Here is a 115,196-nt window from a genome sequence, read left to right on the forward strand (position 1 = left end):
GTTTCGGCCCTTCAGCGCCGCTTTCCAGATTGCCAACAATCGTTCGACTCGCACTGTCTTTAGTCACTGCTTGAAGATTATTGCGCTTGCCGCGCAAGCTTCTTCGAGTGCGTGCCGAGACAGACGGGTCAAGCCGGAAAAAGTCGTCAAACCATGCGGCGCGCCGGCATATTCGGTGACGCGTACCTCGACACCCGCGGCGCGTAGCCGGGCAGCGTAGCGCCATCCGTCGTCTCTCAGCGGATCATGTTCGGCGACCTGGATTAGCGCGGGCGGCAAAGCCGATAAGTTCTCCGCGAGTAGCGGCGATGCCAATGGGTTACGGGCCAACGCTGGATCTCCCAGGTAGTGCCGCGCATAGGCGGAGACGGCCCGCGCCGTCAACAACGGCGCGTGAGCCTTCTCGCTCATCGACGGTGAACTCAAGGTCAAGTCCAGTGCCGGACAGATCAGCGTTTGGCCGGAGATCGGCGGGCCGCCCAGATCGCGGGCATAGAGACACAGTGCGGCGGTGAGATTCGCCCCCGCGCTGTCTCCCGCGACGCTGATCTGTCCGACGTCGATACCTAGTTGCACCGCATGCAGATGAAGCCAGCACAGCGCCGCGTAGCCGTCCTCCAGGGCGGCTGGATACCGATGCCGTGGGGCGAGTCGATAATCGACGGACACAACCAGCGTGCCGGTATGGGCCGCAAACGCGCTGCACCACCAGTCGGTCAAGCCCGGATCGCCGGATACCCAGCCGCCGCCGTGAAAGTAAAGGAGACCGGGACAGCCTGCGTCGCGTCGATCAGGTACGTAGAGGCGAATCGCGGGACAGTCGCTCGCGCGAGGGCTGTCGCTGATCACGACGCCAGCGGCGCGCGCGCCGAATATCCAATCTGTCAGCAGGTTGCGCGGCATGGGCTTCTGGTCCGCCTCTATCTCTGCTTCGGTGCAGGTCTCTATACTGTTTTTTTCGCTGAGTTTCAGCAGCCATGCCAGGAGTTCGAGGCGTCGACCCAAGGGGCGGCTGAAGGTGCCGTTGCGCATCGCAATGGGCCGCTCGACGCAGTGGGCTGGCACCGCATCGATTGGGTTGCCGGGCGATTGAGCTGCCGCCCCTGTCTTGAGTTCAGTATTCGGGCACATCGACACGTCCTTCCGCGACTTCGATCATTTCGGCAGACAACGGTTTTTCCCGGAGTAGCAACGCGAGCAGCAAGGCAATGCCCATCATCGCGGCAGCACTGACGAAAACCGAACCGTAGGCGTGCAGCATTTCTCCAGCGTTACCTGCCCGGGCCAGCCTGGCCGTCAGGATCGAGCCGAATACGGCTGCGCCCGTTGCACCACCCAGCGTCTTGAAAAAATTCAGTGCGCCGGTCGCCACACCCAGGTGCCGATGCTCGACCGCGTTCTGCCCGGCCAGCACCACGACCTGGATGAAGAAGCCCAGGCCGATTCCGATGACAGCCAGCATGATCAGCACATGCCACAGTGGTGTCGTCAGGTCGATGCGGGCGAGCGCGCAGAAGCCGATACCAGACAGGATCGCACCGGCAATCGGGAAAGCCTTGTACCTGCCCGAGTGCGAAATGATGCCGCCCGTTACCATCGTTGCGACGATCAACCCCAGTAGCAACGGTACGATGGAAGCCCCAGACACCGACGCGTCCAGCCCGAAAGTGCTCTGCAGCATAAGCGGGACGTACAGCATGCCGACGAAGAGCGCCGCGGTCGAAAGGAAAAACAGCGTCGCCGATACAGCGAAAATGCTGTTGCCAAAGAGTTGCAATGGAGTGATCGGTTCCGCAGCGGCATGTTCGACCGCCAGGTAGGCAAGCAACGACACTAGTGTCACTGCCGCAAGACCGAGCGTCTGCCAGGCGCTCCAGGGATAGGCCTGCCCACCGTAAACCATCGAGAGAAGAAAGCTTGTCGTGAAAACAATCGCCAGCACGGAACCCCAGATATCTAGCCGGTGAGAGCGTGCGCGTCCGGGCAGGTGAAGGCGCGCGCCAATGATACCGAACGCAAGCAAGCCGATCGGAACGTTGATCACGAAGATCCAGATCCAGCTCCAGTGGTCGACGATGACGCCACCGAGCACCGGCCCGAGAATGATCGCAATTGCAGGAACGATGCCGAGAACAGCCTGGTAGCGCGCTCGTTCGCGCGGCGGTGCCAGATCTCCGACGATGGCCATGACGAGAGAGTTGAGTCCGCCGCCGCCCAGACCCTGGAACGCGCGAAACGCGATCAGCCACGCCATGTTCGGTGCTGCGGCGCACAGCGCGGAACCGACAACGAAAATGGCGACAGAGGCCAGAAAGACCGGTTTTCGTCCGATCATGTCGCCAAGCTTGCCGAAGATCAGCGTGGTGACTGCGCTGGTAAGCAGGTACGAGGTTGCGATCCAGGGAGCGTTGCCGGCGTCTCCCAACTCTGCACCAATGCGACCCAGTGCGGCGGCAACGATGGTCTGGTCAAGTGTCGAGATGAACAACACGAGCATCAGGGGCAGCAGGACTGCCATGATTGTCGTGTCCGACCGTTCGAGAGCGGGTGGGCGTGTGACATCGCGCTTGCTGGTAGCGCGCGTCATACCTGAGCCATCCCACCATCGACGGCCAGCACGCTGCCCGTCATGTAAGACGAGTCACCGCAGGCCAGAAAGAGCGCCGCCTTGGCAATCTCTTCCGGTTCGCCCCAACGTTCCAGAGGGATCGCCTTCCGAACGTACGCATCAACCTCCGGCAACTCGTAGGCCATCTTTGTTAACGGTGTTTTGACGGCGCCCGGGCTCAGCACGTTGACCCGGATGCGCTTGCCGGTCAGCTCGCTGTCATTGGCGAGCGTGCGGGCAAGACTGCGAACTGCCGCCTTCGTTGCCGCGTAGACCGGGTCGCCAAGACGACCCATGTCCGCCGCCGCGGAGCCAGTCAGGATGATCGACGCGTCATTTGACAGCAGCGGCAGCGAGCGTACACAGGTAAAGAATACGCCCTTGAAATTGAGTCCGACCATCGCATCGAAGGCCGCTTCGTCAACCAACCTTAGAGTCGGCGAGTGCGACATTCCGGCGTTGGCGAAGAGGACATCGATGCGTCCGTGCCGTGCACGGACCGTTGACATGACGTGATCTATATCTGACACGTTGGAGACGTCGGCGACGATGCCGAACGTACGCTCGCCGATGGCCTTCGCGGCTTCGTCGAGCTTGCGCGGATCGCGCCCGACGATGGCGACTGATGCGCCATGTGCGTGCATCAACTGGGCCGAAGCCAACCCGATGCCGCTTGATCCGCCGGTAACCAGGGCTACCTTGCCCAAAAGTTTGGGCGTTCTTTCCGCCATAAATCCTCCTTCAGTCCGATTAAGTCAACGAGTGATGACATTGATTGTCGATCAACCCTTTGCGTGTGTCAACAGTTGATGACATAATGAGCGCATTGATCGGTCAACCGAATTCGACAACAAGGAGACGTGTTGTGACAGACTCAACCCGGTCCACCCCCGCAAGCGGGCGTAATGCTTCCGATACGCGGGAGCGTATTCTCGAGGCCGCGCGCGCTTGCTTCTCGCGAAGAAGCTACGAGAATGTAGGGCTCCGGGAGATTGCGAGCGAAGCCGGCGTAGATGCGGCGCTCGTCAGTCGTTATTTCGGTGGAAAGGAAGGATTGTTCGCGCAGGTTGTGGAGGGTGCTTTCCACGTTGAAGAGCACCTGCCGGAGTCGCTCGATACGGTAGGCGAATTTCTGGTGGCGGAGGTGATGGCGGAATCTAATGTAACCGGGGAGTTCAATCCATTGCGTCTGCTGTTACTCGGCGCAACTAGCCCGGACACGGCCGAGATGGTTTCCGCGCGCTTTCATGCGGAATTCGTACAGCCGCTGGCGAGGAAGTTGAAGGGACGGGATGCGGAAATACGGGCCGCGCTGATCGGATCGTATGTGATCGGACTGGCCACGATGCGCCATATGCTCGAGTCGCCAACGCTCACGAGTGCATCTTCCCGCAAAGTCGCGGCTTTTGTAGCTGCAGCGATCCAGACCTGCGTCGGGATATCGGATTGAGTCCTCGCCCGGATTGCTAAAGAATGTCCGTTATCAAGAAAGCTGAAGGTCCCTTGCGGGTCGAACTCGGTCGGTCGTCATCTGGCTGGGTTCGGCCAACTACGGACGTTGGTCCGCGCTTTCACAAAGCCATTCAAACGTCGGATCTGCACCGGAAAACAGCCCTCCGCATGAAGCCCATTTCCAAAGAGTTGCGGCCGAACCGGTCGCTTGCGGTCGGCTGGTAAGCGCAACCGCGCACCTGCTTTTTCATGCAGAGACTCCCGTGAACGGCCCACTCCGGGACCTGGAACCTCGATAACCGTGCAAAATTCTTGCGCTGGCGGGTTATGTCAGCATCGACGCCCAATAATGCGCGGCCCTTATCCGGTCTGGGCAGTGGGCGTCTGCCCACGCCGAAGCCGTAACGAATTCACCTTCGGGTCGATCAACGAAACGATCACGATCTCCGGTGTGTCCATTTCTCGCGAAGACTGGATCGTCGCCGACGAAAGTGGCGTAGTCTGTGTTCCGGATGCACAGGTCGACAAGGTGATCGAACTGGCCACACGCATTGCCGAACAGGAAGGCGAGCTGTTGCAGATGGTGATGAGCAATAACGTGACGTCGTGGGACGAGCTCTAACGCCTGCGCGTCGCTGTTGTGTTGTGAGGCAAGTGCGCTGTGTTTCTTGAACTCGGCGTTCGTGCTTTGGGATGAGGGTCGGCGGGCGCTGCCTCGGGTGTCCGGAGCACGAAGCAGGAAATCTGCAATCTGGTCGAGAAATCTAGCCCTATCGCTAGCCGGCGTTAGCGATAGGGGGCGTTCTCAGTCTCTCCTCCGGAGTTCAAACGCGTGATGCGAACGCGTCGACACCCGCCAGCTCCGCCGACAGCTTCCAGAGGCGTTCAGCCTGCTCCGGATCGATGGCGTGTGGGTGTACGCCGGCATCCGCATCGCCAGTGGTCGCCCGCGCCACATCACAATCCTCGCAGTAGAGACCACCAAGCCCCGCAAGGAGGGGCGACGTCGCCGCCCACACCTGGGTTGCCGTGCCCTGCTCAGGTGTTTTGAAAGTCGGGTCGAGCAGCGTGCCCTGCTCGTCGATCCAGCCGGCCGCGACCATCTCTGCATGGGTTATATGTAGCGCCAACGGTGTAGAGATTTTTCCCGGTTGCACAGAAAAGGCTCGTAAGCCGTCGCGTGCGCCGAACTCGTCGAGCTGAACGGCGAAAAGCGCGTTGGCGGTTTTCGATTGTGCGTACGCGAGCCACTTGTCGTAGTCGCGCGTGAATTGCACGTCATCCCAGCGTATTGGCGAGCCGCGGTGTCCGAGTGACGAGACGGCGATCACGCGTGCACCGTTACCGTGTGCAAGCACGGGCCACAGCCCGTTCACGAGTGCATAGTGGCCAAGATGGTTGGTCGCAAACTGTGCTTCCCAGCCATTTGGGGGGCGTGGGGGTGCGGACAATTGCCGACCGGTAATTCATACGCCAGTCGTCGGTAAACATTTGCGTAAGCCAAAATGGATCTGCAAACCTTAGCAACTCGGCAAAATCCGGCACCACCTTTTCCGACAGGCCGCGAAATACAGCCGGTCCAGCCAGTCGCCTTGCGCTCCGTTACCGTTCATCCAAATGGTCAGCAGCTCCACGGCATGGTCGGTTCTCAGCCAGGGGCCCATGCACGCTCGCGCAACCAGTTGCCCCGCCACCAGATAGCAGAGCAATTCAGCGGTGGCTTCCTCGTGACGGCCGTTCTCCGGTGAAGGCAATACGCAAGGCAGCGCTGAGCAAGGACCTATCAGCGTTTACCCTTTTAATGAAATTGCATGTGGTTAAAATATTGACATAAAATTAACGGATGGGTACTTTATCTCTCATGGGCGGACGGTCCGCCGCTATCGCGAGAGAACTAACAATGTCGATCAGTTTGTTAAAGCGTCTTTGGGGATTACTGGGTTGCGCTCTGGCGGTGGCGGCGCTGGGGATGTCGGCACCTGCTTTTTCGGCGAGCGACACACTGCGCGTGGCAACGGAAGGCACGTACCCTCCGTGGAGTTTCAAGGATGCGAGTGGTCAACTGCAGGGCTTCGACGTGGACGTTGCAAATGCCCTGTGCGCCCAGATGAAGGTTAAATGCCAGATCGTGGCGCAGGCGTGGGACGGAATCATCCCGGGCCTGCAGGCTAACCGGTACGACGCGATCGTCGCCTCCATGTCCATGACTCCGGCCCGGCGCAAGCAGGTCCTGTTCACTAACAAGTACAAGGACACGACGTCGAGTTTCATTGTCGCCAAAGACAGTGGCATCAAGGACGTCTCGCCAGCCGGTCTGAAAGGTAAGCGTATTGGCGTGCAGAGGGGGTCGTCGCAGCATCAGTGGCTGACGGCGAACGGTTATGACAGCGCGGCGACGCTCGTTCTTTACGACGACACCCGGCAACCTGAACTTGATCTGGTGGCTGGACGCGTCGACGCGATCATCGGCAACAAGGCGACTTTCTATTCCGATTTTTTCAAGCGCCCCGAATCGGGAGACTTCACGTTCGTCGGACCGGAACTGAAGGGGGGCGTGCTGGGTGACGGAAACGCGATCGCTGTGCGCCTCGACAACACCGATCTGTGGAACCGTTTGAACGCAGCGCTTGCCGCCATCATCGCGAATGGGACCTATGACCGGATCCGCAAGAAGTATTTCCCTTTCCAATTGATGTAGGGGAGTCAGCATGTCCAGTCTGACTTTAGACGGCTACGGCGGGCTCATTATCCTCGGAGCCGTTACAACGTTGCTGGTGGCTCTGGCGGCAACTGCGATAGGGTCCTTGATAGGAATCTTGATGGCTGCGGCAAAGCTGTCTCCGTCGCGTGTCCTCAGGCATTTTGCGGGTGCTTACACCACAACCATCCGCGGCGTTCCGGACCTGCTGGTGATCTTTCTCGTGTATTACGGAGGGAGTTCGACTCTCTCGCATGTCATTGGCAAGCCGATCGAGATCAACGCATTCGGAGCCGGAGCGATCTCACTTGGCCTCGTTTTTGGCGCCTACGCAACCGAGATTTTTCGCGGCGCGATTCTGGAAGTTCCACGCGGTCAGTTCGAGGCGGCTGCCGCGCTGGGGCTTAGCGGATACCGTCAGTTCATACACGTCATTGCGCCGCAGGCGTGGCGACTTGCAATCCCGGCCTTCGGCAATCAATTGACTGTCCTGCTCAAGGAGACTGCGCTGGTCTCGCTTGTCGGGCTGGAAGATCTGATGCGCCGGACAGGGTTCGCAGTCGAGGGGACCAACCGTCCGTTTTTCTTTTACCTGGTCGCCGGAGTTCTGTATTTCGTACTCAGCTTCGCGATGACGAGCGCGTTCGGCACTGCCCGTCGGAAGACTGCAACTGCCTTGGCAAGGTGAGCTATGTTTGATTTTTCGCTACTGTTCTCGAGCTTTCCGAGGCTGCTATCCGCGCTACCGGTCACCATTGAGCTATTTGCGGCGATCATGGTGGTCGGTCTGATCGTGGGTGTGCCAACCGCTATTCTCGGTTTGAGCCGGTCGAGATTTCTCGATGTCTGCGTGCGTTTCTATATCGGCGCGTTCCGTGGAACCCCGGCGCTTGTTCAACTCTTTTTTCTGTACTACGGGTTTGGTCAGTTTTCCTTTGTCCGGCACTCGGTCCTGTGGCCTTTACTTCGAGATCCGTTCACGTGTGCGGTGATCGCGCTGGGACTGAACTCGGGGGCCTATACAGCCCGCATTCTGATGGGCGCACTGTCGGCCGTGCCAAAAGGAATCGTTGAAGCTGCAGAAGCGTTGGGGCTAAGCCATGCAGCGATTCTCACGAAAATCAAGGCTCCGATCGCAGTGCGAATTGCGCTGCCGGCATACGCCAATGAAACAATCCTGAACCTCAAGGCAACGTCGCTCGCCTCGACGGTGACGATCATGGAACTGACGGGAACGTCGAAGCTTCTGGTGAGCGAGACCTACGCGCCTTACGAGATTTTCGTCGCTGCAGGTCTCGTCTATCTGGCGATGACATTCATCGTATCGAACACGTTCCGTATGCTGGAGAAAATGATCGCCCGCAAGACGGGGAAGCAGGATCAGTTTGCGGCGCCGAGAAGGGGCAAGAGCGCTACCGCCCTGAAATCGCGGAGCGCCAACGATGTACATGCGACCTGAATCAGGTTTGAAGAGCCGTGACATAGAGGTCAGGGTTGTCTGGAAATACATTATGGAGATGCGGAAGTGATTCGGTTTTTAACACTCGGACCAGGCGGGAGTAATCACGAGTTCGTAACTCGCCGTTACCTTCAGTTCCATGGAATTGAAAACAAGGCGAGCATAGAGTTGGTTCTCGACTTCGACTCGGCCGCACAGATTGTTATGAATGGCGACGCCGACTATATCGTTCAGGTCGCGGTGCATCCGTCGACGACTGAAATTGTCGCCAGATATCGCAAGCAGCTTTTCGTCATAGACGCGTTTGTTTCTGAAAGTAGAGATATGGCTGTCGTCACCCGGATAGACGTCAATAGACCTGCTTCGCTCGCCCTTCAACCTGCCACGCGTGACTACGTGAATACGGAAGGGCTCCGGCTCATTGCAGAGACCTCAACGGCCTCGGTTGCGGACGGTCTGCTTGCGGGCAAGTACGAAAGTGGCCTCACCTACACCTCGCTTGCCGTGGACAATCCGGGCCGCTTCAGAATAGATGAACGGGTCGGTACCGTAGACGATCCCTGGATCGTCTACGGCCGTCATAGGCTGTCCGACGGAAAGGTGGTGACCTGGAAAGACAGTCCGGCGGCCCAGGCGTTCTGCAATCAGATCCAGCGTGTTGCCCGTTGAGCCGGTCGCGTGCATGTTGAGGAGCGTGTCATGAGTACAGAAACGAATGCCGAGTTTGTCATCAACATCAAAGGTCTCTGCAAAAGCTACGGAGCGTTTGATGTGCTGAAGTCAATATCGCTGAATGTGCGGCGTGGCGAGAAGATTGTGCTGTGCGGTCCTTCGGGATCGGGAAAGTCGACACTCATCCGATGCATCAACCGGCTTGAGAAGCACGACGCGGGCGACATTCACGTGGACGGAATCAAGCTCACCGACGATGTAAAAAACGTGCGCATGGTACGCGCCGATGTCGGAATGGTTTTCCAGCATTTCAATCTCTTTCCGCACATGACGGTGCTGGAAAATTGCACGTTGGCGCCAATGCGAGTCCGTGGGATAAAGCGCAAGGAGGCAGAGGCGCGCGCAATGGAAATTCTGGAGCGCGTTCGGGTGTCCAGCCACGCCCACAAGCATCCGGCGCAGTTATCGGGTGGCCAACAGCAACGTGTCGCGATTGCCAGAGCACTTTGCATGGCACCGACAATCATGTTGCTGGACGAGCCTACGTCCGCGCTTGATCCCGAGATGGTGCGGGAAGTTCTGGACACACTCACGCTGTTGGTGGAGGACGGGATGACCATGCTCTGCGTCACACACGAGATGGGTTTCGCGAAAGCAGTCGCCGATCGGATTCTGTTTCTGGATCAAGGTGAGATCCTTGAAGACAACAGTCCGACGGATTTCTTTACCGCTCCCCGAACCGATCGGGCCCAACGGTTTCTTAGCCAGATGATTCACAAATAGCAGCATTCCACGGAACGTTCATGAGATAACGCCTCATGTTTTTACTGGAGAAATCCTTTGCAAGACGTAGTAACGCGCAGTGACTTTGGTGAGCTCATCACGCCTGTTTATTCGCCGGCAAGCCTGATTCCGGTCAGAGGGGAAGGCTCATATGTGTGGGACGCAGACGGTCGACGTTACATAGATCTGGCAGGGGGCGTCGCCGTAACTGGTTTGGGGCATGCCCACCCGGATCTCGTCGCCGCGCTCGGTGCACAAAGTCAAGCCATCTGGCATATCGGCAACGTGTTTACAAACGAGCCGGTCCTGAAGCTTGCGCGACAATTGACGGATGCCACCTTCGGAGACCGGGTTTTCTTCGCTAACTCGGGAGCCGAGGCAAATGAAGCTGCACTGAAGCTCGCACGCAAGTTCGCTTCTGATCGTGCAAGCGTCAACGGCCAGAAGTTCGAGATCATCGCGTTCGATCATTCATTTCATGGACGAACACTGTTCACGGTAAGCGTAGGTGGGCAGCCTAAATATAGCGCCGGATTTGGCCCGTTGCCGATTGGTATCAGGCACCTCCCCTTTAACGACGTGAGTTCTGCCTGCGTCGGAATTAGCGAGAAGACATGCGCGGTGATAGTGGAGCTCGTTCAGGGTGAAAGCGGTGTGAAACCGGCGGAACTGGAGTTTGTGCGCGCACTTCGCCAGCGGTGTGACGAGGTGGGAGCGCTGTTGATTTTCGACGAAGTACAGACGGGAATTGGCCGAACAGGGTGCCTGTTCGCCTATATGGATTACGGAATAACGCCTGACATCCTGACAACAGCCAAGGCCTTGGGGAATGGGTTTCCTATTGGTGCCATGATCACCACTGCAAGCATTGGTGATCATTTCACGGCGGGATCTCATGGGAGTACGTTCGGCGGAAATCCACTCGCGGCTTCCGTGGCCAATAAGGTTCTGGAGATTGTCCAACGCCCGGAAACGCTGGAGGGTGTGAAGTTGCGAAATCGGATTTGCCTCGAGAGGTTGCAGGAGATCAACCGACGAATCAATGTCTTTTCCGAGTTTCGAGGCCGTGGACTTCTCATCGGCGCTGAGTTGAACGGCAACTATCGTGGGCGCTCGGCGAAGCTCGTGGAGCATGCCTATGCGGCCGGGATCTTCACGCTGATGGCGGGCCCAGACGTTTTGCGGCTTGCACCGTCGTTAGTCATCCCGATCGATGTGTTGAACGACGGACTCGCCGCGCTCGAGCGTGCAGTCGAAACCTTCGCGGCGGAGTGATGAGGCGCCTCGAAATCCGCGCAGTTCCGAACGATCTGGCCGGATTGGAGTGGTTAGTCCCGTTCGATGCGGGTTCCGCCTGGTCTGAGGATGCGTGAGTTGACTAAGGAGGCCGGCATGGAAGGGCGGATTGTGGCCAAAGGGAAGATCTAGCTGTAGTCCCGGATGTTGAAGAATACAGCCAGAAAGCGTACTGGCAAGCTTTCGATTTCCTCTGGTCCATGTGCCGCGTTCGGATCGAACAGCATGCTGTCGCCGGGCTTTAAATCGTAGATCCGGTTGGCGTATCGATACTTCATTTTGCCTTCCAGGACATGTAGGAACTGGATGCCCGTTGTCTGATGCGTGGACCAGGGCTGTGACTTCTCGTCGAGGGTGACGACATACGGTTCGACTGAGAGGTTTCCTGAAAGCACATGTCCAACCAGACGATAGATATGGCCGAAGGAGGAGCCTTCCCGATCGACGGTGACGCCTTGCCCCGCTGGCACGAACGAGCAGTCATGGCGGTCACTCTGATCCACGAAGAATCGGGATACTGGTTTCCCTAAGGCATTCGCAATTCTTGTGAGCGTCTCGATCGATGGCGTCGCGGTTCCTTTCTCAATTCTGGAAAGCATCGAATGAGAAATGCCAGCCATCTTTGCAAGTGTGCCCGATGCGAGTCCTGCTGAAGTGCGAAATGCGTGAATCTGGGCGGCGAGCGCGCGCGATACTTTTTCTACGGCCGGATCGCGCTGCTTCTCGGACATGTCGAGCTCAGGTGTTTCCTGAACCGGAGGTTTTGCTTGCGATCTTGGCATATGTGGTCAATCGGGAACGGTTTAGAGGAAATCCATACGGACATTATATGAGCGTGCGCCGAAGCCTCGGGGGTTTTCTGCAACAGCTAACCACATCATCCACGATTTCGATTGGTAATCTCAATGATAGAACTACGCCGTTCAACGCCTGACGATGTGGCGGCTGTCGGTAGGCTCGTCGAGTGTCTCTTTGCGGAACTAAATGACGGTCAGGCAGGGCCTGCGTACCAGACGTCTTCGGTGGAGCGAGTCCTGCAGGACACGGAGCGCAGTTTTGGATATCTGGCCTTTGACGACCAGGACCCCGTCGGCATTCTTTTGATGACGGATGGTGTCGCAATCTTTGCCGGAGGTGCCTTCGGGCAAATCACCGAGCTATATGTGACGCCAGAATTCAGGTCGAAGGGGATCGCGGCAATGCTCATGCATCAGGCCGCCGACTTTGGAAGATCGCGTGGATGGAGACGACTGGACGTCGGCGCGCCTCACCAACCCAGGTGGCACCGCACCTTGGGATTCTATCTTTCAGAGGGGTTTGTGGAAGTCGGCCCGCGCTTGCGACTGGACTTGTAACTCACCATGGGCGTCTCCGTTCAAATTGCCCATTCGGCGGGAAGCGATTCATAGCGCGAAGTCAGGCTAGAAGCACGTTCTGCGCAAGGGTATTTTTCTTGTCTCTGGAAAGAAGGCGGATTTTGCCGGGTACGTTTGGAAAAGTGTGATCGTTCGGTTTAGTTAGTATTACTGCAGTAATAGTCACAACGTCTGTTGCGTGCTGACGCGATCTCGTGCAGCGACCTGCACGAGTCGCTCTCGCCGTAAACCCTACATTCGGTATTTGCATGGTGTTAAAGAATTGACATCACATTAACGTCGATCTACCGTACATCCAGAGGTGTTCGAGTCAAAAAACGGCTGCCCAGCAGATTTTTAAGAGGAGATAGTCATGTCAGGAAGGAGATGTGTGAGGGTTCTGAAAGATATCGTAGCGGTTGCCGCGGCGTCGCTGGCTGCGTTGTGTGTCGTCCCTGCTCATGCGGCTGATGGTGTGCTACGGGTTGCAACAGAAGGCACGTTTAAGCCTTTCAGTTATAAGGACGCGGACGGGGAGTTACAGGGATTTGATGTCGACATTGCAAACGCCTTATGTAGTCAGATGAAGGTTCGATGCGAGATCGTCGCTCAGGCGTGGGACGGTATCATTCCCGCACTTTTAGCAGATCGTTACGACGCAATCGTAGCGAGCATGGCAACAACACCCGCTCGTCGAAAGCAGGTCCTGTTCACCAACAAGTACGAACAGTTCGCGTCAACATTCGTGGCGCCCAAGAGCGCGTCGGTACACGATATCAGCCCTGCCGCGCTGAAGGGCAAGCGGATCGGCGTGCAACGCGGTTCGGGGCAAGATCAGTGGCTTGTTGCGAACGGGTATGACAAGACATCGACGCTTGTTCGCTATGACGATACTCGTCAACCTGAGTTGGACCTGGTGGCCGGACGCGTTGATCTGATCCTTGCTGTCAAGGCGACAACGGCGACAGATTTTTTCAAACGGCCGGAGTCAGACGACTTCGAGTTTGTTGGTCCGGACCTGAAGGGCGGCGTGTTTGGAGAAGGAAATGCAATTGCGGTTCGTCTGGATGATACGGCCCTGTGTAACCGCCTGAACGACGCACTCGCTGCGATCATCGCTAATGGAACCTACGACCGTATCCGCAAGAAATATTTCCCCTTCTCTCTGATGTAAGTTCAGCCTGGATGCTGTTTGAATCTGAAGCATCGCAGATGATGGCGGAGCCTGCTCACAGATTCGGCGCGGAAAGGCTTCGAAATCTGAGCTGACTTCCATCAATTAAGGGGACACGAAATACAAGGTAAGAAGAGATTTTGATATTAGTCAGTAATACTACTTAAAAATAGGATGAGCATCGATTTTAAGAGGCTACTGCGTTGATACCTTAAATCTATTTTCAAAAACCAGTGAAACATGAAAAAACCTATTGTTATTGCTGCCGCGATCCTCTCGTCGAGCAGCGCACAGTCGTTCGCTCAGAACTCGGTGACTCTGTACGGTGTACTGGACGACTCTATTCAGTATGCGCACAATGCCGGTGGGAAGAGTAACCAGATTGCGATGGTGTCCGGACAGCTGAGCGGGAGCCGATGGGGACTGAAGGGCGTTGAGGATCTCGGCGGGGGACTGCAGGCGGTGTTCCGACTCGAGAATGGTTTTGACCCGAACACTGGGAAACTCGGGCAAGGAGGTCGTATGTTCGGGCGACAGGCTTACGTCGGTTTGTCAAAGGACACGTTCGGAACGGTCACATTAGGTCGGCAGTACGACGCGCTTTTTGATCTGGTGTTTCCGGCGCAGGGCAACTATTTTCTCGAGTACTTTGCCGCACCGGGAGACGTGGATATTGGCGACGGCACTGTGCGCCAGAACAATGCGATCAAGTGGGCAAGTCCGGATTGGTCGGGGTTTCGGGTGAACTTGACGTATTCCCTGGGGAACGTGGCGGGGGCGGTCGGTTCTGGTCAAAGTTATAGTGGCGCGATGTCGTACACCACCTCTTCGTGGGTAGTCGCCGCTGGGTATATTCATATCGACAATGGCAATCCCACGATATCGACGCGAGGAGCGACGAGCTCGGACAGTATCTTCGAGTCGCCTGTGAACTCAGCGTATTCGACAGCGAAAGCCATCGACATCACGCGTGTCGCAGCGAACTACACAGTTGGGCCAGTAACTTTCGGGGGGTACTACAGCTTTTCGGAGTATCTTGCAGACGCCGCATCAACGTTTAGTGGCAGCGAGCGATACAACAACGGCTCGATATTCGCACTCTGGCAGGTATCTCCTCCTTTTCAGCTTGAGCTTGGCTACGATTACATGAAGTCAGCCGGCGACTCTTCTGCCACCTACCATACGATTAACCTGGCCGCCGATTGCTCCCTAAGCAAGCGTACGGATATCTACGGCATAGCTTCGTACGGTCATGCAGCGGGACAAAACGGGCTGGGGCCTGCGCAGGCAGTGATTTCGGATACCACGGTTGCGCCCGGCAACGCGAGTCAGGAGTTACTCATTGTTGGTATCCGGCATCGATTCTGACGCCAGATTTCGTGAGCTTGCCGGCTACGCGATCCCGAGGAAAACCCTCGGGATCGCTCCATACTTCACACTATCAAACGCAGCGCTCAATCCAATCCGAAATCCATTCGGCGATGTCGAGGCTGTTCATGTCCTGCATCAGGATATGTGAATTTCCCAGGATGCCGATATCCGGCAAAAGCGTATTTTCTGCGTGACCGCCAGCAGCATTGAGCGCCGTCACAAACTGCTGACAAGATTCAAGCCGGGGCGACCAACGCGGTGATTGGTCTACGTAATCTCCCCACAGGATCTGAATCGGGATATCCATGTACGGCGCAAGATCTCCGTCGGCAGGAGGACATTCGCCCGGTTCGATCGAAATGATTCCCCGGATGCCAGACGATGACATTGCCGCTGCCTGGAAGGGATAAAACCCTGACTGGGAATGGCTAATGACAACTGCTCCGCGAAGCATCCCGGCGAGCTCCAGAATTGCTGGGACTGTGGGGTTCGGCGCGGGCAACTCCTCGCTCCAGTCCGGCACCATCTGCTTCCAGAACTCATCGATGGCGTGAACCGGAAATTGCAGGCCGGGAAAGACGTTTGGATAATCCGGCCCAAACCGGAAGCTCTTCCATGCACCCTGTTGGGCATTCATAAACACAGCAGGCATTTCGCCAGGCGCGATTTGTCCAGCGCGCGCGCCAATGACCGTGGTCACGTCCGCAGCGGAACGCCCCCGCCATGCTTGGTCGACGACGTAAACGGGGTGTCCTTGCCTGAGGAAATACTCGTCCCAACCCATCCGGCCGTCTGGTGTTGTTTCCCAGGTCTTTCCAGTCATGCAGCAACCGTGAACGAGGATCAGCGGTTGTCGCAGTGTTGAAGCAGGGATCTGGAACCGGACATATACCTGATCGACACAGAACGTCCCAGATGCCTCGAACGCAGGATGTCGAGAAAGCATGCCGGACTGGATTGTTCGGCCGCCTACAAAAAAGCTTCCCTGCTTTTCAAGTATCAATGGGGATGAGGCTGGACTGGGCATCTACATTTCCTCGATTATGAATCTGGCTGCAATTGCGATTGCCTGCGCGAGAGCTCGCAGGGCATCAAATGGGCCTTTCACATTGTCCGAAAGGATGTCAGACTCATGTTAATTTAATGCCAATATTTTAACAGGAAGCAAATCTGGATCGCTAGCGTTTTACCGTTGCCGGAACGCGATTCACCTTGAGTCGCGCCAAACACGCAATCGAACCGGCTTTGTGTCCGTGCCACAATACGCGTCTCAGCATGCCTAAACGAAAGGAGACCGGTTTGAGCAAGAGCGTCGCGGCGACCACCGAGACATGGCATATGGACGACGCCGCGGCGGGCGTATGGATTCGTGCAGCGCATCTCGGCCGGAAGATAAAGGTTGAGAAGGGCAACATGATTTATCGTCAAGGCGAGCTCGGCTTGACCTTTTACTTTTTGCTTTCAGGCCGTATCCAAGTCTCGATTTTTCAGAGCGATGGCGCCGAGTTCATGCTGGAGATGATGGGGCCGTGGGCGATGTTTGGCGAGTCTCCTGCAATGGACGGCTTTCCGCGCATCGCAACAGCAGTCGCCGCCGAGAATTCGGAACTGATTGAATTTGACATCAGGGTTATCACGACGGCAATTCCGTCCTGTCCCGAACTCGCCATCTCGCTGATGCGCATCGTGGCGCTCAAACAGCGGATTCTCGCGTCCCGCATACAGTACCTAGCGCTTCCGAAGCCGGAGATGCGAATCGGGGAGCTATTGGGACGGATGGCTGAGCTGTACGGCGAGAAAAGGGAGGGCGGGACGCTGATATCTATCCCTCTGACCCATGAACAAATCGCCGCCATGACGGGCGCGACCCGAGTCACCGTGACGCGTGCCTTGAAGCGCTTGACGACGCTCGGCGCGATTGAACTCCGGCAGCGCCGGATCTGGGTGCTCGACTCGTCCAGGCTTCTCGGTTGATTTGGTATCTTGCTATACAGACGGCAGAGCAGCTGGTCACTTAAAGTGGGCACGTTGGAATCAATTTCCCCGTACCGCACCAGTTGATTGAAGGACTGCCATGAGCAAAATCGAGCGCCTGCGTCTCCCCGACGATGATGCGACCTTCGGAAGCAACCGCATTTTCGACCTGTTTCAGTACTCGCCGGCCGTGACGGCCAATGGGCTGGTGTTCATCGCCGGGCAAATCGGCTTACGGGCCGATGGATCGATTCCGGAAGACCCGAAGGAGCAGATCGACGTTGCATTCAGGCGTATCGAGGCCGTACTCAAGCATACGGGCCTCGATTTCACGGATGTCGTCGAACTCGTTTCCTATCACGTCGATGTGGGTTCGCAACTCGCCACGTTCCGCGAGGTTAAGGAGCAATACATTCGCTCGGACTTCCCGGCGTGGACCATTCTCGGTATCGCCGCGTTGGCTCGCCCCGAGCTTATCGTCGAGATCAAGGTCGTCGCTGCGGCTCGCAAGTAAGCTCCGCTGTCGCCGGCGGCTTCGAACGCCGGAACCGATACTCCATTGACCTCCGCTCCTCGATGTGGACAGGCCACAGTGTTGCGCATTCGCGCGTAACGTGCAGGAGCGGGTTGTTCATCCTTATGAACGGAAACCCGCCAAATGGGCAAAGCATTCGCCTCGCATGGCGACCTCGAAGATAAGGTCGTCTCGTTCGAGAAACTCTCCGACAACGCCTACGCCTACACCGCCGAAGGCGATCCGAACACCGGCGTCATCATTGGTGATGACGCCGTGATGGTCATCGACACGCAGGCGACTCCGGTCATGGCGCAAGACGTGATTCGCCGCATTCGCGAAGTCACCGACAAGCCCATCAAATACGTTCTGTTATCGCATTACCATGCTGTTCGCGTGTTCGGCGCCTCGGCCTATCAGGCTCAGGAGATTTTCGCAAGCCGCGACACATATGACCTGATTGTCGAACGCGGTGAGCAGGACAAGGCCAGCGAAATCGGCCGTTTCCCTCGCCTGTTCCGTAACGCCGAATCGATTCCACCCGGTCTCGTGTGGCCGACCATGACGTTCAAGGGTGAAATGACTGTCAACCTGGGGAATCTGGAAGTGAAGATCCAGCAGGTCGGCCGCGGTCATACCAAAGGCGACACCATTGCCTGGTTGCCGGAGCAGAAGATTCTCTTTGCCGGTGATCTGGTCGAATACCAGTCGACGCCTTACTGTGGCGACGCCTATTTCCGCGCGTGGCCGACCACGCTCGACGCACTGTCGAACTTCAAGGCGGAAAAGATGGTTCCGGGACGCGGGCCGGCGCTCAAGAACGCGGTTGAAGTGCGTCAGGGTCTGGCGGGCACGCGTGCTTTCCTCACCGATCTATACGGTGAAGTGAGTCGCGGCGTCGCGGATGGTAAAGACCTGAAGACCATCTATCGCGAGGTTTACGCCTTCATGAAACCGCGTTATAGCGACTGGGTCATCTTCGATCATTGCATGCCGTTCGACGTGTCGCGCGCTTACGACGAAGCGACTGGCTTTGATGATCCGAGAATCTGGACGGCAGAGCGCGACGTCGAGATGTGGCGGCAGTTGGAAGCGTAAGTCGGGCAGAACGGGTTAATTGTCGAATGAGACCGCGTTCCCTCCGGCTCAGTCTATGGCATATATTTTGGAATACTACATAATATTATGAATACTCGAGTTAAAACCGACGGGTTCGCGTTCGTAGAGTTCGTCTCATCCCGACCCCTTCAGCTCGTCGAGCTCTTCGAGAACCTTGGCTTCCGCCTTTGCGGCAAGTCGAAGAGCGACATGCTCCTGATGACGCAAGGCGCGGCCGCGTTCGTCATTAACGGAAATCCGAATGCGTTCGAATCCCAGCATGGTGCGTCGGTGCGTGCAATCGGGATTCGCGTCAACGACGCGAAGGCGGCCCACGAGCAGGCGTTGGCCGGCGGTGCTGCCGGCGCCTTTGCTGAACAGGAAGGCGAGTTTGTGCTCGACACGCCGACAATCCTCGGTATCGGCAATAGTCTCGTCTACTTTGTCGACGGCGATTTTCGCGAGGTCTTTTCGCTTCCGGTCGAAACCCGAAACACGCGGGAAGGTGACGCCAATATCCTGGCCGTCGACCATACGTCGAATATCGTGCATCCGAGGAACCTCGACTTGTGGGCCAACTTCTACCGCGACACGTTCGGGTTCGCGGAGAAGCAGTATCTGGAAGTCAAAGGTCACATGTCCGGGATGCGCGCGCGCTCAATGGTGAGCCCGTGCGGTCGCGTGTCGATACCGGTGGCCGCTGCGGCCCATGACCAACCGGGCGTGCTCAACCAGAACGATGAATTCATCCGCGATTACGGTGGCGAAGGAATTCAACACATTGCGCTGCTGACGTCCGACATCGAAGACACCATTCAAAAGCTCAGTGCTGCCGGCATTGAGTTCATGGCTGCGCCATCGCAGAACTACTACGACGGAATCGACGGGCGTCTTCCGGGGCACGGTCTTGACATCGGGCACCTGGCTGAACGTGGCATCCTGGTCGACGGCAAGGGTTCGCGGAAGATTTTGCTGCAGCGTTTCACGAAGCGCCAGATTGGGCCGGTGTTCTTCGAAATAATTGAACGCCGCGGAGAAGACGGATTCGGCGAAGGCAATTTCAAGGCCCTGTTCGAATCGCAGGAGAAGGATCAGCAGCAACGCGGCTCGCTCAACTGACCGTTCGGCGGGGAGCCTGCGGTCCCTGCTATCGACCCGTTCACTCATCCTGGTCAACGGGAACCTTGAAGGAATGATGCCATGACAGAACAGGACATTCGGGACCATCTGCTTTCCCGCTATGACGTGTGGATGACCGCGATAGCGGAGAAAAACATCGATGCGATAGCGTCGATCTACGCGAGTGATGCTGTGTATATGCAGCCGGGACAGCCGCGGCATGTTGGCCATGACGCGGTTATCGCCGTATGGCGTACCTATTTCACGCGCCCTGACTTCAAGGCGCTCTATACCCCAACGCTGACCATATCCGCGAGCCTTGACATCGCGTACGACGTAGGCAGCTACGTCGTGAGACTGACGCGCAACGGTGAGCCGGTCGAAATCCGTGGGAAGTACGTGGTGATCTGGAAATTGGAGAAGGGCGAATGGGTCGTTGCTGTCGATATCGATAACACGGACCACCCGGTGTAAGCACCGGCTGTATCGGAGGCGCCGGGCGTCGACACGAACGAACAGGTCGCCGCCCGAGACGAAAAAAAGATTGGAGACAAAAACATGAAATCGCAAGCTCAGATGCCCGACACGGGCCGGTCTGAAAGCGCCGGCACAGGCGAGTTGAAGCAGCGCTTGAGCAACCGCCATATCCAGTTGCTCGCGTTAGGAGGCGCGGTTGGGACGGGGCTGTTCCTCGGTTCGGCTGGCGTCCTCGAGCTTGCCGGTCCGTCGATGATTCTGGGCTACGCAGCTGTTGGCGTCATCATGTTCCTGATCGCCAGATATCTGGGCGAAATGCTGGTGGAGACACAAGTCCCGGATTCGTTCCGATACTTCGCGCACAACTTCTGGGGCGAGTTTCCTGGTTTTTTTTCTGGTTGGAACTGCTTTCTCCTTTATGTTCTGGTGGGCATGATCGAGCTCACCGCAGCCGGGAAATTCGTTCAGTTCTGGTGGCCTGGCATACCTACGTGGGCCTCGGCATTGGTTTTCTTCGTGATTGTGAACGCGCTCAACTTTGTGAGCGTGCGTACATACGGTGAAACAGAATTCTGGCTTGCGGTAATCAAGGTCGGTGCCGTGGTTGGAATGATTGCCATGGGCATCTTTCTTCTTGGATCCGGCAAGGCTGGACCTGACGCCACCGTGGCCAATCTCTGGACGCACGGCGGATTCCTGCCGAACGGTTGGCACGGTCTGATCATGTCGCTGGCTTTCATCTCCTTCTCCTTCGGCGGGTTGGAGATGCTCGGCTTTACGGCGGCAGAAGCAAAGAACCCCAAAAAGACGATTCCAAAAGCCATCAATCAGGTGCTGTTCCGCATTCTCATCTTCTACGTGGGTTCCATGCTGATTCTCATGGCGCTCATGCCCTGGACCAGCCTCCTCGCGGCGTTGAAAGCGGGTGGCGATACATACGGCAACAGTCCGTTTGTCATGGTGTTTTCCGTGCTTGGTAGCAAGCTTGCGGCCAATGTGCTGAACGTTGTCGTGTTGACTGCTGCGTTGTCCGTCTATAACGGCATGGTCTATTGCAACAGCCGGCTGCTGTACGGCATGGCACGAGAAGGGCAGGCGCCTCGCTTTCTGGCGAAGGTGAGTTCGCGCGGTGTCCCCTATGCCGGGATTCTTTATCCCGCCGCTTATACGGCGCTGTGCATCGTGCTCAACTACGTGATGCCGCGTGGCGCACTGGAACTGTTGATGTCGCTTGTCGTTGCGGGTCTCGTTCTCATGTGGGTCATCATCATCGTTACGCACCTGAAGTTTCGTGCATCGATGCAGCGAAACGGTAAGCAGGCAGCGTTTCCTGCTCCGTTTTCACCGTTCACGAATTATCTCTGTCTTGCCTTCATGTTGCTCATCACGGTGGTGCTGTTCCTCACCCCCGCCGTCCGTATATCCGTCTACGCAATGCCGTTCTGGGTCGCGGCGGTTTATGGTGCGTTCGTTCTGCAACGGCGCGTGGTGCGTCGGCAAAGACGCGTAGATGAAACGTCTGTTGGTGTCCTTTGACCAGCGATGCGGATGGCCTTTGTTCCCGAATCACGGAGATGACATGAGCAGCATCAGCGCGACAGGTGTTCGCAAGGCTCGACTTAATCGGTCCCAGTTGATTGTCGCCGCAACAATCGGCAATGCGCTGGAGTTTTTCGATTTCACCGTCTATAGCTTCTTTGCGATCACGATTGGAAAGGTCTTCTTTCCTGCCATGTCGAGTTACGGACAGCTTCTCGCGGCGGTGGCGACGTTCGGGGTGGGTTTCATCATGCGTCCCCTCGGAGGCGTCGTGATCGGCGCCTATGCGGATCGGGCAGGGCGCAAAGCAGCCATGACGCTGACCATTTTTATGATGGCGCTCGGTTGCGGGATGATCGGCTTTTCCCCGACCTATGCACAAGCAGGGCTGGTGGCGCCCATGCTGATCGTCACGGCTCGTCTGATTCAGGGGTTTTCTGCAGGCGGTGAGGTTGGGGCGTCGACAACCTTGCTGATTGAGTCCGGAACCAACGCGAATCGCGCTTTTCTAGGCAGTTGGCAGTTTGCGAGCCAGGGCCTCGGTGTGTCGATAGGCGCATTCGTTGCGTGGCTGCTATCCCTCGCGTTGTCCGCCGGCGCGCTCGAAGCCTGGGGTTGGCGTATTCCGTTTCTGCTCGGGATCCTCATTGCGCCGATCGGCATGACGATCCGTCGCCGTCTCGATGAACACGCGCCAGAGCCTACCACCGACAAGCGTGCGCCGATTGTCATCGTTCTGCGCGATCACTGGAATTTCGTCTTGCTGGGGACGCTCCTGACCGTCGGGTCGACCGTGGCAGCTTACGTGGTCAGCTTCTACTTACCGACCTATGCCATCCGCGAACTGAAACTGAGTACGTCGACGGCGCTGCTAGCGGGACTCGTATCAGGATTGGTAACGTTCGTGGTCGCGCCCGTTGCGGGTCTGCTATCAGACCGGACCAGCCGCAAGACGCTGGTGTTCTGGCCACGGCTACTGATTGCGATTGCGGTTTATCCGGCGTTTGTCTGGCTTACGCGTGATCCGGGCGTTGAAAGTCTACTGGTCACTGTCGCGGGTCTCAGTGCTCTGCTCGCGCTACAGGCGGCACCCGCTCTCACCATGTTGCCGGAAATGTTTCCACGTCCCGTTCGGGCCACGGGCATGTCCATTGTCTACAGCGTGGGCGTGGCGGTGTTTGGCGGCTTCGCACAGGTAGTGGCGATCTGGCTTATCCGCATGACAGGAAGCAACCTTGCGCCCGCGTGGTACCTGATCGTCTGTGTGCTGCTTTCGTGTTTTGCGTTGCCGTTCATCAAGGATCGCACCGGCCAGGATCTGGACGAATGAGCGGCGGCAACCCTCATTTATCTTCCGGTTCGTCCACCGTATTCCCCGATCGCTGAGCACTTTTCTACGGGGACAAAGCTTTTTTCTTGTATCTGCGGATACCACGAGAATGGCCCGGGCTACTCAATAATTCGTAGACGGGGACCCACTCGGGCCATCGAAGTAAGTCAAATCCAATCAAGGTGGAAAAGCTATGCGATTCGTGGCTGTATTCTTTGGACTGGCCCTCCTTGCTGCTGCCGCAAGCAGTCAGGCTCAGGAGAAACCGAACTATAAAATCGGTGTGGTTACCGCGACGACGGGCTCAGCGTCAGTTATCGCCGCGCCGGCAAACAACGCGATTGCGCTGTACGAAGCGCAACTCGCCGCGCAGAAGAACCTTCCTTTCACGATCCAGTTCATCAAGTACGACGACGCTTCCGACCCGACGAAGTCGGTCAACGCCGTTCGCAAGCTCATCCAGGACGACAAGGTCGATATTGTCATCTGTTGCACCACGACGCCTTCCTCGCTCGCGATCGACAAGGTGGTTGAAGACGCAAAGGTCACGGCGATCTCAATGTCGGCGGGTGCTGCGGTGGTCGAGCCGGTGGCCGAAAAGCGCTATATGTTCAAGACGCCCATAACGGACCGGCTGATGATCAACTACACGCTCGACGAGATGAAGAAGAAGGGCATCAAGACCGTCGCGTTTATGGGCCTCGACGACGCATATGGAGAGGGCGGTTGGGTCGAGTTCAAACAGCTCGCGCAAAAGAAGGGGATCAAGATTGTAGCGGATGAACGCTTCTCACGCGGCGACACGAATTTCGCACCGCAGGCGCTCAGGGTGCTCCGCGCCAATCCGGATGCCGTCTACTTCCACGCTATACCGCCTTCCGCGGCGCTCGCCCACGAGGCGCTGAAGCGGGTTGGCTATAAGGGACCGATTTACCATGGCGCGGGCGCACCGACGTCTAGCTTCCTCGCCATCGGCAAGTCGTCGGTCGAAGGTGCCATCGTGGGTGCTACGCCCATCACGGTCTACAAGGATCTGCCGAAGGATAACCCTCTGGTGCCTGTCATTACTTCGTTCGTGAACGCTTACGATACCCGGTATGGACAGGGTAAGGCCGAGATCTTCGCGACACAGGGCTACGACGCCGTCGGCCTTGCCGTCGACTCGCTCAAACGTTATACGGCGTCGGGAAAGAAAGGCGACCTCGCACAGCGGCGAATAGATATTCGCGACGTGCTTGAAAACACGCACGACTACGTCGGCACGGTCGGCATTTTCAATTACTCGTCTACGGACCATGTGGGCCTCGACGTGCGTACGCTGTTTCTCGTCCAGGTGAAGAACGGGCAATTCGTCCTGTTAAAGGACTAGCAATGGATTGGTTTTCAACCCTCTTCCTTGGAGTAGACGGCATCACGAACGGCGCCGTCTATGCTCTGGTCGGACTATCCCTTGTCCTCGTTTACACCACGACGCGCGTGGTCAACGTTGCCCAGGGCGAGTTTCTGACATTCGGCGCCCTCTCGTTTGCGAGCTTTATGGAAGGCTCGCTGACACCGCTGCTCTATGTTGTTCTCGGCACGGGCGCAGTGTGCCTGCTTCTCGACGCGTTGCAAGCCATGAGTTTTCGCCGTAGCCCGCTGAAGCTGGTGATCAGGTATGGCGTATGCGGCATGATTCTTACTGCATTGGCCTATGCCGCCTGCCACACGAGTTCGACCACATTGCAGATGGGAGCGGCGCTCGCGCTCGTTGCGACGATGGGCCCCCTCATCTACAGATTGACCGTAGAGCCCGATCCCGGCAATTCACCGGTCGTGCTGTTGATTTGCTCGGTAGGTGTTTCGCTCATTCTGCATCCGCTTGCGCTTCTGCTATGGGGCGCGGACCCTAAAATCGTTCCACCGCTTAGTGACCTCAGATTTAGCGTCGCCAATGTGGATATCGCGATGCAGTCGGTGATTATCCTGTCGGCAGCCATTGTCATGACGGTGGCGCTGTTCCTCTTCTTTCGCTTTTCGCTCGTCGGCAAGGCGCTGCGCGCCGCTTCGATCAATCGCGACGGAGCGTTGTACTGCGGCATACCCGTGGGCATGGTCGGTCGCCTGAGCTATTTCATCGCGGCAGGCATGTCGGCGCTGAGTGGCATGTTGCTCGCACCGCTCGTGACGGCGAACTACGAGATGGGCTTTGTGGTAGGACTGAAAGGCTTCGTCGGTGCAACCATGGGCGGACTCATCAATTATCCGCTCTCGCTCGCAGGCGTATTTCTGGTCGGCGTGTTCGAGTCGTTCTCATCTTTCTTCAGCAGTTCGCTACGTGACGCGTGGGTGTTCTCGCTGGTCATTCCAATTCTTTTGTGGCGCAGTACGCGGCACGGGGGCGAGCTCAATGAACATTGAGGAAACGTCGCGGCCACCTACCGCCTTCGCCCGCCTCAAGCGGGAACACGTGGTAGTCGCTGTGATCTTCGCTGCGGTACTGCTGTCGCTGATGTTCTCTTCGACGTATTACGTCGGTCTGGTCGCAGTTGCCGGGGTCAATTCGATTGTTGTGCTCGGGCTCGCCTTTCTGCTTGCAACAGGCCAACTGTCTCTCGGCCATGCCGCGTTTCTGGGGTTGGGCGCCTATGCATCTTCGCTGATGACGTTGAAGCTGGGCGTGCCGCCGTTGGTGGCGATTCTTCTCTCTACAGCTTTATGTGCCGTCATTGGCTGGTTCCTGGGTGTGCTGACACTCGGCATGAGAGGCCACTATCTGCCGCTCGCTACGCTGGCGTACGGCATGGCGATTTCGGCCTGCTTTGTCGCGGAGATCGACCTCACGGGAGGCGCTTCTGGGCTGACGGGAATTCCTTCGCTGGGTCTTTGGGGCGTCTCGATGGAGGCCCGAGGGATGGCCACGCTTATCTGGGCGGTTGTCGTGCTGGTTTTCGTGGCATATCGCCGGATTTACCGCAGCCGCGTCGGCCGGGTAGCCCGCGCGCTCAAGAGCAACAGCACAATGGCCAGCGCGTTTGGGGCCGATGTGGCGCGGGTCAGGACGCAGGTGTTCGTCCTGTCCGCGGCCTTGGGAGGCCTGGCCGGCTCCCTCTACGCGTACTACATGCAATTCCTGAGTCCGTCGTCGTTTTCGCTCGGTGCGTCGATCAATCTGCTGATCATGACTGTGCTCGGTGGCGTGGCGCACCCGTTGGGCGCGCTGCTCGGTGTCATATTCTTCAATTTGCTTGAGCTTTCAGGCCAGCATGTCATTGCGAATGTTCTTGGTCTGCCAGGTCAGGTCGAGTCGATGGTTCTCGGCGCGGTGCTTATCCTTGCGCTGCTCAAATGGCCCAATGGGTTGCTTACCTGGGCAGGCATAGCGAGTAGCTACGACGTAGCGCGTGACGTACCCGCTGCGAACACGCGCGATACCGTGCGAGCGGCCGCTACGCTTGGCGCCAAGGGTGTGACGAAGCGCTTTGGCGGCTTGACCGCCTTGTCCGAGGTGGACGTCAACGTGCCGGCGCGCACGATTACGGGTTTGATTGGTCCCAATGGGGCAGGGAAGTCAACGCTCTTCAATGTCATGACCGGTGTGTTTCCGGCCAGTAGCGGCACCGTCACCGTGAGTGGGCAGCTTCTGCCAAACAAACTCCGCAAGGTCATTTCATGCGGTATCGCCCGAACGTTTCAGCACGTGCAACTGGTTCAGGAACTCGACGTTCTGCAGAACGTGCTCATCGGCGGGTATATCTGGGGGAAGAGCGGCCTTCTGACGGCTGCCGTCGGGGCCGACCGGCACGAGGAGGCCGGCATGGTGGCGGAGGCGCTCGCAGCATTGCGGCGCGTCGGGTTGATTGAAATCGCCAACACGCGCGTTTCCGAGCTTCCGTTGGGCAGTCAGCGTCTCGTCGAAATCGCACGTGCCCTGATGGCGCGTCCGTCCATTCTGCTGCTCGATGAACCGGCCGCCGGCCTGCGTTCACCCGAGAAGCAGCGGCTTGCCCAACTTCTTCAGTCGCTACGCGATGACGACGGTATGACTGTTCTGATTGTCGAACATGACATGGAACTGGTAATGGGTTGCGCGGACTACCTGTTCGTACTCAACTACGGAAGTGTTCTGGCCGAAGGCACGCCTCAAGAGGTCCAGCAGAATCCGGATGTTATCCATGCGTATCTGGGAGCGGAAGCATGAACATGCTCGACGTCGAAGGCCTGAGCGTGAAGTACGGTCAGGTGAGCGCGGTCAGTGAGATGTCCTTCCACGTTTGCCTAGGGGAACTGGTCTCGCTCATTGGGGCCAACGGCGCCGGCAAGTCGAGCTTGCTGCGCTGCGTGATGGGCGCGGTACCCGCCGCTGCGGGAGATGTTCGCTTCTGCGGCAAGTCGCTTGGGCGCGCACCGGTAGAGGATCGCGTTCGCCTCGGAATGTATCTGGTTCCGGAAAAGCGCTCTCTTTTCAATTCGATGTCCGTGCGGGACAATCTTCAGCTCGGCATCTACGCGAACCGCGGCCGCATCAATTTCGCGGATGAGGTAAAGCGTATCTATTCTCTTTTTCCGATTCTGGAGGAGCGCAAGGCGCAGCTTGCCGGCACCCTTTCAGGAGGGCAGCAGCAGATGGTCGCGATAGGTCGCGCCCTTATCGCGCGGCCTAGGCTTCTCCTTCTCGACGAGCCTTCAATTGGCCTGGCTCCGCTTGTCGTCCAGCAGATTATGGAAGTGATAGTGGAATTGCAGCGCAAGGAGGGCTTGACGGTTATCCTGGTCGAGCAGAACGCCCGGCTTGCCTTGAAGGCGGCCAATCGCGCATACCTGATTGAGCTGGGCAGGATTATCAAAGCTGGAACTGGGGCAGAGCTTGCCGCCGATCCTCACTTGAGTGAGATTTACCTGGGGGCAAAACGGATGGCCGCATGAAAGGGCTGCTCAGGAAAAAACAACGGGAATCACGATAAGGTGATGCCACGAAGCTATGTGAGAGAAGCAGTTATGTTACATGAGCAGTCTTTCGAATCACTGCGCGCGCTGTATAGAAGCGGCGAGATATCGCCTGTCGATGTAGTTAGGTCGTCGCTTGAGCATGCGGAAGCAGTGAATGGCGAGTTGAACGCTTTCGCGCTTATCGATGTCGAGCGTGCAATCGCGGTGGCGCGTGCTTCGGAGAGGCGATGGCGTGAAGGTCTGCCGCTGAGCGACATAGACGGGATGCCGGTTGCGATAAAAGACGGTGCCGCGCAGGAAGGCTGGCCGTCGCGCAAAGGATCCGTCGTCACATCGGCCGAGCCGATGACCGAGAGCGCGGAAGTAGTCGCTCGCGTGGTCGCAGCAGGCGCAGTACTCATCGGAAAGACCCGAATGCCGGAATTCGCGTGGAAGGGGGTGACCGACAGCCCGGGCTACGGCATCACGCGCAATCCACTCGATCCGGAGTTGACACCCGGCGGCAGCAGCGGTGGCTGTAGTGCCGCCGTTGCGGCGGGCGTGGTACGGGTTTCGATTGGCAGCGACGCGGCTGGGTCGATTCGCATTCCGGCAGCGTTTACGGGTACCTTTGGGTTGAAGCCGACGTTCGGCCGTGTGCCGATTACTCCGCCGGCGAGCGCCTACTTCAACGTCGCCCACTACGGTCCGATTGCTGCGGGTGTGAGTGACCTGGCCTCCGTGCTGGATATCATCAGCGGCCCAAGCGCTCGAGACTGGACTTCGATGGACCTTGCGCCGGTTGACTTCAAGTCGCGGGTATCGCCGACCGAACTCCGTGTCGGTTTGCTCAATCCGCTTCATTGGGAGGGTAGCGTCGATGTAATCAAGCGCGCCATGGATCAGACGTATGGACTTCTTTGGAGCAGTGGGTTCACCATGCGCACGGTGGATTTCGACATACACCATGCGTCACGAACGGGCGCTTTCCTGTATCGGCTGGGATGCCTCACCGTGGTGAATAGCATTCCCGCGGAACAACGCGAGCGGCTCGACCCCGGGCTTCTCGAGTTCGTCGAGCCCGTACGCAACGCGACGTTCGCGGATGTCCAGCGGGCAGCGCTGCAACGCGACACATTGAATGGCGCATTCTGCGCGTTGTTCGATGAAATCGACGTGCTCATGTTGCCCACGACTCCCATTCTGCCTTTCGAGGCCGGCAGAAATGTGCCGGCCCATGCTGCGGACGACGATTGGCTTTCGTGGAATCCGTATACGCCTGCATTCAACCTGACTCAGGCGCCGGCCATGACGGTGCCGTTCTGGCCCGAAGGTTCGGCGCTTCCGGTAGGGGTGCAACTCGTCGCGGCGAAGTGCCGGGAAGACGTGCTCCTGAGGCTCGCGTCATGGCTCGAACAGCACCTTCCGAAGCGGCAGGTCGCCTGATCTTTGACGGACGGGCCGGCACATATGCAGTGCCGGCCGCCGCCTTCAGGCGCTCAATCGACGCTGGTCAAGCACCCAGAAATGCTGGCCTTCGTTCAGTATGACTCCCTCCGATTTGAGCCGGGTGATCGTGCGTGTTACGGTGACGCGGCTCGTTCCCGTCAGACTTGCAACCTGCTCATGCGTCAGAGGTGTGCGGATACGCACGCCGACATCATCCGCTTCGCCATACAGGCTCGCGAGCCGACTCAGTAGTTCGACAATCCGCAGTTCCGGCTTCGGCATTGCCATGAACTGGATGCGCATCCCCAGGACCCACTGCTTGATCGCGATGACCTCCATGAGGGTTGTCGCAAACTCGATGTTTGTAGCGAAAGCAGGCTTGACAGTCGCGTAGTCAAACTTGACTACGACACAAGGTTCCAGCGTAATTGCCGTGGTCATTCGGCGTTGGCCGGCAATGGCGGTGCCCTCGCCAATGAGCGACCAGGGGCCCATCAATTCGAGGATGAATTCCGTGCCGTCCTCCTGGAAAACGCCCACCTGTACCCGCCCGCTGACGAGAAAGAAGAACGAGGTGCCCGTTTCCCCCTGACGGTACAAGGTTGTGTCCTTCTGCAGGACCAGTCGCTTGCCAAGATGCTCCGCGTTCATAAAAACGTTCGCGGCGACCTTATCCATGTGCCAGGTCTCAGTTGAGATCGTCTCGCCGGAAATTTGCTGAGTGCCCATCGCGTACCACCATTTTCGCTAGTCACGCCGTCGTCACTAACGGCAAGTCGAAACCTCGTGCATTGCAGCGCGCAAACCAATCGGCGTGACGGCTTCAGGGCACGGATGTCAGTTATAACTTTATGCAACTTCCATTCCAACGGTAGTGGGTCTTTCCCGAGCCTGTTCAGGCTGACGCATTGCGCGAGTTCTTCACTTTTACTCGGGAACAAACGCACCAACTATGTGATGCGGCACTGCCGCAGTGCCCAACCACGTTCACAACTCTTTTTTATGAGGCTCGTATCAGCGGATACGCGGGCTGACGAAAGCGTCCGGCTACATTAGCTGCAGGCCGCTTTTTTGGAGACCTGAATGTCAACCATCGCCACTCACGCGCGATTTCGAAGTTTAATGAGTCGATTCGTTACCGGTGTCACGGTCATCGCCGTCGCATCTGAGGACAGACAACCCGGCGTCGTGGCTATGACCGCCAGCGCGGTATGTCCGGTGAGCCTCGACCCCTTGCTGCTTTTATTTTGTGTTCGGAACGAAAGCTCGTTTCTTCCGTATCTGCAACAGTCGCAAATTTTCTCGGTGAACATCCTTTCCTCCAGCCAGGATGCCGTCTCGCGATACTACGGCGGTCAGGCACACCATGGCACAGAGGGGACGTGGAAGCTGAAGGCTGCTTCTGCGCCGGTTCTGGACGGCGCGAACGCTACGTTCGTTTGTCATGTCGCCAATCTACAGAGGCTTGGCGACCATCACGTTGTCGTCGGCGAGGTCGTCGGCATGCATTCAATCGATCCGCCGGCGCCTGCACTTGTCTACGCAGCGGGCCAGTATCTCGGCGTCGAACTTGTCGGCCGGCCTGGGACGCAAGCGTCGGCATAAAGCCAATTCAGTCACAACTTTTCATGATGCAAACTCAAATGATCGACCACATTCCCGATACCGAGACCTTGATTGAGCGAGCAAGGTTGATGATTCCGATGCTGAAGGAGCAGGGGCCGCGGCACGACAGTGCGAAGCGCATTTCGGATGATGTCGCCGGCCAGTTGCGTGCCGCCGGTTTTTTCAGAATCTGCCAGTCTGTCGAAAACGGCGGCTACGGATTGCGTCCGTCGGTCTTGTGGCGTGTCTGCCGCGAAGTCGCCCGCGGCGATAGCGCAACAGCCTGGATACTGGGCCTTGCCGGCTTGCATCCGTGGATGGCCGGTATGTTCGGCGAACAGGCACAGGACGACGTATTTGCCGGTGGCCAGGACGCCGTTGTTATCGCGCTCACCGGAAATGTAGGGCGTGGTGTCGATGCCGGCCTGGACGGAGACCACTTTGTCCTGAGCGGCAAATGGACTTACGCATCGGGTATCGATGTCGCTGATTGGGCAAGCGTGCTGGTCGATGTGCCGACCGCAGAAGGCGCGAGGGAACTGAGGCTGCTGCTTGTCCCCCGGAGCAGTTTCCGCATCGACCACGAGAGCTGGAACGTCTTCGGCATGAAGGGGACCGGTAGTAAGGACGTCTATCTCGACAACGAGCGGGTTCCGGTCTACCGCAGTATCAAATGGACCGAGGTGCAGCGCATCGCGTATCCGGGGCGCGAGCGTAACAAAAGCCCGATGTATCGCATTCCCCACACCAGCCTGTTTGTCATGTCTGTCGCGGCCTCCATCGCATCCGTGGCGCACGGCCTGCTGGACATCCATACCGACACTGTGCGCAAGCGGATTCCTGCCGGCCTGAATTCACCGCAAACCGAAGACCGCTTCACACTGGCTGAGCTCGGCAAAGCCGCGGCGAAGATTGAAGGGGCGTTCAATCTGCTCATGTATGACGTGGACGAGATGTGGGATTGGGCCGAAGCGGGCAAGGAGTTCTCGGTGGAGCAGCGCGCGCGGTATCGAACGGATGGGGCCATTATTTGCAATATGGCGCTCGCCGCTGCTGACGATCTGGTGCGCAATCTCGGCGGAAGTCTCATGCAGACAGGTCCCGTGGAGCGTTACTTCCGTGACCTGCATAGCATGGCTTCTCACTTCCTGATGCAAGTAAATCCATCCGCTGAGCTGTATGGCCGCGTATTGCTTGGTATGCCACTGCCGGCGAATGCGCGAATCTGAAGAGACTTCAACGGCTGAAGGATTTCGACCAGCCGCGGCATATGTTGCGTCAATTAGATGTGTGCACGCATATAATGCGCGCGGTAGATACTTGTGTATGAGTATTGTTCAGGTAAGCTTGGTTTCCTTTCTACACGGGTAGCACCTATCCCGCCAGCCAAGCGGGTTAACCCCGCTTGGCGGCGAGCCAAAACGATCCTAACGTTACACGCATTGATTGAACGACCGGACGGTTTATTAATATCCGGCCCGATCGATCAGGCGGATGTGTTCCTTCAGATTACCCATCTACTTCCCGTCGCCGGGCAGCGATCCTGCTCATGCCGACGAAAGCGAAGAACCCGACTCTCCGGCCGCGACGGCAATAAATAAGATACCTACATCTGGAGATACCAACGTGAAGAGCTGGATTGAATGCAATGCCATGCGACTCGTTATCGCATCGGCAGTGGGCGGGTGCGTCCTCGCACTTTCGGGGTGCGGCAGTTCGGAGGGTGTCGCGAAGCCGACACCGGCGCCTGTCGACTATGCAGCGCTGTGCACGAAAATAAACGGCCAGCAGTTCAATGGCATTACCGTAACGGCCACTTCACGCATCGCGGCCGCAGGCGGTAACCCGGGTTATTGCAAGGTCAGTGCAACAGGGGCCGCCAGCACCACACTCGACATCGAGGTCGATCTTCCCGACAACTGGTCGAATCGGCTGCTGCAACAGGGCGGCGGCGGTTTCGACGGGAGCATTCCAACCGTCGAAGCAACCTCCGCACAATTCCCGCTCATCAAGCCACTGGCTCGTGGGATTGCCTATACCGCTTCGAATGGCGGAAACCGCACTGGTAATCCAGCGGATCTGTTGACGAATGCAACGGCGCAGAAGGATTACGCGTATGCATCGACGGGCATCACGGTTCATTTTGCCAAGGCCGTGATTACCGCCTTTTATGGGTCCGCGCCGAAATATACGTACTTCAACGGCGCCTCGAACGGCGGTCGCGAGGCCTATCTTGCCGCCCAGAATCAACCGGGGGACTACGACGGCATCATCGCCGGCGACGAGAGCATGAACATGGCAACTCAGGTAACGGCGATGCTGAACATCGCAACGCTTGCCGGTTCCGCGGCGATGCCCTCAAGTGCGCAGTGGACCGCGGCGTACTCCGCGGCCGTCGCCCAATGCGGGAATGCCAACGGCGTGATCCTGAATCCGGCCGCCTGTACGTTCGATCCGTCGACGCTACAGTGTGGTGCGGCCGGTGCGCCCGCGACAACCTGTCTTTCGCCGGCGCAGTTGCAAACGGTGCAGCGTATCGTCGCGCCCTTGTCGACAAGCAGCGGCCAGTTGCTGTTTGCGGGGTACAACTGGGCGGACTTCGGCTCCATGTTCGGAGTCGGTTCGTATGGTGGACTGGGCGGCGGTTTCGCGGCGATTGGGACAGGCAATGCGAACTGGTTGCTGCCCGCCACCGTGCCGGGCAGTCTGCAGGCAAACTTCAACGTCGACACTTCGTATCCGATCATTGCGGCAGGCCTGCAAAACGTGGGCGCGGATCACAACCTGCAGGCCATCGCGCAATTCCTGATGTCGGGCAAGAAGATGATCTCGTTTAACGGCGCGGCTGATCCGTTGATTTCACCACGCGACCATCTGCGCAACTGGCAAACCGTCGTGCAGCTTGCCGGGTCCGCTGGAGGCAATGCACGCTTCTATCTCGAACCGGGAGTGGGCCACGTACTCGGCGGCAATGGTCCTGATCAGACAGACTACCTCGGCGCGATGATCGCGTGGGTCGAGCAGGGTACCGCGCCCGGGCAGTTGCTACTGACGAAATTCGACACCAACGGCAACGTGACGTCGACCCTGCCGGACTGCCCGTACCCGAGCGTGCCGCATTATTCGGGCTCTGGCAACGTGAGCGCCGCAGCCAGCTACACCTGCCAATAACCCGAGGCAATCCTATGAAACTCGCTACATCAATGCTGAGTGCGCTCGCGACGACATTGTTCCTGTCGGTCACGGCGCAGGCGCAGGTCAAGATAGGTGTGACGCTGTCGACCACGGGACCGGCGGCGTCACTCGGCATACCGGAAAAGAACACGATTGCCTTGCTGCCGAAGGAGATCGGCGGCAAGAGCGTCCAGTACATCGTGCTCGATGACGCATCAGACACGGGCCGTGCTGTGCAGAACGCCCGCAAGCTGATCGACGAAGAGCATGTCGATGCGATTGTCGGCTCGACGGTCACTCCGAACTCCCTCGCCATGATCGATACGGTGTCCGAGGGGCGCACGCCGATGATTTCGCTTGCCGCATCCGCGGCGATCATCTCGCCAATGGATGCGAAGCGCGCGTGGGTGTTCAAGACGCCGCAAAACGACAGTCTGATGGCAGATGCCATTGCCGGATATATGGAGGCGCACGGTGTGCATACCGTCGGCTACATTGGTTTTGCGGATGCCTACGGTGACGGCTGGTATAGCGTATTCAGCGCGGCGGCAACGGCTCATCACCTGAAGATTGTCGCGAATGAGCGTTTCAACCGGACGGATTCGTCGGTGACGGGGCAGGTACTGAAGACCACGGCAGCATCACCTGACGCGGTGCTGGTGGCCGGCGCCGGAACACCGGCGGCTTTGCCGGCCAAAACACTGAAGGAGCGTGGCTACAAAGGCGTTATCTACCAGACGCACGGGGTGGCGAATAACGACTTCCTGCGCGTATGCGGCAAGGATTGTGAAGGCGAGTTGTTGCCCGCGGGACCGATCCTCGTTGCGGACCAGTTGTCCGATTCGAACCCGGTGAAGCAGTCATCGCTTGCCTATAAAGCCGCTTATGAGAAAGCGTATGGGACGGGCTCGGTGGCGACATTTGGCGGACACGCGTGGGATGCCGGTCAGATGTTGCAGCGGGCGATTCCGGAGGCCCTAAAGAAGGCCCAGCCGGGCACATCCGAGTTCCGTGAAGCGTTGCGCGCGGCACTCGAGAACGTCAAGGACTTGCCCCTGTCACATGGCGTGATGAACACGACTAAAACGGATCACAATGGTCTTGATCGGCGAGCGAGGGTAATCGTCGAGATCGTCGACGGGAAGTGGAAGTTGCGCAACGACTGACCAGGCCGCGCTCGAAGTTGAACCGGCGCCGCGCCCGCGGCGCCAGTTCAACTTATATCGGACGAAAATGCCGACGCGCAAGAGACTCAGTTTTGCACCAGATGTGTGCCCATGCGACTGACATCTTATCTGCGAATATCCAACCTGAAGAGGCCACCACACCTCGACGCTGTGCCAGCGTGCAACCTTCCAGTTGCCTTCGCGCGGCAGGCCGTGCGAGAAAGCTGATCAGGTGCCGGTGAAGAAAGCTCGGCTAATGTATATGATGTGTTGACATGTGCGCTGCGAACGCGGACTCGAAGACTGATTTCTGCAAATAGTCTTCACGTTAACACAGAGTATCTAAATGCAAATATTCGTCGGAAATGGACAGGCGCATGAAAGGTAGTGCAACCGGCATCGGCCGCAAACTCGAACTCTTGTATGGATTGGTTGCCTCGCGGGTATTTCACCACGCGTCGACGATGCTAAGCGGTGACGTGACCTTCGCGCGTGTCATCTCCCTGTTCCACCTCAATCATCACGAGTCGCAGACCATTGCTGAAATTGCTGAGGCAACCGGCCTTAGTCATGCTGCAGCCAGTCGTATGGTCGATGGGTTGTACCGCGAGGGCGTGGTGGACCGTCGGGAGGCGGCCGAGGATCGCAGACAGAAGTGTGTCGAACTGACAGCTGATGGCCTGAAAAAGATAGAGGCCATGCGCCAGGTTACAACTGAGGCATATGCTGAGCTGATGGCACAAGTTCCACGGGAACTACGCACCAGGCTTGACGGGATATTGACGGAGCTCGAGCCGTACTTGATCCCTCCTGAACCAGAGCGGGGAGACCCTCCGCGCAGACCCAGGTCGCGCCGTCAAAGCTGAGCAGACGCCACGGTGGGACGTGTACCGGACGCGCACACTGCCGTCTCAAACGGGATCTGCGTGACAGCGTTCTGCCTATACGGCGGTCTTCGCATTACGCCAGGGATTTGATGGGAATCTTGACGGGGTTGTATCGTTTGCGTGGTGGATTAAGTCCGAACCTAAACGGCTGCACGGGATCATGGGAGCGACAATGGATTGGGCGGCAGGCTCTTCGCGGCCACGCGCTTCGCCTCTGCTACGGACATGCCGAGTCCTCGCAGGATCATGGCGGCAATCGTTTCGGGGAAATCCTCAGGAGTCGGCTCAGCCACCACAGTGCGGATCGCCATCGTAATTGTACCAAGGCTGAGTGCCAACGCAGCGGGAATGGATGGAAGCCGGAATCGGCCCGAAGCCTGACCACACTCAAGATCATAGACGACACCACGATTCATCTCGTCGCTGACGGCCCCGCCTCTCAACGGAATGGTTCGTACCAACAGCCATCCCCACTCCGGATTCCGAATGCTCAGTTCGATAAACGTGCGTACCGCCATCGCGATTCGGTGAGCAGGGTCGTCTATGCCTGTGAATAACGGAAGGATTTCCGCATCCACCATGTCCGCCACATGTGCAGCGGCAGCGTTGATCAGCTCGTCGCGCGTCTTGAAGTAGTTGTAGAAGGTACCCCGCGCGATATTCGCCGCCGCAATGAAATCATCAATCGTAGGAGCATCGAAACCTCGTTCAGCTATGACACGAACAGCAACTTCGACGAGCGCTGATCTCGTACGTTCGCGTTTTTTGGGAAGCGGCTGCGTTCGCTCTTTCTTATGGGTTACGTCCACCTGAATGCTCCGTCAAGATGCACCGTGGATGATCGTTCGCAGTCTGCACAACGATACCCAGTGTTTTTTATCGTACATCTCCATTGTAAAGGAGTCGTTGTCCCTTCTCTCAAGGGCAGACGAGATGTCCCGGGACAACGCTCTCATTCCTATCTTCCCGCCGCTTTGCCGCCCCCGCCGTTTCACAAATATCCCGAACGGGCAAGATGCCCCCGGCAGTGGCAACGAGGACGGGTTTCAGCCGCGATCGGGTCGGCGACATGGTGTGAAAAGTTGTCAGGTCAAGTTCGCAAAAATGAACTATTTTGTCATTATTGACGTTTTAGTCCAAATTTCATATAGTGTATTCAAGCGAGGACTGGAACGACGGACTCTCCGCATTGCATGCACGTTGCTCTCCCTTCTATACCGTAGAAGCAGAGCGGGTTGGCTATACAAATAACTAATTTTCCATCAACGCATGGAACAGGAGACACTATGAACACCTCAATCGGCCTCCGCGCCGAATCCCCAGCGCCAAGCCTCTATCTGCAGTTCATCGTACTATTCGCCAGCATGTTTTCGCTGCTCGCGGGTGGTGCGATTGCTCCCGCACTCCCGGGAATGAAGGCGCATTTTATCGGGGTGACAAACGTAGACTTGCTGGTGAAACTGCAGCTCTCCGCGACCTCCTTGTTCATTGCGGCAGGTGCGCCGATCGCTGGAATACTGAGCGACAGGCTTGGGCGTCGCCCTCTGCTGGTGGTATCAATCCTGATGACCGCGGTAGCGGGTACGGCCGGGTACTGGACTGATTCGTTGCACACCATGCTCGCGACTCGGGCGCTGCTCGGCCTGGGTGTGAGCGGCGCGCTGACCGTGGCAACGGCACTCGTGGGGGATCACTTCGCAGGTGAGAGCCGAACCCGGTTTGTCGCGATGCAGGCTGCGGCCATGAAGGTCGGGGGCATTCTCTTCACGTTGATTGGCGGCGTGCTGGCGTCGCTGAGTTGGAGGGACGTATTTCTGGTCGACCTTCTCGCCTTGTGTGTGTTGCCGGGCGCGCTAACGCGCGTTTCGGCGCACCCGTTTGCGTGCGAACCGAGCCACCGCGAAGACACTGACGCCCGTGTGCACCACTACGGGACGTGGATCACGGTTTTCTCTGTGGCGTTTGCCGGCCAGATTTTCTTTTACATGCTGCCCACACAGATTCCTTTCCTTGTCCGGTCGTTGGGGGATACATCGCCCGCGCTCATCAGCTACCTGATTTCCGGATCGATTCTCGCAAGCGCCATCAGTGCGTCCCAGTATCACCGGGTAAAGCGATGGTTCAATCACTACATGCTCGTCGCTCTGGCATTTCTCATATTGGGCGCCGGATACCTATGGGTGCCGCTTGCGGACACCTACCGAACAACGTTTGTAGCGATGGTGGTGGCGGGTGTGGGTCTTGGCATTTTCGTGCCGAGCACGACCGGATGGCTACTGGGCATAAGTCCCGAGTCGCTGAGGGGACGCGCGATCGGCCTGCTGATGACGTTTACTTTCTTGGGGCAGTTCTTTTCCCCCTTGGTGTTTGCCCCAATTCTGGTTCACACGGGAATCAGAAGCCTGTTCGGGGTGGCCGGCGTTGCCGCGCTGGCTCTGGCCGCGGTTTTTATCGTCTTGTCATTTCTGACGCGACGATCTACCGGGAGGCTGAAGGGCATGGTGAATTCGGGTTTCTAGGTTGGCAATCAGCCACTGAGGGGGCGCTTGGAGAAATGCGATAAATGATTGTTTCCTCCTCTTGGTAACTGACTGAAGTGCATCAGATTTTTTATATAAATACAATTCCGGAGACATAGATGAGGATCACTAAGTTAATTGTTGTAATGCCTTTGGCTATTTCAGTGCCAGCGTTTTGCCAAAGTAGTGTCACGCTCAGCGGGACGCTCGACGCCGGCATATCGTATGTGAGTAACGAAGGCGGCCACGGCAATGCGAAGTTCGACGACGGCATTGCACGACCAAATACCCTGAATATCTCGGGGAGGGAAGATCTAGGGGGCGGAGTTGTTGCCATATTCAAGTTGACCGACCAGTTCATGTTGGGCTCGGGGAGTATCGTGCCGGGGCAGAGTCTTTTCAGCCGTACTGCGCTGGTGGGTGTTGAAAGTGCACAGTATGGTCGCCTGACGATGGGAAATCAGTTTGACTTCATGAACGAATCGTTGCTTTTTGGCGGCAATGATGGCGGAGCAGAATACATTGGCGGTCTATACGATTTCCGGAACGGTCCTTTTAACAAGCTTGCGTTGCCGAATAACCCCACGGGCTCATTCGAATGGGACCGTCTCTCGGAAGATCTGGTCGAGAATTCGGTCAAGTACGTGAGCCCGGACTACAACGGACTATCGGCGGGTGCGATGTATGGTTTCGGCGGAGTTGCAGGTTCGATCGGTTCGAACAACTCTGCCAGTTTCGGCTTGAACTATGCGAATGGTCCGTTCGGCATGGCTGCGGCATACACGAACACAAAATCGGACGTGGCCGGCGCGCAGGCAAGCGTACGCAACTGGGGCGTCGGCGCGCATTACAAATTCGACAGTGTCGTTGCCACGGTTCTCTTTACCACAGTGCACAACAGCGCGAATGGAGGCGGGGTGTATCAGGGTGAAGTGGCGGCCGTCTACCACTTCGACGCGTTCTGGGCATTGGGTGCGGCGTATTCGTATATGAAAGGCAACAGCGTCGTTGACAACAATCACGCGAATCAGGTTTCCAGCTCCGTTTCGTACGCCCTTTCGAAGCGGAGTGTCTTGTACGTCAGCGCCGTGTACCAGCGAACCAACAGTGGCGCGAACGCATTGATCAACGGCGTACTCGACCCTGATGGTGCATCGAGCGGACCGAGTCAATTTATTGGGCGGGTGGGTTTCGTGACGAATTTCTAGTCGCTCCGTCGGCGCCTGCAATCGCGTACTGTGCGCAAACTCAATTCAAACCAAAGGATAACGTTATATGAAACTGGCGTCATTGCGCTCGGGTCGCGACGGCGAACTGATTGTTGTCAGCAGGGATCTGAGCCGGGCAGTTAAAGCGGCACCCATTGCGTCGACCATGCAGCAGGTGCTCGATAACTGGGGCATCGTCGAACCGCGTCTGCAGCGCCTGTATGCGGAGCTTAATGCTGGCGAGTGCGACGGACAATTCACGCTCGACGTGGAGGTTTTGTCCGCACCGCTCCCTCGCTCCTATCAGTATCTGGACGGTGCGGCGTACCTCAGTCATATACGGCGCAACCGTGCCGCGCGCGGCGAGCCACTGCCGGACGATCTGCTCGACAAGCCGCTCGTCTATCAGGGCATTTCTCATGGCTTCCTCGGCTGGAACGAGGATGTCGCGCTCCCGTCAGAGGATCTTGGGATTGACTTCGAAGCGGAGATCGCAGCGATCACTGGCGACGTACCGATGGGAGTGAGCGCCGAAGCGGCCTGCGAACATATCCGCCTGTTCGTCCTGCTGAATGACGTTTCGCTGCGGTCCGTGATTCCGGGTGAGCTCAGGCGGACTTTCGGGTTCCTGATTGGGAAGCCTGCTTCCAGCATGGGCCCGATCGCGGTAACGCCAGACGAACTGGGGCAGCTCTGGGTGGGTTGTCTGGTAGGTGGCACGATGCAGTGCTGGGTTCGCGGTGAACAGGTGGGACGCATCGAAACCGGTATCGACACACCCTTTCACTATGGTCATCTGATTGCGTATGCCGCGCAGACTCGCGCGTTCGAACCAGGAACCATTGTCGGGCTCGGTACCGTATCGAATGAGGATGAGTCAGCGGGCTGTGGCTGCATTGGCGAAATCCGCGCGCTGGAAACGCTGAACCACGGAAAGATCACGACGCCGCTGCTGCGCTTTGGCGAGCGGATCAAGATCGAACATATCGACCGTAACGGGCAGACCGTATTTGGCTGCATCGATCAACGCTTTGTTCGCATGGCGCCGCTGCAGGCCTGACGCGCAACGGAAGCCAAACGAGGGTAGCCATGTTATGCAAGAGCCTGCATCACGCAGCGTTTCGCTGCAAGGACGCACGCACGACCGTCGATTTCTATACCACTGTATTGGGGCTGAAGTTCATTCACGCTATGGGTGAAGACCACGTCCCGTCAACGGGCGAATACAGTCCGCATATTCATATTTTCTTCGAGATGGAAGACGGCAGCTGCATCGCCTTCTTTGAACTGCCAAAGGACGGTGGACAGCCATCGGGGCGCGATTCACAAACACCAGGCTGGGTGCAGCACTTCGCGTTTCGAGTGGCGAATAGGACGGTCGTCGACGAGGCCAAGGAGCGGCTGAAAGCGCTGGGTCTCTCTGTCACCGGGCCGACGAATCACGACGACTTCCTGTACTCGATCTATTTTTTCGACCCGTCTGGCCACAGGCTCGAGTTAAGTGCGCACACCGCGACGGCCGAGCAGGATCGGCAGTTCCTCGCCGAGGCGATGGATGTACTGGAACTATGGGAGAAAACCCACGACTGGTCGCAAAGAGCCGCGCTTTTTGGGAGCCCGTCCGGGTACCAGCGCGATGAAGCGGCGCCCCGTTGAACAAGCAGCACGCCGCGCTGATGGGGCGAACAAGAAAGCAATTAACTGTTGAGGTTGGTCTATGGAGTGGGAAATGGAGTCGAGGGCACTTCGCGCCAAGCGAGGCCTGGAAGATTACGAGCCGCTAAAGCCGTTCGTCGCGAAGCGAACGCTAGATCGTTCGTTCTGGTACGAAGGCCAACTCGTGGTCCTGTATGCGCAGGGCGAGGAAGTTGGGAATACCTGCTGCATATGGGAAGGCAACGTGCCCGAGGAGGTTGGTCCTCCGCCTCATATTCATCTCTATGAGCATGAGTTCTTTTTCATCATGGAGGGGCACCTTCGGGCATGGGTGGAGGGCGTCGAATACGACGTTCCCAAGGATTCCATGGTGTTCCTGCCGTGCGGACGCATGCACTGGTTCGTTTCGGCGGCACCATGCACGCGCATTTTTTCGCTAACGGTGACCGCGGACAAGGCGTTTCCGTCGATCAACAACAACGTGGGCCTGTTCAAGTTCATTGGACGGCCTGCGGAGGCGATGAGCCTCCCGCTGCTCGTCGAGGTGTCGGAGTTGCCCAACCCGGCGGACATCGTAAGGATTAGCCAGGAGGCGGGCTCCGACATACCGGATCTCGAGCGACTCGGGTGGCGTCGCGGATATGGCGACGGCACGCATACAGTAAAGCTTGGGGATTAGCGCCATGGTGAGTTGTCTCGCGCTGATTCAGGATTCCCACGCGCTGCTGGGTCAGGCTAATGGTTTGAATAACACTGCGTGCGGAATGGCGATCGCTGATCAGCATGTGGAGGATGGGCTCTTTGCCGATGACCCTGCGACCGCTACTTGTGGTAAGTGCAAGACGGCGCTTCAGTCACCTCGCGGTGTCACTTGCGCCACAGGCCAGAAGGTCGATTCGAAGACACTGATCAGGCGGCTCATCGACGGGGTACTCAACGCGAATAGCACCGGCAATCTCGCAAAGATTGCAAGCGGAGAGATCCTTTTTAATCTGAGTCAAGGCCGTCTGAGTCGCATGCATGAGCTTTTCGAAGGGTGGAATGCACAAATCGATGATTTGATCGCCGAGGACTCGCGCATCGTTGTCCGCTATCAGGTCACATACGCAGATATGTTCGGGTTGATGGGGTCTGTCGGACCTGCGGTGAGGCGCAATCAGTTCGCTATTTTCGACGCGCAGGATGGCTATATAACGCGAGTCAGCGCAGTGGTCGACGATTTTGGAATCTGGAGTGCGGCGCCGGAATGGCCTGAGTGCCCCGCAAAGTGTCAGTGCTGTTCGGGCGTACCGTCGAGTATGTGATGCTGCCCGAGCAGTTTCGTCAATCAAACTACACCGGAGATACACGATGAATACAGTTGAATCGAATCCGCAGACCCCAGCGGTACGTGGATATGTTGTCGGACTGATCGACGAGTTCTTCAGCCGCGTAGATCGCGCGGAGTCGGTAGCCGATCTGCTGGAAGAGGACGCGGAATTCACGACGCCGCAAAGACATGCTCAAGGAAAAGACGCGGTAGCGAAGTTGCTTCTGTCTCTGGCAGATGTGCGTCGGGAAAAAGGCCGCGAAGCACGCCACTTCGGTGGGAATGTGAGCATCCAGCGTTTGGATGATGGCCTTTATCGGGTCCGCTCGCTGGTCATTGTGCTTGCGCTCGACCGGGGCGAGGAGGATAAGGGCGTACTCAATATGGGAGACCACGACGACCTCGTGAAGTTATATCCAGACGGAACGTGCCGTTTCGTGAAGCGAATGATGCAACCGGTCTTTCAATTCGGCTTGACGCCGCTTGGCGAGAGTCGTTAGAGCCTGTCTGGCTGCTCCCGATACACAGGAGAGTAGCCCCATGATTGAACATGGGTCATTCGGAAACGTTGCCAGGATTCCAGCCGGGCGGTTCCGTAATGGCCCATCCGGAGGAAACCCGATGAGTGAGACGGATCTCGCAGCCATCCAGCGGTTGCTCAGTGATTTTGCGTGGCATGCAGACCGAGGTGCCGGTACCGAACTGTCTGCATTGTTTAGTCCCGAAGGAGTGTTATGGGTTGGTGGGCAGGAACTAAGAGGGCGAACCGACATAGCGGAGGACTGTTGCCGCCGCTTTCTGGATCCACACAGGAAGACACGTCATGTCTGGTCCAATCTTCGCGTCGAGACCGAAGGCGAGGGCGTTGCGTCGACCACAGCGGTTCAGGTCACGTTCGAGGTGGCCGGCGTGGATCAACAGAAGCAGATGCGCGTGAACGATCTGACTGACCGGTTCGTGCGGGACGCAAAGGGTGACTGGCGTTTCGCGAGCAGAAAGATAGAACGCCAGATGGCATGGGTGATGGCATCGTAGCCACACTGGTCTGTGCAGCTACGATGAATACGAAGCAGGACGTAATTGAACGTGAGGGGGAACCATGGCAACGCTTACGCTGGATGACGCTAGCCGAATTATCGAAGCAGGGCTGCAGAAGGCCGGAGAAGTGGGTCTCAAGCCGTTGACAATTGCCGTTCTTGACGCGGGCGGTCATCTGGTCGCCTTGCAGCGTCAGGACCGGTCTGGGATCTTGCGGCCCGACATCGCTCAGGGAAAGGCCTGGGGGGCACTCGGGATGGGGCTTGGCAGCAGGGCACTCGCAAAGCGTGCGGAAACGGCACCCGCTTTCTTTGCAGCGCTTTCGAGCGTTTCGCAGGGACGCATCGTTCCCGTTCCAGGCGGAGTTCTGATTCGAGACCCGGATGGGGACATTGCAGGTGCGGTAGGCGTAAGCGGCGATCTTCCTGATAACGATGAGGCATGCGCGGTATATGGAATTGAGCAGGCGCGGTGGGTGGCGGACACCGGAGAAGCGGGCTCGCATTGATACCTCGCGCAAAACTTTGGCATGTCAGGCATTGCTGTCGGACGGACTGCCGGTGCGCGATTCCAATCCAATCATTTCGTATCTTGAATGAAAATACTTCACATTGATTCCAGCCCGATGCGGACACGCTCGACATCAAGGGCGCTAACCGAGAGGATCATGAAATTACTGAAGCATCGCTTTCCCGATGCGCAAACCAGTCATCTTGATCTCGCAACCAATGCGTTACCGCATCTGACCGAGGACATTTTTCTTGCTTCACGTGCAGAACCCGGGAGTCTGACAGAGGAACAGGTTCGTGAGCGAAGCCTTACAGACGCATTGATTGACGATCTGCTGGCTTCGGACGTCGTTGTTATCGGTGTGCCCATGTACAACTTGTCGGTTCCCACTCAGCTCAAGGCCTGGATCGATCGCATTGCACAGCCGGGCAGGACGTTTCGGTACACCGATCGCGGCATCGTTGGACTGGTCAGGGGCGTCAAGGTGATTCTTGCATCGAGCCGGGGTGGTCTTTATTCGCATATGCCGGCGCTCGAGAGGGACTTCCAGGAGCGCTACATGCGTGCAGCGCTGTCGATGCTGGGTATCGAAGATATCTTCGTAGTCCGGGCAGAGGGCGTGAACATGGGACAGCAGAGATACGACGCGGCGCTACAGGAGGCAGATGGCGCATTGGACGAAGTCATGGCTGTTCTTTGAGACGCGACGGTGTTTCGCACCGGCAATCATCAATCTGGTCGAGAAGGAGGCAAACTTGGATATCGGCCATGAGCTGGTTGGATCCGGACCACGGCGTGTTCTGGTGCTGCATGGGTGGTTTGGAGACCATCGCGTATGGGAGCCGGTATATTCGCTGCTGAACGGTGCCGCATTTTCCTACGCTTTCATGGACTTTCGGGGTTACGGAGCATCGCGTGATATCGCCGGCAACTACACCATGCAGGAGATGGCAGCAGATGGTCTGGCTTTGGCCGACCATCTCGGCTGGCAACGCTTTTCTGTCGTGGGCCACTCGATGGGGGGAAAGGTCGCACAGCGTCTGGCGATAGACGCAGCCGCGCGCGTGCTCGCGGTCGTCGGCGTGACACCGGTGCCGGTCAGCGGCGTGCCAATGCCGCCTGACGTGCGAGCCGTTTTTGAGGCAGTGCCGACCAGCGACGCCGCCGCGCGGGGTGTCATTAGCGTATCGCTGGGCGAGCGACCCCAGACCCTGGGCCTGATAGAAGGGATACTGCAACATCAACGGCGAACAGCCGATCCATCGGCTGTCGCAGCGTATTTTCATACGTTCACGCAATCGGACCTTTCACCCGCAACGGTTCAGTTGACACAGCCACTGCTGGTGCTAGCGGGCGAGCATGACGGTGGCCTAAGCCCTACATTCGTCCGACATGCGTTCCATGCGATCTTCTCGCAGGCAGAGATCGCCTTGCTACACGGTGCCGGACACTACCCGATGCTGGAGACGTCCCTGAACCTGGTCGTTGCAATGGAGCGCTTTCTACTAACGCATGGCGACTCGTGACGTAACTCGCGGCAACGCAGTTACGCGCGATACCCGATTCGAAACCCGCCCCAATGCCGGCCGCTGACAACAATCGGTGCCGAGACATTTTTCATGAGCACGAACTCACCACCGCCCATGTCGCGTCGATACGTTTGCAACAGGAAGCGGTTGGTATCACGGGCGGCCGCGAGACCGGTCCGGTCGTCGAACATCCGTCTATTACGGCAATTGGCGGCATTCCACACCGGATCCGGACCCTGCGGGTGGGAGAACTTCTGGTTGTGGGTTGGCAGATAACCGTTCTCGTCAACGGCCGCGCAGATTGCAATGCGCTGGTCAAGTGCCACCAAGGGTTCCTGGATCGCAGGAAGGACACGGTCGACGAATGCGGTAAAACGAGTTGTAAACTGCACCGGGTTCGTGCCTGCAACCGGTTCATACCGACGGTCGAAGAGATCCGCAAGGGTGATGTCCCCGCGAGCAACCGCCGCTTCGAACAGTTTGCTGATCTTGAGTGCTGCCTGTTGCGCGGCCTCAATGAATGGCGTGTCGGGTGTCTCCACGCCGGCCGCCGCGGTCAGCTGAATCAATGTTTCCGAGACTGACAGCAGGTTGTTGAGCCTGTCGTTCGCATGCGTGAAGTTTTCACTCGACTGTTCGATGCCCGACGCCATCTCCAACACTCTTTCTTCAAGGTTTGAGCATTGACCTTCAATCTGCCCGGTCAGTGTGGCGATCTGCTCGGCCTCGAAGTTGAGTTGCGTGATGGCCTCGCCGGTCGAATGCACCACGTCGCCGATCATTCGCGTGCCTTCGTCGACGCGATGCGCGCGTGCAGTATTGACCATGCCATCGGAGACCAGTTGCTGAGTCTGCCGCGTGAGTTGTGCGAGGGTCGTTTCGATCTGATCGGTCGCCTGTGCGGTCTTGCTCGCCAGGTTTTTGACTTCGCTGGCGACCACCGCAAAACTCTTGCCGGACGCACCGGCGCGGGCTGCCTCGATCGCAGCGTTCAACGCCAGCAGGTTAGTTTGCCGCGCAATCAGCGAGATTTCTTCCGACACCTTGCTCACGTGCGCAAGCGCACTGCGAAACGCATCGATCTGGCTATCCATGTCGCTCACTCCTTTAACGAGCGCATGGATGTCCGATAGCGATTGTTCGACTGTGTTTCGGGACGTGTTGACCTTATCGGTCGCTTCCTCGGTGACTAACCGCATCTGCCGTGCCGCCATAGCGATGCGCTGGTTGCCCTGCATCGTTGCTGCCGCGGACCCGCGCAGGTCTTGGCAGACCTCGGATTGTCTCTGTATGCGAGCCGCCACTTCCTCGACATGGCCGGTGACATCGCAGATTTCCATCCCGAGTTTGCCGGCCTGGGCCGCGATGTCGCTCACGACTGTCAAGGCTGCTCCCCGGCGCCGATAACCGAATGGCGTCATGACTTTCTCCTATTGCCTGCGTTGGGCGAGTTCTTCTGTTGTACGGCGATGGCACGCGATAGGCGCTGATTCCTACCCGCTAGGGGAGCCCATTCATGTCTGAAACACCTTCAGTACTTTCTCATTGAGCGGATTGATCTCGTCGTGGGGGATCGACGTAGATACTCGCAGGGTCTCCTGAAACGAGGGTGCCGTGGCGCCCGTTCCGGCGCTTGAACCACACAATAAGCCGCCATCTTAATTAACATTCCAACCGGACGGTTGAGTTATTTTGTATTGTCTTTTTTGCCATGTACGCGGTGAACCACGCAGCTTGCAGCAGTCTCTTCGGTTGCCGGCGACCGACGGCCGACACACGCGCCTCATCAACCGGTATTGGTCAGGTAGCGTTGCGCGCGGCACGAATGTCGCTCGCAGTGTCGGCCTAGCGGTGTTTGCATTAAATTAAAATACTAGTATAGAATTAAAATTTGAATGCAGTGCACGGTCCGCCAGATAGGGGGGCGCATGCCCTTCTTCCTATTAAACGACACCCTCAGAACTTTGCGAGGATGGTAGGTGCGCAGGAACGCAGGGTTTAACGAAGATCAGGAAAACCACATGGCAAGTTCGTCTTCGATTGTTGGCGAAGCGGGAAAGGATACGCGGCGGCAAATTGGGTATCTGGGGCCGGGTGGCTCATGGACGCACCAGGCATGTCTCGATCTTTTCGGGAGCGAGAATCTGGTGGCTTTTGAGGATTTGCAGCTATTTACGGAGTATGCGAATGGCGCGATCGACAGGGCGTGTGTTCCGGTAACGACTTCGGTGGTCGGCGTGACGCCCTATCTTGACCCCGTGCTCGACATTCCAAACGTCGTAGTGGTCGCTGAATATCCAAAGATGCTTGGCTACAGTTTACTGGCCCGTCCCGGCACGAAACTTGAGGACGTGAAATGTGTTGTAGCGCATCCAGTTGCGCTTGAGGAAGTCAAGCCATGGCTGGATAGAGCAATGCCGACAGTACGGCGCGTCGTCGCCGCTAGCGGTGGGGACGCTGCACGCAGTGTTGCCGAGAGCGAAACTGGCGATATCGCATCCATGGGGCCGAAGATCGGTGGGGCGATTTATGGTCTGATTTCGCTGGCGGAGCGCATTGAGGAAGGACCGCACAATGTAACGCGATGGTGGGTCTTGGGACGGCAGATGCCTCCGCCGTCAGGCCATGACAAGACATCGTTGGTGGTCACCGTCGCGGACAACGATTTTTCTGCATTGCTGACGGACATGACCGCCTCGAAGCTACACATTCTTGATATCTATGAGCGGCCGAGCAAAGTAACCCTTGATACCCATCGCTACCTTGTTGAAGTTAGAGGGCATGCAACGGAGGGCGCCCTGGCAAATTTCCTGAGCGCTCGAGCAGATATTCGAGTGCTGGGATCCTATGCGCGCAAGTATTAGGATCACAGATTGCACGTACATAAGAGCGCATATTTTGGCCCGACGATGTCGGGCTTTTTTGTGGGCTCGGCGGAAAATTTGAAATCTTTAAGGGGAGGACTCCTCGCTGACTACGTCACGAGTCGTGTATCTGTGGATATAGAGAGCAACTTTTTGCCGCCAGACGATGTGACTACAGCAGGTTGCTCCGTGGCAGGAATAGCAACTTGCACCACAGATGACCTGGAGGGAGAAGGAGACCATGGTTGACCGAACTTACGCCGAAGTTGTTACGTTCAACGCAAAAGCGGGTATCTCGCGAGCACGCACAATTTTCGGCGGTGCCATCGGGCATTTTGTCGAATGGTTCGAATTCTCGATGTATGGTCTGCTCGCACCATATTTCTCGCAGCAGATGTTTCCGATGCATGACAAATTTCTGGCTATTCTCACGAGTTTTTCGATCTTCGCCGTTGGCTACCTGGCGCGCCCACTCGGCGCAATAATCCTGTCCCCGCTCGCGGATACGATGGGGCGGAAAACATTGCTGTCTTACACTATTCTCATGGCCGGCGCGGGTAGTGCGATGATTGCACTGACGCCGTCATACGACCAGATCGGTATTGCGGCTCCTATCCTGATGACTGTCGCACGTATCCTTCAAGGATTCTCTGCCGGTGGGGAGTTCCAGACTGCGGTCACGTTCCTGAACGAAAGCTCCTCCAGCCGTAACAGGGCGTTCAGCGCATCTTTCCAGATGTTGTGCATTGGTTTGTCCATTCTTTGTTCGACGGCCCTGGTGACGGTCATGACCTCGACAATATCGCACGAAGCTGTATCGCAGTGGGGGTGGCGGATTCCCTTTGGTCTTGGGGCACTTCTGTCTGTGGTTGGCATCTTTATTCGAAATCGCTTGCCGGAATCCCCCGTCTTCGAGCATGAGAAAGCAAAGTCGCACGATCGAGATATTGAGCGTGTGCATATTTTTGCCCGTCACGCAAAGGAAATTATGCTGGTTTTCGTCATTCAGATGAACTCCGTGCCCTATGTCCTGGTAATGATCTTTTTCCCCACATATGTAAGGGTCTTGAACAGTGCTGATCATGTGAACGCGTTGGCGTTGAATCTTGTCGCTACCGCGGTATTCTGTGTTTCCATTCCGGCGCTGGCATGGTTGTCGGATCGAATTGGCCGAAAGCCATTTCTGATCGCGCCTGCATTGGTTTTCACCATTTTGCCTTATCCGGTGCTGAATCTGCTCGGTCCGAACGTGAGTTCCCTCACGACACTGCTGATCGTTTGTGGGGGCGCAGTCGCGGTCGGTTCTACCAACGCAGTCTTCGGAACAGTCGTCTCTGAACTCTTTCCAACGTCCATCCGCGCAACGGCAATCGGGATACCGTATGCGATATCTTCCGCCCTGTTTGCGGGCACTGCCCCCATAGTCGCAACGTCTCTCTTCAAAGCGGGTGGCAATACCTTTGTTGCGGCGTATCTTTCTGCTATTGGTGCCATATCTCTCGTTCTTTTCATATTCGTGTTGCCTGAGACGTATGGACGATCGCTTGAATCGGAGCCGGACTGAGCCTGCGTGGATATTTGCCAGTGACAGTTGTCTAAAGTTGACGGCACGCGACCAAAGCGGATTGCGGCCAATCTTCTGGATGGACAGTATGTTTTACGCCTCATGGGATGCGTGCATTCCTCATACGGACAAGTGGTTAAACATGCCGTCGCTGGGCAGGATTCGTCATCATCCGCAAGGCACAACGCTTTACCGCGAGCACGCCCAGCACAAACATTTCCATCTCATTCGCTCTGGTTTCGTCCAGGCGGACATGATGCACCCTGACGGACGGCGGTTGCTGCTGGAACTCATGGGACCTGGCACGCTGTTCGGCGAGGGGGCTGCTTTTGACAATGGGATCCGGTATATAAACGCCCGCTGTGTTACGGAGGTCGCTCTCTCAACTTATTCGCCGGAGGATATTACCGGTTGTAGCGATGCCGTCGAACTGTTGGCCAGCCTGATTCGAATCATGAGCGGAAAGCAACGAATCCTGGCAGTGAAACTGCTTCAATTTTCGAGCGATGACCCCGAGAGCAGGGTGAGGCAGCTTTTGGCGCGTCTTGCCGCGGTTCGACGGCGTGCCGCTGGCGACGGAACTACTGGCACGATCGAAATACACTTCAGCCAGGAGCAGATCGGCGAAATGTGCGGTTTGAGTAGGGTCAGCGTATCGCGATCTTTGCGCAAGCTTGCAGATGAAGGGGTGCTGGAGACTCACGTCAAACGGATCGAAATAACAAACGCCCCAAAATTGTGGGGCGTTTGACGGGTCCAGCTGCAACGTGCCGCCGCGCTGGAAGGATGGTTAGAATTTATACCGAATGGCCGCGCGGACTACCGTCTGGTTCATAGATGAGGATACGCCTGCCGCACCCGATACATAGGCGGTGTCGAGCACGGTTCCAGACTTGCCACCGCCAACGCGTTCATAAGCTCCCTGAATATAAACGTCGGTACGTTTGGAGATGAAATAGTCTGCCATTAACCCAACCGTATGATAGTGAAGATTGCTATTGCCGTTGGTTTTTTCGACTTCTGCCTGGGTAAAGATATACATCGCGCCGAGCAGGATATCAGGCCGCACGTAGTATGTTCCGTTCAATTCAAAGTTATTGAAGCGGAGCGCCGTAATGGTGGCGCCCGGAGAAGCTATCGACCCGACAAAGATCTGCGTGCCCGTCGCAGCGGGATTCAGGATTGAGGAATGCGTATACGACGCGGCCAGCGTAGCCGATGCAAAGTTGTACTTTGCACCGACTCCATAGATCTCGAGAGAGCTTGCTACAAATGAGGTCGCGCCGCTTGCGAGTGCACCGTCCGCTGACGCTCCCGGGTTGTTGGCCTTCAGATATGCCGCCGAAGCTGACAATCCGTTCCATGCATATCCCACGCCCAGGCTATACAGGCGGTTGGCTGCGAAGTTACTCTGGTTGCTCAACCCATAGGTGCCTCCGAAATGGAAACCACCGACGTTGGGACTCGTATACTTCACAGTGTTGTTTGCCCGGAACGTATTGTCAGTATTGTCGTTGTCCAGGGGATGCGCGAACAGATAGCCAGCCCAGCTACCATTGGCGGTCAGTGGACCGAGGTAATCAACAACGGAATCGTATTGTCTTCCAAGCAATACAGTCCCGTATGTTGCATTCCCAAGGCCAACGAAGGCCTGTCGACCGAACATCCGGCCGCCCTGGCCTAATGTACCGTTGCTGCCGTTGAAGCCGTTTTCGAGTGTGAAAAGCGTTTTCCAGCCACTACCGAGCTCTTCGGTCCCTTTCAATCCCCAGCGACTACCCTGAGCATACCCGCTCGTCATTTGCCATGCAGAATGGCCTTCCACGTTGCTTGTGTAGTCGACGCCTTCGTCGAAAATTCCGTAGAGAGTGACGCTCGACTGCGCTTGCGCAGCGAAGGACGCGACAAGACAGGACGCAAGGACAATATTTTTTTTCATAAGGATACCTATATATTATAGATCGTTACCGATAGATGACGTATCTGGCGTTATCGCAGGATGGGCCGCTCAGTTATCCTGCCGGAGTCTTCCATCCAAACTCACTTCCGGCCGCGATTGAGCTCGACAGTGCAGAGAAATCGTACTTCTCCGAAAAGTGGCGTTCTGTATCTCCAGAAACATGCACACTGAGCGTTTACGCTGTGTTCTGGTTCGACGCCTGCGCCGGAGGGCAGGTCGAAAGCGTTGGCATATCATCTGAATCGATGGGCCGATGCTCCTGCTTTTCTCGCAGTGTCAACCTTACTGTTTGGGGGAGAGCGAGCGAACGTTCCCGCGTGCGGCATGCCTGTCGAGTCAAAGAGCGCAACGGTAAGCGCCTTATCCCGGGAGATACTCTCCTCGGCGACACGTTCGATCAGGCGAACCCGTTATTGCGAAAGCTTTGAATTGAGGGCGTTCTATACCGAGCGGAGAATCGCACCTGAGCCTCAACGAAACGCGCGAATGCCAGTACCTTTGCGTCATCATGCTTGCGCCCGACAATCTGCAGTCCGACCGGCAGACCATGCTCCGACAGCCCGACAGGAACTGATACGGCGGGGTGGCCTGATAGATTGAAGGGGTATGTGAAGTAGGACCAGTCAACCGCGCCGAAATGTTCCATGCCAGGCGGTTGATCTGATCCTGCAGGAGGTGCAACTGTCGGGGTGCAAGGCGTGCAGAGCAGATCGAACCGGTCGAATATGGCATCGATAACTGCATATGCAAGCAACCGATCCCGGCCGAACCGGCGGACCTGGTCTGCGTCGGGTGATAACGCTCTCAACGCTAGTGTCAGAGATGGGTCCAGATCCGGAGAATCAGATAGCTGTCCCAATCGCGATTTGATTCCTCCATAGAATTCCGCATTCCATAGGTCCCGAAAAGAAATTTCTGTCCCAAATTCGAACGACTCGATGCCCGAACCAACAGACTTCTCGAGCCATTCATATGCGATTGCTTCGACGTCGGGGTCCGCCCGTTGATCGTTGATCGCATTGCACCAGCCAACAGAAAGCTCGATTGGTGACCGCATTTCATAAAGTTGAGCTGTCGATCCGACAGGATATGAAAAAGGATCGCACCGGTCATAACCCTGAACCACAGCTAGCAGCAACTGGATGTCGTCGACGGCGTTGCCTAGAATTCCGACATGCGCGAGGGTGGGCGTCGCCGACGGAGGCCAGACGGGTATGCGGCCAAACGTCGGCTTGTAGCCCACGACGCCGCAGAAACTGGCGGGAATCCGGGATGAACCGCCACCATCCGTTCCAAGCGCTACTGGAAACATGCGTGTTGCTACGCCAGCCGCGGCCCCAGCGCTTGACCCCCCCGCTGTTAGCACTCTGTTCCAGGGATTCAATGTGTGGCCGGTAAGTGGTGAATGTCCGACCGCCTTACTGCCCAACTCGGACGTTGTTGTCTTGCCGAGTATGCACGCGCCTGCGTTTCGAAGTCTGGCGACAGACGGAGCGTCGTGCTTCGCAATCTCGCCGGCGAACAGGCGCGACCCGAGTGCGAAGGGCACACCCTGGACAGATATAAGGTCCTTCACGCTGACGGGGACACCAGCCAAAGGACCGGGGTACCGGCCCTCCGCGATCAGGCGATCGACGAAGTGAGCTTGCTTGATTGCGGCGTCGAAGTCGCGGTAGGCAAAGACGTTCAGCTGCTCGTCGGTCTTCTCACAACGGTCGACAAATGATCTTGTTACCTGTCGAGCCGATACCTTACCCTGAAGGACAAGCTGCGCCAGGGCGGACGCAGGTAGCTCGACAATTTCATCGTTCAGGACGGTCATGTATCGGGCTCCCGGTTTGACTGGTATCAACTGCTATGCGTCTACATAGCGTTTCGGCTCGTATGAAACGGGCGGCCAAGGTGCGCTTCATTCAACGGACATTTCCTTGGCGACGGGCGCATCCGGCCATGCAAGGATGTCACCAACGTTCGTTTGCTGGCCGCCGTAAAGCAGCCAGACCACGTCGACGCGGCCGATAATCTTGTCGATGCGGAAGCGGCCCGGAAACTGGTCTGCGATCTCAAGTGCCGTGAAACCTGAATCGAACTCGCCTGCCAGGAGCCTGCGGGCTGTGTCAGCATTGGAGAGGGTGTTGTATTGCTCCTCCCATTCCTCAGGGCGGAAATAGCCGGCGGTAGCGATCATGTAGCCGACCGAGCGCGGTTTGTCGACGTCAGCGCGCGTGAGCACGCCCATTTCCTTTGTTTTACCGATCCAACAGTCCGCCAGGAACACGTCCTTGTAATGGCGCTCGATTGTCGGTGCAACGTCCGGATGTGCGCAAACCTGCACGGCGTAATCAGCTGTTCCGTTCCGGATCATGTCGACAGCGTCGAAGAAATGTTCGATATAGATGATCTCCGCGTCTTTTACTTTGCGAAACGCAATGTAGCGTCGCGTATTAAGGTCATGATTGCTACCGGCCGGGCCAAGCGTTGCAAATTTGATTGTCATGTTCAGGTCCGTAGAAGGTGTATTGATGCATGGTAAAAGCGGATGATTTAGCTTTCTGCATCTGCAGACACAAAGCTCGACCGAAATCGCCGTGGAAGCATCGACGGCCAGGGGGACTCACGTGCGCGCCGTCAGGGGATCCTGCCTGACCGTCAGGTCGGGGGCTGGAAAGCCTTTGGGGCTCTTGTCATGCTGCTGATACGGAAGAATGCACCCGCGCACCGGCAGTAGAAGGGACGAGAATCAGATGGACCTGGCGGCCGCTTTTATTTAGCTGACGCCGGTTGCCATTCAGACTACTCCGGATATCGGTTCCGGGCCATGTGGACAGAACGGATATTCATCCTCGAGTCAAAAGCTTAAGGATCCGGCCGTCATGCCTTACATGGAGTGCGTCAACAATCCGCACGGTGTCAGCGGCGGGATGGGCTGCGTTGAAGAGGAAGTTGTAGGCGAAGGGAACGACCGCGCTCGTTTCTGTCTGCAGCCACTCCGTGCTCGCGCCGCGTGACCAGTCAGGATTCTGCCGCCAGTCGTCCGGGACATCGGCATCCGTGATTTCAGCGACTGGAACGTCATCGTCCACCTCGACACTTCAGTAGAAAGTTTTGGTTTGCTGGGACGCCTGGGCGATGGGAGTCGCCATCGCGAAGTATCATTCGACGTCCTGCCGGCAACGCGGCGTCTTCTTTATACCGGGCTGACTACCGCCGAGGTTCGCGAGTCGCCTTGCGGCTTCGCGTTGGACCAGTGCCTTGAGCGCTTCGCGCACAAGCGCCGATTTTTCCTCCAAACCCGTATAGGCTTGAGCCTTAGCGAGTAGTTCGTCGTCGAGAACGATGGTAGTACGCATGAGCACTTACAACAGAAACAACTGACCGAGGAAGGCCACTACGGAGTCTTCGGCACGGCCGGTGCCCGTACCGAAATGCCTGGCTGCTCGCTGTGCATGGGCAACCAGGCACAGGTGCGCGAAGGCGCGACTGTCATGTCGACTTCGACGCGCAACTTCCCGAATCGCCTGGGCAGGAACACGAACGTTTACCTCGGCTCGGCAGAACTCGCGGCGATCTGCTCGCGGCTGGGCAAGATCCCGAGCAGGGATGAGTACATGGCCGACATGGGCGTGCTCAATGCCAGCAGCGACCAGATCTACAAATACATGAACTTCGACCAGATCGAAGACTTCAAGGAAATCGCGAATACCGTGCTGATGTAAGCGCGTTGTCCTCGTTGTAGCGTCGCGCGATGGCGCCGTAGGCCGAAAGCCTTCGGTGCCATTTTTTGCGCGGCAGTGGAGGAGCGGTCAGTTGAGGTCGCTCATGCGTAAGCGCCCGGTCATCCCGTTCGAGTCGGGCCGAAGGTCTTGGGAATATGCGCGCACCCAATCCAGTGAGTCGCGCGCCGTAATCTACGACCGTGCCAACAGCCGTGCAGGCGGACAAGCGCGCGCCTTCCTCACAGGTTGTATGCGACGATTACAACGAGTACACAAGGCTGGGCTCCAGCAGGGCATGACGGGAATCGGATGTGCGGCATACGCGAGTCGCGGCGATGTTGGATGTCGAAGAACGCCGCAAGCTCCGTCAGAGCCGGGCGAAGCCCGTGTGCGACGCTCCTTACCAAGGGTTGGCGGCGCTCCGACAGCGTGGACTACAACCTCAAACGCTCGGAGGCGCTTACGCGCAATCTCGACCGGGGGCACGTACCCATAGACAACAATCGGGCCGAGGATCAGACGCGTCCATGGGTCATCGCAAGAGCCAACAGGTTGTTCGCCAGCTTGCTTCGAGCAGGACCGTGCGCTGCCTCCATCATGAGCTTGATACGCTGGGCTCAACTTAGTGGCCACGAGCCGCACCTTATCTGAAGGACATCATTATGCGACGGCCGCCCTCCAGAGCCACCGACATCGTCATCGCCGGCTGCCGGCAGTGATCGTCGATTAGTGAAACCCGTTAAGACGGGTTCCCCGGCCATTTACGAATGCCGGACAGGCCTTGCAACGTCACTCCGCGGCTAGTTTTTCGAACTGCACGCTGATCGGTCGAATCAATTCAAGCAACCTTGGTAATGCCGTTTTCATTGCGGACTCGGTCCAGCGATTGAGAGGTCCGGAGACAGTTAGCGCGGCAACCGCGCGCGTGGCACCGTGTATGGCGATGGATACCGATCCAACGTCCGGCGTCCGCATGCCCGCGCCAATAATCCAGCCCTGATGCTGTGCCGTTGCAACGTCCCGGCCAAGGGCTGCGCAGTCGATGCCGTTTCGTGCAGCAACGTCTAGTTGGCGCTGGAGTTCTTGATCAATCAGCCCGGACAATAAGATGCGTCCCGACTCGCCTGCATAGATTGGAAGCGTCTCGCCTAACGGGACGACCCTACGCACAGAATGCGTGCCGTCCACAACTTCCACGCAGACGCGCCTGTCACCGCAACGCACGTGCAGCGACGCTGTCTCGCCGAACTCCTTCACGACCAACTCCATGGACGGTCTCGCCAATCGGCCAACGTCCAATCGACGCGAAACGCTCATGCTCAGAGACAACAATTCCGAACCGACAGTATACCCACCAAGGACCGGGTCACGCTGGACGAACCCCGCATTCTCGAGCGACCGAATCAGTCGATATGCCACGCTCTTATGCAGACTGATGAGTTGCGATATCTCATCCAGCGATACCGGTCGAGCGTGCACGACAATCGCTTTCAACGCGACCAGCGCCCTATCGACGGTCTGTGAGCCACCCGAAGTGATGGTTTTCAGACGACATCCCTCCTATTTCCGCGAAGCAACTACCATGCGGACACAAGCCGCCTGCCAGTTCGCTCCTGATGCAACACGATTGCTAACCGGCCTAGTCCGACCGTTCAGCTCTGTGATCGACCGTCTCTCGATAGTCAATGCGATATCCAGACGCCCGAACCGTCCCATTTCGCCTCGACGCCCAGGATTGTATGACTCGATTTTTGTCCAACGCCGATTGCAGAATTCCCAGCACGATTGTTCAGGATTCCGCCTTCTGTTCGGATCCGTAACTTTCTATATTCGGAACTGAAGAAGATTATCTTGCCCGATACGCTGCGTCAAATTGAATTTCACGACCGTAACGGCGTAGCCGCGGAAATCAAAAGAAAACGCTGCCGCTTTCGATCGCCGGCCAGCAAGCGGGCTACTCCGCGAGCTGCCCGCCGCGTCGCGCGGCGTAGCAGGCATCTCCACTCAGAAAAGTCTTCGGGTATCGAAGGATTGACATCCGGTCACAACGAATGCAGAGTTTCGCTTATAGATAATTAACTTCCGGATACAGAAACGTATATCGTGTGTTCTGCGGTCACGGCACAGCCCCCTCCGAGCGCGTAGCTACAAAGACATTGACATTGGTGAACGAAATGAACGGACTTTACGTCGGCGAGGAAAGCGCCGAAGCCTATGGCTACCCCGCAGTTGGGCGGTATTTCCAGGGTGATCGCTCGAAACCTTTGATCGTTTTTGTGCCGGGAGCCCACCATAACGCCCGAATTGCTTATGGCGGGCACGAAGGAAGTAGGGTCGAGGACTTTCTTGCGCACTGGATCACCAAGCTGAGATACAACTTCCTAGCCATTTCTTACCCGATTGCAACGGCCAGCGGATTCATGAGCGGCCTTCCTGCACCCGGCTTTTCGGCGCAAATGTGGGGGCAGCAGATTGCAGAGCTAGCTTCATCCGCAATACTTCGCCATAAATTGACTGGGCCCGTCGTCCTACTTAGCTGGAGCATGGGTGGCAAGGCGGTACAACCCGCATTCAAAGCAGCAACCTCGATGGGATTGACGGTCGCCGGAGCCATTTCGATGATGGCAACTCCGGGAATTCCTGGCTTGTCACCGCAGATCGAACTCAAGAAATCCGCTGTTGGGTACGCAGATCGCAGTGTCGACTATTCCAAATGGATTCGGCAATTGATGGAGGTGAACCGAATCAATCAGGGGCGGGAGATAATTCCAGAGAGGACCTATCTCGCGGATTATGTAGGTGATATTCCGGTCGGATTAGAAGGCCTCGGCGAAGTGTATAAGAATGGCGCGTACCAATTCGACTCGATCCAGCAAGCAAACGACTATGGCGCATTCGAATTTGCAGATTATCCACTAGTGGCTGTGCTCGCTAATGACGGCCGCTTGGACTACGAACACGTCGTAATGGATGCCAACTGGTGGAGCATCTACAACGCACAGACGCTTTTATCTCTTTTGCGCCGATCCGGAAACGAACCTTCAAGATTTGACGACGGCCAGTGGCGGCGTCTCAGAGAACTCTCCGTGAATATCCGGGAACGGTTGGTAATCCCGATCGAGGGTAATCATTTTGCATTTGTCGGAGAACATGGAGCTTCCAGGGTCGCGCTCGCGATTGATCAGGCGGTATCCGGTCTTGAATCGATATATCACTCGATTGCATCATTTTGCAACGTCAGTAAGATTGGCCGGCATTGACAATAATAACGGCGGTGAAGTCTACGCTCCTGATCACCCTAAATATAATTTAGGTCTACTGAATTACAAAAGATCGGAGACGATTCTAGGCAGACGAGTGTCTGCGTGTGTTTGAGGCCCCTACATTAGCTAGCGCCGCCCCAATCCTACGAACGTTCACAATCGCGCGACGACGATCAAGGCCGGCGGCAGCGTGCGACGTCGATTGTGGGTGTTTCGCGACCGAACCTGTGACGCATAGGCTCGGCGTTAAAGGGAACTCCACTTCACGGAGACCTGAGTGATCGAATTGAGTAGCGATACCGTGGCGAGTTCAAGCGCGACCCAGCATCGCGCCTGGTAGGCACTAACCAAGCGCACATCGTCGGATGTGTCCCACGGGCAAGAAACTACCCGACGACGGGTCCGCTGCGCAGTGCAGAAACGCCAACGATAGGTCTTAAAAATGAATCTATTTAGATCGAAAATTATCGCTTTTTTGAATTTATATGGCTACCTAGACTTTGCCTGACGTGATCCTGTTACAGACATGCATTTCACCGTAGTAAGTCGGTTTGCACAATATGCATCACTGAGCGTGGTTCATCGGCAGATCGTCGGCTTCCTCCAACAGTGCATCGCAAGGAGGAAGGGTTTATTTCGGCAACTAGAGAACGCATCGGCTGCGATGCTCACCATTCCCAAGGAGGAGTCCATGAAATTGCTATCAAAATACGTTGTCGCCGTCATCGCCTGCAGCACAGTCTTTTCACCGATTGCACGAGCGAACGGATTGGACGACATCAAGTCCCGCGGAACGCTAATCTGTGGAGTCATGAGCAACGTCGAGCCCTTTGGTTTCCAAGATCCTTCGACGCGGCAACTGCAAGGATACGATGTTGACTTCTGCAATGCCATTGCCAAGTCCCTCCACGTAAAGCCTGAGCTCAAAGCGGTGTCGCTCGAGGCCCGCATCCCCGAACTCACTCAGGGTCGCGTTGATATCCTCGCGGCGATCTTGGGGTGGAACCCTTCTCGTGCCGAGCAGATCGACTATTCGGACACATACTTTGTGAGCCAGCAGCGGGTAGCTGTAATCGCATCATCATCTTACAAGCAGCCAACGGACCTGGCTGGTAAGCGCGTCAGTGTTATTAAGGGTGCCAGCACCCCAGCCTTCCTCAAGAGGGCAGTGCCGACGGCAGAGACCGTCAGCTATGACGATACACCGTCAGCAGTTATGGCGCTTGTGCAACACAAAGTGGAGGGCGCAGGTATGTCTGAAACCATCCTGCGCCGCTTCGTCGCCAAGCTCGGTCCGTCGGGCGATCTGAAGGTGATCAGCCCGTCCCTGGGCGAGGAGCCTTGGGGGCTCGGCATCAGAAAGGGAGAGCCTGAGTTGCAGAAGGCGGTCAACGCGGCCCTTCAAGAAATGGAGAAATCGGGAGAGGCTCAGCGCATTTTCGATAAGTGGCTCGGACCAAAGTCAGTCTATGACATGAAGCGAGAGTTTCACGTCGAGCCCATCAAAGGTTGACTGCAATCTAAATTGCTTATTGAGACCCGTCATGTCAATGCATCTCGATTTCTCTGCGATCTTTCTGCCGCAATATCGAACCCAGATTCTCCACGGAATCGAGTTTACAGTTTGGCTGACGGTCTCAAGCTGGATTTTAGCAATCGGACTTGGTACTGTCCTCGCAACGATGCGCATGTCCGGCAGCAAAATCGCAGAATATTTTGTTGCGATATATATCGCATTTCATAGGAACGTGCCGGTCCTTGTTCATATCCTACTTTGGTATTTCGGCGTCGCGACGCTGCTGCCGGCGAATGTTCAAGTGTGGACAAATGCGCACAATGGAGAAGTTATTTTCTCCTCGATCGCAATCGGATTATGTATGGCGGCCTATTTTTCCGAGGACATTCGCAGCGGGTTGCGGTCTATCCCGTGGAGTCAGCACGAGGCATCACGGTCACTCGGATTGACCTATCTTGGGTCGATGCGCTATGTCATTCTGCCCCAAGCCTTCCGGATTGCCCTGCCTCCGTTTATCAATCATACCGTGTTGCTCTTTAAGAATACTAGCCTTGCAATGGCTATTGGCGCTGCCGAAGTAACCTACGCTGTTCAGGAAATCGAAAATCACACGTTTCGTACCTTCGAGACATATCTGGTCGGAACAGTATTTTATCTCGTTGTGTCGCTCGGCCTCATGTTCGTGGGAGCTGTTGTGGGGCGAACCACCCGTATTCCGTCGAGGTGAGTGTGTTAGATATCTTTTATGAAAATTGGCATATTCTTCTGGTTGGGCAATTTCCAGAAGGCCCGTTAGGCGGATTGGCGCTAACATTGCTTTTATCTATTTTCGGCTTGATTATTTCGTTCCCGATAAGCATCTTGCTAGCGCTTGCACGCCTTTCATCTTTGCGCCTTTTCAGCGTGCCGGCCACCGTGTTCGTCTACTTAATACGCGGCGTACCCTTGATCATGCTCATATTCTGGAGCTATTTCATGGTGCCGCTGCTCTTGAAACACAGCGTGTCCGGGTTCACGACGCTACTTTGCACTCTCATTGCCTACACGGCCGCGTACCTGTCTGAAGTAGTCCGCGCAGGGATTTTGGCCTTGCCGAGGGGGCAAACCGAAGCGTCAAGGGCATTGGGTCTCAGTTACCGGCAGACAACGGGCAGTATTATCTTGCCGCAGGCGCTGTACAACATGGTACCGAGCCTCGTCACTCAATTCGTTTCAACTATAAAGGACACGTCGCTGGGCTACGTGATAAGCGTGCAGGAACTGACCTATTCTGCAAATCAGGTAAACAACAGCCTGCTGACGCGACCGCTCGCGGTCTTTTTGACACTCGCTATGATGTATTTTGTAGTGTGTTTCTGTTTATCTCAACTAGCCAACTTCCTTGAACGTCGTATTGAGCGTCGACGTTCCGGCAGACCTGCAACAGCGCGGAGTTACTCAAATGATTCAATTCTCCAAAGTGAATAAGTGGTATGGCGAGTATCACGCTCTCGTCAACATTAACGCGGAAATCGCGAAAGGCGAGGTGGTCGTCGTCTGTGGACCGTCTGGATCGGGAAAGTCCACTCTCATTCGTACTGTCAACAGGCTTGAAGAGATTCAAGAGGGCGTAATCAAGTTGGACCAACAGGACGTCCATGCCCCCAAGTTGGATCTGAACAAATTCAGAAGCCGTGTCGGGTTTGTATTTCAGCAATTCAACCTCTTTCCCCACCTTTCCGTGCTCGACAACATTTGCCTTGCACCCGTTAAGGTTAATTTGATGAGCAAAAGGGCGGCGGTGGACAAAGCCATGGCCCTACTCGACCGGGTGGGTCTGGCACATAAATCTGCGGCGTATCCACAGCAATTGTCAGGAGGGCAACAGCAACGCGTCGCCATTGCCCGCGCACTCGCTATGGATCCGCCCGTCATGCTCTTCGACGAACCGACGAGCGCGCTCGATCCCGAGATGGTCGGTGAGGTTCTGAGCGTGATGAAGGACCTCGCTAGGGACGGCATGACTATGGCTTGCGTGACGCATGAGATGAATTTTGCGCGTGAAGTCGCCGATCGCGTCTGGTTCATGGATCAGGGCGAAGTACTGGAGGACTCTTCGCCAACGAAGTTCTTTTCCAGGCCCACTCATCCGCGGGCCCAGACCTTCCTGTCAGATATTTGTTCGCATTGAGGCGAAACTGTCGCGCGTCAGATTTGACTTTGGATTTATGCCCAACCGCATCATCCAAATGCGAGTTGTAGGCACTGTCGATCCCACGCTCGCTCCGTTCGCATTACTGCCGTTATCAATTGCGACGTTGCGCAGTCTTTGAGCAACGTCGAGAGGTCGAAGGGGCCTGCGGGGGGGCGAAGCGCGTTGGTAAATTGGATTCCTCCGGAAGTCCGGGCGTTGTGACGATGCGCACGCCGGTCTGCTCTAGCGATCAGTCGGAGCGATGGGCGTGGTTGCATTGGCAGTTTCGGGGCTGTCCGATTGAAATGGAAGTCCGCAGGGACAGATTTCATGATTGCAGTATCAGTATTGTACGGCGATCGAAAATGTCCCATGCGGTGGCTGCGCCGCACGAAACACACAGTCAGGAATCTCAAGTCGACGTTGATAGTTGCTCGACAAAAGAAGAGAGTTCCGACTATCGGCGGGCTGAAGCTTGATGTTTAACTCAAAGAGGTATCCACGATGGCAAGCCAGTCGAGTTCGCGCGCTTGTAGCGATCTAAATATAGGCGAGTCTGTTTTTCGATTCGTCGATCTTCCCGGTCTGCTCGGCCTCGACAATCCGAGAGTGCCTTTCGTCCTTCGCATTCTGTTGGAAAATGCCGTCCGGCACGGGACTGTTGCCGAAGGAGAAACGGCGGTCGCGCGTATTCGTGACTGGCTGAAGTCGTCTTCCAGCGACTCGACCATCGAGTTTCGTCCCGCAAGAATTCTGATGGAAGATACGACCAGCACGCCTGCATTCGTTGATGTTGCTGCGATGCGCGACGTAGTTTTGGCGGCTGGAGGGGATCCAAGAGCGTTAAACCCAATCGTGCCGATTGACGCTTCAATGGACCACTCCCTCACGGTTGAGCATTTCGCGACGCGAAACGCGGCTCGATTGAACCTCCGACGCGAACTGGAGCGCAATCGAGAGCGGTATGCATTCCTTCGATGGGCATCGGAAGAGCTGGGTGGTGTGCGTATCCACCCACCGGGCACGGGTATCATGCACACGCTTAACCTGGAGCAACTAACGACGGTTGTTCGCAAGGTGTCCTACGATTCAGGGACTTGGGCTATTCCGGATACTGTGATTGGAACGGATAGCCATACCCCTCTAATAAACGGCGTGGGTGTTCTGGGCTGGGGTGTTGGTGGACTGGAGGCTCAGGCGATAATGTTTGGGTCGCCAATCATCTTGCGCATTCCGAACGTCGTCGGTGTTCGGCTGTCGGGTAGTTTGCGTGCGGGGATTCTCGCAACAGACTTGGCCCTGGAAGTAACCCATCGGCTTCGGGCCGCGGGCATCTCGGGGGAGTTTGTGGAGTTCTTTGGCTCTGGTGTTCCAACCCTGAGCGTTGGTGAGCGCTGCGTTGTGGCCAGCATGGCGCCCGAGTACGGCGCGACGACGGGTTATTTTCCAGTCGATGAGCGTACCCTGTCCTATCTACAGGGAGTGGGTCGATCGTCTGAGAATACCGAGTTGGTTCGAAGGTACATGCAGACGTCAGGCCTATGGTTTGACCCAAAGGTCGAGCCGCAGTACACCCAGGTGGTTGATATTGGTCTGGATTCGATCCGTCGTCGAATCGCTGGTCCAAGGCGACCGCAGGATTCGGTGGAGATCGGCGGGATTCCTGCGGCATTGGCTGAAGCGGGTCACGCTCCCGTTGGCGTGGACAGGGATCTGCCAAGATACCCGGTTGCTATAGCGGCAATTACGAGTTGTACCAACACTACCGACCCAGCTCTCCTGATCGCTGCCGGCCTCGTGGCGAGGAAGGCACGTGAGTATGGCCTACAGATGAACGGTTGGACTAAGACGTCCCTCGGACCGGGATCGCCGGCAGCAGCATCTTATCTTGCGCGATCAGGGTTAGCGGAGGACCTCTCTGCTCTCGGGTTTGACATTGTTGGATTTGGGTGCACAACCTGCATTGGAAACTCCGGTCCGCTGACGGAACAAGTCCGTGCCGCACATGCCGCAAAGACTGTGGAACCTGTCGCCGTTTTATCCGGCAATAGAAACTTTCCCGGGAGGGTTCATCCAGATCTGAACCTCTCGTTCATCATGTCGCCGCCACTCGTGGTAGCTTTTGCCCTAAGCGGGGACGCAGAGATCGATTTTGAGCAGACGCCCGTACAGATTTCGCCGAGCGGTGTACCCGTCTATCTACACGATCTCTGGCCAAAGCCTGAGGAGATCGCGGAGTATGTCAAGAAAGGAGTGAATGCGGCTGATTTTGGCGCGGCATTCGCAAAGGCTACTGAGGACTCGATCTGGAACGAGATTGAGGCTCAGAGCGGTCCGGTTTTCCCGTGGAATGCCGAGTCCACTGTGCTGCGCCGGCCTCCCTATGTTACGCGGGAGAATACGGTTCGTCTTGGACGTTATGTTGCTTATCCACTGATGGTTTTGGGAGATGACGTTACGACGGACCACATTGCACCGGGTAGCGCGATTCCGCCGGCGAGCAGCGCCGCCGATTTTCTTTCCGCTCGTGGTGAGCGCCGCGATGATCTGGGAGCTTTCTCTTCGCGACGGGGTAACTGGGAGGTCATGGTCCGCGCAACGTTTTACAATAGGTCGCTTCGGAACTTAATGATGCCGGACATTCCAGTTGGAAACACCGTACATGTCCCCACTCGCCGGATAACTCCTATCCCGGAGGCGGCTGAGAGCTATCGGCGCGACGGACACAATGTCGTACTTGTTGCGGGTGCTCGATACGGAACTGGCTCATCCCGCGATTGGGCCGCGAAGGGCCCTTGGCTTCTCGGCGTCCGTGCCGTGCTGGCCGTCAGCATTGAACGAATCCACCGCTCCAACCTGATCGGAATGGGAATTTTGCCGCTTCTACTACCCGGAAATGCGCATCCGAACGTCTTGATGCTGCACGTAGGAGACCAACTAGAGATCAATTCAGTACCTGACGCAATTCATCCACGTTGTCCAGTGCTTGTTCGAGTGCTTCGGGCGACTGGCGAGGTCGAAGAGATCGAGGCCATCGCGGCGATCGAAACAGAAGCTGAATGTGAACTGTTGAAAAGCGGAGGGATCATTCCTTCCATTTTGCGTCGACACTTGACCACCAGTGCGCGGCAGGACTAGAACTCTCCGAGAGAGGGCAGGGTGGACAGGTAGCGGCATACCTCGGATCTGCCTCGCGCATCTATGAGATATTTAGCGAGATCGGCATATCGTGTGCTCTTGGGTTGCCGATTACGAGATTGTGGCACCCGCCCGGTGTAGTGGGAATTGAAGTGATGGAGCACGGCACTGATCGGCGCTTCCGGGAAAAGATGTCATACGGGAAATCCCGGGAGTGGTAGTAGTCGAGGCGGATGCCTCCCACGGCGCTGCCTATGTGCTCCAGGTCTATGACTTGAACGTAAAAGTGATCGAGAAGTTGCAGCGGACGGGTGAACGAAAACAGACATCAATCGCTTTGTTGTCTGACTCTCTGGCTTCAATTCCTTTGGGCGCCGCGAGTACACGATGACCGCGCAACCTCCGTAAATTATAAGGGAGACACCATGCCACCGCAGAGACGCTGTGTGCTTTGGACCGCCTCCGCATTGTTCAGTTCTCGGCCGATGGTTTGGGGAGTCGCGTCTACGGCGCCGTCCTGTTTTGATCGAGGTAATTCACGTCAATCCTTACCTGTTGCTGCGGGTGGATCAGGAGGCTCTGGCGCCGTTACAATCACGATCGATCCCATGTTGGGATCGTTTGGAGTTTATTTGAGAAGTCGCAACAACCTTGCGCCAAATGAACGAGCGAAGAGATCAGTTCACTCCCGCGATTGGTCTTATACATGGCGACGTATCGTATGGGCGGCAGCGGGGGGCTCACGTCAAGTATAGTGAGGAATCCAGCCTGCACTAGATGCTGGAAAGCCGAAGCAGGCAGGTATGTTATCCCGAGTCCTGACACCGCGAAGCTGACCAGCGCAACAATGCTATTGCTTGTGAGTCGCTTGACGGGGACAAAACCTACGGATTTGAACCAACGGTCATAGATGAGTCCGGGGCCGGATCTATTCGCGAGTAACGGTTGGTCACTGAGATCCTTGAGTGCCAGAGGTCTGTCGGTATCGATCAGGCCGGGCTTGCACATCCACAGGTTGTGTGTCTCTCCGACGAGTTCAGATACGAACCGAGGTTCGTTGTACGCTTCGGGAATAATCACGAGATCTACCTCGTCGGCCAACATTTTCTCTCGAAGGTTTAAACTGGCGTCCACGTCGGGCTCAACAACAACCCTTGGATAGCGCTCTTGAATCGCTGCGGTGAAGCGAGGAAGCCATGTCATCGCCGTGAGTTCGGTTACCCCTAGACGAACAGTTCTACTAATCGAAGAGGAGTCGCAGACTTTTGACGCTGCCTCGTCGCGCAGCTCAAGCAGCTGCTGCGCATAGCGAACCAGTTCGTCGCCTTTTTCGGTCAACCGGGAAGAGCGCTCGGTCCGATCAAACAGCTCCACGCCCAACTGCGACTCAAGCTCCTGAATGCGTTTGGAAACTGCGGATTGCGCGGTGTGGAGCTTTAGGGCGGCAGGATGATAGCCACCGAGTTTCACAACCCAGTAGAGCGCTTCAAGTTGCTTGAAGGTCATCATGTTCGTTTCCCGCCTAAAAGTGCATCAAAAGTAGTGATCAGTATAGATCGAATTTTATCGCTTTTTTGAATTTGTCGAGTGCCCTACACTGAAAGCGTGGATGTCTCTGCGTCTAATTGTTGCCAGACGCTGTCTGGCCAATAGATCTTGGTTTTAATTTTATTATTTAAGAAGAAATCTGGAGAAATCCATTAATAGAATCATTATTTTCAACAATTCTGGGAAATCGATGATTTGCGATTTGCAAAATAGTGCTCAGTGATTTGTGGTGGCTGTAATCAAGACGTTTAAAGTCGGCAACAATTCAACTAATCCATCATTTGACATCGTGCATCCGGAAAACAGACTCGCTGGAGTTGGGATTCAGCTACCCGAGGCGTTGGCCCCGACAGGGAACTACGTGCCGTTTCGTCTTTACGATCGCATATTGTATTTATCTGGTCACGGTCCGCGACTAGCTGATAACACATATATGTGCGGACAACTTAGCGAACTGGAGCATGTTGCGCCAGGATACGCAGCAGCTCGGCTAACAGCGTTGAATATGTTGGCGACGATAAAGCTTGCCGTCGGGGACCTTGCCAATGTAGAGAGCGTATTAAAGGTATTTGGGATGGTCAACACCACCCCGGATTTTGCATATCACCCTCAGGTTATCAACGGGTTTTCTGACGTTTTCGTCGAGGCCTTTGGTGACGTCGGCCGCCATGCCAGATCCGCGATTGGAATGGCTTCGTTGCCTCACGGAATGACGGTGGAAATTGAGGCTATTTTGCTGGTCAAGCGCTAGGTTTCGTTCGCCTATGATTTGCCGTCCGGTCCTCGGTTAAAGACCTGTGGTATGTGTTCGCAGCTATCTTCTGTCTATGCCGGCTTAGGTCGTTGACGGCGCCGCAGAAAGCGGCGCACGTCTCTGCCAATAACGATTCAATTAAAACCGGTGGACAATACCCACACCTGCTGCAAACAGGCTCCGAGATGAGGAGGGCGTCGAGTTGAAGCCGTCGCCAATGGTCGCGGTAGCGTTGATGATGCTTGCCGCCCCACCTGTGCCAAGGGTCTTGCCGCCAGCACGTGTATATGCCTCTAATGCATAAAGACCCGTTCGCTTGGACAGAGAGTAGTATTCCGTGAGGTTAAATTGCTGGTATTGCGCACTACTCGTGATTCCGTTGGCCTTGGTTGCGCGTGTATAAGTGTATCCAGCGGCAAAATCCCATGCGGACGCTGCTTTCCAGTGCAGGACGACACCTCCGGTATTGAAGATTGCTTCGTCGTGGAACTTCGAGGCAATGCCCGGAATATATTGAACATTTGTATAAACCGCTCTGATATCAAGAGCATTACTAAATACGTAGCTCGCCCCAATCGCGAAACGCTGCTGAGCCTGCGCTGTCTGATAACCGTTCGTTAACGCGGATACTCCCGCTTGTGCACCTGCATTTGAAGTTGTCGAATCCGCACCGAAAGCGCCACCTCCGAGTGCTGAATTGTTAATCCGGGAGATACCAACACCGGCACTGAACGGACCCCGCGCGTATTGAAGTGCTGCACTCCATGTTGACCCGCGGTTCACACTGCCGGCGACGCCACCAAGTGAATAGGACCCGCTCGCGGTTAGACCGTAGAGCGTTGGAGACGTGTAGAGAATCGTATTGTTTGCTCGATAGCTTGTATCCAGTTCGTCTATGTCTCCTGGGTGTGCACCATAGTAACCCGAGAGCCACTGAGTTGGACCGAATGGGGACAGCAACTGGTAGTACGATTCATACTGGCGTCCCGCGGTTAGCGATCCATACGTTTCGTTGGTTATGCCGACGAAGGCCTGCCGACTGAACATTAGTCCACTGGTTGACTGGGCACCTGTCCCACTGTTGAATCCCTCCTCCAAGGTAAAGATCGCCTTGGTGCCGCCGCCAAGGTCTTCGGCACCTTTGAACCCGAACCGATTGCCTTGCCAGACGCCGTTGGACATTTTCACTGCCGATCCACCGCCGGAAGTCGAGCCGAGCGTCGCTTGACTAGATTGATAGCTAACTCCAGCGTCGACGATACCGTAGAGTGTCACGCTCGTTTGTGCTGACGCAACGGAGCTCGCTGCCAATGCAAGGCCAGATAATGTTAGGTTTCCTAAAACAAAAGTCCTCTTCATCGCTGTTCCCTTTTTTCTTTGGTCGAATGTTACGTATGTATGTTCCGATGCACTTCTCTGAAGCATCAAGTTTTCAATCAAAGCCGGTTTTTTTAAAAATATAGATTTGTACTCCTAAGTAAATAAACGATTAATAAATTTAGAATAATTGATCTTTCCACCAACGTCTTCAGGTACCTGCTGCCCGACACCCAGCAATTTCGTCAGACGTGAAGACTTCCTCTCTTTCGATCTGCGCGCCTCATTGACCGATCTGACGGATAATCGTTGAAAAATCTCTCCGTCAAGGAACGGCTGTTGAGCGGGCCTTACTCGGGAGCAACGCGTGCGCAAAATTTGGCTTCCGGGTTCCCTGCTTTGATGCGGCGTCTACAGGCAATATGCGGACAGGCCGGCGCTGTCTTGGAGTTGACCTGGCCGTTCTGGAAAAAACGAGAACGATCCCCTCGGGATGCGGATTGTGCAGAACGGTGTTGCCGAGAACATCTAAACTACGCTCTTACGACCTGGGAATCGGCCACGCGGGCGTCGGCGTCGAATGATGCTTGAGCTGACTATGTCCCTCACACAGGACTCCCGTCGCTCGCTGAGCAATGAACGTTCAGCGGCTTGAGGAAAATAGTCTCAAACTAGTTACGTCGCGGCGGAGGCAACTGCGGCGTCAGTTTGGCCAGAATCGTCCAATGATTTCCGGACAAATCCGGTGCGCTTCATTTCCTCAATGAACTCTGTGAGATACAGATGCGCGGCACCGCGGCCAGTCGGTACTCCCATTGCTTGGTGGATAGTGGTAAAGCTGTCGGACAGAACTCTGAAACCAGCGTGAGACTGCGAGAATGTCTGCAAGGGTTGGCGCACACCGGCTGCTGCATCAAGTTGTTGCTCTGCGAATGCAGCGATTGCACTCGCCGACGTTGTCGACCGAACCAAGGTCGCGCTTTTCAGTGCGCGCGAGAGGAACAGATCGTAAGCTGCTCCACCTCCTACAGCAATTCTTACGCCGTTGGCGTCTAAATCCTGAACGCTGTGGTAGCTACTTCCCTGCCTTACGATATATGTTCCTTCGATATTGACGTATGGCGGCGTGAACGCGATTTCGGTTGCTCTCAACGGGTCGATTGCCAAGAAACAGACGTCGATTTTTGCTTGCGCAACTGCATCGAAAACCTTACCAGCGGAATCGAAATAGTTAAACTCCACGGGAAGGTCTAACCTATCCGACACGATGCGCGCAAGATCTACGGAAACTCCTTTTGGCTCTGACGTAACCGGATCACGTTGGGCCAAGACAACGTTACCGAAGTTTATAGCGACACGTAGTTTTCCCGTGGGAGCTATGCTGCCCTTCACCTCGTTAAGTGCCATGCTTCCTCCAACGCGATTTTTCAGAGCGTCGGTATAGTGAATCCGATGCGCTCGCCCGCAGCGATACTGATAAGGCTGTCAACAACGACTTTACTTTGCATCTGGCACCGGGACCTGATCAAGGATCTGGCACATGTCTTCGGCTGTTTCGAAAAGATGCGTCTCCATTTGTGCTGCCGCGCCGTCGAAATCCCGAGCGGCGATTGATGCCATGATCCGGGTATGGTGCACTTGACTTGTTTCAACTTGCCGTGCGTATGCCTCGCTCAATGCCTCGTCCGCATCAACAAAGGTCCGTAACGATGCCCGTGCATAGAGGATGAGTCGACGTAGAGTCTCCAGCAGGGTCAATAGATAGGTGTTGCCGCAAAGCTGTGTAAGCCGTTCGTGAAATTCAGAATGAAGTGCGAATACTGAACTGTAATCCTTACTCTCAAGGCAACCGACAGTCTCGTCAACGAGCGCCTGAAGTTTGGTAGCTTCTCTAGGCGTGATGCGACCCGCGAGGTCTCGAATTGCGAGCGCTTCCAGTGCAGCGCGACAGCGATACAGGGCTCGTAGATCGTTTGAGCCGATACGCTTAAGGACATAGCGACCGTTGCTCAACGCCTCCAGCATGCCGTCTTTTTGCAGCTTGCGAAGGGCTTCTCGCACGGGCGTTCGGCTGACGTTAAGCTTTTCCGCCCATTCGATATCTCTCAGGCGCGTGCCCGCGGTGATTTCCAAGTTCAAAATCTTTTGCCACAGGATTTCGTAGATCTGGTCATATAGCGGATCCGGACGAACTACATCGGCCGCCAGTCCTTGCGTGGCGCCAGGCTCCGCTCGTACGGGTCTGCGGCGCTGTAGCGCCGGCGTCGGAAGCAAGGCTGATGACTTTTCTTTTCCCATGGTATTGGTCTGCCGCCTTCTTGACGACGGCTAATTTAGTGCTTTGGATGGATGTGAGCCGTTTCGACTGAGGGACCGCAGAAGGCTGCCGTGGTCAGAGATCACAGGGCCGAGGCCGAGTGTGTCATAGGCCAACCAAGCTGTTGCTTGCGTGGCGGAGTACACAGGAATGCCTAGGTCCTGTTCAAGCATTTCCACCACTTCGAGTGCGCGCACCTGTGTGCACGCAATGAATACGGCCGAGGTGTCACCGCTGACAGTTTCTTTAACCTTGCGATAAACATCCTCCGGCTGAATCTTAGCATGGTCGAACATGTCGAGCATGTCGAAGGTCCCGAGGTTTGCGACCGAGACCCCATGGTGAGCCAGAAACTCCTTAAGGCGTTCATTTGTCAGGGAAACGTAGGGAGTTACCACGTCTATGCGCTTGTGGCCGTTGCGGATAACACATTCGGCCATTGCGCCGGCAGTTGTAATCACCGGAGCTTTCGCGATCTCCGCGAGCTCGTCACAAATTCTTTGATTCCACTCCGGACCTTCGAAAAAGCTGCCCGATGTGCAACCATAAACGACAATATCCGGCTCGGTATTAGCGAGCGACGCAGCTGCTACGCGTGCTTCCTTTTCCATGTTTCGAAGTTCTTCCGGAGTCCCCAGTCTCCCTCCGTTGATACGCGCTGTATGCACGGAAACACCCTTGGGCGCCAAGCCCCAAAACTCAGTTTCCATACTTGTGTTGATCGACGGCACCATGAGGCCGATTCGTGCTCTCCATCCGTACATCAGATTTCCTCCGGTTGGTTGAGGGATTTGGGAAGCGCTTTACGTGCTTGCGGCAAGTGCGATCCCTTCGGTCAAATACTAGGATTCCGAATCCCAAATGTCAATTGAACAAAATACGCATCTCGTTGGCGGTCTTCTCCACGCCGAAGGCCGCAACACTCTGATTTCATGGCTCTGCCCGCGCCATTCCATCCGGGCAGCTAGCCGCCGTTGCAATGATTTGGATTTCTACTGGTGCATTTGAAGGGAGCGAGCTAACGCCCACAGAACACCTCGGTCCGACGCCTGCCGTCCCCAGTTTTCGTTTGAAAAAGGCCGACGCCAGGTCAGCGATGCGAGAGTGGGATTCAAAACCTTCTCGGGCATTCAGAAAAACAGTCAAGCTGACAAGCGCGCTAATAGTTTCGGCCTCCTTCAGCTGGCTGGTCACTGCGGATAGGGCATTCTCGGCCGCGAGATCGACCGCTTCTCTTACCGAATCCAGACCTTCTAGTTGATCGACTTTTCCGTGAAACGCCAGTACGCCATTGCGTCGCGGCGTCATTCCGGCGGTGAAGATCAAATCGCCGTGGCGTATCGCGGACTTGTATTCTCCCTGTGGCACGGGAGCGAGCTGGATGGTGGTCATGCTTGGTATCGTGAAGTCATCTCGACAATGCGGCGGGCGGCTGCCGCCGCGGCAACGGGATCCTGTGAGAAGTTCAGGCGGATGCTGTCGGCGGTATGGGGCGAGAATTCGCTTCCAGGCGTGACAATAACGTCGGCCTGAAGTCGCAAAAGGCGAACAAAGTCAAGCGTACTAACCCGTAGGGCGGGTAGCTGGGGCAAGAGATAGCTCCCTGCTTGAGGCTTACGGACATTGAGGCATGCCTCCCGGAAGATCCTGAGCAGGTCATCTCGAATGGATTCGTGCAGCCTGATTCTTTCGGCCATCCAACCCATCGGCTCGTTGAACCACGTGCGCAGTACTGCCTGACAGTATCCGGGAGCGCGTAGTGAGACGATTGCCTGCAGCTTTTCCATTCGGTTGATGATATGTTTCGAGCCGAATGCAACGCCGAGACGGTAACCACTTAGCGATTCGGTCTTTGACGGGCCCATGATGGTTACCACCTGTTCACCGTCGACGTCCTGCGCCCGCAGATGAGTGTATTCAGCGTCAGAATACAGAAGTCGCGAATACAGTTGATCCACGATGACTGTCGCTCCGTACTCGCCAGCCAACTGGGCGATTTCATGAATTTCTTCCGACGAATATACAGCGCCTGTGGGATTGTTCGGGTTCGAAAATACCAGCACCTTTGCTCCAGCTTCGAAAGCCGCGCGTAGCTGTTCAACATCAAACCCGGCTCGACCCTCACTGCTGAAGTAGTCAAGCTGTACAGGAAGGATCCTGCCGCCAAGGAATTCGACGATTTTCCGGTTGGCGAAGTAATCGGGCTGGACGATCGCGACTTTGTCATCCGCAGCGATCACTGAAGCCATGGCCAAGAAGAGCGCGCCTTGAGTTCCCGGGGTGATAATGAGCCCGTCTTGAGACGAAACCGAACCACCTGTAAATGCGGCAAGTCTCGCTGCCACATGGTCCCGAATATTGGCAGACCCGCGGTACTCGGTGTAAGCCTGACTTCCGCCGGCTTCGACACCTTCCTCGAACATCTCTAAAGCCCCGGGAGTTGGCCAAAAGGCATCAACATCGCCATGCGAGAAGTCAACGAATGTTCCGTCAATGGGTTCCCCAATCGTCAGCCGAGAAAAGTCGACAACCGTCGAGCGGATCTCCTGGCCAGGGGCGTTATCTGTTCCTAATGCCTTGAACTTGCTTTCGATCGATGCCATAGATTGTCTGTATATTGTCGGGTTTTCAGGGAAAGTGAGGTTTTCGCGAATGTCGTCTAACCTGGCTCTCGGCTAGAGCACCTGCTCGAGAAATGCCTTCGTTCGGGAGTTCTGGGGGGCCTTGAAGAAATCCACTGGAGAACCGGACTCGACGATTCGTCCGCCATCGGTAAAATGAATCGTGTCGGCAATCTCGCGTGCAAACCGCATCTCGTGGGTGACCATCACGCAGGTCATCCCTTCCTCTGCCAGTTCACGAATTGTCGAGAGTACTTCCTTAACGGTCTCTGGATCTAGCGCAGCCGTAACTTCATCAAACAGCATGATGTCCGGGTTCATTGCAAGGGATCTGGCAATCGCCACGCGTTGCTGTTGGCCGCCAGACAGTTCTCCCGGATGACTGTTCTCCTTGCCTTCGAGTTTTACCTTTTTCAGCAGATGGCGTGCACGCGCTTCAACTTGCGCTCGGTCTTCTTTCAGGACATGGATCGGTGCCATCATCACGTTCTGAAGTACGGTCCAGTGCGGAAACAGGTTGTACTGCTGGAAAACCATTCCGACCTTTCGACGTAGAGCTAGCTTGTCGACGTGAGGGCTGTTGACTTGGATGCCTTCGACGTTGATCGAGCCTTTGTCGACTGAAACAAGGCCGTTGATACAGCGCAGCAGCGTGGATTTTCCCGAACCGGAAGGACCGATAAGGCACGCGACTTCGCCGCAAAACACCTGCATCGAAACTCCGGATAGCACGGAATTCCGTCCGAACGACTTATGAACATCGTCGATGCTGACAATGTTACTGGCAGAACTATTACGCATTTGCAGCCCGCTAGGTTTGATAGTCATATCGACGCTCGAGTCGAGTAGTCCAAGCCGAAATAGGGTAGGTGTAGAGAAAGAAAATAGCCAAAAGAAACAGATAAAATGGCGTTAGCATGTCCGGGCCGGACGAAGCGATCGCGCTGCGGGTCATACCCAATGCCTCTTGGACTCCCAGAACTGCGGCGAGTGGCGTCGACATGATCAGCACGGCGTAAGTATTCATCCACGGCGGAAGCATGCGTTTTGCACACTGCGGCAGGATGACGCGCCACAGCGTGTCGCGACGTGAGAATCCCAACGCCTCAGCTGCTTCCCACTGAGTGGATGGAATTGAGTTGAGTCCCCCGCGAACAATCTCTGACACGTATGCCATCTTGGAGAGTGCGAGACCAAACACCGCTTTTACCCAGCCGTCGAGAGGAATGACCGTCGAACCAACCTTGATCTCGAAAGGGATCAAATACATGCAGAAGAACAACAGGACCAGCGTGGGTGCGTTGCGGAAAAGCTCGGTGAAAAGCCCAGCCGCGCGCCGGACGCGCGGGCCTCCAGTGACCTGGGCTATCCCAAGGAAAGCGCCTGCCGCCGTACCGAAAATTACCGCAAGAAAGCTCATTAGAAGATTTAATGCGAAGCCCTTCAAGATTAGGGGGCTCCATCTAATCAGCGTTTCCAGTGTAGATGTCAGGTTCATGTCACAGTTCCACCGCCGTGAAAGCCGGGAATACGAAGGTATACCTCGAGCTTGCGCAAAGAAAAAACCATCAAACCGATAATCGCAAGATAGAACACCAGAAGAACGGTCATCATCTCAGCGACGTTGAAATGATCACTCCAGATTTCGGAGGAAACGTAGGTTATTTCGGGTACGGCGATGGCGTACGCAAGCGAGGTAGCTTTAACAAGACTAACGAGATTGTTTCCGAGTGCGGGTAAGCTAACTCGAAACGCAAGGGGAAGAAACACGTGCCGGAGTATTTGCAGGCGGCGATATCCCAGTGCTTCCGCAGCCTGAATAGTCTGAGCCGGTACGGCTTCAAGGCCGGCTCGAAAGATTTCAATATTGAAGCTACCATAGTAAAATGAAAGGGAAATGGTGGCCCAAAAAAAGTTTGAAAACTGGAATACGTGGCCATCTGACTCGTGAAACCGTAACGCGCCCCCTAATACAAAGAAGAAGAAAAACATTTGCACAACGGGAGGAGTGTTTCGAAACAGTGCAACATAGGCACGCGCTAGCCGATTGGTTAGCCGAAATGGCGACGCCTGCAACGCGGCTCCGATTATTCCGATCACAATCGAAAGAAGTATGCATAGCACCGACAGTTCGATCGTCAGTGCTGCCCCTTCCAGAAAACGTGTTCGGTCAAACGCATCGTAGAATATGGACAGGTTTACACCGGTCGTATTGGCAAGCCGCTCGAATGCCGACGAGATTATTCCGTCACTCATTGGAGGCCGCCTCTTTCTTGCCCGGCATCTCGGCCGGGGGGAACGCCGTTACCTTCCAGGCTGTGTAGAACCCTGCGAGCTTGCCATCCTTGAGCCACTCGGTCAGGGTCGAGGACAAAAACTTTCCGAGTGTCTGGGCGCTGTCGCCCTTCCTGACACCAATGGCATGACGCTGCTCGAATTGACTCGGCAAAGGCATCTCGTAGTCTTTCCACTCAGAATTACGGAGCGTCATTGCGATGACACCGTCGTTGTGAACGAATGCTACGCAATTTCCGCCGCGCAGGGCTGCAAGCGCCTCGTCTATTGTCGGAAACGTCATGGTCGTGGTGCCGTATGTTTGCTCGACCCACTTGTTGAAAGTGCTACCTTGTTGCCCACACAACGTCAAACCCTTGAGCTGCGTCCATTGAGTGAAATGTTTATCTTTACGGGCGAGGATGTTGGTACCGTTCGACGAATAGTACGGTTGTATCATGTCGATGGGCCCTCGTCGCTCCGGGGTGTCGGCGAGCGTCGCAACAAGCAGATCCACCTTACCTTGCTGAAGAAACTGGATTCGATTTGCGCTTGTGACGATAACAGGCTCAAATTTCACGTGCAGCTGCTCGGCTAGTGCACGGCTAAGGTCAATTTCGGCGCCTTTTAGCTGGCCGTTGGAATCGAGAAAACCATAGGGAACGGAGTCTGCCTTGACGCCAACTCGCATGGTTCCGCGGGCTTGAATGTCCTCCAGAGTGCCTGCGTATGTCGCTCCGCCATACAATGCGACGATAGAGGCGATGAGCACTCTTTGGATAATCTTTCGCATGCTGAATTCCTTCAAAGAATAGAATTTCGCAAAACTGAAGGTACTGAAATCGTGATTTTTACGTGAGTCGGGTCACGCGTCTAAACTCTCTCGGCGACTTTTCTGCTTTTGACGAAGTCACGAGAAATTGCCACGACTTGATCAACGTCATCGTCGTTGTTGTAGGCGTGGAGCGAAAGTCGAACAAAGCCCCGTCGAATGGTATGGCGAACGTTGTTGTTCAACAGCGCAGCACTCAAACCGGAAAGCACAGCATCGTCGGTGCTGTCATGACCGTCTCCGATGGCTGAGCCTATTGAGACAATATGCGCGCGGTCTTTCGCTTCGGCACCTCCGAACACAGGTAGGCCAAGTTCGGCGATTCCTGTGGCGAGGCGCTGAGCGAGGGACGTGACATATTGCTCAATGTTGATTGAGCCTACTGCTTCCAGCTCCGATATTGACTGTGCAACGGCCACGGCTCCGATAAAGTTAAAGTTGCCCAGATCAAACCGACGTGCTCCCTTGGCGAACGTGAATGCGGAAGGATCGCCAACCGCCGCTTCATGCGCTTCCGCAAGTTGAATACCCATCCGGGAAATATAGACGGGCTTCATGCTTTCGGCGACCTCCTTACGGACGTAAAGGAAGCCCATCCCGTAAAGGCCTAGCAAGCCCTTTTGCGTGGCTACGGCCAGTCCATCAATACCAAGATCGTCGACGTCGGTATGTAGGACACCGACCGTTTGGGCCGCGTCTACCAGCAGCAACGCATTTTTGGCACGGCACAGCTTGCTGAGTTCGCGAAGCGGTGCACGGAAGCCGGGTGCAAACGAAACGGCGGAAACCGTGACAACACGAGTTCGGTGATCAATGGCGGCCGCAAGTTTTTCAAGCGGAACCCGTCCGTTTTCAGCGGAAATCGCCTTAACCTCAATACCCTTCTGTCGGGCGAGGTGATACCACGGGAAGATATTTGCGGGGTGTTCGATGTCTGGACAAACGACCACATTGTCGCCCTCGCGCCAAGGCAAACTGAAGGCGAATGCATTGATCCCCTCGGTGACGTTCTTTGTCAGACTGACCTCGTCAACGTCCGCGCCAATCAAGGAAGCGAAGCGCTGACGGGAAAGTTCGGCCATGGAGAACATCCAGTCCTTGTCACCGCCGTTGTTGGCGCGGTGGTCGACGTATTCTGCGAGGGCATTTCTTACGCCGTTTGACAGTAATCCGCGGGCTGAGGCGTCCATATACACCCAGTTCTTCGTCCCTTGATATTGTTCTCGGAAGGCTTTAAAAGTCTGAGCGGTGTTTGTGGCCATCATACGGTCCCCTTTGATTTGTATTCCTCGGTCGTGCAACGCCGTTCGCGGATATCTCTCGCAATAGCGTCCCCTTCGCGGGCTTGTGCGTCGCCGTACCCACCACCGCCGGGCGTCCAGATCGCTAACAGCTCTCCACGAGGTAGAGGGACTTCGGATTCAGCAGAGCGTAGGGTGCGCTCATTGACAGTGCCGGGGTTCATTACGAATCGCCCCAATGCGCCAGCGGTCCCGCCTTGCGCGCCAGATGCAGCGACGTGCTGACGCTCGGCCGATAGGCTTACGACAATCCCGTCAACGAGGGCGCGGTATTCGCGAACGACGCCGCTACCGCCTCGATATGTGCCCAGACCACCGGAGCCGTCGCGCAAAGCATAGCGTTCCACACGCAGGGGGTACGCATGTTCGAGTGCTTCGATTGGGAGATTGGCCGCGCCAGAAGCATGCACACGAACGGCGTCCATTCCGTCTCGATATGGGCGCGCACCCATTCCGCCGGCTATGGTTTCATAGTTGACGAAATAGCCATCGCCGCTCCGGTCAGGGCCGGCAAATATAACCAGGTGGTGTGGCCCGCAGGCCGCAAGTGTGCGATCTGGCATTGCTTGCGAAAGGGCCATTGCAATAACGTCCCCGAGCACGCCACAAGAGATTCCTCGACACCCCACCGGGGCAGGCGCGACGGGCTGCACTACCGAACCGGTCGGAGCGCTGATTTCCATTGTGTCAAAGTAGCCGGCGTTGGCTGGAACGTCGGGGTCGAGCAAGCTCTTGGCGACGGTATAAACCGTGGCGATCAACGCCTGGCGAGGGATGTTCCGCGCCCAGGTCAACTGGGGAGCGGTCCCTGCGAAATCGAATGCGAGGCGGTTCTGACTCACGGTCAATTCGAGCGCGATTCGTGCCTTTTCGCCCGGCTCGTCGCCGTCTAGGAAGTCTTCGACCCGGTAGACTCCCGGTCTAACCCGGCCGATTGCAGCTTCAAACCGTCGACGCGTAAAATGGAGATAGGCATCGATCGCAGGATCTGTGTTGGCACCATATCGGTCGAAGAGGGCCTGAACGCCGTTCACTCCGACCGTGTTTGCCGCGAACTGCGCTTTCAGATCGCCGCTGCGCTCGTCCGGGGTTCGCGAGTTCAGGAGGATCATATCGAAGACATCCTGATTGATTCTTCCGGCTCGGAGAATGCGAACGGGGGGGATACGCAAGCCTTCCTGAAAGATCGATCGACATACCGCTGCTTCGCTCCCAGGAACCATCCCGCCCACGTCGGCATGGTGAGCAATGTTGGCGACGTACGCGACAATCGTTCCCTCCCGGAACACCGGCGCGATGATGTTCAGGTCAGGTAGATGGGACCCTCCGCCAGTGTAAGGGTCGTTAACGACAAACATGTCGCCGGGTGTGATTTCCTGGACAGGAAAGCGCTCGATGATTGCACTGACCGCGCCGAGCATCGATCCAAGGTGCAGCGGTACGCGGTGGGCTTGCGCGACAACCCTGCCACTGCGATCGAATACGGCCGCCGAGCAGTCCGCCCGCTCTTTGGTGTTTGCGGAGAACGATGTGCGGATCAATGTTGCAGCCATTTCTTCCGCGATCGACAGTAGATGTCGAGACACAACTTCCGCCGTGATGGAATCAATACTGTCCGGCTTCATTCGGATGCCTCCATCTGAGCGGCTTTCAAGTTGATCATGAGATCTCCGATATGGTTGACCTGAACGGTCGCATGTGGCGGTATGACGATGGTCGTGTCCATTTGCTCGACAATCGCGGGACCATCAAAAGTAGAGTCAACAGGGACGGCGTCGCGGTTGTAGACGGGAGCCGATACGAAGCCGGCGTCCGCGTACCAGACTTGCCTCTCTTCGACCAATGCGGCACTTAACGACCCAGACGATTTAAATCCGCGCGTTGGTGGACTTGGGCGGCTGATGACAACCGCCACGCGAAGATTGACGAACTGGATTGGTTGATCTGCCATCCGGTATCCGTAGGCAGCCTCATGTGCCTTGTGGAACTGTTCGATCAAACTCTCAAGGATTCGTTGATCGATGCTGCCGTCCGGAACTTCAGCAGCAAGCTCAAAGTTCTGTCCGGCATACCTCATGTCGACCAGCCATTCAAACCGCGCATTGGCATTTCGTGACTCTCGTTCCAACCATGCAATTCCGCGTTCACGAAGCTCGGAGAGTCCGGAATTTAGAGGACCAAGCGCATCGACGTCTGCGATCAACAGACGCGTCAAACTGAAATCGCCACGAATGTCAGCATGTACAAGACCCATTGCTGACAGCAGGCCAGGGCGTTTGGGAACAAATATTCGGGGAATACGCATCATTGCAGCCACGTCGGCCGCATGTAACGGTCCCGCACCGCCGAACGGTGTCAGCGCGAAGTTTCGCGGATCTTCACCCCGTTCGACCGAGATAACTCGAACGGCCCCCATCATGCTGACGTTGACGATCTCGAGGATCCCCGCTGCGGCACGAACGACATCGGCGCCGAGCGCCCCACAGAGACGGTCTTCAATTGCCTGGCGCGCGCGCTCCGGATAGACGGCCATACGGCCCTGGAGGAGGGCTGTTTGATTTAGTCGGCCGAGAACCATGTTGGCGTCGGTCACAGTTGGAAGAGTGCCGCCCCGTCCATAGCAGGCTGGTCCTGGCACGGCGCCGGCGCTTCGTGGGCCGACTTTAAGGAGGCCGCCGTCATCGACCCAAGCGACACTGCCGCCGCCCGCCCCAATTGTGTGAATGTCCAAGGTCCGAGTTCGCACTGGGAAGCCGCCCATTTCGCGGCTATTGTGTTTTTCGGGTGTGCCGTTCCGGATCAATGCGACATCGGTTGAAGTGCCTCCGATGTCAAAGGTGATCATATCTTTCACATTCGCCATCGCTCCTTGCCCGACAGCTCCGATCACCCCCCCCGCAGGTCCCGAAAAAAATGTGTTGACCGGCATCTGACGAACGGATGCGGGTGAGACGGCGCCGCCGTTCGACTGCATGATTCGTGGCTCTGGCACGATGTCCAGATTTCTTACGCCTCCCTCAAAACGCTCCAGGTACCGATCGATAACAGGCAGCAAACTGGCATTGACTGTCGTTGTGCAGAACCTTTCGTACTCGCGAAATTCTGCTAGTACGTCCGAGGAGGTGCAAAGATAAGCGTCGGGCCACATTTCCTTGACGATCTCTGCAGCCCGGCGCTCATGTGCTCCATTCGCGTAGGAATGGAGGAAGCAAATCGCGATTGAATCCGCACCCGCCTTTCGGAGCGCGGTAACTGCCGCGCGGACGTCGCCCTCATTCAAGGGGGTTACAACTTGTCCGTCAAACGCGACGCGTTCGCGAACTTCGAAGCGCAGATCGCGGGTGGCGGGGGGAACCGGCTTTTCGATGTCGAGATTGAAAAAACTTGGCCGACGCTGCCGGGCAAGTTCAAGTACATCGCCGAAACCCTCGGTACAAAGCATGCCGGTTCGTACCCATTTACGTTCCAGTACTGCATTGGTGGCCAACGTCGTTCCGTGGCAGACGAAGTCCACATCGGCTGGGTTGAGTCCGGCCATGTCAATGATTTGTTTCATTCCGTCCAAAATCCCTCGCGACGCATCGTCAGGGGTCGTCGGGGTCTTGTGAAACCACTGTTCGCCGCTGTCGGCATCCGTCATGACAAGGTCTGTGAAGGTGCCACCGGTGTCGATTCCAAGCCAGATCTTTCGCACTCGCTGCCTCTCAAAATTAGGATTCGGAATCCATAGTAGGGTGTTAAATTAAAGGAATCAATCTTTCAGAAATCAGTGTTTTCACCTGGGTTGAGACTAGGGTTATTACCGATATCGAGTTTATTTTTGAGAGTGATGGCGACCTGACCTCGCGAAATGCAGACTCCGCCGGGGCGGGGAATACGGGATGCCGACGCGGCGCCGCTACTTGCATTGATCGGGTGATTACCAGCGTGGCCGCATGAGTGGCGGTTAAGGATTGACAAGCCGCGTAGCGTTAAGCGAGGTCTTCGCGGAAAATTCGCTCCTGCCAGTTGGAGCTAAAAAAGATGGGTCGATCCACGGCACGCTGGGTGCGCCGTGGGTTGGCGGGAAGATAAATAACTAGGATAACTATGCATTATCCTGATTCTCGGGGCGACGTTCTGTACGGCCGCATGGCCAGGTAGTTCCGGGGCGGGAGATCGCGACAGACCGACCAGGTTCGATGCGTTGGGAAAGCGCCGCCATTGCGAAGATTAAATGATCAGGTGGATTGTCAGCAATCTCCGCTCGTACCATAGTCCCACATGGAGCGGGGCATGGTTCATGCCCCGCTCCCTGCGCATTCGCAGCGAAATTTGTCGCTTTCATCGCTTGCCTAAGCGATATCACGGCCCTGATAAGCCACCCGCATAAGGCGTGCGCTTCTGCCTAAGAAACAACACATCGAGTAGCGAAGCTCAGCGGGGGAAGCGATATCGTCTCATTAGACCTTTTTGACGATCGATACTCCATTTGAGGTCGGGCAGGTGCACCTCAGGCAATGCTGGCCCGTTGACCGACCGCAAAGATTTGTACTTCAAACTGCGACGAGGCTGGTGTGGCTTCGACACAGGCGCGCGCCGGGGCACATCCTTCGGGGAGCCACTCGCCCCACGCCCGGTTTATCTCGGCGAGATTCGTGAGGTTCTTCACGAAGATCATAGCGAACAGCATGTCTGATCTAGTACATCCTGCTTTAAGTAAATATTTCTCGACCTTGGTCATGGCTTCCAATGTCTGTTGGTAAGGATCTGCTTCGGCATTGTCTGGCACCTGCCCGGAAATGAAAACGAACTGACCAGATGCAACGGCTTTGCTTAACTTTTCTGTTGTGTCGAAACGGGTGATTTGTGACATGTTTAGTCTCTTTTCTTAGTCTTCGAAAATATGTTGATGGTGATCGGGAGGTTTTGCCTCTCGAATTTCGGCCGAAGATTGGCAGCCTGAGCACCCGACCAATTGGCGCTGAACTGCCTTCTTTGTGCGTTGCTTCTTGACTCTTCCGATAACGCTCTCAGGTCAGGCACTTGGACACAAGGGAAAAAGAACGAAATCAGGTCTGGTTGCTAGAATGGCCTCGCGCATTCACCGAGGCGATTAGCGGCGAGTCCTCAACCGGCACAGTGAGACTTACATGGCCGCGTTTCAGCTCCCACTTCGCTATTGCTGCTGTGGCAATGCTGTTTCCTGTCAGATTGACAACTGTACGGCCCATATCGATAAATGTATCGGCGGCTAGAAGGATCGCGAGTCCTTCAATAGGAATGCCGAACATGGGCAGCGTAGAAGCGACAACGACCAGTGACGCGCGCGGCACCCCTGCAGCGCCCTTGCTGGCAATCAGCATAACCAGCAGCATCCCGATTTGCTGAACGAGAGACAGGTGAATGTGGTAGGCCTGAAGCAAAAAGACAGTGGCAAAAGCCTGATACATCATGACGCCGTCAGCGTTGAAGGAATATCCCAGTGGCAGGATCAACGTAGTAATCCTCTCGGGAATACCCAGCTTCGTCAGTTGCTCAAGCGTTTTTGGGAACGCGGCCTCACTACTTGACGTCGAGAACCCGATCAAAAAAGGTGTTCGCATCAAGGACAGCAAGCGGAAGACGTCTTGGCGCAAGAACGCATAGCCCGCAGCAACGAGAAGCAGGAACAAGATCGCGAAACCGCTATACGTTGCGCCAATGAATTTCCCATAGATGGCAATAACGCCAATGCCGTGCTCCATGATTGCAGCGGCGGTCGCCCCGAATACACCAACGGGAGCGAAGTACATGACGTACTGCGTCAGCCGCAGCATGGTTTTAAGCACGCCTTCGATCGACTGTGCGAGAACGGCAGCAGTAGGCTCCAGTTTGCGCAGCGAGGAGAGCGCGAAGCCGAAGAAAATCGCAAAGACAACAATCGCGATGATTTCGTTTTGCGACATGGCGTTCACGGCGCTTTGAGGGACCATGTGAGTCACGAAGGTCTTGAGGCTCAATGATCCAGTGCCGATGTCCGTGTACGTTCCGCTCTGCGGAAGCGGCATCGAACTGCCGAGCGAATAGGTATTTGCCAGAACTAGCCCCAGCACCAGCGAGCACACGGAAGCCGTGACAAACCACACCATCGCTTTCAAACCCAAGCGCCCGACCTCCTTCGGCCCTTCGCTGCCCATCATGCCTGTGACGATGCCAGCAAATACAAGCGGAGCCAGAATCATCTTGATGAGCCTGAGGAAGATTTCCGCAAGCATTGACAAATAGCCGGCTACCTCTTTGTGGCCGGGCCCCGCTGGAACAAGTACATTCAGGCAATAGCCGACAGCGATGCCGAGTACCAGTCCCACGAGAATGAGAGTCGAAAGGCGTGCGCGCTTCAAGGTAGGTCTCCAAGATGATCTCTATCCCAATTCAGCATGAATCCGGGATACAGGATTCGATGGTGTCCGCGCAAAATCTCCTTGTCAAGCACTCAAAATCCCTAAGTAACCTTGGATTCACGGGTGAAGTTTCGCGGTTTTCCTGCCACATTCCGGCCAGAATTGGCCTTAAACTCGCACGGGAGGCTTGTGGGAGCCCATCGGGTCGCTGCGCAGACGGTAGCGGTCGTTGTCGTTGCCAAATCGCTTATCGTTTGTTATTCTTGGATACAGGATACTAGTAAATTTCGACTATGCTGCATATAACTGATGACCAAGTCACGCGGCTTGTATCGGCGCCCGACGCGCAAGAAGTCCTTCGTGAAGCTTTTCTGAGCTTTGGCCGCGGTACCAGCGCTGTGCAGGAGCGCGTTCGCACCGAAGCGGGTGGGGTGAAGTTGTCGACGCTCGGTGCGGCGCTTCCCGAGCAAGGGTTCGTGGGCGCAAAGGTTTATACGACGATCGCAGGGCAGTTTCGATTCGTTATCCTGCTCTTTTCGGCCGAGGACGGCACACCGCTCGCGACACTGGACGCTGGGACAGTGACGCGCTTGCGCACAGCGGCGACGACAGTAGTAGCGGCGCGTCGGCTTGCTCGCCCTGACTCAAGGACACTCGCCTTATTTGGGGCGGGTCAGCAAGGTAGGGAACACGCAATCCAGCTCTGCGCGACTTTTCCGGTCGAACGGATCCTGCTTGTCGAGCCCTACTCAGGTGCTGCAAGTGCCGAGGCCCTTTCGCACCTGTGTGGTGTGCCGGTCCACGAGGCAGATGCGCGCGAAGCGGTCTCGGGTTCCGACTTTGTGGTGACCGCGTCGCGCTCCGCCACACCGTTGTTCTCAGGGGACCTGATCCGGCCCGGTACCTTCATTGCAGCGATCGGTTCGAGTCTGCCGCATACGCGTGAACTGGACGATATCGCTTTGCGCCGCGCATCCATGGTTGTCGTCGACTGGAGCACGCAGGCCTTGCAGGAAGCCGGCGACCTGGTACTGGCGGATCCCGTTTGTCTGCCGCGTGAAAAGATTGTGGATCTGTCCCAGGTCATGCTTAACGTGGATAACGAACGTCACCCGGAGGACATAGTCATTTATAAATCCGTCGGTATCGGTCTTCAGGATATTGCACTCGCCGGTCTGGCTTATTCCCGCTTCGTGGCGGACTCGGATGAGACTCTCATATAGGTGCTCAACAGTGAGGTCCAGTTTCGAAAGGCAACAGTGCGAGAAAGCAACTATTTGGCAGCGGTGTCGAAATCGGCAAAGACGCCGGTGGCGCCATCGTTCAATTGACATGGGGTCGGTGGCAGCCTGATGAGATCCGTTTATGAAAGGAACGGGATCGAGCCCACGCGCATCGGCACGTTACTGTCAATCCAATCTTCAGTTTCAATACTTGGCGGTACCGGGGGAATCAGTGAATAACGCGAGAGCAGCACTGCGTGCTACCTATGTACGAGGCGGGACAAGTCGTGCGGTAGTTTTTCGACGGGGCGACCTGCCTGCCGATCGCCGACTATGGAAGCGCATCTTCCAGTCCGTCCTCGGCAGCCCCGATCCCGACAGCAAACAGCTTGACGGTCTGGGCGGCGGGATTACCTCGCTCTCTAAAGTGGCGGTTCTCAACCAATCCACCCGGGAGGGTGTGGACGTCGACTATTTATTCGTACAGATCGAACCGGCGACGGGTGAAATGCTGGTTGATGCAAATTGCGGGAACATTTCTTCAGCCGTCGGACCCTTTGCCGTGGAAGAAGGATGGGTCACGCCAGGTGCGACAGGCGCAACTGTCCGTATCTTCAACGAGAACTCTCAAAAGATCATTGTATCGAGCTTCGATCCGGAGGCGCCGGATTCTGCCTATATCGAAATCGCTGGCGTTGCTGGGCGCGCATCGCCAATCTCGCTCAGGTTTGAGGACCCAGAAGGATCAATGGGACGTGGCGGGTTTCCTAGTGGCGCAAGATGGGACATTCTGCAGATAACGAAGGACCGGGCGCTCAGGGTTACCCTGATTGATGTCACGCTCCCATGTGTCATATTGGACGCACGCGATATTGGGCTGGCCGGCAGCGAAAGTTATGCCGCGCTCACCTCCAATATGGATTTCCGGTCGCTGATGACGGAGATACGAGTTAGCGCTGCATTGCGCATGGGCCTTTGTGCAAGCGAAAGTGAGGCACGACAGGTCCTACTAAATATGCCAGATGTCATTATGGTGTCCCCTCCTCCCGAAGGGAGCGAGGGTATCACTGCGCGTTTTGTTTCATGCGATTCCCCTCATCGTGCGGCACCCGTGACGTCGTCGATGGCTCTCGCGGCCGCGTGCCGGCTGAGCGGCACACTTGCCTGCGAACTTGCAGTTGCCTCCAATCCCGTGGGCGTGACGATTCACCATCCATCGGGGACCATGGATGTGGAGGTGGAACTGGATGCACAGCATCGTATCGTGGCGACGTCGATCCTGCGCACAGCTCGCCGCATCATGCAAGGCGAGGTTTTGCTGCCGTTTGCCCTGCCGGATGCAGTATTGGCGGCGTGACGATTATCACTGCCCACGGGGGCGGTATCATCTTGCATTCAAGTACCCGAAATCTGGAAAGCAATATGGACGTCAAAGACACCCTTACAAAAGGCTCGCATATGTTCGATCGGGTCCACGATCTCCTGTGGGACATGATCATCAAAGGCGAGATCAAGCCCGGGGAACGTCTGAAGGACAGTGACTGGTCGGTGAGGCTCAGCCTGAGCCGCACTCCGGTGCGCGAAGCTATGCGAAAGTTACAACAGGAAGGCGTATTACTCCCGCTGGTGAGCGGCGGCTATCAGGTTAGAACGGTCAGCAACAACGACTTGACCGAGCTCTATACGTGCCGCGCCGCGCTCGAATCGATGGCAACAGAACTGGCCTCGCAACGCATGAAGTCCCATGACCTGGCGCGACTGGCGGAGACCATTTATGCCGCAGACGAGGCCATCAATAAAGAAGAACTTGATATAGCTTTTGCGTTGAACAGCAGCTTCCACAAACAGATTGCTGAGCTCGCTGACAATAGTCACCTAAATTTTTTGTCGGAAACGCTCAACAAACTCGTTCTGTTCTATCGATCCGCACTGCTGAATCGCGTAAAAAGTGATCCACAGCTGACAAGCGCCTACCAGGACCGGCTTCGCATCAAACAGGACGCACATCGCGCGATTGTGGCTGCCATGGTGGCGGGGAAGCACAAGGACGCAGGCGATCTGATGCGTGAGCATGTCTTGCTGAGCATAAAGGAGTTAACTACACAATGAAGCAAGCCAGTGAGGCACCTGCTTTAACCTCGATCCGTGTATGGGGTCGACTCAATTCGGCGAACGTGCAGAAGGTACTTTGGTGCCTCGATGATTTGCGGGTGGGGTACGACCTCGTACTCGCAGGTGGCACGCACCATGGACTAGGCACGAACGAATTTCGTGCACTGAACCCCAACCAGCTTGTTCCGGTCCTTGTTGACCGGGACGTTGCTTTGTGGGAATCCAATACCATCGTTCGTTACCTATGCAAGCAATATGCACCCGATATGGCGTGCAGGGCCGATCCGCTTCAGCAAGCCGCCGAGGAACGATGGACCGATTGGTATGGAACCGAGCTCGGCAGCCACATGACGACGTTGTGGGGACATTTCAAGCGAGGCAAGGTATTACCTCATGAGACACTCGAACTGCATCTGGCACGTGCCACGCAACTTTGGGCGATGCTCGAAAACGCGATTCCCGCAGCATCGTTTATTGGTGGGCGCGCGCCGGGTGTCAGTGATTACTGTCTAGGGCCCGCCATCCATCGCTGGGTGTCGATCAACAACAGCGCTGTTTCGCCAAATCTGTTTCGCTGGCATAGTGCGCTCGCAGTCCGACCCGCTTATCAGCAGCATATTGTCGCCGCTCCTCTTTAGATAGCCTGCGTCTTGTCAATCATTGGCATTTGACGAACGACGAAAAGTAGGAGTCCGGATAAAAAATCCGCACAGATCATCTGGTTGAGATGGGATGTGGCGGACTTCTTCGATGTTTCATTCTCCGCTTAGCGGTGCGATTTCCACAAACTAGTCTGCCATGATTTCATCGATCCGAACTCTGATTTCGCTGACGTGCGTTGCTATTGTCTGCCTCTCGCTTGTTGTTGCAGGCGGTGCTAACTATCTGGTGACACGCTCGTACAGCAATGAAGCCATTCGGAACAATGCTGTCGCAGTCTTGCGTGGGCATCAAACAGGAATAAATGAATGGGTAGCGTCCAAGGTCCACATGATCGAGGCGCTGCGGGATGCGACGCTGTCGAGCGATCCGGTGCCGATGTTTAAACAGGTTGCGTCTGCGGGCGGCTTTACAAAGGTCTACGCTGGTTTTCCGGACAAATCGTTTGTCACGTCGGATCTTACCGGTGTGTTGCCATCTTACAATCCGACAGCACGCCCCTGGTACAAACTCGCCGTTCAAGCTCATAAGGCGGTGGTAACTCAGCCTTACGTTGCAGCCAGCACCGGGCGTTTGGTTGTGACATTTGCCGTGCCCATCTATCGGAACGGGGATCTGGTTGCCGTCGCGGCCGGTGACCTCAGCATGAACAGTGTCACGGAAAACGTCGATGTGATTCACCCGACTGCCGCGAGTTTTGGGTTCCTGGTCGACGCTGCGGGTACAGTCATTGCCTATCCGGACATGAGTCTAGTACTGGCTGATGCAACGAAAATTTCACCTGACCTCACGGCTAACGTACTAGCGAGTATAGGAGGCAACGGGCAGTCGCTGAAGACCGTGGTGAACGGCAAAAGAAAACTGATATTCCGTCAGGATATTGCGGGAACCGACTGGGCACTCATCCTTGCTCTTGATGATGCTGAAGCGCAGGCGGGCGTGCGGTCACTGATCGCGACATCGATCGCCGTGCTTGTCGGGACTGCATTGCTGTCAGCAATCGCCGTTGGTGCACTGACAACACGGCTTTTCAGACGCCTTTCTATGATTCGAGACGCCATGGATGCAATTGGTTCAGGTAACGGAGACCTGACCAGACGTTTGCCAGCGGAGGGCCTGGATGAAGTCTCCCAGATCGCGAGATCGTTCAATGCCTTCGCTGACAAACTGACTCTTGTGTTGTTACAGATTCGACGCGGAAGCAATGAAGTCAGCGCTGCGGCAGGAGAGATTGCCGCGGGCAATGACGATCTGTCACGTCGCACCGAATCCCAAGCTGCTTCGCTAGAGGAGACTGCCTCCAGCATGGAACAGTTGACCGGTATGGTAAGGCAGAACAACGACAGTTCCCAGCGGGCAAACAAACTCGCATTGAACGCCTCTGAGGTAGCAACGCACGGTGGTGAAGTTGTCGCGCAGGTCATGGAAACCATGAAGACCATCAGCGAGAGTGCTCGAAAGATTAACGATATTACGGATGTCATCGAGGGCATTGCCTTTCAGACGAACATTCTCGCTCTCAACGCCGCAGTGGAAGCTGCGCGTGCGGGATCGGAGGGACGGGGGTTCGCCGTTGTTGCAAGCGAGGTGCGGAATCTTGCGCAGCGATCCGCGGCCGCGGCGACACAGATCAAAGACCTCATCGCTGACTCTTCAACACACGTCAACTCGGGAAACGAACGTGTAGAAAAAGCGGGAGAGACCATGACCGCGATCCTCGCTGTGATATCGACATTGACGACCATCATGGGTGAGATATCGCTGACATCGGAACAGCAAAGCGCTGGGATTGGACAGGTCAATCAGGCAGTAGGCCAGATGGATCATGTTACACAGCAGAATGCTGCCTTAGTGGAACAGGCCTCGGCAGCTGCCAATTCGCTAGAAGATCAGGCGCGTAATCTGAACGATGCTATTGCGTCATTTCGCTTGCTAGAGCCGCCTCATGGTTAGATGAATTTGTGAAGAATGGAGGCAATTTCCCCTGGCGGATTGCTCGTTCCGGGCGCGGTTGAATCTAGCCTTTAGTTTTGCCAAAGACTGCTAGTCGAGTCGAGAAAGGATGATAGCGAAGGACAATGAGTAAAGCACCACAGACGTACCTCGACTTCGTTCAAATAGGATCCGAAGCCTTGCTCAAAGCGTCACAACCCTACATCGACTGCAACTTGAAATCAACTGTACGTATGTCCATCTTCGGAGGGTCCCTCTTTGTCGCGAAGCTCGCGTCATGCCTCGCCATCGTAACTGGAAGCGCCGCCGCTCAGCCACCGTCTAACATCCAGGCATCATCATGGATCGCTGTTGATGGTGAATCAGGTCAAACACTCGTCGAATACAACGCAGACACTGAGCGTCAGCCCGCCTCGCTCACCAAGCTCATGACTGCATATATCGTATTCGACGCCCTCAAGCGCGGCACGATGCGTTGGGATGAGAAGCTGCTGGTCAATGCGGCCGACATCGACCAAATCGGAAACGATGAGGCGAAGATGTATCTGGTGCCTGGACAACAGGTGCCGGTGAAAAAACTTGTCGAGGGTCTTATCGCCGCGTCTGCAAACGATGCTGCCTTAGTGCTCGCGGAGCGAGTCGGAGGTTCACTCGCCGGCTTTGAGCAGCTAATGAACTCTACGGCACGTCGATTAGGGATGGATCACACCCATTACTCGACGCCATCTGGCATTACTACCCCCGGAAATTATTCAACTGTTCGCGACCTTTCCACCCTAGCGTTGCGTATCACACGGGATTTTCCGGAATATTACGTCTTCTCATCGGAACAGCATTTCGCATATGGCCGCTTCCAGAAGCGAAACAAGAATTGGTTACTTGGAAATGACATATCTGTCGACGGAATGAAAACGGGACGCACTCAAGCGGCGGGATACTGCATTGTTGCGACCGCAATGCGTCAACAGCTATCTCCTCCGATGAAGCGAAGGGTATTTGCCATTTTGCTAGGTGCACCAACGGCGAGCGACCGGATTGTCGGGGCGGGTAGCCTCCTGAACTACGGGTTCACTGCGTACAAAGACTATCCGATCGCAGACAGCTCAGGACTTCGCATAGTCACGCGGATGTCTCCATCTCTGTTCGTGCAGCTCAATCGCCCCTAAACTAGCCGGAATTCCTGAGTCTCCTCCGTAAGATCAATGCTGCGACCGGGAGACGCATCAAGGATGAGATGGCTGATCTGAATTTGGCGCTACTGCACTGGAAAGGGGCGAGAGGACGTGCGTTTTTCCAGTCTTAGCGGAGTTATCGTGCTACAGCGGCGCATATCGAATTCTTCAGTTCGAGGAGTGACGCCGGTCAACCTCGCACATCGTCATGGTGATCGTTTTGGATAAGCCTCCCGTCAAGGGTCAGCCAGCATGGCATGCGACGTTTCAGCTTTACCCAGGTACGACATACAGCTTTGCCGTAACAGTCAAAATTTGGCTAATCGCGGTTACGTAGGCATGGGTAGCGCGATAATCCCCGATGACGTCGAAATTGAGTTCGAGGCGCTAGTGACGGTCCAGATTGATGCAGACGGGTTGACACTAGAGGGGGTCGAGTTGCTGCCAGTAATGCGCGACATGTATTTCAACGATATCGAACCGGACTGGATGAGCGATCCCTGTCCGCGCGTCCTCTGACCGCCCCGGAAGCGGCGACACACCGTTGGCGGCACGATAACGGCCAAGATAGAATCGGCCGCACCCATTGTCGCGGCGACGTGGACCGTGTTTAGCACAGGCGGACGACATGAGCGTTGAGGAAGCAAAGAAGAGGGCGTTGGCAATCGTTCGGGAAAAGGGACTGGATGTCGCCCTGATTACCGCTTACCTCGAGACGAGGCACTATCCGTCGTGGAGCCAGCGGGACGATTTCGCCAAATACAATATCGGCCTGTCGGGCATATCTGGCGGACCGATGCCTGTGACAGTCGGATTCACTCGAGGGAACGGCCGCGCCGTGACCGCGGAACTGGACGGCAACGTATTTACGTTACGGGGCGTGTGGTATCTGCCGATGTCGTTTGATAGCAGCGATGCCGCCACCGTTTATGAAGGTGTCGAGATGCTGCTCGATGACGATGTCGTGCTCGCCTGTGTTTATCTGGCACGCGACCATGAAGCTTGCATCCCCGCTCAATTTTCGATGGTCAGTGTCGAGGCTTACCACTCGAGTCCGACTGCCGAGCAATTGCTGGCAAAAATTTCAGATTTGGTCAAGACGCACAAAGCGAAGCAAGCTGCAGAGCGGCAGGCCGCGGAAACGGAAAAGTACCGCGGCAAGTTCTCATTCGACTAGAGCAGGTGTCATCGAGCATAGGTGATTGCAACTACAAGTCGCGCGGCTATGCCGCGTAGCGTTGGACCCGACCTAACTCTTGGCCACTAAATTTGACATAACTAAAGTGAGCGAACTTTTCGATTGTAGGGGCTAAGTAGTAATGTCCGCTTTTAGCCAAGTTCAAATGTCCGCTTTTTCGCAGCGTAAGCTGACCGGCCGCCGGCGTTCCGGCGCGGGAGGCTTTAATGGCTGCGACCGAACGGATAACGATGACGATGCGCGAACTGGACAGGTTCAAGGTCATTCAGGACGTCGCCGACGGCAGGCTCAAGCCGTGGCGCGCGGCGGAACGGCTCAGGCTGACGACGCGGCAGATCCGGCGCCTGGTTGCGCGACTGCGCGAACATGGACCGGAAGGTCTCGTGTCGCGTCGGCGCTCGAAGCCCAGCAACAACCAGTTGGACGCGGTGACGGCCAATCGGGCACTCTCGATCATTCGTGATCGCTATGCCGATTTCGGGCCCACGCTGGCCTGCGAGAAGCTGTACGAATGCCACGGCATCCGGCTTGCAAAGGAGACGGTCAGGCGCCTGATGACTGATGCAGGTCTCTGGGTGCCCCGCCGGCAGCGGCCACCGAAGATCTACCAGCCGCGCGCGCGGCGCGCGTGTCTGGGCGAGCTGATCCAGATCGATGGCTGCGATCACCGGTGGTTCGAGGAACGGGCGCCGGCCTGCTCGCTGCTGGTGTACGTCGACGATGCAACGAGCCAGCTGATGATGCTGCATTTCACGGCGACCGAGTCGACCTTCAGCTATTTCGAGGCGACGCGCGCGTACATTGAACGCCACGGCAAGCCCGGCGCGTTCTACAGCGACAAGTACAGCGTGTTTCGCAAGACGGGCGCGAACAAGGATGGCAATAGCGTGACCCACTTTGGGCGTGCGATGTACGAGCTGAACATCGACACGTTCTGCGCGAACAGTAGCCCCGCCAAGGGGCGCGTCGAGCGCGCCCACCTGACGTTGCAGGACCGGCTCGTAAAAGAATTGCGGTTGCGTAGCATCAGCACGGCTGCCGGAGCCAATGAGTATGCGTCTGCTTTCATGGCAAATTACAACGCGTGCTTCGCGAAGCCACCAAAGAGCGGATTCGATGCTCACCGTCCACTCAGGGCTGACGAGAATCTCGATCTGGTGCTCACGTGGCGCGAGCCGCGCAAGGTCAGCAAGTCGTTGACGGTGCGGTATGACCGCGTCACGTATCTGCTGAACGACACGCCCGGGCACCGCAAACTGATCGGCCGATATATCGAGGTCTGGGAGTACCCGGATGGGCGTATCGAACTCCGCGCCGATGGTCGTGCACTGTCATGCAAACAGTACGACCGGCTGACCGAAGTCGACCAGGGCGCGGTCGTTGAGCACAAGCGGCTGGGTCACGTGCTTCAGGTCTCGCAGGTGATCCAGGCTCAACGCGATAACAGTCGGATCGGAAAAGCGCCTTCGCGAAGCCACCTCGGCGTTGCAACCAGGGTTCAAAGCCGCTCGCAAGGCAAGAAGAAGCAACGCGAGTTCACGCAGGCCGATATCAATGGTGTGATTCTGGAACAGTCGCAGCAGCGGCAGGTTCAGCAGGCACGCAAACCTGGCCGTCGGTCTGCAAAGGTGGTCGAAGCAGACGTAAGCGCCCTGCCAGTTCAGGCGTCGCCCTTCAACAATGTGTGAGACAAAAGGCGTTAGAAACAAAACCCTTAAACCCGGACATTTCAACTTAGCCGGAAAGCGGACATTCAAGAATGGCCTCGACATCGATCGATGTCGACGTTCGACACGACACGAAGTGTGGGCCAGATTTAGATGTCCGGGCGGTCGTCGCGATAGGGCGAGCGCAATAACACCCGTTATCACCGCAATCCCGCCGCAGCAATGAAGCGGGTCGCGGGCAGGGCCAGTTGGATGCATTGTCTCGATTCAAATGCATGCGGCTTCGGCAGTCTAACGAGGGCTTATGGTGCCGCGGAAGGACCGCAGTTCGGCCTTTGCGGACATTCAACTATCCTTGCTCAAGCGACCGTTTAACGACGTACATCGGCCAAAAGCTTGTTTCGGCTTGGCGCATCCTGGACTTCGCCCTCTGGAGAGCCGCGCTGGTGAACTGGAAGTGATCCGACAGACCCGATGTCGGATCCAGCCCTCACGCTCTCATCCACGTCCACCCAGAAAAGCCAAGCCCCACTTCCATCTCGCGTACAAACTCACTTGATGCCGTAGGGCCTAAGTTGAGAGCAGCGCCCTGCGGGCCGGCGCAATCAAGTTTTGCATTGTCGGCGCCTCGACCGCCAAATAATTTGACTATATTCGCTCGTGGCGATCCTGCATGCCATTTGATATCAAATTCGTGCTTCTTCTTTATAATCTCAAACGCGATACCGGCATGATCTCCGTGAGGCTGCGGTGGATCCAATAGGTTTTGCTAGTGACCATCGCTGGAAGCTTCGCGTGCAACGATTTGACGACGAGTCCCCATAGAAATTCTCAGAAGACGAAAACTCTTATGCAATTGCGCTGGCTTCACATTAGCGACCTTCATGCGGGGCAGGACACTCAAGACTGGCTGTGGCCAGGCTTACAAACACACTTCTTTGACGACCTCGAACGATTGATACCCGCGATGGGTGGTCTCGATTTGGTCGTATTTTCAGGCGACCTTACGCAACGTGGATCCCAGAAGGACTTCGGTACCCTGCGTCTGATGCTGGACCGAATATGGAAGAAATTCGACGCACTCGGTTGCCGGCCGCAACTCTTCATGGTGCCGGGCAATCACGATCTGGTGCGGCCGGATAGCGCGGATCCAGTGGCGGTTGCATTGCAAACTTGGTGGGAAAACGCAACTGTGAAAGATGCGTTCTGGAAATCTACTGACAATGTCTACAGAAGCTTCATCGACAAGAGCTTCGCAGGCTATACCTCATTTCGTCAGGAACTTTCGCGTGACGGATTTCCGCTGTGCTCTACCATAGATGGATTACTTCCAGGTGACTGCTCTCATGTATTTGTGAAGGACGGATTGCGGCTTGGTCTGGTTGGACTCAACTCGACATTCTTGCAACTTGGCGGAAATTCAAAGCTTGACCTGGACGTTCGTCAGCTTCTCGCGGTAACAGATAACGACCCAGACATGTGGTGCCGTTCGAACCATGTCAATCTGTTGGTCACTCACCATCCGACAAGTTGGCTGTCGGAATCCGCTGTCCAGCATCTGCGGGCCGAAATTTACCCTCCTACGCGGTTTACGGCGCACCTTTTCGGGCATATGCATACCCCGGATGTCGAAGCTCTTGGAAAAGGGGGCAGCGCCGATCGCAAGATGATTCAGGCTGCTTCCCTCTATGGTCTCCGCAAATACGACAACGGCAAACACGACCGGATTCACGGATATAGTGGTGCGCGCCTTGAAGTTGGAGAGGACGACGGTCGCATCCTGATATGGCCGAGGATCGGAACAACCATAGCCTCGGGTTCCCGCAAGTTTGTTCCCGATAATTCATTTGATCTTTCGGAACAAAACAATTTCGCACTGCCTTTAGGACGTGTCTCCGGACCAACAGGACCCACAGGCCTTGAGGTTGTTTCGGAGCCTATAAGTTTCGGTACAGTAGAGCAGGAAGCAGCCCTTGCTGCGAGTAGCACTGTCCTCACATTTTCGAACCAGATACTGAAGTCTTCTCCCCAGCACCATCACGTGCGCCGACTTGAGCAAGGAAAGCTACGAACCGCGCTCGACAGCCATCGGGTAGCCTGGATATCGAGCGATTGGGGCTACGCCGTAGATGAGTTTATCGCGACTGTAATGTCGACGCTAACATCACCGATCACACAGATACACCGGATCAATCTCAATGATTACCGGGATCGCGAAACATTCCTGGCAAAATTCGCCACAGAAATCGGTTGCAGTTTCCAAGAATTTTGCAAGTCGATATCTGGCGTCGAACGCGTGCTTCTCGTGCTTGACGACGCGCCAGTTTCACGACCGAGTGCTCCTGAGAGTGCATCATGGGAACTGGAGGTCGCGACGATCGTCGATGCCATCAGGGAATACTGCCCCAATAGCATTGTCATCTTGGTTTCCCGACAACTGCCTAGCCGTGGCGATTTTCCCACGCTGGATCTGAAACCTCTCGATGAACCGGATGTTCAGAGTTACATTGCGAATCATCCTTTTGGTGGAAACAGCCGCTCTGGGCCTGACGACGTAGCGGATATCCTGCGTCTGACCGGCGGCTTACCGATAGAGATCGACGGTATCTTGCGAGAACTGGAGTTCATTTCCCTCCCCGAACTTATCGAACTCCGGCTGACCGCTCCAATGTCAGATCCAGGTTTGGGCTCAGGACCCGAAGGTTTGATGCCAGTCGTTGATGCGCTGAAGGGCGCCGCAGATCCAGATATTGCTCGCGCGTTTGATCTCCTTGTAGCGCTGTCTGCTTTCCCTTATGGCGAGACGTTGGCTCGCATCAAGCGATTCGATTTCCAACGACCTTTCTATCCGTCTCAGGCAGCCATTCTCGCTGACCGGGGTCTTATTGAGTCGATCGCTCAACTGCCAGCACTTAAGATTCGCGCGGCAACTGATACGCCAAGTCCGAAGCTGGTAGCAAAGAAGGTCGTTCGGGAAGCTGTTGAGGCCTCTCTTAATTCTTCCGAGCTCGACCAGAGAGATGTCCGGGCTGCGTCCTTGTACTTCGGCGATCGATGGTTGATCGGCGAAGCGAGGAGCATCCGAACGCAAGATCTGGCCAAGGCGCTGGGTGGAGACGGGGGACTTGGTAATCCTCACGCGGTAATCAATTCCTTGCTACGGCGAGCCGTGGAAGCCCAAGATGCGAATCGGATCAAGCGAGTCGTTCAGCTTGCTAGGCTCTTTATAGCAAATCTTGGAAGTGGAGATAACTATCGGAGCAGTGTCACTGCCTGTCAGGATTTTCTGAAACTCATACCGTCGGAGAGTGGCTACGAGGATGACGTGAGTTATTTTCAATGGAACCTAGCCCGGTGTCACCGGATGCTCGGTAAACGCGACGCTGCAACGGAAATCTTCGAGGGCCTAGAAACGACGAAGTTTGAGCGACGCACGCGCCAGCGAATCTTGCTCAACTGGGCGCTTGCTACTCAACACAGCGATCCCATTAAAGCAAAAGACCTCGCAGCGCAGACGGTCGCGTTGGGAAAGGTAACGCTTGCAGGCCTTCACGCACAAGCGCTTCTCCTCCAACTCAGCCCTGAGGTTGAAGATCAATTCGAGCAGCTTCGCACGCTTGAGCGGCGCGCTCGGTCGAAAAAGGCAGTTGTTGTAGCCAACAACATTGCCTTCTTCATGGCCACCAGCGGCGGAGCCTCCTCGAGCGAGAGACGCACTGAGTTGCGAGCAATTGCGGAAAGCGCGAAGCAGAATGGAGATCCGTACAGTGCGGCACGTGCAATCGTTGCGCTTGGATTACATGTCTCAGTCCAGAAATCCACGTTGAGCCGGGCCGAGCGATCTGGCTTGATTGAAGCGTACCATTACCTCTACAACGAGAGAATAAGTTCACTTTTCAAGGAATGCCACGAAGGTCTATGGAAGTATTTTATGGACACCGTGGACATTGAGAATCTCCTTCGACTTTTCCGGCACAGTTCATTTATTTGGCGCATTCATGGCATGGAAGCGCTGGAAACGCCTTACATTCGTGAGCTTTCGGATCTCGTCGCCAAGCATTCGAGCAAGGCTTCTGAGATTGAAAGTGCAGAGGGCGCATATCTTCTGATGCGAGCCGAAAAATTGCAGCGATTGTCGTCGACATAGTCTGTCCGGCGGTTTTCAGTTCACGTAAGAAAAAAACGGAAAGCCCAGAACCAATTTTTCCAGCAATAAGCCCGGTCACCTTTGACGGGCTTTTTCCTTTTTTGGGTGGGAGTTCCGTGTTGTGCAAATGGGCGGCGATGCAGTGCATTTCAGCAGCCTGCTTACATCGCTTATCCCATGATATCTGGCAACATAGTCAGGCTGTGCCCTTCCTTGAATAACCATACCATTCCGGGGGCTAAGAACTGTTTGCCGCGCGGCGTGAGAAGCTCGGGTGGCTGGTATGTGTCCGATAGCAGCCGTATCTACGAATCACACCGGCGTCCGCAAAAGTCCGATCAAGATACAGACCGGCCGTGCAACGCGACCTTTTCTAACCCTTGTCGGCTCGCGCGTGAGTGGCGTGCTTCGCGACAGCGCGAGAGGCCGCTCTTAGGTCTCGCGTGCGACAACCATCGATCACGTGAGGGAGGTCTTCAAGGCATCGTAGTGCAACGGATCCTTTTCGAGCAATTCGAAAAGGTCAGCGACGACATGCTCGATGTCACAAATCAAGTCTGTGTTCTTCGACAAGCGCTCGATGTCGTTGAGATGGCTGAAATAATGCAAAACTTTGAGAATTCGTTTCGACTTATCTTTTCCAAACAGGGTGTCAACGCGCTGATCGACGGTTCCGTCGACGAAATGCGGGATGCGGGCGTAGCTATAAAGCTCCACAAATCGCCTCACTGCGTTCGGCACGGAGAGCAATGTTTCCAACTCGCCTTTGTCCGCGCTATTGTGGAAGTTGTGAATCACGCTAAAAAGATAGTGATATTCCGAAGAATATTTGAGGATCGAGGCGGGAAGATTCGTGAACGTTGAAACAGTCGGCGACAGTTTCTTCGTTTGGAAGTAGCGTCTTTTACTCTTCGCTGGCAATTCGCGAAGAAGCGAGAAAAATTCAAAATTGTGCGTGGAAATGAAGATCTGCGCGCAGGCGATTTTCCATTCTCCTTTGGGCTCGTCTTGCTTGAAGAAGGTTTCTCGAATGATCGAATTGACTTGGAAAATGTGATTACTGTCCAAGCTGGAAATAGGGTCGTCTATGTAGACCAACGATTTTGAGAAATCTTCTAGCTCGTCTAGCTTCGTCAAAAAAAACGCGAAGGCGATGGCTGTCTTTTCTCCTTCGCTAAGGTTTTTCGCGATCGCCTCTCGGCGAGCGAGCCGGAACCGGTCCGACTCCCCTTCCTTGACCACCTCGATGTGGAGTTCGTCGCTCCCGAGTAGATTCGAGATTCGGGCGTTTATCTTCTCTCGGCCTTTTTGCGCGAGGCTGATTTGAGCTTCCAGTTCCAGATTTTCGGCTTTTAACGCTTTTCCGATCTTCTCCATCTTTTCGCGATGCGAGACATGCAGAGCGAGACGCTTCGCCACGCCCGAGTCGTGCTCTCCAGCGAAAAACTCGGCGGCGAAATGCAGTTTCGCTTTCTTTACTGCGCTGGCTTTCAGCTTGCCAAAGCTCTCGCCGATCGCGTTGTTCGCCGCCACGATTTCATTGAACGCTGCCACTCGTCGGGCCACGTTTCTCTCAGGTTCGTCCGACAACTCCGGAAGCTCCATTCCCTCAAAACTCGACGCCAGCTTGCGAGTCATTGATGCGGAGAGTTTTAGAACTTGATCGTTGAAGGCGCCGACCGCGCCCAGCAGCTCTTGATGCGCTTCGCCTGCTTGCGCGCGAAAGTCTGGATAGAAACTCGACTTCTGCAGAGGTGTTAGCTCCAACTGCAGCGAGTCGACGGACTTCTTGGCGGCGCTCAGTTCGTTCTTGAAATTGAGAAGATCTTTGGAGAAGTGAGCGCGAAGCGCGCCCATGCGCTCGCTGGTCAGTTCCCCGCCGCAAAATTCGCAAGCTTTCGCGTCGCTGTGCAGTGTCAGCCCGTGCTCGACCCAATTGGCAACGGCGGGGTTCTCCCTAAGGTATTCAATTGTGCTCGACAATTGCGGTACTCTTTGAAGCAACGGCGTGCATTTCGCGATCGACCCAGAAAGCGTCGGTTGAAGGCGCACGAAAGGCATCGGTTCAAGCTTGTCTTTGTCCGAAGCGAGGGCTTGTTTCAGGCACGCCGCCAGGTTCTCTTCGCTGAGTCGCGCCGCAGCCACTTTGCCTGCATCCAAGCTGGCTAGCAGGCCGTTGAGGTGCGAAGCGGTGAACGCTTCGACCAGCGAAAGGCGAATCTTGATCTGTTTGGCTTCAGCGGTCCGATCTTGGCTCATCCGTTGTTCGGTTTCATCGGTCAACCTTCGGTGTTTCGCATATGCCATCCGGCACCGTTCAATGAGCTTCACATTCGCCGCGATTTTGTTTTGCGCCTCAATAGTGTCTTCGCCCAACAACAAAATTGGGTGAAACGTCGCTCCGTTCCAATTCAAATTTTTCTCAATAAAATCCGAGTTGAACACTCGAGCGACGCCGCCGTAAGCGCCCACGTTGGATTGATTGACCGACGAGCCGTCGTCGCCAACCAACGCGAATTGCGCGCCGGGATAATCTGGGTGAGTCACCTTAGTTTCCAGGCACTGGAAGAGCCTCGACAACGTCGTCTTGCCCGAATAATTCCATCCGTAGATGATGTTGACCGCGCCAAATTCGTTTAGGCCTGCTGGTTTCGCGTAGTCGTCGAAAACGCCAAATTTTTTGATTCGCGACAAACTGTTGATCATGATATTCCACTCTCAGTTTATTTTTTTGAACGAGGAAGTGAAAAATCCCATCGCCTTCTTTTCTTCGATCCTAGCAAAATCATTGACAGTCTTGGTGAATTTATCGAAGGCGTGGCAGGCTAGGCGGCGACAAGGACGCCAAATTGACCGTAATTCCACGCTTTGGACGAGGAGCTATCGCTTAGGCGGTGGGTGACTGCCGACCGTCAAAACATCAAAATGGTCTTAGCTTGCGCTCTGATCTTTACTTTGAACCCATTGAGACCGTCATCGGCATCATGCGGCGGAGAAGGGTGGAAAGTGAAAATTCGCCGAAACTGAACCCTGCCGTCTGTGGCACGACGCCGCCGCCGTCAGGAATCCGCCGCATTGTGGACGCAGAACCCAGCCCGGCCCAATGTCGGTTATGGCCGAAACGCAGGCATCGCTGGTGTTCGTGGAGACACGGCCGGCTTGCTTCAAATTAATCAACACCTCGCGATTGTGGGGGCATCAGTGCTTGCTTTGGCCAACGCGTTTCCCTGTGCGTGTCCATTTAATTTCGAAGGAAATGGACTTCGCATATTGTTATGCACTGAATCCTGGCCCAATCACCGGGTCAGGTGGGCCAGGATTCAGTGCAAATCAACAGCCCGTCCGTCGGACGGGGACGTCGCATGGCGGCGACAACTTATTGTTGATCAACAGGTGAATCGGCCGTTGCTGCCGGTCGCGCCGAAAGGGAACCGGGTAGTCTGGTCATCTCAGTCACCTCTCTCTGAGGCAACGGTTCTCGGCCGCGGCCGACATGAACTACCCGACGGCGCTCTGCGGAAAGCGGATGATCGCCGTAGACCGAACAACTGGTGTCACTGCCTGATTCTAAGTCGTACAGACGCATCGACTAAGTGCGGTGTGTAGTGGTTAGAGCGCGGAATGTGCAATCGTGGAAGGCATCGTCCAGGTATTTCTGGATAAGCCGACTTTTTTCTGTCGAGTGCGCAGATATCTCGGAGGTCTGGTATTGCGAGTTGCCAAGAGTTGGCATGGCCTTGCTATGGAAAAGTTGCCTGTCGGCAACTACGTGGGGACAACCCATGGACAAGGGCGGAAAACCCGGAACCCCGCCGGGTTTACCGAACCCTTGCCCACAGGTTGCCCCCACTTTTCCACAGCGCGAGGAGGTCCGCCGCCCACCGACACTGTCACGAATTTCAGAAATATTTATCAGATTGCCGCGAGAGCGCTGCCAGCACCCGCGCAAGACTGACTTCCGTGCGGATAGTGGTTTGGTCGTTTCTGATGCACGGCGCAAAACCAGATGATGTCGCCGCCGTGCTCTCGGTGGTATTTCGACATCGAGCCTTCGCCTGTGTCGTGCGCGAAGTTGCCTTTCTTCGCGCCGAGGTTCAGCGCCATGATCGCGTTCGCCGACAACGAGCCGAAGCTCATCGCGGAGACGTTGAAGATCGACATCGAATAAGGCTGCGCGCGGTCCGGCCCGACGGCGATACGGAAGTCGTGGTTATCGAGCGTGGTCGGCGCGAGCGAATGGCTGATCCATTCGTGCGCAACGGCTTTGACGTCGAGTTCGGTGCCGTACGGGCGGCTGTCCACGTCGTTCTTCGCGCGTTGATAGACGATGCTGCGTTGCGCGCGCGAGAACGGTTTCTCGTCGGTGTCGCCTTCGACGAAATACTGGCGGATTTCCGGGCGGATGAATTCGAACAGGAAGCGGAAGTGGCCCCACAGCGGGTAGTTGCGCAGAATCGCGTGGCGTTCCTGCGTCAGATCGAACAGGCCAAGCGCGACGAGCGCCACCGGCACGATGATCCAGAACCACGAAATGTGATGCGCCGCGGCGAGCGCCGCGCAGACGGCGAGCAGAGCGACTGTGCACCACATCGCCAGATAACGTCGAGAAAACATGGGGACTCCAGTGCAGTGGGGATCGTCGCGGAGGGATCGTCGACGCTGTCGGCGCAGACGGAATCCGCCGCGAAGGGAAACGAACACCTGCTTGTTATGGTGAAGCTAGCTGCGCCTCGAAGATGAAACGCGTGGGTGAAGCGTGAAGTCTGAAGCTTGAAGATGGGGCATGAAAGTGAAGCGCGTGCGGCGCCGCCAAGGCGTTGCCGCACGATAGAACTCATGGCTCAACGGGCGGTTAGCAGCGCTGCCTTTTGCGGCTGGCGCACCGTTGGTTGTGCGGTTACCGCGTGTTCGATGATGCCGCCGCCGAGACACACGTCGCCATCGTAGAGCACCGCAGATTGCCCTGGTGTGACAGCCCATTGGGCGGCGTCGAAATTCAGTTCGAAAAGGCCTTCGCCGACACCTGTCGCACTTGCCGCCGCACTTGCCGCCGCACTGAACGTGCACGGTGCATCCGCTTGCCGGTAACGGGTTTTCGCGCCGCAGGCAAAACCGTCGGCCGGCGCTTCACCTGCCACCCAGCTCGTATTGCCCGCGCTCAACGTATGGCTCAGCAGCCACGGATGCTCGTGGCCCTGCGCGACGTACAGTGTGTTCGACGCAATATCCTTGCCGGCAACAAACCACGGCTCGCCGCTGCCGTCCTTGCTGCCGCCGAGACCGATGCCCTTGCGCTGTCCGAACGTATAGAACGCGAGGCCAATGTGTTCGCCGACCACCTTGCCCTCGGTGGTTTTCATCGGACCGGGTTGGGTCGGCAGATAGCGGTTCAGGAAGTCGCGGAACGGCCGTTCGCCGATGAAGCAGATGCCGGTCGAATCTTTCTTCTTCGCATTCGGCAGCGCGATCTGTTCGGCGATCTCGCGGACTTTGGTTTTTAAAATCTCGCCCAAAGGAAATAGCGTCTTCGACAACTGCGCCTGGTTCAGCCGATGCAGAAAGTACGACTGGTCCTTCGTATGATCGAAGGCCTTCAGCAGTTCGAAGCGGCCATTGTTCTCGCGCACGCGGGCGTAGTGGCCGGTCGCGATGGTTTCCGCGCCCAGCGACATCGCGTGATCGAGGAAGGCCTTGAACTTGATTTCGGCGTTGCACAGCACGTCGGGATTCGGCGTGCGGCCGGCCGAGTATTCGCGCAGAAATTCGGCGAACACACGGTCTTTGTATTCGGCGGCGAAGTTGACTGCTTCCACGTCGATGCCGATCAGGTCCGCGACCGAGACGACGTCGATCCAGTCCTGCCGCGTCGAGCAGTACTCGCTGTCGTCATCGTCTTCCCAGTTTTTCATGAACAGGCCGACCACGTCGTAGCCCTGTTCCTTCAGCAGCCACGCGGTAACCGACGAATCGACGCCGCCCGACATGCCTACTACGACTTTCTGCTTGCTCATAAGGTGCTCACTGGGTGCTGCGTGACTTCATTGATCGTGGGTTGACCGTGTTGCCTGGTTGGCCGCTCGTGACGGATCAGGCCCGCTTATGACTGGTCAGGGCTGGCCAGGCCAGCTTACGTCTGCTTGCGCCCGACCGAATGCGTGTGCACGAAGTCGAGCGGGAAACGCCGTCCCGCGAGGTAATCGTCGAGACATTGCATGACGAGCGGCGTGCGATGCCGTTCGGGGCAGGCGCGCAACTCGTCGGCGCTCATCCACAGCGCACGGACGATGTCGGGGTCGAGCGCGCGCATTGCGTCCGCTGCGCCGTTCGTGCCGCAATAGGTGAAGCGCAAATACGTCACGCCCTCACTGCCGGGCCGCTCGAAATGCGTCATATACATGCCGACCAGCGCCTCGGGCGTGAACGGATGCGCGGTTTCCTCGAGCGTTTCGCGGATGACCGCTTCCAGAAGCGTTTCGCCCGCCTCCAGATGGCCGGCGGGCTGATTCAGGCGCAGGCCTTCGGCGGTATGTTCCTCGACTACGAGAAAACGCCCGCCGCGCTCTACGATGGCCGCAACGGTGACGTGCGGCAGCCAGGATTCCGGTTTCATGGGTGCGCATTTTACCGTTTATGGGCCTGGGCTGCCGGGAAGCGGGCGGCAGCGGGTATGGACTGGCAGGGCCGCCCGGCCATGATGGGGGCTACCGGGCCTGCGGCGGGCACTGACCGGCCCGACCAGCAGGCAACGCACGGGCGGCGCCCACGGTCTGCATCCTGCAAGGCGCCCTTGCTGGGCCACGACCCCCGGATTGTCCCCGATTTCGGCGCACCCCCAGGTTTCGGTTAAAGTGACGCGGTTAGCCGTTGCACTTGCAAGCCGGCGTGCCTCGTCGGCGCATCTGTCGTAAAACAGGAAGTCGAGGAGGAACAACGATGCACATCGGAGTGCCAGCCGAGACGCGCGCGCACGAAACCCGCGTCGCCGCGACGCCCGAAACGGTCAGGAAGTACGTGACCCAGGGCCACCGGGTCACGATCCAGAGCGGCGCCGGCACCGGCGCGAGCTTCCCTGACGATGCCTTTACAGCGGCCGGCGCGGAAATCGTCGACGCGGCCACTGCTTTTGGCGCCGATCTCGTCCTTAAAGTCCAGTCCCCGACCGATGCCGAGTTGCCGCTGCTCAAGCGCGGCGCGACGCTGGTCGGCATGCTCGATCCTTTTAATACCGAAAACTCATCAAAGCTCGCGGCAGCGGGCGTCACCGCATTCGCTTTAGAGGCCGCGCCGCGCACCACGCGTGCGCAGAGCCTCGACGTCTTGAGCTCGCAGGCGAACATCGCCGGCTACAAGGCGGTGCTGCTGGCTGCCACGCTGTACCCGCGTTTCATGCCGATGCTGATGACGGCGGCCGGCACCGTGAAAGCGGCCCGTGTGCTGATTCTCGGCGCGGGCGTGGCTGGTTTGCAGGCCATCGCGACCGCCAAGCGCCTGGGCGCCGTGATCGAAGCGTCCGACGTGCGTCCGGCGGTCAAGGAGCAGATCGAATCGCTCGGCGCCAAGTTTCTCGATGTCCCGTACGAAACCGACGAGGAGCGCGAAGCCGCGCAGGGCGTCGGCGGCTATGCGCGGCCGATGCCGCCTTCGTGGCTGACACGTCAGTCGGCACTGGTTCACGAACGCGCCAAACAGGCCGATATCGTGATCTCGACCGCACTGATTCCGGGCCGGGCCGCGCCGACGCTGATCTCGGTCGAAACCGTGCAGGCGATGAAACCCGGCTCCGTGCTGGTGGACCTCGCCGCCGGACGCGGCGCCGAATACGAAGGCCGGCGCGGTGGCAACTGCCCGTTGACCGAAGCGGACCAGGTCGTTACCCGAAACGGCGTGCAGATCGTCGGCTATACGAATCTGGCCTCGATGGTGCCCGCCGACGCGTCGTCCTTGTACGCACGCAACCTGCTCGACTTCCTCAAGCTGATCATCACCAAGGAAGGCGCCCTGAACATCGATCTCGCGGACGACATCGTCGCGGCCACGCTGCTGGCCCGTGACGGCGAAGTCGCCCGCAAGGCATAGAGGAGAACGGCGATGGAAGTCATCAACCACACCGTCATCAACCTGATCATCTTCGTGCTGGCGATTTACGTCGGCTACCACGTCGTCTGGAACGTCACGCCCGCGCTACACACGCCGCTGATGGCCGTGACCAACGCGATTTCGGCGATCGTGATCGTCGGCGCGATGCTGGCCGCGGGTCTCACCGTGGGCGACACCGGCAAGTTCTTCGGCACGCTGGCCGTTGCGCTCGCGGCGGTGAACGTGTTCGGCGGATTCCTTGTGACGAGGCGAATGCTGGAGATGTTCAGGAAGAAAGAGCCGAAGAAGCTTGTCGCTGATAAGACGACCAGGGAGAACGCGTAATGAGTCTGAATGTTGTCACGCTGCTTTATCTGGTCGCGTCGGTCTGCTTCATTCAGGCGCTCAAAGGGCTGTCGAATCCGAAGACGGCGCGCATCGGCAATACCTTCGGCATGGCCGGGATGGCGATTGCGATCCTCACCACCATCGCGTTGATCGTCAAACAGGCTAATGCGCTCGGCTCGAATCTTGGGTTGGGGCTCGGCCTGCTGCTGGTCGCGCTGGTGATCGGTGGCGCGATCGGTGCGTTCGTCGCGGCGCGCGTCGAGATGACCAAGATGCCTGAACTGGTCGCGGCGATGCACTCGCTGATCGGTCTTGCCGCCGTGTGCATTGCGTATGCGGTGGTGTCGGAGCCGTCCGCGTTCGGCCTGGTCGACCCGGAGAATGCGATTCCGGGCTTCCTGCCGTACGGTAATCGCGTCGAGCTGTTCATCGGCACGTTCGTCGGCGCAATCACGTTCTCCGGTTCGGTGATTGCGTTCGGCAAGCTGTCGGGCAAGTACAAGTTCCGGCTCTTCCAGGGCGCACCGGTCGTTTATGCAGGACAGCACCTGATCAACCTGTTCCTCGCGCTCGGGATGCTCGGCTTCGGCGTGATCTTCTTCCTCACGCAGTCGTGGCTGCCGTTCATCATCATGACGCTGATCGCGTTCGTGCTCGGTGTGCTGATCATCATCCCGATCGGTGGCGCGGATATGCCGGTGGTCGTGTCGATGCTCAACTCGTATTCGGGCTGGGCGGCGGCGGGGATCGGCTTCTCGCTGAACAATCCGATGCTGATCATCGCGGGCTCGCTGGTGGGTTCGTCCGGTGCGATTCTGTCGTACATCATGTGCCGCGCGATGAACCGGTCGTTCTTCAACGTGATTCTCGGCGGCTTCGGTAATGAGGCGGGCGCGGCGGCAGCGGGTGGGTCTGCGGAGCAACGTCCGGTGAAATCCGGTTCCGCCGACGATGCGGCGTTCATGCTCGGCAATGCCGAAACCGTGGTGATCGTGCCGGGATACGGTCTGGCCGTCGCGCGTGCGCAACATGCTTTGAAAGAGCTGACCGACAAGCTGGTCGAGAAAGGCATCGAGGTGAAGTACGCGATTCACCCGGTGGCCGGGCGGATGCCGGGGCACATGAACGTGCTGCTCGCCGAAGCCGAAGTGCCCTACGACATGGTCTACGAAATGGACGACATCAACGGCGAGTTCGGTCAGGTCGACGTGGTGCTGGTGCTCGGTGCGAACGACGTGGTGAATCCGGCGGCGAAGAACGATCCGAAGTCGCCGATCGCCGGCATGCCGATCATCGAGGCTTATAAGGCGCGAACGGTCATCGTGAATAAACGTTCGATGGCCGCGGGTTATGCGGGTCTCGACAACGACCTGTTCTACATGGACAAGACGATGATGGTGTTCGGCGACGCGAAGAAGGTGATCGAGGATATGGTGAAGGCAGTGGAGTAACGTACCTCGGCGGTTCGCGGCTTGCCTTGCGGCGGGCGGTGAACCGTCGGTCACGATCCCGCCACCGGCACGTGAGGTCGAGTGTCAAATCCTGGACGTGCGGACGCGTCTCACAGCGGCCGCATCCGCATCTTTACCGCGACTTCGCATTCACGTGCCGCAGCAAGTCCGCCAGCCGTTTGCCTTCCTGATCCGGATACGGTTCGAGCGCGTGAAGATTCTGGATTTTTTCCAGCCCGAAATTGCGGAAATCGCCTCGCAATTCGCACCACGCGCCGAGCGTCCAGCGCGCGCCCCAATAAGCCAGTGCAAGCGGCCACACGCGCCGCTCGGTCGCCGCGCCGTTCGCATCGGTATAGGCAAAGCTCACCACCTGACGTGCATCGATCGCCCGATGCAGCGCGTCCACCTTCGCCGAAAAATCTGCCTTGATGTGAAACGACGGCGCGAAGATTGCCAGACGTTCGAGCGTTGCGCGTTTGTCGGCGGGCATTGCCGAGGCGATCTTCGCCAGCGCCCCGCGCGCGCCGCTCGCGAAGCCGGCGCCGCCCCACGATTCGAGCATCCGCGCGCCCGCTGCGAGCGCGGCCAGTTCATCGGCGGTGAAGGTAAGCGGCGGCAGGCTCGCCGAGCGACTCAACCGATAGCCGATGCCCGCTTCGCCTTCGATTGGCACGCCTGATAGTTGGAGATCGCGCACGTCGCGATAGACGGTGCGCAGCGAGATATTCAGCCAGTCGGCGAGTTGTTGCGCGGTGGTCAGACGCCGTCCGCGTAACAGTTCGGCGATCTGGAACAGGCGGTCGGCGCGGCGCGTCATCGTGGGCGTCTTGTAAAAAAGGACGGGGACAGTCCCGCGATGATAGCGCCGCATGCCGCGCTCCGGTCGGTGTTCCGCGCGATGCCGGCCGGCCGCCGCGCTTGTGTGCCGTATCGCGAGTTAGCCGTTGGTCCGCGAATGCAGGCCGAGGCGGTTGCCTTCCGTGTCGGTGAAGAACGCGATATAGCCGATGTCCTGCGGCAGCTTGATCACCGGACCATCGGTCTTGCCGCCGGCCTGCTCGACGCGGGCGAGCACGGCGTCCACGTTGGGTTGCGCGTTCAGGTAGACGAGCACGCCGTCGTTGGTCGGCTTCGTCGACGGGCTATGGACGATTGCGCCGCCGGTGGCCGGTTCTTCGTAGCCGAAGATAGCGATCGGCTGGCCGCCGACTTCCTGGCGATTCAGTTTGACGTCGAGGGCGGTTTCGTAAAAATGGACAGCGCGCTCGAAATCGACGGACGGGATCTCGAACCATGCGACAACTTTGGATGATGCGGACATGACACTCTCCTGTGGATGACGGTAAGCCGTGCAAAGCGCCGGATGGCGTGAGAAGGAGTGTGCGTGGGGGCTACTGACAGCGTAGTGTCAGTAGGGGTTGCCGGATGGGGGAAAGGACGTGGCGGAGGATGGGTGCGCGCGGGCGCCGGCCGACTACTGATGTGCCGGCGAAAAAAAGCCGCGGACCTGGGGAGCCGCGGCTTTTTCGATGCTGCTTTGCGCCGGCTTAAGCTGCTGGCGTGTCGTTGTTCTGCGGCCGCTGGCGAACGCTGCCCGCGATCAGGTCGAAGCGGAACAGCCGGCATTCGAGCGCGCCGTTGAAGAGCGGCGTCTTGGTCGATTCGCGCAGACGCAGCTGGCCCGGCAGCTTGCGATCCGACGTCAGGATGAACGCGTGCCAGCCGGTGAAGCGCTGCTTCAGCGCATCGCCGAGCGACTGGAAAAATTCGCTGTCCGGTGCTTCTTCCTGAGCCCGGTGGAAGCTTTCCTCGTCGCGGCCTTCACGCGTGGCCCGGCCTTCGCGGATTTCACCCCGCGCATTGCGGCCGCGCACTTCGATCCGCTCGCCATATGGCGGGTTGGCGACGAGGATGCCCGCATCCGACGACGGCGCTGTCATTCCGCGTGCATCGACCTGCTTGAGCGGAATCGATGGCAGGCCGGCGCGCTGGAAGTTCGCACGCGCCTTGTCGAGCATGTCGCCGGAAATATCGCTGCCGAATATCTGCAGATCGGCGCGCGAATTGCGCGCGGCGTGCTTCGCGTCGAGCGCGGCGGCTTTTAGTGTTTGCCAGGTCTTGGCGTCGTATTGCTTGAGATTCTCGAAGCCGAAGCGGCGCTCCGCGCCTGGCGCGATATTCAGCGCCACTTGTGCAGCTTCCGCGAGGAAGGTGCCGCTGCCGCACATCGGGTCGTATAGCGGCGTGCCGGCGGTCCAGCCGGTCAAACGCAGGATGCCCGCCGCGAGGTTCTCGCGCAGCGGCGCCGCGCCCTTGTCCAGACGCCAGCCGCGCTTGAAGAGCGGATCGCCGGAGGTGTCCAGATAGAGCGTGCACTCGGTGGCGGTGAGGAACGCGAACACGCGCACGTCGGGCATGGCGGTGTCGATGTTCGGACGCGCGCCGCTGACTTCACGCAGACGGTCGCAGATCGCGTCCTTGACCCGCAGCGTCGTGAATTCGAGGCTGCGCAGCGGCGATTTGATCGCGGTGACATCCACGCGCAGCGTTTCGTTCGCCGAGAACCACTGCTCCCAACGTTGTTCGACCGCGAGCGCATAGACGTCCTGTTCGCTGCGATACGGCCGATGCGCGATTTTCAGCAGCACGCGGCTCGCGAGGCGCGAGTGCAGGTTGGCGGCCATGCCGGCGGCCCAGCCTCCACGGAAATGCACGCCGCCGGGCACTTGCGCGCCGGCCGTGAACGGCGCGCCGTTCAGGTGCTTCGCGGCAATTTCGGCGAGCTCGGTGGCGAGCGAGGCTTCAAGACCGCGCGGACAGGGAAGGAAGAAATCGAAGGACATTGAGGTTGCCGGAAGGCGTTAGATAAGGCGCTATTGTACGCGGTCGGGGTGCGGGGCCGCTTTGGCCGGCCATACCAGCTCCAGCGGATGCCGGAATACCCGTTGCCAGATCGCGCCACGCAGCGAGCGCACTGCATTGCGCCGCAAGTCGCGCGATTTCACCGCCATGTAGAAGGCGAGCGCGAAACTCACGACCACGTTGAGGATCGCCATGCTGCCGACGCCCGCGACCGCCCACCACAGCTCCGGCAATTTCAACGCGTCCATGCCGAGCACGCCGAGCGCCACGCCGATCGAGCCGGCGCTGAGCGTCACGTGACGCACCTCGAACGTGAAGGCGAAGGCGGTGAGGATCGCCGGCACGAGCCCGAGCATCAGGCCGAGCGTGATATTGCCCACGACGCCTGCCACATTCGAGCGGCAAAACGCGGCGAGCCGGGCGGCACCGGCCGCGCCGAGCGTCATGCGCAGGCGCCGGTTATAGGCGAGCGCATCCGCCACACGATGCAGGACGAACCAGTTGTCCGCCCAACCTGACAGCAAACTCGACGACCACAGCAGCACGCCGGTCAGCGCGGCATAGAACGGCGTCGGTCCCATCAACGAGAACGAGTGCAGCGTGGCGTGCGCCTTCTCCGGCGAAATGATGTTGGCGTTGAACAGCGCATGCCACAACAATTGCACGCCGAAACACACGGGAAACACCAGCAGAACGTTGCCGAGCACGGCGGCTGCCTGCGTGCGCATTAATGCGGTCACCGAACTCACGAAGCTGTCGACGCCCGCCGGCGTGCCGACGCCGTCCAATTCGCGGGCGAGCGTGGGCGCGGTCATTGCCGGTTGTTTGGTGGCGAGCGAAAAGTGCAGGAAATGTATGAGCAGGAAGCTGGCTGCGTAGTTGATGCCGGCGAGCACGCCTTCGACCATCGATTGCAGATGCACGCCGGTGATGGCGAATTTCACGCATACCGTGACGACGGTAACGAGCCCGCCGCCGGCCGCCATGCGCATCATCTTCAGGTATTCGGCGCGATCGCGCGCGATGTAGTGCTCGCCGGTGTCCGCGCTGTATTCGACGACTTTGCGCGCCAGCAACGAGAAATTGCTGCGCACGAGGTGCGCGACGCTTTGGCTCGCGTGATTGGCGTTCACCAGTTCGGCGGTGAGACGCGCGCCGGCGTGCGGATCGTCCTGCGCCATCCAGGCGTTCAACAGGTGCTCCGCGCGCACGATGCGCATCCGCATCCGTTCGACCTGGAACACGATATCGACACTGACGCCGTTGCGGTAGAGATGGGCGAAGACGTTGTCGGTGGCGCTGCGGCATTCGTCGAGCAGCGCGCGCAGATAGTTGACCTCATGCAGCAGCTTGTCTTGCGGGGCGCCTGCACTGACTGCCTGGTGGGCCGCTTCGACGGCGAGCATGGCGCGCGTGAGGCGGTAGAACGGCTGCTTTTCCATGGCGACGCGTACATCGCTGGCATTACGGATGTCGACTTCGCCGAGACGGCTGCGGACGGTTTGCGACAGACCGGTTGAACTGATCTGGCAGGTGAGGTTGTGCAGAGCGGCCAGCAGGTCGAGCGAGAACGGGGTGGCGTCGCGTTGTTCGTTCTCGTCCTGTTCGTAGTCGAAGAGGGCGCGGATGCGGGTGAGCAGATCGGTTGGCAGATTGGCGATCCATTCGGCATCGCGATCCTGGCTGAACATCAGTGTGGTGATCGCTCGTAGATCGCGCCGGTTCGGCGCGGGCGGAATCAGAGAGGCTTCGAGCCGCTCGAAGAGTGCGCCGAAGAAGCCTGAGTGCACGGGCATGCCCGCATCGCAGAGAAGTGAGAGGCCGTCGCTTTCGCGGAGCAGCGCGCGGAGAATGCCGGCGACGTTGGCCTTCCAGGCGGGGTTACGGTCCAGCACGTGGAGGAGATAGCGAATTCTTGTGTGCGCTGGAGTTGAGCGTGACGGGTTGTCTTCGACGGTGTTTTCGAGCTGTCCGGGTTGGACTGCGCGGCCGCGGCGGATCCAGTGGGTGAGTTCGATCAGCCACTCACTGCGGTCTGGATAGGGGGCGGTTTTATCGGCGATTGCCAGCAGCGCGTCTAGTTGGTGGCCGCTGTCGCGGGAGGCGCGCCATTTTTTTATGAATCTTTTGATTGAGGTGAGCATTTGGTTTTTTACCCTACGGGGGGCTGCCTGCGGCGCTTGGGGTTTGGTTAGGTGGAAGGATATGGCATGTGGTTTTTGTGCTGGTTGATGTTTTGCATTATTTTGCTTTTTTTGCCTTTGTGGCGCTTTGTCTGTTTGCTTATGGTGTTGGCCTTTCCTTGAATTGTTAGTGGTCTATTAGCGTTCGCCCCTGTGCGGGGCGGCACTTTCTTTGCCGCGGCCGCAAAGAAAGATAAGCAAAGAAAGCGGCTTACACCGCTAATTCTTAAGCGGGTCCCCCGCACAGTTGCGGTAGTGGTGCATCTGGAATCCGCGCTCCCGCACCTTCAGCCGTAGTGACAAAGCGCTCATCAGCTCCCACTCCGCACTGCGTGCGTCGCGGATGGGTATGCCTGGGAAACCAGTGGCTTCGTTTGGGTGCGTTGGGGGCCATCGGCTTCGCCTCGGCGAAGCGCATCCGCAGTCATGCGCGAACCCTCACTTCAAATGAAATGTCGCACTCGCAGCCACAGCCACAGCCACAGCCACACGGCTACGACTGGAGTTGGAACCGCAGTGGCGAAGCAATGACGAGTGACGATACTGGGTAGAACGTGAGAGCCCAGACGTAGAGGGCGGTTTTGAGAAGTACGCTTCGGCGCGCGCAGCGTCGCCGGAAGTATGACTGCCTTGTCACTAAGGCCGAATGTGCGAGGGCACGGATTCCAGATGCACCACTACCGCGACTGTGCGGGGGACCCGCTTAAGAATTAGCGGGGTGAGCCGCTTTCTTTGCTTATCTTT

At 56.9% G+C, this 115,196-nt stretch carries 101 protein-coding genes and 2 pseudogenes; 64 read left to right on the forward strand and 39 right to left on the reverse strand.

The genetic code is table 11. The annotated features are described in order from the left end of the window. Positions 1-63: 63 nt before the first annotated feature. The 3 genes from PQR40_RS26970 to PQR40_RS26980 form a co-directional block, all read right to left on the reverse strand. Entirely contained in the window at positions 64-1,032 is a 969-nt protein-coding gene (locus PQR40_RS26970) for an alpha/beta hydrolase (RefSeq protein WP_408341195.1), read from the reverse strand. An 82-nt stretch (positions 1,033-1,114) separates the two neighbouring features. Next, positions 1,115-2,518: an MDR family MFS transporter gene (locus PQR40_RS26975; protein WP_408510223.1), complete on the reverse strand. Its 1,404-nt coding sequence runs from the start codon at positions 2,516-2,518 to the stop codon at positions 1,115-1,117. A gap of 65 nt (positions 2,519-2,583) precedes the next feature. Then, positions 2,584-3,339 carry an SDR family NAD(P)-dependent oxidoreductase gene (locus PQR40_RS26980; protein WP_408394661.1) on the reverse strand — a complete coding sequence of 252 codons (756 nt, stop codon included), beginning with the start codon at positions 3,337-3,339 and terminating at the stop codon, positions 2,584-2,586. A 134-nt stretch (positions 3,340-3,473) separates the two neighbouring features. On the opposite strand from PQR40_RS26980, the gene PQR40_RS26985 reads away from it, so the two are divergent. Beyond that, positions 3,474-4,058 carry a TetR/AcrR family transcriptional regulator gene (locus PQR40_RS26985; RefSeq protein ID WP_408341191.1) on the forward strand — a complete coding sequence of 195 codons (585 nt, stop codon included), beginning with the start codon at positions 3,474-3,476 and terminating at the stop codon, positions 4,056-4,058. 351 nt (positions 4,059-4,409) lie between these two features. Continuing rightward, positions 4,410-4,682: an RraA family protein gene (locus tag PQR40_RS26990; protein WP_408393124.1), complete on the forward strand. Its 273-nt coding sequence runs from the start codon at positions 4,410-4,412 to the stop codon at positions 4,680-4,682. 202 nt (positions 4,683-4,884) lie between these two features. Here the strand turns inward: PQR40_RS26990 and PQR40_RS26995 are convergent, their stop codons facing one another. Next, positions 4,885-5,391 carry an SDR family NAD(P)-dependent oxidoreductase gene (locus PQR40_RS26995; RefSeq protein ID WP_408393121.1) on the reverse strand — a complete coding sequence of 169 codons (507 nt, stop codon included), beginning with the start codon at positions 5,389-5,391 and terminating at the stop codon, positions 4,885-4,887. Between the two features lie 569 nt (positions 5,392-5,960). Between PQR40_RS26995 and PQR40_RS27000 the strand changes: the two genes are divergently transcribed. The 6 genes from PQR40_RS27000 to astC all read left to right on the forward strand — a co-directional run bounded on the left by PQR40_RS27000 (position 5,961) and on the right by astC (position 10,947). After that, positions 5,961-6,758, forward strand: a complete 798-nt coding sequence (locus PQR40_RS27000) for a transporter substrate-binding domain-containing protein (RefSeq protein WP_408393118.1) — start codon at positions 5,961-5,963, stop codon at positions 6,756-6,758. Positions 6,759-6,768: 10 nt separating this feature from the next. Further along, complete coding sequence (locus PQR40_RS27005; protein WP_408393116.1) at positions 6,769-7,446, forward strand: ABC transporter permease; 678 nt, start codon at positions 6,769-6,771, stop codon at positions 7,444-7,446. Between the two features lie 3 nt (positions 7,447-7,449). Further along, positions 7,450-8,217, forward strand: a complete 768-nt coding sequence (locus PQR40_RS27010; RefSeq protein ID WP_408393113.1) for an ABC transporter permease — start codon at positions 7,450-7,452, stop codon at positions 8,215-8,217. Positions 8,218-8,385: 168 nt separating this feature from the next. Then, positions 8,386-8,886, forward strand: a complete 501-nt coding sequence (locus tag PQR40_RS27015) for a hypothetical protein (RefSeq protein ID WP_408393110.1) — start codon at positions 8,386-8,388, stop codon at positions 8,884-8,886. A 30-nt stretch (positions 8,887-8,916) separates the two neighbouring features. Continuing rightward, on the forward strand, positions 8,917-9,672 hold the full coding sequence (locus PQR40_RS27020) for an amino acid ABC transporter ATP-binding protein (RefSeq protein ID WP_408393107.1): 756 nt from the start codon (positions 8,917-8,919) through the stop codon (positions 9,670-9,672). Between the two features lie 57 nt (positions 9,673-9,729). Beyond that, positions 9,730-10,947 (forward strand): acetylornithine/succinylornithine family transaminase, encoded by a 1,218-nt coding sequence (gene astC, locus PQR40_RS27025; RefSeq protein WP_408393105.1) that lies wholly within the window; start codon positions 9,730-9,732, stop codon positions 10,945-10,947. Between the two features lie 149 nt (positions 10,948-11,096). Here the strand turns inward: astC and PQR40_RS27030 are convergent, their stop codons facing one another. After that, positions 11,097-11,699, reverse strand: a complete 603-nt coding sequence (locus PQR40_RS27030) for a helix-turn-helix domain-containing protein (RefSeq protein ID WP_408393102.1) — start codon at positions 11,697-11,699, stop codon at positions 11,097-11,099. A gap of 174 nt (positions 11,700-11,873) precedes the next feature. On the opposite strand from PQR40_RS27030, the gene PQR40_RS27035 reads away from it, so the two are divergent. From PQR40_RS27035 to PQR40_RS27045, 3 genes are all read left to right on the forward strand, one after another. Then, on the forward strand, positions 11,874-12,323 hold the full coding sequence (locus PQR40_RS27035) for a GNAT family N-acetyltransferase (RefSeq protein WP_408393099.1): 450 nt from the start codon (positions 11,874-11,876) through the stop codon (positions 12,321-12,323). 391 nt (positions 12,324-12,714) lie between these two features. After that, positions 12,715-13,497: a transporter substrate-binding domain-containing protein gene (locus tag PQR40_RS27040; RefSeq protein WP_408393097.1), complete on the forward strand. Its 783-nt coding sequence runs from the start codon at positions 12,715-12,717 to the stop codon at positions 13,495-13,497. A 240-nt stretch (positions 13,498-13,737) separates the two neighbouring features. Next, a complete protein-coding gene (locus PQR40_RS27045; protein WP_408510224.1) occupies positions 13,738-14,865 on the forward strand; it encodes a porin in 1,128 nt (375 codons plus the stop codon). Positions 14,866-14,938: 73 nt separating this feature from the next. Here the strand turns inward: PQR40_RS27045 and PQR40_RS27050 are convergent, their stop codons facing one another. After that, positions 14,939-15,895: an alpha/beta hydrolase family protein gene (locus PQR40_RS27050; RefSeq protein ID WP_408510225.1), complete on the reverse strand. Its 957-nt coding sequence runs from the start codon at positions 15,893-15,895 to the stop codon at positions 14,939-14,941. Positions 15,896-16,167: 272 nt separating this feature from the next. Between PQR40_RS27050 and PQR40_RS27055 the strand changes: the two genes are divergently transcribed. The 12 genes from PQR40_RS27055 to PQR40_RS27110 all read left to right on the forward strand — a co-directional run bounded on the left by PQR40_RS27055 (position 16,168) and on the right by PQR40_RS27110 (position 29,273). Beyond that, positions 16,168-16,842 carry a Crp/Fnr family transcriptional regulator gene (locus tag PQR40_RS27055; RefSeq protein WP_408393089.1) on the forward strand — a complete coding sequence of 225 codons (675 nt, stop codon included), beginning with the start codon at positions 16,168-16,170 and terminating at the stop codon, positions 16,840-16,842. Positions 16,843-16,942: 100 nt separating this feature from the next. After that, positions 16,943-17,356, forward strand: a complete 414-nt coding sequence (locus PQR40_RS27060; RefSeq protein ID WP_408393087.1) for a RidA family protein — start codon at positions 16,943-16,945, stop codon at positions 17,354-17,356. A gap of 144 nt (positions 17,357-17,500) precedes the next feature. Next, positions 17,501-18,454, forward strand: a complete 954-nt coding sequence (locus tag PQR40_RS27065; protein ID WP_408510226.1) for an MBL fold metallo-hydrolase — start codon at positions 17,501-17,503, stop codon at positions 18,452-18,454. 87 nt (positions 18,455-18,541) lie between these two features. After that, positions 18,542-19,573: a 4-hydroxyphenylpyruvate dioxygenase family protein gene (locus PQR40_RS27070; protein WP_408393082.1), complete on the forward strand. Its 1,032-nt coding sequence runs from the start codon at positions 18,542-18,544 to the stop codon at positions 19,571-19,573. Positions 19,574-19,654: 81 nt separating this feature from the next. Then, positions 19,655-20,047: a YybH family protein gene (locus tag PQR40_RS27075; RefSeq protein ID WP_408393079.1), complete on the forward strand. Its 393-nt coding sequence runs from the start codon at positions 19,655-19,657 to the stop codon at positions 20,045-20,047. A 102-nt stretch (positions 20,048-20,149) separates the two neighbouring features. Further along, positions 20,150-21,586 carry an amino acid permease gene (locus PQR40_RS27080; protein ID WP_408510247.1) on the forward strand — a complete coding sequence of 479 codons (1,437 nt, stop codon included), beginning with the start codon at positions 20,150-20,152 and terminating at the stop codon, positions 21,584-21,586. Between the two features lie 43 nt (positions 21,587-21,629). Beyond that, positions 21,630-22,919 carry an MFS transporter gene (locus PQR40_RS27085; RefSeq protein WP_408393073.1) on the forward strand — a complete coding sequence of 430 codons (1,290 nt, stop codon included), beginning with the start codon at positions 21,630-21,632 and terminating at the stop codon, positions 22,917-22,919. Positions 22,920-23,112: 193 nt separating this feature from the next. Then, positions 23,113-24,288 (forward strand): ABC transporter substrate-binding protein, encoded by a 1,176-nt coding sequence (locus tag PQR40_RS27090; RefSeq protein ID WP_408393070.1) that lies wholly within the window; start codon positions 23,113-23,115, stop codon positions 24,286-24,288. A gap of 2 nt (positions 24,289-24,290) precedes the next feature. Then, positions 24,291-25,319: a branched-chain amino acid ABC transporter permease gene (locus tag PQR40_RS27095; protein ID WP_408393067.1), complete on the forward strand. Its 1,029-nt coding sequence runs from the start codon at positions 24,291-24,293 to the stop codon at positions 25,317-25,319. Continuing rightward, positions 25,309-27,099, forward strand: coding sequence for a branched-chain amino acid ABC transporter ATP-binding protein/permease (locus tag PQR40_RS27100; RefSeq protein ID WP_408393065.1), 1,791 nt, complete (start codon positions 25,309-25,311; stop codon positions 27,097-27,099). The genes PQR40_RS27095 and PQR40_RS27100 overlap by 11 nt, the downstream gene beginning before the upstream one ends. After that, positions 27,096-27,824, forward strand: a complete 729-nt coding sequence (locus PQR40_RS27105) for an ABC transporter ATP-binding protein (RefSeq protein ID WP_408393062.1) — start codon at positions 27,096-27,098, stop codon at positions 27,822-27,824. Before PQR40_RS27100 ends, PQR40_RS27105 begins: the two co-directional genes overlap by 4 nt. Positions 27,825-27,896: 72 nt before the next feature. After that, positions 27,897-29,273 (forward strand): amidase family protein, encoded by a 1,377-nt coding sequence (locus tag PQR40_RS27110; RefSeq protein ID WP_408485539.1) that lies wholly within the window; start codon positions 27,897-27,899, stop codon positions 29,271-29,273. Positions 29,274-29,318: 45 nt separating this feature from the next. Here PQR40_RS27110 and PQR40_RS27115 read toward each other — a convergent pair whose 3' ends face one another. Further along, on the reverse strand, positions 29,319-30,005 hold the full coding sequence (locus PQR40_RS27115; RefSeq protein WP_408393057.1) for a Crp/Fnr family transcriptional regulator: 687 nt from the start codon (positions 30,003-30,005) through the stop codon (positions 29,319-29,321). A 354-nt stretch (positions 30,006-30,359) separates the two neighbouring features. On the opposite strand from PQR40_RS27115, the gene PQR40_RS27120 reads away from it, so the two are divergent. From PQR40_RS27120 to PQR40_RS27140, 5 genes are all read left to right on the forward strand, one after another. Next, a complete protein-coding gene (locus PQR40_RS27120; RefSeq protein ID WP_408393054.1) occupies positions 30,360-30,881 on the forward strand; it encodes a flavin reductase family protein in 522 nt (173 codons plus the stop codon). Between the two features lie 38 nt (positions 30,882-30,919). Beyond that, positions 30,920-32,110, forward strand: a complete 1,191-nt coding sequence (locus PQR40_RS27125) for an acyl-CoA dehydrogenase family protein (RefSeq protein WP_408393051.1) — start codon at positions 30,920-30,922, stop codon at positions 32,108-32,110. Positions 32,111-32,507: 397 nt separating this feature from the next. After that, positions 32,508-34,052 (forward strand): DUF6351 family protein, encoded by a 1,545-nt coding sequence (locus PQR40_RS27130; protein WP_408393048.1) that lies wholly within the window; start codon positions 32,508-32,510, stop codon positions 34,050-34,052. Positions 34,053-34,066: 14 nt separating this feature from the next. Then, positions 34,067-35,221, forward strand: a complete 1,155-nt coding sequence (locus tag PQR40_RS27135) for an ABC transporter substrate-binding protein (RefSeq protein WP_408393046.1) — start codon at positions 34,067-34,069, stop codon at positions 35,219-35,221. 377 nt (positions 35,222-35,598) lie between these two features. Further along, positions 35,599-36,087: a MarR family winged helix-turn-helix transcriptional regulator gene (locus PQR40_RS27140; RefSeq protein ID WP_408393043.1), complete on the forward strand. Its 489-nt coding sequence runs from the start codon at positions 35,599-35,601 to the stop codon at positions 36,085-36,087. A 179-nt stretch (positions 36,088-36,266) separates the two neighbouring features. On the opposite strand, the gene PQR40_RS27145 is transcribed toward PQR40_RS27140, so the two are convergent. Beyond that, positions 36,267-36,917, reverse strand: coding sequence for a TetR/AcrR family transcriptional regulator (locus tag PQR40_RS27145; RefSeq protein ID WP_408393040.1), 651 nt, complete (start codon positions 36,915-36,917; stop codon positions 36,267-36,269). Between the two features lie 477 nt (positions 36,918-37,394). Here PQR40_RS27145 and PQR40_RS27150 point away from each other — a divergent pair, with 477 nt between their 5' ends. From PQR40_RS27150 to PQR40_RS27200, 11 genes are all read left to right on the forward strand, one after another. Then, the gene (locus PQR40_RS27150) at positions 37,395-38,627 is read left to right on the forward strand and encodes an MFS transporter (RefSeq protein WP_408393037.1); all 1,233 of its coding nucleotides are present in this window, start codon (positions 37,395-37,397) and stop codon (positions 38,625-38,627) included. A 119-nt stretch (positions 38,628-38,746) separates the two neighbouring features. Beyond that, on the forward strand, positions 38,747-39,835 hold the full coding sequence (locus PQR40_RS27155) for a porin (protein WP_408510227.1): 1,089 nt from the start codon (positions 38,747-38,749) through the stop codon (positions 39,833-39,835). 67 nt (positions 39,836-39,902) lie between these two features. Next, on the forward strand, positions 39,903-40,895 hold the full coding sequence (locus tag PQR40_RS27160) for a fumarylacetoacetate hydrolase family protein (RefSeq protein ID WP_408393032.1): 993 nt from the start codon (positions 39,903-39,905) through the stop codon (positions 40,893-40,895). 29 nt (positions 40,896-40,924) lie between these two features. Beyond that, positions 40,925-41,491, forward strand: a complete 567-nt coding sequence (locus tag PQR40_RS27165) for a VOC family protein (protein ID WP_408393030.1) — start codon at positions 40,925-40,927, stop codon at positions 41,489-41,491. A gap of 73 nt (positions 41,492-41,564) precedes the next feature. Then, entirely contained in the window at positions 41,565-42,170 is a 606-nt protein-coding gene (locus tag PQR40_RS27170) for a cupin domain-containing protein (RefSeq protein WP_408393027.1), read from the forward strand. A 4-nt stretch (positions 42,171-42,174) separates the two neighbouring features. After that, entirely contained in the window at positions 42,175-42,795 is a 621-nt protein-coding gene (locus PQR40_RS27175) for a hypothetical protein (protein ID WP_408510228.1), read from the forward strand. Between the two features lie 46 nt (positions 42,796-42,841). Next, positions 42,842-43,300, forward strand: coding sequence for a nuclear transport factor 2 family protein (locus tag PQR40_RS27180; protein ID WP_408510229.1), 459 nt, complete (start codon positions 42,842-42,844; stop codon positions 43,298-43,300). A 121-nt stretch (positions 43,301-43,421) separates the two neighbouring features. Then, a complete protein-coding gene (locus PQR40_RS27185) occupies positions 43,422-43,835 on the forward strand; it encodes a nuclear transport factor 2 family protein (RefSeq protein ID WP_408393020.1) in 414 nt (137 codons plus the stop codon). Between the two features lie 64 nt (positions 43,836-43,899). After that, a complete protein-coding gene (locus PQR40_RS27190; RefSeq protein ID WP_408393017.1) occupies positions 43,900-44,346 on the forward strand; it encodes a GlcG/HbpS family heme-binding protein in 447 nt (148 codons plus the stop codon). An 87-nt stretch (positions 44,347-44,433) separates the two neighbouring features. Then, a complete protein-coding gene (locus tag PQR40_RS27195) occupies positions 44,434-45,048 on the forward strand; it encodes an FMN-dependent NADH-azoreductase (protein WP_408393014.1) in 615 nt (204 codons plus the stop codon). Between the two features lie 55 nt (positions 45,049-45,103). Next, the gene (locus tag PQR40_RS27200; RefSeq protein ID WP_408485541.1) at positions 45,104-45,874 is read left to right on the forward strand and encodes an alpha/beta fold hydrolase; all 771 of its coding nucleotides are present in this window, start codon (positions 45,104-45,106) and stop codon (positions 45,872-45,874) included. A gap of 20 nt (positions 45,875-45,894) precedes the next feature. Here PQR40_RS27200 and PQR40_RS27205 read toward each other — a convergent pair whose 3' ends face one another. After that, positions 45,895-47,298, reverse strand: a complete 1,404-nt coding sequence (locus tag PQR40_RS27205; protein ID WP_408510230.1) for a methyl-accepting chemotaxis protein — start codon at positions 47,296-47,298, stop codon at positions 45,895-45,897. Between the two features lie 600 nt (positions 47,299-47,898). Here PQR40_RS27205 and PQR40_RS27210 point away from each other — a divergent pair. The 3 genes from PQR40_RS27210 to PQR40_RS27220 all read left to right on the forward strand — a co-directional run bounded on the left by PQR40_RS27210 (position 47,899) and on the right by PQR40_RS27220 (position 51,056). After that, the gene (locus PQR40_RS27210; RefSeq protein ID WP_408510231.1) at positions 47,899-48,741 is read left to right on the forward strand and encodes a prephenate dehydratase; all 843 of its coding nucleotides are present in this window, start codon (positions 47,899-47,901) and stop codon (positions 48,739-48,741) included. 241 nt (positions 48,742-48,982) lie between these two features. Next, positions 48,983-50,305: an MFS transporter gene (locus tag PQR40_RS27215; RefSeq protein WP_408393003.1), complete on the forward strand. Its 1,323-nt coding sequence runs from the start codon at positions 48,983-48,985 to the stop codon at positions 50,303-50,305. An 88-nt stretch (positions 50,306-50,393) separates the two neighbouring features. Next, positions 50,394-51,056 (forward strand): Crp/Fnr family transcriptional regulator, encoded by a 663-nt coding sequence (locus tag PQR40_RS27220; RefSeq protein WP_408393001.1) that lies wholly within the window; start codon positions 50,394-50,396, stop codon positions 51,054-51,056. A gap of 39 nt (positions 51,057-51,095) precedes the next feature. Here the strand turns inward: PQR40_RS27220 and PQR40_RS27225 are convergent, their stop codons facing one another. The 5 genes from PQR40_RS27225 to PQR40_RS27245 all read right to left on the reverse strand — a co-directional run bounded on the left by PQR40_RS27225 (position 51,096) and on the right by PQR40_RS27245 (position 55,615). Continuing rightward, positions 51,096-52,244 carry a porin gene (locus PQR40_RS27225; RefSeq protein ID WP_408510232.1) on the reverse strand — a complete coding sequence of 383 codons (1,149 nt, stop codon included), beginning with the start codon at positions 52,242-52,244 and terminating at the stop codon, positions 51,096-51,098. 418 nt (positions 52,245-52,662) lie between these two features. After that, positions 52,663-54,087 (reverse strand): amidase, encoded by a 1,425-nt coding sequence (locus PQR40_RS27230; RefSeq protein WP_408510233.1) that lies wholly within the window; start codon positions 54,085-54,087, stop codon positions 52,663-52,665. 87 nt (positions 54,088-54,174) lie between these two features. Beyond that, the gene (locus PQR40_RS27235; RefSeq protein ID WP_408392994.1) at positions 54,175-54,762 is read right to left on the reverse strand and encodes a hypothetical protein; all 588 of its coding nucleotides are present in this window, start codon (positions 54,760-54,762) and stop codon (positions 54,175-54,177) included. 340 nt (positions 54,763-55,102) lie between these two features. Further along, positions 55,103-55,348: a hypothetical protein gene (locus tag PQR40_RS27240; protein WP_408392991.1), complete on the reverse strand. Its 246-nt coding sequence runs from the start codon at positions 55,346-55,348 to the stop codon at positions 55,103-55,105. 69 nt (positions 55,349-55,417) lie between these two features. Continuing rightward, complete coding sequence (locus PQR40_RS27245; protein WP_408392988.1) at positions 55,418-55,615, reverse strand: type II toxin-antitoxin system VapB family antitoxin; 198 nt, start codon at positions 55,613-55,615, stop codon at positions 55,418-55,420. A 6-nt stretch (positions 55,616-55,621) separates the two neighbouring features. Here PQR40_RS27245 and PQR40_RS27250 point away from each other — a divergent pair. Both PQR40_RS27250 and PQR40_RS27255 read left to right on the forward strand, forming a co-directional pair. Next, a pseudogene (locus PQR40_RS27250) lies at positions 55,622-55,981 on the forward strand (aconitase family protein); the annotation flags it as partial. Positions 55,982-56,323: 342 nt separating this feature from the next. After that, the gene (locus tag PQR40_RS27255; protein ID WP_408485535.1) at positions 56,324-56,632 is read left to right on the forward strand and encodes an IS66 family transposase; all 309 of its coding nucleotides are present in this window, start codon (positions 56,324-56,326) and stop codon (positions 56,630-56,632) included. 138 nt (positions 56,633-56,770) lie between these two features. Here the strand turns inward: PQR40_RS27255 and PQR40_RS39085 are convergent, their stop codons facing one another. After that, the gene (locus PQR40_RS39085) at positions 56,771-57,529 is read right to left on the reverse strand and encodes an IclR family transcriptional regulator (protein WP_459252570.1); all 759 of its coding nucleotides are present in this window, start codon (positions 57,527-57,529) and stop codon (positions 56,771-56,773) included. Between the two features lie 626 nt (positions 57,530-58,155). Between PQR40_RS39085 and PQR40_RS27270 the strand changes: the two genes are divergently transcribed. The 6 genes from PQR40_RS27270 to PQR40_RS27295 all read left to right on the forward strand — a co-directional run bounded on the left by PQR40_RS27270 (position 58,156) and on the right by PQR40_RS27295 (position 66,071). Further along, on the forward strand, positions 58,156-59,241 hold the full coding sequence (locus tag PQR40_RS27270; RefSeq protein ID WP_408392980.1) for a hypothetical protein: 1,086 nt from the start codon (positions 58,156-58,158) through the stop codon (positions 59,239-59,241). A 694-nt stretch (positions 59,242-59,935) separates the two neighbouring features. Beyond that, on the forward strand, positions 59,936-60,757 hold the full coding sequence (locus PQR40_RS27275) for an ABC transporter substrate-binding protein (RefSeq protein ID WP_408392978.1): 822 nt from the start codon (positions 59,936-59,938) through the stop codon (positions 60,755-60,757). Between the two features lie 37 nt (positions 60,758-60,794). Further along, positions 60,795-61,487, forward strand: a complete 693-nt coding sequence (locus tag PQR40_RS27280; RefSeq protein WP_408510248.1) for an amino acid ABC transporter permease — start codon at positions 60,795-60,797, stop codon at positions 61,485-61,487. A 2-nt stretch (positions 61,488-61,489) separates the two neighbouring features. After that, the gene (locus PQR40_RS27285; protein WP_408392976.1) at positions 61,490-62,227 is read left to right on the forward strand and encodes an amino acid ABC transporter permease; all 738 of its coding nucleotides are present in this window, start codon (positions 61,490-61,492) and stop codon (positions 62,225-62,227) included. Then, the gene (locus PQR40_RS27290) at positions 62,202-62,930 is read left to right on the forward strand and encodes an amino acid ABC transporter ATP-binding protein (RefSeq protein WP_408392973.1); all 729 of its coding nucleotides are present in this window, start codon (positions 62,202-62,204) and stop codon (positions 62,928-62,930) included. The genes PQR40_RS27285 and PQR40_RS27290 overlap by 26 nt, the downstream gene beginning before the upstream one ends. Positions 62,931-63,437: 507 nt before the next feature. Beyond that, complete coding sequence (locus tag PQR40_RS27295) at positions 63,438-66,071, forward strand: aconitate hydratase AcnA (protein WP_408510234.1); 2,634 nt, start codon at positions 63,438-63,440, stop codon at positions 66,069-66,071. 594 nt (positions 66,072-66,665) lie between these two features. Here the strand turns inward: PQR40_RS27295 and PQR40_RS27300 are convergent. Beyond that, complete coding sequence (locus PQR40_RS27300) at positions 66,666-67,580, reverse strand: LysR family transcriptional regulator (protein WP_408392968.1); 915 nt, start codon at positions 67,578-67,580, stop codon at positions 66,666-66,668. A 268-nt stretch (positions 67,581-67,848) separates the two neighbouring features. On the opposite strand from PQR40_RS27300, the gene PQR40_RS27305 reads away from it, so the two are divergent. Continuing rightward, a complete protein-coding gene (locus PQR40_RS27305; protein WP_408392965.1) occupies positions 67,849-68,370 on the forward strand; it encodes a RidA family protein in 522 nt (173 codons plus the stop codon). A gap of 141 nt (positions 68,371-68,511) precedes the next feature. Here PQR40_RS27305 and PQR40_RS27310 read toward each other — a convergent pair whose 3' ends face one another. The 15 genes from PQR40_RS27310 to PQR40_RS27380 all read right to left on the reverse strand — a co-directional run bounded on the left by PQR40_RS27310 (position 68,512) and on the right by PQR40_RS27380 (position 85,397). Then, on the reverse strand, positions 68,512-69,732 hold the full coding sequence (locus tag PQR40_RS27310) for a porin (RefSeq protein WP_408393127.1): 1,221 nt from the start codon (positions 69,730-69,732) through the stop codon (positions 68,512-68,514). A gap of 633 nt (positions 69,733-70,365) precedes the next feature. Next, complete coding sequence (locus PQR40_RS27315; protein ID WP_408392962.1) at positions 70,366-71,097, reverse strand: ABC transporter substrate-binding protein; 732 nt, start codon at positions 71,095-71,097, stop codon at positions 70,366-70,368. Between the two features lie 90 nt (positions 71,098-71,187). Continuing rightward, positions 71,188-71,988, reverse strand: a complete 801-nt coding sequence (locus PQR40_RS27320; protein ID WP_408392959.1) for a GntR family transcriptional regulator — start codon at positions 71,986-71,988, stop codon at positions 71,188-71,190. Positions 71,989-72,018: 30 nt separating this feature from the next. After that, the gene (locus PQR40_RS27325) at positions 72,019-72,741 is read right to left on the reverse strand and encodes a maleate cis-trans isomerase family protein (protein ID WP_408392956.1); all 723 of its coding nucleotides are present in this window, start codon (positions 72,739-72,741) and stop codon (positions 72,019-72,021) included. Between the two features lie 196 nt (positions 72,742-72,937). Then, a complete protein-coding gene (locus PQR40_RS27330) occupies positions 72,938-73,399 on the reverse strand; it encodes a RidA family protein (RefSeq protein ID WP_408392953.1) in 462 nt (153 codons plus the stop codon). Further along, positions 73,396-74,610 (reverse strand): pyridoxal phosphate-dependent aminotransferase, encoded by a 1,215-nt coding sequence (locus PQR40_RS27335; protein WP_408392950.1) that lies wholly within the window; start codon positions 74,608-74,610, stop codon positions 73,396-73,398. Before PQR40_RS27335 ends, PQR40_RS27330 begins: the two co-directional genes overlap by 4 nt. Before the next feature lie 72 nt (positions 74,611-74,682). Further along, positions 74,683-75,456, reverse strand: coding sequence for an amino acid ABC transporter ATP-binding protein (locus PQR40_RS27340; RefSeq protein WP_408392948.1), 774 nt, complete (start codon positions 75,454-75,456; stop codon positions 74,683-74,685). Beyond that, positions 75,440-76,126 (reverse strand): amino acid ABC transporter permease, encoded by a 687-nt coding sequence (locus PQR40_RS27345; RefSeq protein WP_408392945.1) that lies wholly within the window; start codon positions 76,124-76,126, stop codon positions 75,440-75,442. The genes PQR40_RS27340 and PQR40_RS27345 overlap by 17 nt, the downstream gene beginning before the upstream one ends. Beyond that, positions 76,123-76,884, reverse strand: a complete 762-nt coding sequence (locus PQR40_RS27350) for an amino acid ABC transporter permease (protein WP_408392942.1) — start codon at positions 76,882-76,884, stop codon at positions 76,123-76,125. The genes PQR40_RS27345 and PQR40_RS27350 overlap by 4 nt, the downstream gene beginning before the upstream one ends. Further along, the gene (locus PQR40_RS27355; protein WP_408392940.1) at positions 76,877-77,695 is read right to left on the reverse strand and encodes a transporter substrate-binding domain-containing protein; all 819 of its coding nucleotides are present in this window, start codon (positions 77,693-77,695) and stop codon (positions 76,877-76,879) included. Before PQR40_RS27355 ends, PQR40_RS27350 begins: the two co-directional genes overlap by 8 nt. A gap of 80 nt (positions 77,696-77,775) precedes the next feature. Beyond that, complete coding sequence (locus PQR40_RS27360) at positions 77,776-78,999, reverse strand: aminotransferase class V-fold PLP-dependent enzyme (RefSeq protein WP_408392938.1); 1,224 nt, start codon at positions 78,997-78,999, stop codon at positions 77,776-77,778. Next, on the reverse strand, positions 78,996-80,660 hold the full coding sequence (locus PQR40_RS27365) for a hydantoinase B/oxoprolinase family protein (protein WP_408510235.1): 1,665 nt from the start codon (positions 80,658-80,660) through the stop codon (positions 78,996-78,998). Before PQR40_RS27365 ends, PQR40_RS27360 begins: the two co-directional genes overlap by 4 nt. After that, a complete protein-coding gene (locus tag PQR40_RS27370; protein WP_408510236.1) occupies positions 80,657-82,729 on the reverse strand; it encodes a hydantoinase/oxoprolinase family protein in 2,073 nt (690 codons plus the stop codon). The genes PQR40_RS27365 and PQR40_RS27370 overlap by 4 nt, the downstream gene beginning before the upstream one ends. A 798-nt stretch (positions 82,730-83,527) precedes the next feature. Further along, positions 83,528-83,890 (reverse strand): Rid family hydrolase, encoded by a 363-nt coding sequence (locus PQR40_RS27375; RefSeq protein ID WP_408392931.1) that lies wholly within the window; start codon positions 83,888-83,890, stop codon positions 83,528-83,530. 196 nt (positions 83,891-84,086) lie between these two features. Continuing rightward, positions 84,087-85,397 (reverse strand): dicarboxylate/amino acid:cation symporter, encoded by a 1,311-nt coding sequence (locus PQR40_RS27380; RefSeq protein ID WP_408392929.1) that lies wholly within the window; start codon positions 85,395-85,397, stop codon positions 84,087-84,089. A gap of 293 nt (positions 85,398-85,690) precedes the next feature. On the opposite strand from PQR40_RS27380, the gene PQR40_RS27385 reads away from it, so the two are divergent. The 10 genes from PQR40_RS27385 (at position 85,691) to PQR40_RS27430 (ending at position 99,529) form a co-directional block, all read left to right on the forward strand. Next, positions 85,691-86,620, forward strand: a complete 930-nt coding sequence (locus PQR40_RS27385) for an ornithine cyclodeaminase family protein (RefSeq protein WP_408392926.1) — start codon at positions 85,691-85,693, stop codon at positions 86,618-86,620. A gap of 142 nt (positions 86,621-86,762) precedes the next feature. Then, a complete protein-coding gene (locus tag PQR40_RS27390; RefSeq protein WP_408392923.1) occupies positions 86,763-87,977 on the forward strand; it encodes a PrpF domain-containing protein in 1,215 nt (404 codons plus the stop codon). A gap of 65 nt (positions 87,978-88,042) precedes the next feature. Further along, positions 88,043-88,729 carry a GntR family transcriptional regulator gene (locus PQR40_RS27395; protein ID WP_408392921.1) on the forward strand — a complete coding sequence of 229 codons (687 nt, stop codon included), beginning with the start codon at positions 88,043-88,045 and terminating at the stop codon, positions 88,727-88,729. After that, positions 88,726-89,370, forward strand: a complete 645-nt coding sequence (locus PQR40_RS27400; protein ID WP_408510237.1) for a glutathione S-transferase N-terminal domain-containing protein — start codon at positions 88,726-88,728, stop codon at positions 89,368-89,370. The genes PQR40_RS27395 and PQR40_RS27400 overlap by 4 nt, the downstream gene beginning before the upstream one ends. 160 nt (positions 89,371-89,530) lie before the next feature. Beyond that, entirely contained in the window at positions 89,531-91,345 is a 1,815-nt protein-coding gene (locus tag PQR40_RS27405; protein WP_408510238.1) for a methyl-accepting chemotaxis protein, read from the forward strand. Positions 91,346-91,470: 125 nt separating this feature from the next. Continuing rightward, positions 91,471-92,511: a D-alanyl-D-alanine carboxypeptidase family protein gene (locus PQR40_RS27410; RefSeq protein WP_408510239.1), complete on the forward strand. Its 1,041-nt coding sequence runs from the start codon at positions 91,471-91,473 to the stop codon at positions 92,509-92,511. 345 nt (positions 92,512-92,856) lie between these two features. Continuing rightward, positions 92,857-93,036 (forward strand): hypothetical protein, encoded by a 180-nt coding sequence (locus tag PQR40_RS27415; RefSeq protein WP_408392909.1) that lies wholly within the window; start codon positions 92,857-92,859, stop codon positions 93,034-93,036. A 109-nt stretch (positions 93,037-93,145) separates the two neighbouring features. Then, the gene (locus PQR40_RS27420; protein WP_408510240.1) at positions 93,146-93,694 is read left to right on the forward strand and encodes a hypothetical protein; all 549 of its coding nucleotides are present in this window, start codon (positions 93,146-93,148) and stop codon (positions 93,692-93,694) included. A gap of 227 nt (positions 93,695-93,921) precedes the next feature. Then, positions 93,922-95,403 carry an ISNCY family transposase gene (locus tag PQR40_RS27425; RefSeq protein WP_408510241.1) on the forward strand — a complete coding sequence of 494 codons (1,482 nt, stop codon included), beginning with the start codon at positions 93,922-93,924 and terminating at the stop codon, positions 95,401-95,403. A gap of 829 nt (positions 95,404-96,232) precedes the next feature. Continuing rightward, a complete protein-coding gene (locus tag PQR40_RS27430) occupies positions 96,233-99,529 on the forward strand; it encodes a metallophosphoesterase family protein (RefSeq protein ID WP_408510242.1) in 3,297 nt (1,098 codons plus the stop codon). 459 nt (positions 99,530-99,988) lie between these two features. Here PQR40_RS27430 and PQR40_RS27435 read toward each other — a convergent pair whose 3' ends face one another. The 4 genes and pseudogenes from PQR40_RS27435 to PQR40_RS27450 all read right to left on the reverse strand — a co-directional run bounded on the left by PQR40_RS27435 (position 99,989) and on the right by PQR40_RS27450 (position 106,139). Further along, positions 99,989-102,235 (reverse strand): AAA family ATPase, encoded by a 2,247-nt coding sequence (locus tag PQR40_RS27435; protein WP_408510243.1) that lies wholly within the window; start codon positions 102,233-102,235, stop codon positions 99,989-99,991. Positions 102,236-103,531: 1,296 nt separating this feature from the next. Continuing rightward, positions 103,532-104,143, reverse strand: a pseudogene (locus PQR40_RS27440) (glutamate synthase-related protein); the annotation flags it as partial. A gap of 227 nt (positions 104,144-104,370) precedes the next feature. After that, positions 104,371-105,540, reverse strand: coding sequence for a tRNA 2-thiouridine(34) synthase MnmA (gene mnmA / locus PQR40_RS27445; protein WP_408510244.1), 1,170 nt, complete (start codon positions 105,538-105,540; stop codon positions 104,371-104,373). A 116-nt stretch (positions 105,541-105,656) separates the two neighbouring features. Next, positions 105,657-106,139 carry an NUDIX hydrolase gene (locus PQR40_RS27450; RefSeq protein WP_408510245.1) on the reverse strand — a complete coding sequence of 161 codons (483 nt, stop codon included), beginning with the start codon at positions 106,137-106,139 and terminating at the stop codon, positions 105,657-105,659. A gap of 323 nt (positions 106,140-106,462) precedes the next feature. On the opposite strand from PQR40_RS27450, the gene PQR40_RS27455 reads away from it, so the two are divergent. Genes PQR40_RS27455 through PQR40_RS27465 form a run of 3 tightly spaced genes read left to right on the forward strand, consistent with a single transcriptional unit; the run spans position 106,463 to position 109,404 of the window. Continuing rightward, positions 106,463-107,605, forward strand: a complete 1,143-nt coding sequence (locus PQR40_RS27455) for a Re/Si-specific NAD(P)(+) transhydrogenase subunit alpha (RefSeq protein ID WP_408238896.1) — start codon at positions 106,463-106,465, stop codon at positions 107,603-107,605. Positions 107,606-107,617: 12 nt separating this feature from the next. Further along, positions 107,618-107,950 carry an NAD(P) transhydrogenase subunit alpha part 2 gene (locus tag PQR40_RS27460; RefSeq protein WP_408238899.1) on the forward strand — a complete coding sequence of 111 codons (333 nt, stop codon included), beginning with the start codon at positions 107,618-107,620 and terminating at the stop codon, positions 107,948-107,950. Further along, complete coding sequence (locus PQR40_RS27465; RefSeq protein ID WP_408238902.1) at positions 107,950-109,404, forward strand: NAD(P)(+) transhydrogenase (Re/Si-specific) subunit beta; 1,455 nt, start codon at positions 107,950-107,952, stop codon at positions 109,402-109,404. The genes PQR40_RS27460 and PQR40_RS27465 overlap by 1 nt, the downstream gene beginning before the upstream one ends. Positions 109,405-109,537: 133 nt before the next feature. On the opposite strand, the gene PQR40_RS27470 is transcribed toward PQR40_RS27465, so the two are convergent. From PQR40_RS27470 to PQR40_RS27485, 4 genes are all read right to left on the reverse strand, one after another. After that, entirely contained in the window at positions 109,538-110,278 is a 741-nt protein-coding gene (locus PQR40_RS27470; protein WP_408238905.1) for a helix-turn-helix transcriptional regulator, read from the reverse strand. A gap of 66 nt (positions 110,279-110,344) precedes the next feature. Continuing rightward, on the reverse strand, positions 110,345-110,728 hold the full coding sequence (locus PQR40_RS27475) for a VOC family protein (protein ID WP_408238908.1): 384 nt from the start codon (positions 110,726-110,728) through the stop codon (positions 110,345-110,347). Between the two features lie 226 nt (positions 110,729-110,954). Further along, complete coding sequence (locus tag PQR40_RS27480; RefSeq protein ID WP_408333170.1) at positions 110,955-112,250, reverse strand: THUMP domain-containing class I SAM-dependent RNA methyltransferase; 1,296 nt, start codon at positions 112,248-112,250, stop codon at positions 110,955-110,957. Positions 112,251-112,280: 30 nt separating this feature from the next. Further along, a complete protein-coding gene (locus PQR40_RS27485; RefSeq protein WP_408510246.1) occupies positions 112,281-114,413 on the reverse strand; it encodes a site-specific recombinase in 2,133 nt (710 codons plus the stop codon). Positions 114,414-115,196: the final 783 nt, after the last annotated feature.

Source organism: Paraburkholderia sediminicola, from assembly GCF_046026855.1.
GTDB lineage: Bacteria > Pseudomonadota > Gammaproteobacteria > Burkholderiales > Burkholderiaceae > Paraburkholderia > Paraburkholderia sediminicola_A.

Bases quoted from the DNA above. Each gene is read 5' to 3' on its own strand.
- PQR40_RS26970 (WP_408341195.1), bottom strand. From the start codon at position 1,032: ATGCGCAACGGCACCTTCAGCCGCCCCTTGGGTCGACGCCTCGAACTC.
- PQR40_RS26975 (WP_408510223.1), bottom strand. From the start codon at position 2,518: ATGGCAGTCCTGCTGCCCCTGATGCTCGTGTTGTTCATCTCGACACTT.
- PQR40_RS26980 (WP_408394661.1), bottom strand. From the start codon at position 3,339: ATGGCGGAAAGAACGCCCAAACTTTTGGGCAAGGTAGCCCTGGTTACC.
- PQR40_RS26990 (WP_408393124.1), top strand. From the start codon at position 4,410: ATGCGCGGCCCTTATCCGGTCTGGGCAGTGGGCGTCTGCCCACGCCGA.
- PQR40_RS27000 (WP_408393118.1), top strand. From the start codon at position 5,961: ATGTCGATCAGTTTGTTAAAGCGTCTTTGGGGATTACTGGGTTGCGCT.
- PQR40_RS27005 (WP_408393116.1), top strand. From the start codon at position 6,769: ATGTCCAGTCTGACTTTAGACGGCTACGGCGGGCTCATTATCCTCGGA.
- PQR40_RS27010 (WP_408393113.1), top strand. From the start codon at position 7,450: ATGTTTGATTTTTCGCTACTGTTCTCGAGCTTTCCGAGGCTGCTATCC.
- PQR40_RS27020 (WP_408393107.1), top strand. From the start codon at position 8,917: ATGAGTACAGAAACGAATGCCGAGTTTGTCATCAACATCAAAGGTCTC.
- PQR40_RS27030 (WP_408393102.1), bottom strand. From the start codon at position 11,699: ATGTCCGAGAAGCAGCGCGATCCGGCCGTAGAAAAAGTATCGCGCGCG.
- PQR40_RS27035 (WP_408393099.1), top strand. From the start codon at position 11,874: ATGATAGAACTACGCCGTTCAACGCCTGACGATGTGGCGGCTGTCGGT.
- PQR40_RS27045 (WP_408510224.1), top strand. From the start codon at position 13,738: ATGAAAAAACCTATTGTTATTGCTGCCGCGATCCTCTCGTCGAGCAGC.
- PQR40_RS27050 (WP_408510225.1), bottom strand. From the start codon at position 15,895: ATGCCCAGTCCAGCCTCATCCCCATTGATACTTGAAAAGCAGGGAAGC.
- PQR40_RS27060 (WP_408393087.1), top strand. From the start codon at position 16,943: ATGAGCAAAATCGAGCGCCTGCGTCTCCCCGACGATGATGCGACCTTC.
- PQR40_RS27065 (WP_408510226.1), top strand. From the start codon at position 17,501: ATGGGCAAAGCATTCGCCTCGCATGGCGACCTCGAAGATAAGGTCGTC.
- PQR40_RS27070 (WP_408393082.1), top strand. From the start codon at position 18,542: ATGAATACTCGAGTTAAAACCGACGGGTTCGCGTTCGTAGAGTTCGTC.
- PQR40_RS27075 (WP_408393079.1), top strand. From the start codon at position 19,655: ATGACAGAACAGGACATTCGGGACCATCTGCTTTCCCGCTATGACGTG.
- PQR40_RS27080 (WP_408510247.1), top strand. From the start codon at position 20,150: ATGCCCGACACGGGCCGGTCTGAAAGCGCCGGCACAGGCGAGTTGAAG.
- PQR40_RS27085 (WP_408393073.1), top strand. From the start codon at position 21,630: ATGAGCAGCATCAGCGCGACAGGTGTTCGCAAGGCTCGACTTAATCGG.
- PQR40_RS27090 (WP_408393070.1), top strand. From the start codon at position 23,113: ATGCGATTCGTGGCTGTATTCTTTGGACTGGCCCTCCTTGCTGCTGCC.
- PQR40_RS27095 (WP_408393067.1), top strand. From the start codon at position 24,291: ATGGATTGGTTTTCAACCCTCTTCCTTGGAGTAGACGGCATCACGAAC.
- PQR40_RS27100 (WP_408393065.1), top strand. From the start codon at position 25,309: ATGAACATTGAGGAAACGTCGCGGCCACCTACCGCCTTCGCCCGCCTC.
- PQR40_RS27105 (WP_408393062.1), top strand. From the start codon at position 27,096: ATGAACATGCTCGACGTCGAAGGCCTGAGCGTGAAGTACGGTCAGGTG.
- PQR40_RS27110 (WP_408485539.1), top strand. From the start codon at position 27,897: ATGTTACATGAGCAGTCTTTCGAATCACTGCGCGCGCTGTATAGAAGC.
- PQR40_RS27115 (WP_408393057.1), bottom strand. From the start codon at position 30,005: ATGGGCACTCAGCAAATTTCCGGCGAGACGATCTCAACTGAGACCTGG.
- PQR40_RS27120 (WP_408393054.1), top strand. From the start codon at position 30,360: ATGTCAACCATCGCCACTCACGCGCGATTTCGAAGTTTAATGAGTCGA.
- PQR40_RS27125 (WP_408393051.1), top strand. From the start codon at position 30,920: ATGATCGACCACATTCCCGATACCGAGACCTTGATTGAGCGAGCAAGG.
- PQR40_RS27135 (WP_408393046.1), top strand. From the start codon at position 34,067: ATGAAACTCGCTACATCAATGCTGAGTGCGCTCGCGACGACATTGTTC.
- PQR40_RS27140 (WP_408393043.1), top strand. From the start codon at position 35,599: ATGAAAGGTAGTGCAACCGGCATCGGCCGCAAACTCGAACTCTTGTAT.
- PQR40_RS27150 (WP_408393037.1), top strand. From the start codon at position 37,395: ATGAACACCTCAATCGGCCTCCGCGCCGAATCCCCAGCGCCAAGCCTC.
- PQR40_RS27155 (WP_408510227.1), top strand. From the start codon at position 38,747: ATGAGGATCACTAAGTTAATTGTTGTAATGCCTTTGGCTATTTCAGTG.
- PQR40_RS27160 (WP_408393032.1), top strand. From the start codon at position 39,903: ATGAAACTGGCGTCATTGCGCTCGGGTCGCGACGGCGAACTGATTGTT.
- PQR40_RS27165 (WP_408393030.1), top strand. From the start codon at position 40,925: ATGTTATGCAAGAGCCTGCATCACGCAGCGTTTCGCTGCAAGGACGCA.
- PQR40_RS27170 (WP_408393027.1), top strand. From the start codon at position 41,565: ATGGAGTCGAGGGCACTTCGCGCCAAGCGAGGCCTGGAAGATTACGAG.
- PQR40_RS27175 (WP_408510228.1), top strand. From the start codon at position 42,175: ATGGTGAGTTGTCTCGCGCTGATTCAGGATTCCCACGCGCTGCTGGGT.
- PQR40_RS27180 (WP_408510229.1), top strand. From the start codon at position 42,842: ATGAATACAGTTGAATCGAATCCGCAGACCCCAGCGGTACGTGGATAT.
- PQR40_RS27185 (WP_408393020.1), top strand. From the start codon at position 43,422: ATGAGTGAGACGGATCTCGCAGCCATCCAGCGGTTGCTCAGTGATTTT.
- PQR40_RS27190 (WP_408393017.1), top strand. From the start codon at position 43,900: ATGGCAACGCTTACGCTGGATGACGCTAGCCGAATTATCGAAGCAGGG.
- PQR40_RS27195 (WP_408393014.1), top strand. From the start codon at position 44,434: ATGAAAATACTTCACATTGATTCCAGCCCGATGCGGACACGCTCGACA.
- PQR40_RS27205 (WP_408510230.1), bottom strand. From the start codon at position 47,298: ATGACGCCATTCGGTTATCGGCGCCGGGGAGCAGCCTTGACAGTCGTG.
- PQR40_RS27210 (WP_408510231.1), top strand. From the start codon at position 47,899: ATGGCAAGTTCGTCTTCGATTGTTGGCGAAGCGGGAAAGGATACGCGG.
- PQR40_RS27215 (WP_408393003.1), top strand. From the start codon at position 48,983: ATGGTTGACCGAACTTACGCCGAAGTTGTTACGTTCAACGCAAAAGCG.
- PQR40_RS27220 (WP_408393001.1), top strand. From the start codon at position 50,394: ATGTTTTACGCCTCATGGGATGCGTGCATTCCTCATACGGACAAGTGG.
- PQR40_RS27225 (WP_408510232.1), bottom strand. From the start codon at position 52,244: ATGAAAAAAAATATTGTCCTTGCGTCCTGTCTTGTCGCGTCCTTCGCT.
- PQR40_RS27230 (WP_408510233.1), bottom strand. From the start codon at position 54,087: ATGACCGTCCTGAACGATGAAATTGTCGAGCTACCTGCGTCCGCCCTG.
- PQR40_RS27235 (WP_408392994.1), bottom strand. From the start codon at position 54,762: ATGACAATCAAATTTGCAACGCTTGGCCCGGCCGGTAGCAATCATGAC.
- PQR40_RS27245 (WP_408392988.1), bottom strand. From the start codon at position 55,615: ATGCGTACTACCATCGTTCTCGACGACGAACTACTCGCTAAGGCTCAA.
- PQR40_RS27255 (WP_408485535.1), top strand. From the start codon at position 56,324: ATGTCGAAGAACGCCGCAAGCTCCGTCAGAGCCGGGCGAAGCCCGTGT.
- PQR40_RS27270 (WP_408392980.1), top strand. From the start codon at position 58,156: ATGAACGGACTTTACGTCGGCGAGGAAAGCGCCGAAGCCTATGGCTAC.
- PQR40_RS27275 (WP_408392978.1), top strand. From the start codon at position 59,936: ATGAAATTGCTATCAAAATACGTTGTCGCCGTCATCGCCTGCAGCACA.
- PQR40_RS27280 (WP_408510248.1), top strand. From the start codon at position 60,795: ATGCATCTCGATTTCTCTGCGATCTTTCTGCCGCAATATCGAACCCAG.
- PQR40_RS27290 (WP_408392973.1), top strand. From the start codon at position 62,202: ATGATTCAATTCTCCAAAGTGAATAAGTGGTATGGCGAGTATCACGCT.
- PQR40_RS27295 (WP_408510234.1), top strand. From the start codon at position 63,438: ATGGCAAGCCAGTCGAGTTCGCGCGCTTGTAGCGATCTAAATATAGGC.
- PQR40_RS27300 (WP_408392968.1), bottom strand. From the start codon at position 67,580: ATGATGACCTTCAAGCAACTTGAAGCGCTCTACTGGGTTGTGAAACTC.
- PQR40_RS27310 (WP_408393127.1), bottom strand. From the start codon at position 69,732: ATGAAGAGGACTTTTGTTTTAGGAAACCTAACATTATCTGGCCTTGCA.
- PQR40_RS27315 (WP_408392962.1), bottom strand. From the start codon at position 71,097: ATGGCACTTAACGAGGTGAAGGGCAGCATAGCTCCCACGGGAAAACTA.
- PQR40_RS27320 (WP_408392959.1), bottom strand. From the start codon at position 71,988: ATGGGAAAAGAAAAGTCATCAGCCTTGCTTCCGACGCCGGCGCTACAG.
- PQR40_RS27325 (WP_408392956.1), bottom strand. From the start codon at position 72,741: ATGGTGCCGTCGATCAACACAAGTATGGAAACTGAGTTTTGGGGCTTG.
- PQR40_RS27330 (WP_408392953.1), bottom strand. From the start codon at position 73,399: ATGACCACCATCCAGCTCGCTCCCGTGCCACAGGGAGAATACAAGTCC.
- PQR40_RS27335 (WP_408392950.1), bottom strand. From the start codon at position 74,610: ATGGCATCGATCGAAAGCAAGTTCAAGGCATTAGGAACAGATAACGCC.
- PQR40_RS27340 (WP_408392948.1), bottom strand. From the start codon at position 75,456: ATGACTATCAAACCTAGCGGGCTGCAAATGCGTAATAGTTCTGCCAGT.
- PQR40_RS27345 (WP_408392945.1), bottom strand. From the start codon at position 76,126: ATGAACCTGACATCTACACTGGAAACGCTGATTAGATGGAGCCCCCTA.
- PQR40_RS27350 (WP_408392942.1), bottom strand. From the start codon at position 76,884: ATGAGTGACGGAATAATCTCGTCGGCATTCGAGCGGCTTGCCAATACG.
- PQR40_RS27355 (WP_408392940.1), bottom strand. From the start codon at position 77,695: ATGCGAAAGATTATCCAAAGAGTGCTCATCGCCTCTATCGTCGCATTG.
- PQR40_RS27360 (WP_408392938.1), bottom strand. From the start codon at position 78,999: ATGATGGCCACAAACACCGCTCAGACTTTTAAAGCCTTCCGAGAACAA.
- PQR40_RS27365 (WP_408510235.1), bottom strand. From the start codon at position 80,660: ATGAAGCCGGACAGTATTGATTCCATCACGGCGGAAGTTGTGTCTCGA.
- PQR40_RS27375 (WP_408392931.1), bottom strand. From the start codon at position 83,890: ATGTCACAAATCACCCGTTTCGACACAACAGAAAAGTTAAGCAAAGCC.
- PQR40_RS27385 (WP_408392926.1), top strand. From the start codon at position 85,691: ATGCTGCATATAACTGATGACCAAGTCACGCGGCTTGTATCGGCGCCC.
- PQR40_RS27390 (WP_408392923.1), top strand. From the start codon at position 86,763: ATGAAAGGAACGGGATCGAGCCCACGCGCATCGGCACGTTACTGTCAA.
- PQR40_RS27395 (WP_408392921.1), top strand. From the start codon at position 88,043: ATGGACGTCAAAGACACCCTTACAAAAGGCTCGCATATGTTCGATCGG.
- PQR40_RS27400 (WP_408510237.1), top strand. From the start codon at position 88,726: ATGAAGCAAGCCAGTGAGGCACCTGCTTTAACCTCGATCCGTGTATGG.
- PQR40_RS27405 (WP_408510238.1), top strand. From the start codon at position 89,531: ATGATTTCATCGATCCGAACTCTGATTTCGCTGACGTGCGTTGCTATT.
- PQR40_RS27410 (WP_408510239.1), top strand. From the start codon at position 91,471: ATGAGTAAAGCACCACAGACGTACCTCGACTTCGTTCAAATAGGATCC.
- PQR40_RS27415 (WP_408392909.1), top strand. From the start codon at position 92,857: ATGGGTAGCGCGATAATCCCCGATGACGTCGAAATTGAGTTCGAGGCG.
- PQR40_RS27420 (WP_408510240.1), top strand. From the start codon at position 93,146: ATGAGCGTTGAGGAAGCAAAGAAGAGGGCGTTGGCAATCGTTCGGGAA.
- PQR40_RS27425 (WP_408510241.1), top strand. From the start codon at position 93,922: ATGGCTGCGACCGAACGGATAACGATGACGATGCGCGAACTGGACAGG.
- PQR40_RS27430 (WP_408510242.1), top strand. From the start codon at position 96,233: ATGCAATTGCGCTGGCTTCACATTAGCGACCTTCATGCGGGGCAGGAC.
- PQR40_RS27435 (WP_408510243.1), bottom strand. From the start codon at position 102,235: ATGATCAACAGTTTGTCGCGAATCAAAAAATTTGGCGTTTTCGACGAC.
- mnmA (WP_408510244.1), bottom strand. From the start codon at position 105,540: ATGAGCAAGCAGAAAGTCGTAGTAGGCATGTCGGGCGGCGTCGATTCG.
- PQR40_RS27450 (WP_408510245.1), bottom strand. From the start codon at position 106,139: ATGAAACCGGAATCCTGGCTGCCGCACGTCACCGTTGCGGCCATCGTA.
- PQR40_RS27455 (WP_408238896.1), top strand. From the start codon at position 106,463: ATGCACATCGGAGTGCCAGCCGAGACGCGCGCGCACGAAACCCGCGTC.
- PQR40_RS27460 (WP_408238899.1), top strand. From the start codon at position 107,618: ATGGAAGTCATCAACCACACCGTCATCAACCTGATCATCTTCGTGCTG.
- PQR40_RS27465 (WP_408238902.1), top strand. From the start codon at position 107,950: ATGAGTCTGAATGTTGTCACGCTGCTTTATCTGGTCGCGTCGGTCTGC.
- PQR40_RS27470 (WP_408238905.1), bottom strand. From the start codon at position 110,278: ATGCGGCGCTATCATCGCGGGACTGTCCCCGTCCTTTTTTACAAGACG.
- PQR40_RS27475 (WP_408238908.1), bottom strand. From the start codon at position 110,728: ATGTCCGCATCATCCAAAGTTGTCGCATGGTTCGAGATCCCGTCCGTC.
- PQR40_RS27480 (WP_408333170.1), bottom strand. From the start codon at position 112,250: ATGTCCTTCGATTTCTTCCTTCCCTGTCCGCGCGGTCTTGAAGCCTCG.
- PQR40_RS27485 (WP_408510246.1), bottom strand. From the start codon at position 114,413: ATGCTCACCTCAATCAAAAGATTCATAAAAAAATGGCGCGCCTCCCGC.